General features: G+C 59.8%; 104 protein-coding genes and 1 pseudogene (1 of these 105 only partly in view). 60 read left to right on the top strand and 45 right to left on the bottom strand.

What is annotated here, in order from left to right; genetic code table 11:
• The 4 genes from HNR03_RS00525 to HNR03_RS00510 all read left to right on the top strand — a co-directional run.
• Positions 1-541 carry the 3' end of an FAD binding domain-containing protein gene (locus HNR03_RS00525; RefSeq protein ID WP_259150055.1) on the top strand. Its footprint begins 680 nt before the window's first position, so 541 of the gene's 1221 nt are visible here — the last part of the coding sequence; the start codon falls outside the window, past its left edge; the stop codon is at positions 539-541.
• Positions 542-572: 31 nt separating this feature from the next.
• Positions 573-935, top strand: coding sequence for a DUF485 domain-containing protein (locus HNR03_RS00520; RefSeq protein WP_222585785.1), 363 nt, complete (start codon positions 573-575; stop codon positions 933-935).
• Positions 932-2587, top strand: coding sequence for a cation acetate symporter (locus HNR03_RS00515; protein ID WP_259150054.1), 1656 nt, complete (start codon positions 932-934; stop codon positions 2585-2587). The genes HNR03_RS00520 and HNR03_RS00515 overlap by 4 nt, the downstream gene beginning before the upstream one ends.
• A gap of 111 nt (positions 2588-2698) precedes the next feature.
• Complete coding sequence (locus HNR03_RS00510) at positions 2699-4039, top strand: OprD family porin (protein ID WP_259152057.1); 1341 nt, start codon at positions 2699-2701, stop codon at positions 4037-4039.
• A 215-nt stretch (positions 4040-4254) separates the two neighbouring features.
• Here HNR03_RS00510 and HNR03_RS00505 read toward each other — a convergent pair whose 3' ends face one another.
• From HNR03_RS00505 to HNR03_RS00495, 3 genes are read right to left on the bottom strand one after another with little or no spacing between them, the layout of a single operon-like run.
• Entirely contained in the window at positions 4255-6510 is a 2256-nt protein-coding gene (locus HNR03_RS00505) for a molybdopterin cofactor-binding domain-containing protein (RefSeq protein WP_259150053.1), read from the bottom strand.
• Positions 6507-6971, bottom strand: a complete 465-nt coding sequence (locus HNR03_RS00500; RefSeq protein WP_259150052.1) for a (2Fe-2S)-binding protein — start codon at positions 6969-6971, stop codon at positions 6507-6509. Before HNR03_RS00500 ends, HNR03_RS00505 begins: the two co-directional genes overlap by 4 nt.
• Positions 6968-8242, bottom strand: a complete 1275-nt coding sequence (locus HNR03_RS00495; protein ID WP_259150051.1) for a c-type cytochrome — start codon at positions 8240-8242, stop codon at positions 6968-6970. Before HNR03_RS00495 ends, HNR03_RS00500 begins: the two co-directional genes overlap by 4 nt.
• 244 nt (positions 8243-8486) lie before the next feature.
• On the opposite strand from HNR03_RS00495, the gene HNR03_RS00490 reads away from it, so the two are divergent.
• The 5 genes from HNR03_RS00490 (at position 8487) to HNR03_RS00470 (ending at position 13498) form a co-directional block, all read left to right on the top strand.
• On the top strand, positions 8487-9404 hold the full coding sequence (locus HNR03_RS00490; RefSeq protein WP_259150050.1) for a LysR family transcriptional regulator: 918 nt from the start codon (positions 8487-8489) through the stop codon (positions 9402-9404).
• A gap of 111 nt (positions 9405-9515) precedes the next feature.
• Positions 9516-10160, top strand: a complete 645-nt coding sequence (locus tag HNR03_RS00485) for a DsbA family oxidoreductase (RefSeq protein WP_259150049.1) — start codon at positions 9516-9518, stop codon at positions 10158-10160.
• A 37-nt stretch (positions 10161-10197) separates the two neighbouring features.
• The gene (locus HNR03_RS00480) at positions 10198-11310 is read left to right on the top strand and encodes an alkene reductase (protein ID WP_259150048.1); all 1113 of its coding nucleotides are present in this window, start codon (positions 10198-10200) and stop codon (positions 11308-11310) included.
• A 52-nt stretch (positions 11311-11362) separates the two neighbouring features.
• Positions 11363-12523 carry an FAD binding domain-containing protein gene (locus HNR03_RS00475; protein WP_259150047.1) on the top strand — a complete coding sequence of 387 codons (1161 nt, stop codon included), beginning with the start codon at positions 11363-11365 and terminating at the stop codon, positions 12521-12523.
• Between the two features lie 75 nt (positions 12524-12598).
• A complete protein-coding gene (locus HNR03_RS00470; RefSeq protein ID WP_222585797.1) occupies positions 12599-13498 on the top strand; it encodes a LysR family transcriptional regulator in 900 nt (299 codons plus the stop codon).
• Between the two features lie 40 nt (positions 13499-13538).
• Here HNR03_RS00470 and HNR03_RS00465 read toward each other — a convergent pair whose 3' ends face one another.
• Complete coding sequence (locus HNR03_RS00465; RefSeq protein WP_259150044.1) at positions 13539-14441, bottom strand: LysR family transcriptional regulator; 903 nt, start codon at positions 14439-14441, stop codon at positions 13539-13541.
• Between the two features lie 100 nt (positions 14442-14541).
• Here HNR03_RS00465 and HNR03_RS00460 point away from each other — a divergent pair, with 100 nt between their 5' ends.
• Positions 14542-15405: an aldo/keto reductase family oxidoreductase gene (locus HNR03_RS00460; RefSeq protein ID WP_259150043.1), complete on the top strand. Its 864-nt coding sequence runs from the start codon at positions 14542-14544 to the stop codon at positions 15403-15405.
• 25 nt (positions 15406-15430) lie between these two features.
• On the opposite strand, the gene HNR03_RS00455 is transcribed toward HNR03_RS00460, so the two are convergent.
• Both HNR03_RS00455 and HNR03_RS00450 read right to left on the bottom strand, forming a co-directional pair.
• Entirely contained in the window at positions 15431-16507 is a 1077-nt protein-coding gene (locus HNR03_RS00455; RefSeq protein WP_259150042.1) for an alkene reductase, read from the bottom strand.
• A gap of 74 nt (positions 16508-16581) precedes the next feature.
• Positions 16582-17421 (bottom strand): pirin family protein, encoded by an 840-nt coding sequence (locus HNR03_RS00450; protein ID WP_259150041.1) that lies wholly within the window; start codon positions 17419-17421, stop codon positions 16582-16584.
• Positions 17422-17624: 203 nt separating this feature from the next.
• Here HNR03_RS00450 and HNR03_RS00445 point away from each other — a divergent pair, with 203 nt between their 5' ends.
• The 8 genes from HNR03_RS00445 (at position 17625) to HNR03_RS00410 (ending at position 29432) form a co-directional block, all read left to right on the top strand.
• A complete protein-coding gene (locus HNR03_RS00445; protein WP_259150040.1) occupies positions 17625-18548 on the top strand; it encodes a LysR family transcriptional regulator in 924 nt (307 codons plus the stop codon).
• Between the two features lie 297 nt (positions 18549-18845).
• Positions 18846-21059, top strand: a complete 2214-nt coding sequence (locus HNR03_RS00440) for a bifunctional diguanylate cyclase/phosphodiesterase (RefSeq protein WP_259150039.1) — start codon at positions 18846-18848, stop codon at positions 21057-21059.
• 163 nt (positions 21060-21222) lie between these two features.
• Positions 21223-24222, top strand: a complete 3000-nt coding sequence (locus HNR03_RS00435) for a molybdopterin cofactor-binding domain-containing protein (protein ID WP_259150038.1) — start codon at positions 21223-21225, stop codon at positions 24220-24222.
• Complete coding sequence (locus HNR03_RS00430) at positions 24219-25025, top strand: xanthine dehydrogenase family protein subunit M (protein WP_259150037.1); 807 nt, start codon at positions 24219-24221, stop codon at positions 25023-25025. The genes HNR03_RS00435 and HNR03_RS00430 overlap by 4 nt, the downstream gene beginning before the upstream one ends.
• Positions 25026-25027: 2 nt before the next feature.
• Positions 25028-25528, top strand: coding sequence for a (2Fe-2S)-binding protein (locus HNR03_RS00425; RefSeq protein WP_076385042.1), 501 nt, complete (start codon positions 25028-25030; stop codon positions 25526-25528).
• Between the two features lie 5 nt (positions 25529-25533).
• Complete coding sequence (locus HNR03_RS00420; protein WP_222585806.1) at positions 25534-27072, top strand: AMP-binding protein; 1539 nt, start codon at positions 25534-25536, stop codon at positions 27070-27072.
• Positions 27073-27091: 19 nt separating this feature from the next.
• On the top strand, positions 27092-27895 hold the full coding sequence (locus tag HNR03_RS00415) for an enoyl-CoA hydratase/isomerase family protein (protein ID WP_259150035.1): 804 nt from the start codon (positions 27092-27094) through the stop codon (positions 27893-27895).
• Between the two features lie 184 nt (positions 27896-28079).
• On the top strand, positions 28080-29432 hold the full coding sequence (locus HNR03_RS00410; RefSeq protein ID WP_259150034.1) for an MFS transporter: 1353 nt from the start codon (positions 28080-28082) through the stop codon (positions 29430-29432).
• On the opposite strand, the gene HNR03_RS00405 is transcribed toward HNR03_RS00410, so the two are convergent.
• A complete protein-coding gene (locus HNR03_RS00405) occupies positions 29425-30210 on the bottom strand; it encodes an alpha/beta fold hydrolase (RefSeq protein WP_259150033.1) in 786 nt (261 codons plus the stop codon). The two genes, HNR03_RS00410 and HNR03_RS00405, sit on opposite strands and share 8 nt — an antisense overlap.
• A gap of 90 nt (positions 30211-30300) precedes the next feature.
• On the opposite strand from HNR03_RS00405, the gene HNR03_RS00400 reads away from it, so the two are divergent.
• Together HNR03_RS00400 and HNR03_RS00395 are read left to right on the top strand one after the other, a co-directional pair.
• Positions 30301-31272: an XdhC family protein gene (locus HNR03_RS00400; protein WP_259150032.1), complete on the top strand. Its 972-nt coding sequence runs from the start codon at positions 30301-30303 to the stop codon at positions 31270-31272.
• A 188-nt stretch (positions 31273-31460) separates the two neighbouring features.
• Positions 31461-32315 (top strand): AraC family transcriptional regulator, encoded by an 855-nt coding sequence (locus HNR03_RS00395; protein WP_222585811.1) that lies wholly within the window; start codon positions 31461-31463, stop codon positions 32313-32315.
• A gap of 104 nt (positions 32316-32419) precedes the next feature.
• On the opposite strand, the gene HNR03_RS00390 is transcribed toward HNR03_RS00395, so the two are convergent.
• The 3 genes from HNR03_RS00390 to HNR03_RS00380 all read right to left on the bottom strand — a co-directional run bounded on the left by HNR03_RS00390 (position 32420) and on the right by HNR03_RS00380 (position 34676).
• The gene (locus HNR03_RS00390; protein ID WP_259150031.1) at positions 32420-32710 is read right to left on the bottom strand and encodes a DUF6388 family protein; all 291 of its coding nucleotides are present in this window, start codon (positions 32708-32710) and stop codon (positions 32420-32422) included.
• A gap of 70 nt (positions 32711-32780) precedes the next feature.
• Positions 32781-33395 (bottom strand): SPOR domain-containing protein, encoded by a 615-nt coding sequence (locus HNR03_RS00385; RefSeq protein ID WP_259150030.1) that lies wholly within the window; start codon positions 33393-33395, stop codon positions 32781-32783.
• 375 nt (positions 33396-33770) lie between these two features.
• Complete coding sequence (locus HNR03_RS00380; protein ID WP_259150029.1) at positions 33771-34676, bottom strand: LysR substrate-binding domain-containing protein; 906 nt, start codon at positions 34674-34676, stop codon at positions 33771-33773.
• Positions 34677-34844: 168 nt separating this feature from the next.
• Here HNR03_RS00380 and HNR03_RS00375 point away from each other — a divergent pair, with 168 nt between their 5' ends.
• From HNR03_RS00375 to HNR03_RS31785, 8 genes and pseudogenes are all read left to right on the top strand, one after another.
• On the top strand, positions 34845-35969 hold the full coding sequence (locus tag HNR03_RS00375) for an NAD(P)/FAD-dependent oxidoreductase (protein ID WP_405046026.1): 1125 nt from the start codon (positions 34845-34847) through the stop codon (positions 35967-35969).
• The gene (locus HNR03_RS00370; RefSeq protein WP_222585816.1) at positions 35959-36297 is read left to right on the top strand and encodes a (2Fe-2S)-binding protein; all 339 of its coding nucleotides are present in this window, start codon (positions 35959-35961) and stop codon (positions 36295-36297) included. The genes HNR03_RS00375 and HNR03_RS00370 overlap by 11 nt, the downstream gene beginning before the upstream one ends.
• Positions 36290-37690, top strand: coding sequence for an FAD/NAD(P)-binding oxidoreductase (locus HNR03_RS00365; protein ID WP_259150027.1), 1401 nt, complete (start codon positions 36290-36292; stop codon positions 37688-37690). The genes HNR03_RS00370 and HNR03_RS00365 overlap by 8 nt, the downstream gene beginning before the upstream one ends.
• On the top strand, positions 37687-38040 hold the full coding sequence (locus HNR03_RS00360) for a RidA family protein (protein ID WP_259150026.1): 354 nt from the start codon (positions 37687-37689) through the stop codon (positions 38038-38040). The genes HNR03_RS00365 and HNR03_RS00360 overlap by 4 nt, the downstream gene beginning before the upstream one ends.
• Positions 38041-38198: 158 nt before the next feature.
• Positions 38199-38981, top strand: a complete 783-nt coding sequence (locus HNR03_RS00355) for an ABC transporter substrate-binding protein (protein ID WP_259150025.1) — start codon at positions 38199-38201, stop codon at positions 38979-38981.
• 65 nt (positions 38982-39046) lie between these two features.
• The gene (locus HNR03_RS00350; protein ID WP_259150024.1) at positions 39047-39469 is read left to right on the top strand and encodes a heme-binding protein; all 423 of its coding nucleotides are present in this window, start codon (positions 39047-39049) and stop codon (positions 39467-39469) included.
• Between the two features lie 228 nt (positions 39470-39697).
• A pseudogene (locus HNR03_RS31790) lies at positions 39698-40462 on the top strand (PAS domain-containing protein); the annotation flags it as partial.
• A 96-nt stretch (positions 40463-40558) separates the two neighbouring features.
• Positions 40559-41053: a methyl-accepting chemotaxis protein gene (locus HNR03_RS31785; RefSeq protein ID WP_405046041.1), complete on the top strand. Its 495-nt coding sequence runs from the start codon at positions 40559-40561 to the stop codon at positions 41051-41053.
• A gap of 120 nt (positions 41054-41173) precedes the next feature.
• Here HNR03_RS31785 and HNR03_RS00335 read toward each other — a convergent pair whose 3' ends face one another.
• The 5 genes from HNR03_RS00335 to HNR03_RS00315 all read right to left on the bottom strand — a co-directional run bounded on the left by HNR03_RS00335 (position 41174) and on the right by HNR03_RS00315 (position 47549).
• Positions 41174-42307 (bottom strand): lactonase family protein, encoded by a 1134-nt coding sequence (locus HNR03_RS00335; RefSeq protein ID WP_259150023.1) that lies wholly within the window; start codon positions 42305-42307, stop codon positions 41174-41176.
• Between the two features lie 1310 nt (positions 42308-43617).
• Positions 43618-44574: a 2-hydroxyacid dehydrogenase gene (locus tag HNR03_RS00330; protein ID WP_259150022.1), complete on the bottom strand. Its 957-nt coding sequence runs from the start codon at positions 44572-44574 to the stop codon at positions 43618-43620.
• 33 nt (positions 44575-44607) lie between these two features.
• On the bottom strand, positions 44608-45366 hold the full coding sequence (locus tag HNR03_RS00325; protein WP_259150021.1) for an SDR family oxidoreductase: 759 nt from the start codon (positions 45364-45366) through the stop codon (positions 44608-44610).
• Positions 45367-45408: 42 nt separating this feature from the next.
• A complete protein-coding gene (locus HNR03_RS00320; protein ID WP_259150020.1) occupies positions 45409-46101 on the bottom strand; it encodes a fumarylacetoacetate hydrolase family protein in 693 nt (230 codons plus the stop codon).
• A 98-nt stretch (positions 46102-46199) separates the two neighbouring features.
• Positions 46200-47549: an MFS transporter gene (locus tag HNR03_RS00315; protein WP_222585824.1), complete on the bottom strand. Its 1350-nt coding sequence runs from the start codon at positions 47547-47549 to the stop codon at positions 46200-46202.
• Between the two features lie 584 nt (positions 47550-48133).
• Between HNR03_RS00315 and HNR03_RS00310 the strand changes: the two genes are divergently transcribed.
• The 3 genes from HNR03_RS00310 to HNR03_RS00300 all read left to right on the top strand — a co-directional run bounded on the left by HNR03_RS00310 (position 48134) and on the right by HNR03_RS00300 (position 50017).
• Entirely contained in the window at positions 48134-49066 is a 933-nt protein-coding gene (locus tag HNR03_RS00310; protein WP_259150019.1) for an AraC family transcriptional regulator, read from the top strand.
• A 166-nt stretch (positions 49067-49232) separates the two neighbouring features.
• Positions 49233-49712: a sn-glycerol-3-phosphate transporter gene (locus tag HNR03_RS00305; protein ID WP_222585826.1), complete on the top strand. Its 480-nt coding sequence runs from the start codon at positions 49233-49235 to the stop codon at positions 49710-49712.
• A gap of 104 nt (positions 49713-49816) precedes the next feature.
• Positions 49817-50017 carry a hypothetical protein gene (locus HNR03_RS00300; RefSeq protein WP_222585827.1) on the top strand — a complete coding sequence of 67 codons (201 nt, stop codon included), beginning with the start codon at positions 49817-49819 and terminating at the stop codon, positions 50015-50017.
• A 46-nt stretch (positions 50018-50063) separates the two neighbouring features.
• Here the strand turns inward: HNR03_RS00300 and HNR03_RS00295 are convergent, their stop codons facing one another.
• Positions 50064-50777 (bottom strand): SOS response-associated peptidase family protein, encoded by a 714-nt coding sequence (locus HNR03_RS00295; RefSeq protein ID WP_259150018.1) that lies wholly within the window; start codon positions 50775-50777, stop codon positions 50064-50066.
• A 258-nt stretch (positions 50778-51035) separates the two neighbouring features.
• On the opposite strand from HNR03_RS00295, the gene HNR03_RS00290 reads away from it, so the two are divergent.
• Positions 51036-51254, top strand: a complete 219-nt coding sequence (locus HNR03_RS00290) for a hypothetical protein (RefSeq protein WP_259150016.1) — start codon at positions 51036-51038, stop codon at positions 51252-51254.
• Positions 51255-51351: 97 nt separating this feature from the next.
• Here HNR03_RS00290 and HNR03_RS00285 read toward each other — a convergent pair whose 3' ends face one another.
• The 11 genes from HNR03_RS00285 to HNR03_RS00235 form a co-directional block, all read right to left on the bottom strand.
• On the bottom strand, positions 51352-51636 hold the full coding sequence (locus HNR03_RS00285; protein WP_222585830.1) for a hypothetical protein: 285 nt from the start codon (positions 51634-51636) through the stop codon (positions 51352-51354).
• A gap of 209 nt (positions 51637-51845) precedes the next feature.
• Positions 51846-52508, bottom strand: coding sequence for a TetR/AcrR family transcriptional regulator (locus tag HNR03_RS00280; RefSeq protein ID WP_259150015.1), 663 nt, complete (start codon positions 52506-52508; stop codon positions 51846-51848).
• A gap of 31 nt (positions 52509-52539) precedes the next feature.
• Complete coding sequence (locus HNR03_RS00275; protein ID WP_259150013.1) at positions 52540-54168, bottom strand: methyl-accepting chemotaxis protein; 1629 nt, start codon at positions 54166-54168, stop codon at positions 52540-52542.
• 64 nt (positions 54169-54232) lie between these two features.
• Positions 54233-55384 carry an acyl-CoA dehydrogenase family protein gene (locus HNR03_RS00270; protein ID WP_259150012.1) on the bottom strand — a complete coding sequence of 384 codons (1152 nt, stop codon included), beginning with the start codon at positions 55382-55384 and terminating at the stop codon, positions 54233-54235.
• Between the two features lie 17 nt (positions 55385-55401).
• Positions 55402-56490, bottom strand: coding sequence for an enoyl-CoA hydratase/isomerase family protein (locus HNR03_RS00265; RefSeq protein ID WP_259150011.1), 1089 nt, complete (start codon positions 56488-56490; stop codon positions 55402-55404).
• Between the two features lie 2 nt (positions 56491-56492).
• Positions 56493-57383: a 3-hydroxyisobutyrate dehydrogenase gene (gene mmsB / locus HNR03_RS00260; protein ID WP_259150010.1), complete on the bottom strand. Its 891-nt coding sequence runs from the start codon at positions 57381-57383 to the stop codon at positions 56493-56495.
• 109 nt (positions 57384-57492) lie between these two features.
• Positions 57493-59001, bottom strand: coding sequence for a CoA-acylating methylmalonate-semialdehyde dehydrogenase (locus HNR03_RS00255; RefSeq protein WP_259150009.1), 1509 nt, complete (start codon positions 58999-59001; stop codon positions 57493-57495).
• A 102-nt stretch (positions 59002-59103) separates the two neighbouring features.
• Entirely contained in the window at positions 59104-60807 is a 1704-nt protein-coding gene (locus tag HNR03_RS00250) for an AMP-binding protein (protein WP_259150007.1), read from the bottom strand.
• Between the two features lie 351 nt (positions 60808-61158).
• Positions 61159-62409, bottom strand: coding sequence for an OprD family porin (locus tag HNR03_RS00245; RefSeq protein WP_259150006.1), 1251 nt, complete (start codon positions 62407-62409; stop codon positions 61159-61161).
• 184 nt (positions 62410-62593) lie between these two features.
• Positions 62594-64243, bottom strand: coding sequence for a cation acetate symporter (locus HNR03_RS00240; RefSeq protein ID WP_259150005.1), 1650 nt, complete (start codon positions 64241-64243; stop codon positions 62594-62596).
• Positions 64240-64569, bottom strand: a complete 330-nt coding sequence (locus tag HNR03_RS00235; RefSeq protein ID WP_259150004.1) for a DUF485 domain-containing protein — start codon at positions 64567-64569, stop codon at positions 64240-64242. The genes HNR03_RS00240 and HNR03_RS00235 overlap by 4 nt, the downstream gene beginning before the upstream one ends.
• Before the next feature lie 395 nt (positions 64570-64964).
• On the opposite strand from HNR03_RS00235, the gene HNR03_RS00230 reads away from it, so the two are divergent.
• Together HNR03_RS00230 and HNR03_RS00225 are read left to right on the top strand one after the other, a co-directional pair.
• Positions 64965-65915 (top strand): LysR family transcriptional regulator, encoded by a 951-nt coding sequence (locus HNR03_RS00230; protein WP_259152053.1) that lies wholly within the window; start codon positions 64965-64967, stop codon positions 65913-65915.
• A gap of 67 nt (positions 65916-65982) precedes the next feature.
• On the top strand, positions 65983-67011 hold the full coding sequence (locus HNR03_RS00225; protein WP_259150003.1) for an AraC family transcriptional regulator: 1029 nt from the start codon (positions 65983-65985) through the stop codon (positions 67009-67011).
• A gap of 80 nt (positions 67012-67091) precedes the next feature.
• Here the strand turns inward: HNR03_RS00225 and HNR03_RS00220 are convergent, their stop codons facing one another.
• From HNR03_RS00220 to HNR03_RS00205, 4 genes are all read right to left on the bottom strand, one after another.
• The gene (locus HNR03_RS00220; protein WP_259150002.1) at positions 67092-68015 is read right to left on the bottom strand and encodes a transporter; all 924 of its coding nucleotides are present in this window, start codon (positions 68013-68015) and stop codon (positions 67092-67094) included.
• Between the two features lie 101 nt (positions 68016-68116).
• Complete coding sequence (locus HNR03_RS00215) at positions 68117-69307, bottom strand: serine hydrolase (RefSeq protein ID WP_259150001.1); 1191 nt, start codon at positions 69305-69307, stop codon at positions 68117-68119.
• A gap of 194 nt (positions 69308-69501) precedes the next feature.
• Positions 69502-70206, bottom strand: coding sequence for a metallophosphoesterase (locus tag HNR03_RS00210; RefSeq protein WP_259150000.1), 705 nt, complete (start codon positions 70204-70206; stop codon positions 69502-69504).
• Positions 70207-70348: 142 nt separating this feature from the next.
• Positions 70349-70555, bottom strand: a complete 207-nt coding sequence (locus HNR03_RS00205) for a hypothetical protein (protein WP_259149999.1) — start codon at positions 70553-70555, stop codon at positions 70349-70351.
• Between the two features lie 384 nt (positions 70556-70939).
• Here HNR03_RS00205 and HNR03_RS00200 point away from each other — a divergent pair, with 384 nt between their 5' ends.
• From HNR03_RS00200 to HNR03_RS00190, 3 genes are all read left to right on the top strand, one after another.
• Positions 70940-72151, top strand: a complete 1212-nt coding sequence (locus HNR03_RS00200; protein WP_259149998.1) for a patatin-like phospholipase family protein — start codon at positions 70940-70942, stop codon at positions 72149-72151.
• A 97-nt stretch (positions 72152-72248) separates the two neighbouring features.
• Positions 72249-74210, top strand: coding sequence for a hypothetical protein (locus HNR03_RS00195; RefSeq protein ID WP_222585846.1), 1962 nt, complete (start codon positions 72249-72251; stop codon positions 74208-74210).
• Between the two features lie 4 nt (positions 74211-74214).
• Positions 74215-75660 (top strand): MBL fold metallo-hydrolase, encoded by a 1446-nt coding sequence (locus HNR03_RS00190; RefSeq protein ID WP_259149997.1) that lies wholly within the window; start codon positions 74215-74217, stop codon positions 75658-75660.
• Positions 75661-75789: 129 nt separating this feature from the next.
• Here HNR03_RS00190 and HNR03_RS31780 read toward each other — a convergent pair whose 3' ends face one another.
• The 3 genes from HNR03_RS31780 to HNR03_RS00175 form a co-directional block, all read right to left on the bottom strand.
• The gene (locus HNR03_RS31780) at positions 75790-76221 is read right to left on the bottom strand and encodes a hypothetical protein (protein ID WP_259149996.1); all 432 of its coding nucleotides are present in this window, start codon (positions 76219-76221) and stop codon (positions 75790-75792) included.
• Positions 76222-76411: 190 nt separating this feature from the next.
• Positions 76412-77059 carry a helix-turn-helix domain-containing protein gene (locus HNR03_RS00180; RefSeq protein ID WP_259149995.1) on the bottom strand — a complete coding sequence of 216 codons (648 nt, stop codon included), beginning with the start codon at positions 77057-77059 and terminating at the stop codon, positions 76412-76414.
• A complete protein-coding gene (locus tag HNR03_RS00175) occupies positions 77056-77217 on the bottom strand; it encodes a hypothetical protein (protein ID WP_222585848.1) in 162 nt (53 codons plus the stop codon). Before HNR03_RS00175 ends, HNR03_RS00180 begins: the two co-directional genes overlap by 4 nt.
• Positions 77218-77500: 283 nt before the next feature.
• Here HNR03_RS00175 and HNR03_RS00170 point away from each other — a divergent pair, with 283 nt between their 5' ends.
• From HNR03_RS00170 to HNR03_RS00130, 9 genes are all read left to right on the top strand, one after another.
• The gene (locus HNR03_RS00170; RefSeq protein ID WP_259149994.1) at positions 77501-78589 is read left to right on the top strand and encodes an AMP-binding protein; all 1089 of its coding nucleotides are present in this window, start codon (positions 77501-77503) and stop codon (positions 78587-78589) included.
• A gap of 9 nt (positions 78590-78598) precedes the next feature.
• Positions 78599-79399 carry an ABC transporter ATP-binding protein gene (locus tag HNR03_RS00165; RefSeq protein ID WP_259149993.1) on the top strand — a complete coding sequence of 267 codons (801 nt, stop codon included), beginning with the start codon at positions 78599-78601 and terminating at the stop codon, positions 79397-79399.
• A gap of 2 nt (positions 79400-79401) precedes the next feature.
• Positions 79402-80283 (top strand): branched-chain amino acid ABC transporter permease, encoded by an 882-nt coding sequence (locus tag HNR03_RS00160; RefSeq protein ID WP_222585851.1) that lies wholly within the window; start codon positions 79402-79404, stop codon positions 80281-80283.
• A 21-nt stretch (positions 80284-80304) separates the two neighbouring features.
• Entirely contained in the window at positions 80305-81372 is a 1068-nt protein-coding gene (locus HNR03_RS00155; RefSeq protein ID WP_259149992.1) for a branched-chain amino acid ABC transporter permease, read from the top strand.
• A gap of 52 nt (positions 81373-81424) precedes the next feature.
• Positions 81425-82756, top strand: a complete 1332-nt coding sequence (locus HNR03_RS00150) for an ABC transporter substrate-binding protein (RefSeq protein ID WP_259149991.1) — start codon at positions 81425-81427, stop codon at positions 82754-82756.
• A 6-nt stretch (positions 82757-82762) separates the two neighbouring features.
• Positions 82763-83527, top strand: coding sequence for an ABC transporter ATP-binding protein (locus HNR03_RS00145; protein ID WP_259149990.1), 765 nt, complete (start codon positions 82763-82765; stop codon positions 83525-83527).
• Between the two features lie 127 nt (positions 83528-83654).
• Positions 83655-83870 (top strand): molybdopterin-binding protein, encoded by a 216-nt coding sequence (locus HNR03_RS00140; protein WP_027921432.1) that lies wholly within the window; start codon positions 83655-83657, stop codon positions 83868-83870.
• Positions 83871-83947: 77 nt separating this feature from the next.
• Complete coding sequence (locus tag HNR03_RS00135) at positions 83948-84967, top strand: ABC transporter substrate-binding protein (protein ID WP_259149987.1); 1020 nt, start codon at positions 83948-83950, stop codon at positions 84965-84967.
• Between the two features lie 182 nt (positions 84968-85149).
• Positions 85150-86376, top strand: a complete 1227-nt coding sequence (locus HNR03_RS00130) for an RtcB family protein (RefSeq protein ID WP_259149986.1) — start codon at positions 85150-85152, stop codon at positions 86374-86376.
• A 9-nt stretch (positions 86377-86385) separates the two neighbouring features.
• Here HNR03_RS00130 and HNR03_RS00125 read toward each other — a convergent pair whose 3' ends face one another.
• The 4 genes from HNR03_RS00125 to HNR03_RS00110 all read right to left on the bottom strand — a co-directional run bounded on the left by HNR03_RS00125 (position 86386) and on the right by HNR03_RS00110 (position 88936).
• Positions 86386-86814, bottom strand: coding sequence for a hypothetical protein (locus tag HNR03_RS00125; RefSeq protein ID WP_259149985.1), 429 nt, complete (start codon positions 86812-86814; stop codon positions 86386-86388).
• Between the two features lie 121 nt (positions 86815-86935).
• Entirely contained in the window at positions 86936-87349 is a 414-nt protein-coding gene (locus HNR03_RS00120) for a VOC family protein (protein ID WP_259149984.1), read from the bottom strand.
• A 143-nt stretch (positions 87350-87492) separates the two neighbouring features.
• Positions 87493-88098 carry a TetR/AcrR family transcriptional regulator gene (locus HNR03_RS00115; protein WP_259149983.1) on the bottom strand — a complete coding sequence of 202 codons (606 nt, stop codon included), beginning with the start codon at positions 88096-88098 and terminating at the stop codon, positions 87493-87495.
• Positions 88085-88936, bottom strand: coding sequence for a 3-hydroxybutyryl-CoA dehydrogenase (locus HNR03_RS00110; protein WP_259149981.1), 852 nt, complete (start codon positions 88934-88936; stop codon positions 88085-88087). Before HNR03_RS00110 ends, HNR03_RS00115 begins: the two co-directional genes overlap by 14 nt.
• Before the next feature lie 166 nt (positions 88937-89102).
• Between HNR03_RS00110 and HNR03_RS00105 the strand changes: the two genes are divergently transcribed.
• Both HNR03_RS00105 and HNR03_RS00100 read left to right on the top strand, forming a co-directional pair.
• The gene (locus tag HNR03_RS00105; RefSeq protein ID WP_259149980.1) at positions 89103-90122 is read left to right on the top strand and encodes an AraC family transcriptional regulator; all 1020 of its coding nucleotides are present in this window, start codon (positions 89103-89105) and stop codon (positions 90120-90122) included.
• Between the two features lie 459 nt (positions 90123-90581).
• The gene (locus tag HNR03_RS00100) at positions 90582-92396 is read left to right on the top strand and encodes an ABC transporter ATP-binding protein (protein WP_259149979.1); all 1815 of its coding nucleotides are present in this window, start codon (positions 90582-90584) and stop codon (positions 92394-92396) included.
• Here the strand turns inward: HNR03_RS00100 and HNR03_RS00095 are convergent.
• Positions 92368-93321: an alpha/beta hydrolase gene (locus tag HNR03_RS00095; protein WP_259149978.1), complete on the bottom strand. Its 954-nt coding sequence runs from the start codon at positions 93319-93321 to the stop codon at positions 92368-92370. The genes HNR03_RS00100 and HNR03_RS00095 overlap by 29 nt on opposite strands.
• 417 nt (positions 93322-93738) lie before the next feature.
• On the opposite strand from HNR03_RS00095, the gene rbsK reads away from it, so the two are divergent.
• Genes rbsK through HNR03_RS00080 form a run of 3 tightly spaced genes read left to right on the top strand, consistent with a single transcriptional unit; the run spans position 93739 to position 97096 of the window.
• Positions 93739-94665 (top strand): ribokinase, encoded by a 927-nt coding sequence (rbsK, locus tag HNR03_RS00090; RefSeq protein ID WP_259149977.1) that lies wholly within the window; start codon positions 93739-93741, stop codon positions 94663-94665.
• Between the two features lie 44 nt (positions 94666-94709).
• Complete coding sequence (fucP, locus tag HNR03_RS00085) at positions 94710-96041, top strand: L-fucose:H+ symporter permease (protein WP_090182619.1); 1332 nt, start codon at positions 94710-94712, stop codon at positions 96039-96041.
• The gene (locus HNR03_RS00080; protein ID WP_259149975.1) at positions 96038-97096 is read left to right on the top strand and encodes an aldose 1-epimerase family protein; all 1059 of its coding nucleotides are present in this window, start codon (positions 96038-96040) and stop codon (positions 97094-97096) included. The genes fucP and HNR03_RS00080 overlap by 4 nt, the downstream gene beginning before the upstream one ends.
• Here the strand turns inward: HNR03_RS00080 and deoR are convergent.
• Positions 97089-97853, bottom strand: coding sequence for a DNA-binding transcriptional repressor DeoR (gene deoR, locus HNR03_RS00075; RefSeq protein ID WP_259149974.1), 765 nt, complete (start codon positions 97851-97853; stop codon positions 97089-97091). The two genes, HNR03_RS00080 and deoR, sit on opposite strands and share 8 nt — an antisense overlap.
• Positions 97854-97981: 128 nt before the next feature.
• Here deoR and deoC point away from each other — a divergent pair, with 128 nt between their 5' ends.
• Entirely contained in the window at positions 97982-98665 is a 684-nt protein-coding gene (deoC, locus tag HNR03_RS00070; protein WP_259149972.1) for a deoxyribose-phosphate aldolase, read from the top strand.
• Here deoC and HNR03_RS00065 read toward each other — a convergent pair whose 3' ends face one another.
• Entirely contained in the window at positions 98666-99664 is a 999-nt protein-coding gene (locus HNR03_RS00065; protein ID WP_259149971.1) for an NAD(P)H-quinone oxidoreductase, read from the bottom strand.
• A gap of 136 nt (positions 99665-99800) precedes the next feature.
• A complete protein-coding gene (locus tag HNR03_RS00060; protein WP_259149970.1) occupies positions 99801-101018 on the bottom strand; it encodes an MFS transporter in 1218 nt (405 codons plus the stop codon).
• Positions 101019-101131: 113 nt separating this feature from the next.
• On the opposite strand from HNR03_RS00060, the gene HNR03_RS00055 reads away from it, so the two are divergent.
• The gene (locus tag HNR03_RS00055) at positions 101132-102007 is read left to right on the top strand and encodes a LysR family transcriptional regulator (RefSeq protein ID WP_259149969.1); all 876 of its coding nucleotides are present in this window, start codon (positions 101132-101134) and stop codon (positions 102005-102007) included.
• Between the two features lie 51 nt (positions 102008-102058).
• Here HNR03_RS00055 and HNR03_RS00050 read toward each other — a convergent pair whose 3' ends face one another.
• Positions 102059-102781, bottom strand: a complete 723-nt coding sequence (locus HNR03_RS00050) for a pirin family protein (RefSeq protein ID WP_259149968.1) — start codon at positions 102779-102781, stop codon at positions 102059-102061.
• A gap of 348 nt (positions 102782-103129) precedes the next feature.
• Between HNR03_RS00050 and HNR03_RS00045 the strand changes: the two genes are divergently transcribed.
• Entirely contained in the window at positions 103130-104080 is a 951-nt protein-coding gene (locus HNR03_RS00045) for a GlxA family transcriptional regulator (protein WP_222585885.1), read from the top strand.
• Between the two features lie 184 nt (positions 104081-104264).
• On the top strand, positions 104265-105749 hold the full coding sequence (locus HNR03_RS00040; RefSeq protein ID WP_259149967.1) for a helix-turn-helix transcriptional regulator: 1485 nt from the start codon (positions 104265-104267) through the stop codon (positions 105747-105749).
• Here HNR03_RS00040 and HNR03_RS00035 read toward each other — a convergent pair.
• A complete protein-coding gene (locus HNR03_RS00035; protein ID WP_259149966.1) occupies positions 105714-108551 on the bottom strand; it encodes a helix-turn-helix transcriptional regulator in 2838 nt (945 codons plus the stop codon). The genes HNR03_RS00040 and HNR03_RS00035 overlap by 36 nt on opposite strands.
• Positions 108552-108955: 404 nt before the next feature.
• Here HNR03_RS00035 and HNR03_RS00030 point away from each other — a divergent pair, with 404 nt between their 5' ends.
• From HNR03_RS00030 to HNR03_RS00020, 3 genes are all read left to right on the top strand, one after another.
• Positions 108956-109531 (top strand): flavodoxin family protein, encoded by a 576-nt coding sequence (locus HNR03_RS00030; RefSeq protein ID WP_090182636.1) that lies wholly within the window; start codon positions 108956-108958, stop codon positions 109529-109531.
• Positions 109532-109562: 31 nt separating this feature from the next.
• The gene (locus HNR03_RS00025) at positions 109563-110387 is read left to right on the top strand and encodes an alpha/beta fold hydrolase (protein ID WP_259149962.1); all 825 of its coding nucleotides are present in this window, start codon (positions 109563-109565) and stop codon (positions 110385-110387) included.
• Between the two features lie 75 nt (positions 110388-110462).
• A complete protein-coding gene (locus tag HNR03_RS00020) occupies positions 110463-111905 on the top strand; it encodes a catalase (RefSeq protein WP_259149961.1) in 1443 nt (480 codons plus the stop codon).
• A 58-nt stretch (positions 111906-111963) separates the two neighbouring features.
• Here HNR03_RS00020 and HNR03_RS00015 read toward each other — a convergent pair whose 3' ends face one another.
• Positions 111964-112401, bottom strand: a complete 438-nt coding sequence (locus tag HNR03_RS00015; protein ID WP_259149960.1) for a helix-turn-helix domain-containing protein — start codon at positions 112399-112401, stop codon at positions 111964-111966.
• A 206-nt stretch (positions 112402-112607) separates the two neighbouring features.
• Between HNR03_RS00015 and HNR03_RS00010 the strand changes: the two genes are divergently transcribed.
• Both HNR03_RS00010 and HNR03_RS00005 read left to right on the top strand, forming a co-directional pair.
• Positions 112608-113594: an MBL fold metallo-hydrolase gene (locus HNR03_RS00010; protein ID WP_259149958.1), complete on the top strand. Its 987-nt coding sequence runs from the start codon at positions 112608-112610 to the stop codon at positions 113592-113594.
• A 35-nt stretch (positions 113595-113629) separates the two neighbouring features.
• On the top strand, positions 113630-114550 hold the full coding sequence (locus HNR03_RS00005; RefSeq protein ID WP_259149956.1) for a LysR family transcriptional regulator: 921 nt from the start codon (positions 113630-113632) through the stop codon (positions 114548-114550).
• Positions 114551-114858: the final 308 nt, after the last annotated feature.

Below are 114858 nucleotides of genomic sequence, written 5' to 3'. Positions count from 1 at the left end.
TGTGTGGTATCGCACCAGCGGCGACGATGAATTGAAGGATTTGCTGAGGGATGAAAGCGGTAAACAATTTGAAGGTGGGATTCCTCCTGCGCTGATTCGCCGTGACGTGCTCGACAATATGTACAAATGCGCAGAGACATTACTGGCTCCGCAGTTTGCCGAAGTTGTAAAGAAAGCTGCTCAGCCGTTATTCCAGCCCATTTTCGATCTGGAAGTTCCCAAGATGAATTTCGGACGTGTCGCGTTGCTTGGCGACGCGGCATTTGTGGCGCGTCCTCATTGTGGGATGGGGGTTACCAAGGCCGCTGGTGACGCTTTGGCAATTGTGGAGGCACTGGAGCGACATGCGTCCGTTGAAGAGGCATTAGCGGACTACAGCGAACAACGTTGCCGTTTCGGTGCATCGATTGTTCAACACGCCAGGCATCTTGGCGCGTATATGCAGGCGCAACTGAAAAGCGCGGAAGAGCGCGAAATGGCGGAGTTGTACCGGACTCCGGAAGCCGTGATGCGTGAGACTGCAGTGCCCGTGAAGTTCTAACTCAGCCAAAAGCTATTTGCAGGAGATCACCATGGAACATGCATATCCGCAAGACGGTGGCCCCACCATGCCCGCTGAGCGGGTTGACGACACTATTCAAAACCCGATTCTTGTAAATCCAGAGTTTCGAGCTTTGGTAAAACAGCGCCGACTATTTTCGTGGAGCATGACGGCGCTTATGCTCACCGTCTATTTTGGTTTTATTCTTTCCCTGGCCTTTATACCTGCTCGTTTGGGTACGCCTATCACAGAAGGGCAGCCGATGACGTGGGGCGTGCCAATCGGTTTTGGAATGCTCGCTTTCACGACTCTCCTCGTGGCTGTCTATGTCTGGCGCACTAACACCTGCTACGACCCTAAAATAAAAACAATTATCAGGAGCTTCAACAAATGAAGCGTCTACTTATTGCAATCTCCGCCATGCTTGCTTCGGTAACGGTATACGCGGCCGATGTCCCTGGCGCAGTACAAAAACATAATCCCATTGCCATCGGTATGTTTTTGGCCTTCGTTATTTTCACTCTGTTCGTCACACGGTGGGCGGCACGCAAAAACAATAGCGTCGCGGATCACTATGCCGCCGGAGGAAAAATTACCGGCTTCCAGAATGGGTGGGCTATCGCAGGCGACTATATGTCCGCAGCATCTTTGCTGGGTATCTCCGCCTTGGTTTTCACCAGTGGATTTGATGGTCTGATTTACTCGATCGGCTTCCTTGCCAGTTGGCCGATCATTCTGTTTCTGATTGCAGAGCCATTGCGAAATCTGGGGCGCTATACCCTGGCAGACGTACTGTCCTATCGGCTGAAACAGCGACCTATACGAGCATTTTCGGCCTCCAGTTCCATTGTAATCGTGTTGCTTTACCTGGTTTCTCAACTGGTAGGTGCCGGAAAACTGGTGGAGTTGCTGTTTGGTTTTGATTACACCGCGGCGGTGCTTCTAGTGGGCACGCTTATGGTGATTTACGTTTTCTTTGGGGGGATGTTAGCGACCACCTGGATTCAGATTATCAAGGCCGTATTACTGCTGACCGGCTGCGTGTTTATGGCTTTCATGGTGCTGTCCCAATTCGGATTCAGTCTCAACCAGCTGTTCACTCAAGCGACCCAGGTGCATCCTTCCCATGGTGCAATCATGAGTCCTGGCGGTCTGATTACTGACCCGGTGTCTGCAGTTTCCCTAGGATTGGCATTAGTCTTCGGCACGGCAGGCCTTCCACACATCCTGATGCGGTTTTTCACTGTCGGTAACGTCAAGGCCGCGCGCCAAAGTATCCTTTATGCCACAGGTCTGGTCGGCATCGGTTATGCCCTGATCGTCATTATTGGCTTCGGCACTATCGCCCTGGTTGCCAGCAATCCCGATTATCACGATGCATCAGGTGGCATCTTAGGCGGCGTTAATATGGTTGCGATTCACCTCGCACACAACGTTGGCGGCAATGTGTTCCTGGGGTTTATGTGTGCTGTGTCGTTCTCGACGATATTGGCGGTAGTGGCAGGGCTCACCCTTGCAGGCTCCTCTGCTGTTTCACATGACCTCTACGCACATGCCCTGCGCCGGGGCACCGCCAGCGACCGTGAAGAGATGCGCGTCTCTCGTGTTACAACCATCGTGCTGGGTGTGTTGTCGATTCTATTGGCGATTGCTTTTGAAAAGCAGAACATCGCCTTTATTGTCAGTTTAACGTTCTCCATCGCCGCAAGTTCAAATTTCCCCGTGCTGTTATTGTCGATCTACTGGAAGGGCCTGACGACACGTGGCGCCGTAATTGGCGGATCGCTGGGGCTGGTATCAGCCATTACGCTTTGCATTCTTAGCCCTACCGTTTGGGTCAAGATTCTCCATAATCCGCAAGCCTGGTTCCCATACGAATATCCGGCCTTGTTTTCCATGGCCGTGGCATTTGTCGGTATCTTTTGTTTCTCTATTACCGATCGCTCGGTCAGTGCCATCGGTGAGCGCAATCGATTCGAAAATCAGCTGGTCGATTCTGAACTGGGTACGCCGGCAACATGGAAGGCACAACTGAAGGCTGATTAATTCGGGTTATTTCTGTTCACATTAAATAATGGCTGCGTGAAAGTGCAGTCCATGTGAATACCTATGCCTGAAAAGACACTGAATAGTTTATAAAACAATAATAAGGTGGGAATAATGAAGTGTACTTTGACTGTTGTAGCGGCCCTGTGCGTATTGGCGCAGCAAGCCCATGCGGCGGGTTTTATCGAAGATAGTAAAGCTGCGCTGAAACTGCGTAACTTCTATATCAATAGCGATTACCGAGACTCGGCAACACCCGCTCAGAAAGCCGCTAACCAGAGCTATCAAGCGGAGTGGGGACAAGCCTTTCAGCTTGAATTTATCTCGGGTTATACCCCGGGGGCTGTAGGTTTCGGTGTTGATGCGTTGGGCATGTTGGGTGTCAAGCTGGATTCGAGCGTTGGCAAGCATGGCAACCCAACAGGGACAAACTACGGAGGCATCGTGTTTCCAAGCGACGGCAACCATGCTGTTGACGATTTTTCCAGTTTGGGATTGACCGGCAAAGTCAAAATATCCAAGACCGAGTTGAAGCTTGGAACCTTGGTCCCGAAACTGCCGGTGATTTTCAGCAATGACGGACGATTGTTGCCACAAACCTGGCAAGGAACCCAGGTTACTTCGGCAGACATCAAAGATTTGACCTTGGTAGGAGGCCAAATTGATGAGGTGAAGGGCCGAAACTCCAGCAACAATGAAAACATGTCCATCGCGGGTGCGAACAATCCTGTCACCGGCCGCTTCAGTAATAAATTCATCTACGCCGGTGGCGATTACAAACTGACTAAAGATTTAACCTTGCAATACTATTACGGCAATCTGAAAGATTTTTATAAGCAAAATTTTCTTGGTCTCATTCATAACTGGGCAATCGGACCTGGGGTCCTGACCAGTGACTTTCGATACTTTAATAGCAAGGATGATGGCGCAAACGGCCATGACCCTGCGTATTTTACGACGGGTTATTACGGTGGTACTACATTAAAAGGGAAGGTCGACAATAATCTGTTCAGTGGATTATTTACCTACGCCGTTGAGGGTCACACCTTTGGTGCAGGCTATGAAGTCAGCAATGGTGAAAGTGACTTCCCCTATTTGAACCAGGGTGACGGCCCAACCACCTACACCATCACGGAGATGCAGGTTCAGAAATTCGTTCATGCCGGTGAGAAGTCATGGCAGGCCCGTTACTCTTATGACTTTGCAAAAGTGGGCTTGCCAGGAGCCACAGCGGGTGTTGTGTATGTCAGAGGTGATGATATCAATACTGTTGCTTCCAGCAATTCCAGTGAATGGGAACGAGATATTACGCTGGCCTATGTCGTGCAATCAGGCCCGCTGAAAGGGTTGGGTGTCATGTGGAAAAATGCAATGGTGCGAAACAATATCCCGAACACCCGCCAGCAAGATGAGAACCGCGTGATCATAAATTACCAATTGGCGTTGTTTTGATTTCTAAGCGGTAGGGCTCGCTTCGAGGAAGCGATCGTTCGTATTGAAAGAACTGGCTGACCGCTGTAACCGACAGGCAATGCTTTTGCGAGTGTTGCGTGTACATGTCGTTCTCTTCCAACGGCATTTTTTATAGAAGAGCAACATTTCCCTTGATTGGGGTAGGGCGGTGTAAGTGATCCTTCACCGCCTTTTTTATTCTGATTCTGTCTCGATCATGACCCCAGTACATCCTGCCAACCACGTCGCGCCAGCGGCAGATCCAGCAAGCGCTTACCCGTGGCATCGTTGATGGCATTGCCCAACGCTGCCGCCATGGGGCCCTGGACGATTTCCGCAGCGCCGAGAAATGGCTGATCCGGCTGATCAATCATGTGGACCTCGACCTGTTGCGGCAACTCCGGAAAACGCATGATCGGATAGCCGCTCCAGTCGAAGCTGTGCATGCCACTGGCGTCATAGAGAATTCGTTCATAGAGCGTCCAGCTGGCGGACTGCACGATGCCGCCCTGGATCTGATTGAGCAGCCCGTCGGGGCTGACAATTTGCCCCACGTCGACGGCGGCGACTACGCGATCAATCGTCACCTGTCCGGTCTGGCGTTGCACATGCAACTGCACGGCAATCGCGCAGTATCCCATGATGTTTTTGTAGCGGGCGAAGGCGAAGCCGATTCCGCTGCCGGGCCCCGTTGCTTTTTGTGGCCAGCGAAACTCTGCGGCCACGCGCTCCACCACCGCCCGTGCTCGTGGATCGCTCAAGTGATTCAGGCGAAATTGCACCGGGTCCACGGCGGCCCGGGCCGCCAGCTCATCGACGGTGCTCTCGATGGCGAAGATGTTGATATGGGCACCGAGCGAACGCATGGCCGAGGTCCTGAATGGCATGGTCAGCACAAAGTTCATATCGACCTTCAGGTTGGGTATCTCATACAACGGCACGGCATTACGGTCGCCGTCACCTTCGGGCTGAGCGATCGGCACCGAAGGTGCCGGGGTGAAGGGATTGGCCAACAGCCACGCCGGCAACAGACGCCCGGCATTGACGATACGTTCGTTGTGCGGCGTACTCCAGAGTTCGTATTTCCAGTCGCGAAGATGTCCGCTGTCGTCCACTCCCGCTTCCACTTCGGCAAGCATGGCCGAGCTGTAGGGCTCCCAGAGATTTTCCTGTTCGCGCATCCATTGCACCCGTATCGGCTTGCCGGGAATGGCCATGGCGATCAGCGCGGCATCGGCGGCGGCGTCATCGGCGCCGTTGTGGCCATAGCAACCGGAGCCTTCAGCATGGATGCAACGCACCTGAGCCACCGGCAGGCCGATCATCTCGGCGATGCCTGCGCGCAATGGATAGACACCTTGCGTGTGGGTCCAGACGGTCAGTGTTCCATCCTTGAACCAGGCCACGGCGCAGGAGGGGCCGATGGAGCCGTGCATCAGGTATTGCTTGGTCACCCGGGCCTTGTAGGCGCGCGGCACCGGTTGCGGGAGGTCACCCTTGGCGCTCACCGGGTAGCACCGCGCCGGCAATTCGGTGAGGAGTTGATGGATGTGTGTCGAATCAGGTAGCGGGTTTCCTTCTGTCCAGCGGGCCGTGGCGTAGCCTTCGCGCATCGCTTTGATCGCCAGCCATTCATCGGTGGCGACCACGGCGAGGTAGCTGCCGTTGCGGATCAGTTTCACCCCGCCAGGGAGTTTCTTCAGGGCGGCCTCGTCAATGTCCAGAAGCTGACTGCCGCGCCGGGGAGGGCGTATCACACGGGCATGCAGCATATCGGGCAGGCGCATGTCCTGCACATAGGCCGCACCGCCGCTGACCTTGGCCGGGATGTCCAGCCGAGGCAACGATTTGCCGATCAGAGTGAAACTGCTGGCTGGCTTGAAGGGCGATTTGGCCGATGCAAAACGATGCAGTTGAACGCCTTCCACAGCTTGTACATAGGTCATGCTGCGGCCTTGTGCATCGTAGATCACCGCATCCCGCGTGGTCAGGCTGTCGATGGGGCGTTGCCAATGCCGCGCCGCGGACTCGAGTAACAACTGACGCACCTGAGCCGCGGCGTTGAACAGCGCAGTGCCGCTGTCGACGATCGTATGGCTGCCGGCGGTATAACCTTCATTGGGTGTCAGTGCGGTGTCGGCAGTGAGAAAACGGATGAGTCCAGGCGGCACTTCCAGGCGTTCGGCGGCGATCTGCAGGAGCGCAGTTTTAACGCCGGTGCCCAGTTCCACCTTGCCGGTGTAGACGGTGATGCCATCTTTCGCATCGATGCGGATCCAGGCGTCCAGATAGGGCGTTGCCCGCAGGCTGCCGGGCAGATCAGGGGCCAGGATTGTCGTACCCAAGGTGTCCACTTCGGTGTCAGCGAAGGCGCGGGGAATACCCGGAAGCATCGCGAAGCCCATCACCAATGCCCCGTTTATCACGAAGGCACGGCGGCTCAGATCGACGTTTTGCGTGAGGTTTTTCATACCTTGCCTCCCTGGGCGGCAACCGACTTGATTGCCGCGAGGATCCGCACATGGGTGCCGCAGCGGCACAAGTTGGGCGCCATGTGGCGGCGGATCGTTTCATCGTCTGGATGAGGGTTGGCCTCCAGCAGCGCCTGTGCCCGTACGATCATTCCCGCGATGCAATAACCACACTGGGCGGCCTGTTCGTCGATGAAGGCTTTCTGCAACGGCCCCGGTTGGTCGGCACTGCCCAGGCTCTCGACGGTGCGCACCGATTTGCCCGCCAGCGCGCCGCACGGCGTCAGGCAGGAAAACACCGGTTTGCCGTTCACTAACACGGTGCAAGCGCCGCACTGACCCAGACCGCAGCCGTATTTGGCGCCATTGAGCCCCACCTGATTGCGCAAGGCATACAGCAGGGGCATGTCGTCCGCGATGTCCAGTTCGTGAGTTTTGCCGTTGATGTCGAGTGTGATCACGGTTGCTGCTCCTGAGCCCGAATGCTTTTGATGGTCTTGTCGAGATCCGTCCAGGGTCGGTTCACACAGCTCTCATTGCGCAAGTACTCGGCAAGTGCAGCCACATGGGTGTCGTCCAGGCTAGGGGCGAAGGCGGGCATGTAGTGGCTGGAAGCGGTGCTGGACATCGGGATGCCCTGCAGGATGGTCTGGATCAAATTGCGTGGCGAGTCCGCCATCACCGCCGAGGAGTTCGCCAGCGCCGGCCGCGATTCAATGACGCGCATCGGTGCCGCTTTACTGTGGCAACTTGCGCAGGCACCTTCGAACAACGAGGCACCCAGAAGCGCCTTGTCGCTGGGCTTGACCCCGGAAGTGCAGGGCGGCGATGGGGCATCCGATGAAGTTTTCTTGAGGTCAAGAATGTACTGCGCAATGGCATGGGCGTCTTCCGTCGGCAATTGCGCGATGCTCAGACTGACCGGCAACATCGGGCCCGCCGCTGCGCCGTGTCCTTCGGCGACCTCGCCCGTCAGATAGGCGACCAACTGGGCTTCATTCCAGGGGTGTTGTGCCTCGGTCATTCCGCGCAGGGCGGGGGCTGTCCAGCCGTCGACGACACCACCGTTGAACAGTTCGCTGCCTTTCTCCCCGCCAATCAGATTCAGGGGCGAATGGCAGGATGAACAGTGTCCCGCTCCCTCGACCAGATAGCGTCCGCGGTTCCATTGTGCTGACCGGTTGGGAACTGGTTCCAGCGGATCTCCATGCAGGAACAGCAAGTTCCAGAAGGACACCAGCGGACGGAAGTTCATGGGGAAGACCATATGGTTTTGCGGCGCGGTGTATTTGATCGGGTCCACGCTCATCAGGTAGGCATAGGCGTCGGCAATATCGGCATCGCTCATCTTCCGGTAATGCACGTAGGGGAACGCCGGATAAAGGAAATGGCCGTCACGCGCGATACCTTCACGCATGGCCCGTTCAAAGGCGTCCAGCGACCACTTTCCGATACCGGATTCCGGATCCGGGGTGATGTTGGTGGTGAAGAGGGTTCCGAAAGGCGTTACCAGCGGCAAACCGCCAGCCATGTAGGCGCCTCCTGGCCGCGTGTGGCAGACCGCACAGTCTCCCGCTTCGACGACGCGGCGGCCTCTGTCCAGTGTCTCGCGATCAGCATTCTGGGGCTGGCTGACCGTGGCAATTTCCGGCCTCCACATCATCCAGAACGCAAACCCTAACCCCACGACGCCGATCGCCAGAACGGCACCGATGATCGTTTTGCGCTTCATCGCCTTACCTCTCGAGCTGCATTAACGACAGATTTTTCAATCCGCCGCGTGCGATTGGCGTACGGCGATTTTCCATGGCATGAGCTTAGAGAGGGCGGTTGTGATGGAGTACCCCATCAAGGCGCAACGCTACATTGCGCCACGCGCAACAGCGGCAGAATTAACAACCGTTAACTCGCGTAGCGTGCGCCCATGCTCAAAGATAGACCTTCAAGGATCGTATCGATGCCACTGAAGGGGTTTCATGGACAAGCTGCTCGCACTGAAAATGTTCATCCAGTCGGTAGATTCCAAGGGCTTTGCATCTGCCGCCAGGCAACTCAATCTGGCACCCTCTTCAGTGACCAGAATGATCGACAGGCTCGAGGGTGACCTGGGTACCGTGCTGTTGAAGCGCTCCACCCGGCAAGTCACGTTGACGGATGCCGGTGGTGTGTACTACCTGAAAAGCCTGGATATTCTGAGCGCCATGGCTGACGCGGACGAGTCGGTTTCGGACCGCGGTGACGTGCCCGCCGGACAGTTGCGTATCTCAGTGCCCGTGGCGTTGGGTCACCGTCTCATTGCCCCTCACATCGGCGCGCTTTTAGCGCGCTATCCACTGCTTGCGCTGGATATGACGCTGTCAGACGACATCGTCGATTTGCTCGGTGAACGCATCGATCTATCGATCCGGATGGGGTCGCCAGCGGCGATGGAAACCCTGGTCAGCCGCTGCATCGGCAGCGTTCGACGCCGAGTGGTTGCCAGCGCCGAGTACCTGGAAGCTCGAGGATTTCCCGACCGGCCCATGGACCTCATGCAACACGAGTGCATGTGCTTCAACGATGGCGCGTCGCAGCAGTTCTGGACATTTACAGAGCAGGGCCAAGAGGTGCGCGTGCCCGTCGACGGGCAATTCAAGAGCAACAATGACGAGGTCCTGCGCGAAGTGGTGCTGGCCGGGTGCGGGGTGGCGCTGTTACCCGATTGGCTGGTCAAGGACGACATCGACGGTGGTCTGCTCACGCCCTTGTTCGACGCTTTTGTCGTCAATCCGAACAGCACAAGTTCGGCGATCTCGGCCCTGTACCTGCCCAATCACCGTGGCTCGAAACGGATCAATGCGTTCATTGAGTTCATCAGCGAATTACTCCAGCTGCAAAGCCCACCGAAGGCGTAATCGGCTCATCGTTGCGTTTTGCGAAACGCTACGTTGTGCAACTGACGGATTCTCTGACGGCGCTCCGGCACCTACCTTGGGGGGGTGAAACACTCAACCACGGAGACCGTCATGAGTTTGCACTCATCCACAATTCAAGTGACTTACGACTTCATCTGCCCATGGTGCTGGATCGGTGAGGAAAATCTCGAACGCGCGCTTGCCGCTTCGGGTTTATCAACGGACCGCCCAATCAGCTTCCTGCCTTATCAGTTGAACCCGGACATGCCCGTTCGAGGCATGGATCGCAAAGCCTATCGCTCTGGCAAATTCGGCAGCTGGGCACGTAGCCAGGCCATGGACGCACAGGTCACCCACGCCGGTAAGGCGGTCGGCCTTGAGTTCGATTACGAGCGAGTCGAAAAAACGCCCAACACCCTGGCCGCGCATCGTTTGGTATGGCGCGAGCAACAGGCGGGTCGAGACGCATCGCCGCTGGTCAAGGCCATTTTCAAGGCGTACTTCGGCGAGGGACGGGATATCGGCGACCTCACGGTACTGGCCGACATCGCTGCCGAAAACGGGCAGGACCGAGTGGCCATTGTCGACTTTCTAAAGGCTGAAGAAGGCACGGCTGAAGTCTTGAAGCTCGAAGCCCAAACCAAGGCGTCCGGTGTGCGCTCGGTACCGAGTATCCAGATCGCAGATGACGTGATCAGTGGCGCCCAGCCCATCGAAATAATGATCCAGATACTGAAACGAAGCGAAGCCGCCTAAGGCGTTTGTTCAATCCCTATCCATTCAGGAAATCATCATGACTCATCATTTGTTCAGCCCGATCAAACTCGGTCAACTCACCCTCAATCACCGCGTCGCCATGGCGCCTCTGACTCGCTCGCGGGCAGGACAACCGGGCAACGTACCGACACCGATGAACGTCGAGTACTACCGTCAGCGTGCCAGTGCCGCATTGATCATTACCGAGGCTACGCAGATTTCGCAGCAGGGCCAGGGTTATGCATGGACGCCCGGCATTCATAGCGACGAGCAGATTCAGGGTTGGCGAGCTGTCAGCGAGGCGGTACACGCTGAAGGCGGACGCATTTTCCTGCAGCTCTGGCATGTGGGGCGCGTGTCGCACCCGGTGTTCCAGCCCAACGGCGGCTTGCCGGTGGCGCCGACTGCGCAGCCGGTGCCTGGGAAGACATTCATCCTCAATGAACAAGGCGAGGGCGTCTGGGGTGATGTCCCTGTGCCTCAGGAACTGGACATTCCAGGGATCGAAGCGATCGTTGCCGACTTCCGCAAAGCCGCTCGCAATGCGCTTCTGGCCGGTATGGACGGTGTGGAAATTCACGCGGGCAATGGCTACCTGCTCGACCAATTCATCAACAGCGCCAGCAATCAGCGCAGTGATCGCTACGGTGGAAGTATCGAAAACCGTGCGCGGCTGCTGCTTGAAGTCGTGGAAGCCGTGACCGCGGAAGTAGGTGCCGAACGCGTTGCTGTTCGCCTGACACCGATGGGGCGTTTCATGGGAATGGGCGATGACACCCCGGAACAAACCTTCGGCTACATTGCGTCAAGGCTCAATCACTGGAATCTCGCTTACCTGCACCTGGTAGAACCGATGATGGTCGGCACAGTGCTCGACGAAAGCAATGATCCGCGCTGGGACGCGATCATCAAGCAGCTGCGTAGTGACTTCCACGGTGTTCTGATGCTGGCGGGTGGTTATTCCGGCGAAACGGCGGAACAGGCCATCGCACAGGGGCGTGCTGATCTCATCGCTTTTGGTCGCCCGTTCATTGCCAACCCTGACTTGCCGGCTCGTTTGCGCGGTCGCAACGAACTCAACATGGCGGACGGCAACAGCTTTTTTGGCGGCGACGCCAAGGGCTACATCGACTATCCGGTGTTGGCATAACGCAACGGTAAACCCGAGCTTGGGGAATCACCACGCAACGAGGAGAAAGGTAATGAAGAGTTCAGGCGTTCCGAAGGCCTTGGTCATCGGTGGTTCCCTGGGAGGGCTGTTCGCCGCCACGGCGTTACGCGCGATTGGTTGGCAGGTCGATATTTACGAGCGATCCCCGGCGGCGATGGATAGCCGTGGCGGAGGCATCGTTCTGCAAGCGGATGTCCTGCAGCATTTTCGTTATGCGGACATTCATCCGGCAGGTGCGCTCGGCGTGCGGTCCCATGATCGTCTCTATCTGGATCGAGCCGGTACCGTGGTGCATAAAGAACTGATGCCGCAAACCCAGACGTCTTGGAACACACTGTACAGCTCATTATTTTCTGCATTTCCTGCTGAGCATTATCACCGTGGCAAGACGCTGGTGGATCTGACTCAGAATGAGCACCGAGTGACTGCGATTTTTGCCGATGGCAGCACTGCCGAGGCCGACCTGCTGATTGGCGCTGATGGCGCCGGTTCAACCGTGCGAAGCGTGGTGTTGCCTGGAGTGGCACCTGCCTATTCGGGGTATGTGGTGTGGCGTGGGCTTGTCGATGAAGAGCAACTTCCAGACTTCGCCAAAACGCAGATTTACGAGGACTTTGTTTTTCAACAGGACCCTGAATCGTTGATGCTGGAATACATGGTGCCGGGCGTGAATGGCTCCGTTATTCCTGGCGAGCGTCGGTTCAATTGGCTGTGGTATTTAAAAGCTGCGCAAGGACCGGAATTGGACGCTGTGCTCACTGACAGTAATGGCCATCGGCGCAGTCACTCCATTCCACCTGGAGCCTTGGCCCCTGGGCAGGATGCATATATTCGGGAAATAGGTGAGCGGCAGGCGAACCCGGCTTTTCGAGAAGTGATTCGCCAGACCAAGGATATTTTCGTGCAAGCGATCCTTGATCTCAAAGTCCCTCAAATGGTGTTTGGCCGTGTGCTGTTGACCGGCGATGCCGCTTTTGTGCCGCGCCCTCATACCGCCGGAAGCACGGCCAAGGCGGCTCGCAACGCATTGTCCCTGGCTCAGGTAATCGACGACGTCGGCGACATCGATAAAGCCCTGCTAGTCTGGCAGAAACAACAACTTGCAGAAGGCAATCGCATGGGCGACTGGGGGGTGAGTATGGGCAATCGGATTATGGGTATCGCAAGCCTCGTTAATCAATCAGGCCATTGAGCACAGCTATGCAAGACTCCGATCGCCGGGTCATGCACAGTCGCTACCTTTACCTTTCGCTCTCGGAATCCGTACATGGATAAGTTGCTGGCGCTGAAAATGTTTGTCGAAACGGTGCGCTGTGGAGGTTACTCATCGGCGGCGCGCAAGCTCGGCATCTCCACTTCGTCAGTGACGCGGCAGGTCGCGGGGCTGGAAAGTGAATTGGGTGCCAGCCTGCTGAACCGCACCACGCGTAACACGAGCGTCACGGTGGCGGGGCAGCACTATTTCGATAAAGCCGTGGCGATCCTCGAGGCCATCGACGAAGCCGATGCCGTCGTTGCCGATCGTGGCAGCGAAGCGCAAGGGCGTTTGCGGGTCAGCGTCCCGGTGGAATTCGGCCGGCGAATCATCGCTCCGCACCTGGGGCGGTTGCTTGAGCGCCATCCCGGCCTGGAGATCAGCCTCTCGCTGAGTGACGAGGTCAGCGACCTGCTCAGCGAACAAATCGACGTATCGGTGCGTCTCGGTTCATCGGTCGTCAGTGAGGACATCGTCAGCAAGCGGTTGGGGGATTTCCAGCGTTGGGTGGTGGCAAGTCCCGAATACCTGACGCGAACCGGTCTGCCACGACACCCCCGTGACCTGCTGGAGCACCAGTGCTTGCGTTTCGATTACCGCACGGGCCACCACAACTGGACATTCCAGGGCGATGAGGACGTCATCCGCTTGAATGTGCAGGGACGGCTGCAAAGCAACAACGCCGACATTCTGCGCGAGGCCGCCTTGGCCGGTGGCGGGGTGACGTTATTGGCCGATTGGCTGGTGCGTGACGATGTCAGTGCAGGTCGGTTGACGCGGGTGCTGGAGCAATATGAGGTCAACCCTGGCAGCGCAAGCTCCTGCATCAATGCGCTGTATCTGCCCAACCACCGAGGCTCCAGTCGCATCAATGTATTCATAGAATTTCTTCAGGAAATACTCGCGCCTTGAGCACGTGCTGTGCATCAGGCTAGACCGCGCGGCACCTGTACTACGTTCGCTGAGCATTGATAAAGTCGACAAATGCCCTAAGAGGCGAGGGCAGATAGCGTCTGCCAGGGTAATAGAGAAACGGGCCGGTAAAATTCTGCCACCAGGGTTCCAGCACCGGTTCCAGTGCGCCGCTATCCAGATGGGGCTGAAGCCAGTCCTCAAACAGCTGGATAATCCCCAGCCCGTCAATCGCAGCCTGAACGGCCAGGTCCACAGTGCCACCCAAGCTGACAATCAACGGCCCGGTCGGGTCCACGTTAATGATTTCGCCATGACGTTCGTACTCCCAGAGCGGCATCGCGCCACTGGGAAATCGGCCCCGCAGGCAGGCGTGCTTCAACAGATCCCGAGGGTGTTCCGGCCGACCTCTGGCATCAAGGTAAGCCGGCGATGCAGCCGTGGCAAAACGCTGGAATCGTGGGCCGATGGGGACCGCAATCATGTCCTGCTCAAGGCGTTCATCGTAGCGGATACCCGCGTCACAACCCGCGGCAAGCATGTCGACAAAACTCTCCTCGATCATGACCTCCAGGCGAATGTCGGGATAGGTCTGCAGGAAGGGGGTAATGATCGGCGGAAGCACCAGCCTTGCGGCGCTTGCCGGCACGTTCAGCTTAAGTGTGCCGGAGGGGCGCCCGCGGAAGTCGTTGACGACATCAAGAGCAGATTCGACTTCCCCCAACGCGGGCACAATGCGCTCCATCAATCTCGCGCCCGCCTCAGTCGGTCTCACGCTGCGGGTGGTCCGGTTGAGCAACCGTACGCCTAGCCTCTCTTCCAGGCGGCGCACGGCATCACTCAGACTTGAGGCGGATCTGCCACTCGTCCTGGCGCCTTCGCGAAACCCTCCGGCATTCACTACGGCAACAAAGGCGAGCAAGTCTTGAATGTTGGTTTGCATTGTTCTCTCAGCCGTACAACCCGTGCCGATTGCACCCTATTACCTGTGAAGTGGTCAATGCCTATAGTTCGCCACACATACTCTGATAGAGGTAGACAACATGAGCAAAGTGGCTAAGGCAGGTTCGTTCTTATTGGGCGACCGGTCGGTAAATCGTATGGGCTATGGTGCGATGCAATTGGCGGGACCTCACGTTTTTGGGCCTCCCAAAGACTCGAAAGCGGCCATTGCCGTGCTGCGTGAAGCGCTGGCATCGGGTGTAAACCACATTGATACCGCCGATTTTTACGGTCCTCACGTGACCAACCAACTGATCCGTGAAGCTTTACACCCTTATGCTGAAAACCTGGTGATCGTGACCAAGGTCGGCGCACTCCGCGGCGCTGATGGCTCTTGGAATCCAGCGCAGAGCCCCGCCGAATTGACCCAGGCCGTGCATGACAACCTGCGCAATCTTGGTGTCGACGTACTGGATGTGGTGAACCTTCGGGCTATGGGCAACCAGCAAGCGCCCGTCGAAGGGTCTATCGAGGAGGCCTTTACCACACTTGCGGAATTACAACGTCAGGGGCTCATTCGCCACTTGGGCGTCAGCAATGTCACGCCATCGCAGGTCAAGCAAGCGCAGGGGATCGCGGACATCGTCTGCGTGCAGAACCACTACAATCTGACACACCGTGAAGACGAGGCGCTTATTTCCGAGTTGGGTCAGCAGGGCATTGCTTATGTGCCGTTCTTTCCTCTGGGTGGTTTCACACCTCTACAGTCGCAAGTCCTCTCGAACGTAGCGACACGCATGGACGTTTCACCTCTGTGCTTGGCGCTGGCGTGGCTGCTGCAACGTGCACCCAATATCCTGTTGATACCGGGCACGTCTTCGGTGGCACACCTGCGGGAAAACCTCACCGCGAGCGAGTTGGTCATTGCACCGCAGGTGCTGGCCGAGTTGGAGGTGCTGGGATAAAGGAGCGGCGAGCTCAGCGTGTTTGTCAGAATTCCGCCAGGGTCGGATAGTCCGTATAACCGCGCTCTTCACCTTGGTAGAACGTCGTTGGGTCGGCTTCGTTCAGGGCCTTGCCGTGTTTGAATCGCTCGACCAAATCCGGGTTGGCCAGGAACGCGGTGCCAAACGACACGAGATCCGCATCGCCTGAGCTGAGCGCCATTTCAGCGCGCTCAGCGTCATAGCCCCCATTGGCGATATAGGTGCCGCCGAAACAACGCTTCAGTTCCCTGAAATCGAATGGCCCTGCACCGAGTTCCACCACATGAAGGTAGGCCAAACCATAGCGACTGAGCATCTTCGCTGCGTAGTTGAAAGTCGCTTGGGGATTGCTGTCGCTCATGGAGAAATAATTGAAGATCGGCGACAGGCGAACACCTACGCGGCTGGCCCCGAAGACCTCGATGACCGACTCGACGACCTCCTTGAGAAACCGGGCGCGATGTTCTATAGCGCCGCCATAGGCATCGGTTCGGGTATTGGTGCCATCGCGCAGGAACTGGTCGATCAGATAACCGTTTGCTCCGTGGATCTCAACACCGTCGAATCCTGCACGTTTCGCGTTTTCAGCAGCCAGGCGAAAATCAGCGACCACATCGGGAATCTCACCGAGATCCAGAGCCCGTGGGATTTCGTAAGACTTGAGTCCCTCAGACGTGTAAATCTCGCCATCAGCCTTGATCGCTGAAGGTGCTACTGGCTGGGCGCCGTTGATCTGCACCAATGGATGTGAGAGCCGTCCGACATGCCAGAGTTGCAGGAATATCCGTCCACCTTCGGCATGAACAGCGTCGGTGACTTGTCTCCAGCCCGCGATTTGTTCGGAGGTGAAAATGCCCGGCGTTCTCATATAGCCTTTGCCTTGTGCCGAGACCTGAGAACCCTCGGTGATGATGAGGCCGGCACCGGCACGTTGCCGGTAATACTCAACCACGGTGGGCGTCGGAGCATCACCTTCACCGGCGCGGCTTCGCGTCAAAGGCGCCATGACCATGTGGTTTTTCAGAAGGAGGGAGCCGATTTGTGCAGGGGACAAAAGCAGGTCGAGATTGCTCGTGGTCATGATGTTTCTCAGTAGGTTTTGGATTGCATGAGTCGTGATCGTCGTAACGATCTTTGCGAAGTGTTGAGGGAGCCCTAGTCAAGTCGTCCTTGCTGTCGCAGGCGCGCGCCAATCCGCTGTATTTCAGTTTCGCCCTGCGCCAGAGCCACCTTGCTTGTGTGCACCGAGTAGTGACCCATCACCAGTTCGTGCGGATGCTTCACCGCTGAGCCCAGCACGAATGAGCATTCGCCTAGTGCCACGAAGTCGACGGCTTGCTCGGACTCCTCGAACACGGCGAGTTCGCCGGTGTTGATCAGGCTCCCGGTGTCCAGCCGTCCTGCATTAACCGCGAGCCAGGCCACGGTGTGTCCGGACGGCGGGGTATACCGCCAGCGTTCGCCGTCTTTCAAATTCACGGCGAGATAGTTCATGTCACTCGGCGTTTCAATCAGGCTCTGCGCATGACCGTAGCGGCCCAGGAGCACACGCGCCGGGCCTGCTTGCGGAACTTGGGAGGGCGCAAGATAGACACTCAGTGCGGGGGCGTTTTCCAACGACGGCGGTAGTGCCACCCAGAGCTGGAATCCCTGCATCGAGGACTCGTTGGCTAGCGTAGCGTCGTGCCAAACCCCGTTGCCGGCGCGCATCCACTCAACACCACCGGCAAGCAACACACCTGTCGCGCCAGTGCTGTCTTCATAGGCGACCTCACCTTTGGTCATGAAGGTAACCGTCGCGATCCCTGAGTGTGGGTGCATGCCGAAATTGGACTTACCGCGACTGGCGTTCAGACTGAAAATATCAAGAAAAATGAAAGGCTTTAGAAGCTCGCCCAGATCGCCCGGGCTCATGAGCCGCGTTATAGGGCCATGGGTGCTGCCTTTGGTGCGATGGACAATGGCGCGTTGCAGAACAGCGACGGTGGCGGTCATATGTTTTCTCCCGTGGTTTTGAGCGCCTGAGCCCTCCAGACATTGCCATCGAGCAGCGCTTTGGCAGGGCCATATGCGGGTCATCGGTCCAGCAGACTGGGGGCTGACTTCAGCGATGCCTGAAGGATATGCGTCTTCTAATTGCTTTATTAGATGGCATAATTGGAGTGAACTCATCCATTTAACGAAGTAGTGGCGCTAACATGCTTGACCTGAACGACGTCGCCTTGTTTGTACACGTGGTGCGCAACGGCAGCTTTGCCGAAGCGGCGCGCCAGCTTGGAATGCCGTCCAACACGTTGAGCAGGCGCGTTCAACAACTCGAGGCTCAGCTCGGCACACGGCTGCTGCAGCGTTCCACGCGCAAGCTCACCCTTACCCATTCAGGTCAGGTTTTTCATGACCGGTGCTCGGGCGCGGTAGAAGGCCTGATCGATGCCGGGCAGCAATTAATGACCGGCAACCAGGAGCCGAGTGGCATTGTGCGCATTGCGGCGATGGCTGATTTCTTCGATTTCTTCCCGATGGAATGGGTGGCCGATTTTCTAGCCTTGCATCCGCGGGTTCAGCTTGACTTCGTGCTCAGTGATGCACACGCCGATTTGATCGCTGACCGGATCGACATCGCGTTTCGAGGGGGCACTTTGCGCGATTCTGGATACGTCGGTCGCCAACTCATTGGAGCAGGCAATGAAGGTTTGGTCGCCAGCCCCAAGTACCTCAGCAACCGAGGTGTGCCGGCCACGCTAGAGGATCTTGTCAATCACGACTGTGTAAGTTTCGCTCATCCTAGCGGCGTCACCACATGGCGTCTCAAAGGGCCAAACGGTGTTGAGGAAGACGTGCAGATTTCCAGCCGTTTCAATGGCAACACGGCTCAGGCATTGCGTAAGGCCACGGTAGCTGGCTTGGGCATTGCGTTGCTGCCGTCCGCGATAGTTAATGCCGATCTTCAGGCTGGCCGCCTTGTGCCTGTGCTACCGCAATACCATCGCACTGGATACGGCCTGCATGTGCTTTATCCCAGTCGGCAACATTTGCCGTTGGCGGTATCAGCCTTTATAGAACTGGTGATGGAGAAGCTAAAAGCGCAAGCATTCCCGGCAAGGATTTTACCTGGGCAGTAGGGCGCCGATCTGATTCTGCAGGACGCCTGATTTCGTTGCCGTTCACCCAGCCCGATGCACTTGAGCCTACTCAACGGGTGCAACGTGATCTGTCCTTTCTCGAAAGCCTGCCTGCGGCCAGAAAATCAGCCAAACGCAGGCAATCTGATACTGTTTTTTATATTGGATCTGAGCCTTCTTTTTGCTGGTCGGTGCTCTATACAGTGCGCGACCGACGCACTAGTGGACAGTGATCGGCCTCCCACTATTCCAGGCTCTCTGAAGACCGGACGACCTTGAGAGTCTTCAGGAACCACCATGAATACTCGTCACACGGGCTTTCACAGCAAGACGCTCCCCGAGTCTCAACGTGACATTCTCGGTATGATCGCGACCGATCATCATCTAGGCGAAATACTCAGCGCCATCTGCCTGATGCTTGACGATCAAACCCCGGAAACCTTCTGCTCGATCCTGCTCACTGATGCCGAGGGCAAACGCTTGCTGAGCGGCGCGGCGCCCAGTCTGCCGGTCGAATACAGCGAGGCGATTCATGGAATGGTCATTGGTCCACACGAAGGAACCTGTGGCACCGCGGCGTTCCGGCGCGAGCTGGTGGTCACCGAAGACATCGCCCGGGACCCCAACTGGGAGCGTTTTCGCGATCTGGCGCTGGGGCATAACCTGCGTTCCTGCTGGTCGTTGCCTTTGCTCTCCCATCAAGGAAGCGTGTTGGGTACATTTGCCCTGTACCAGAGCCGCGCCCATGCGCCGGACGAGACGCAGATTCAACGGCTGGCCTGCGCAGCCCAGCTGGCAGTCATTGCGATCCGCCATGAGCGTGACGGCCAACGTCTGGAGAAAAGCGAACAACAATTTCGTTCATTGTTCACTTACAACCCCAACCCGGTGTTCGCCCTCGATCTGGCGGGCAACATCCAGAGTGTGAATCCGGCAGGCCTGAAGCTAAAACCTCATACCGCTGCCGAATTCATTGGTCATCACTTTTCTCATCTGGTGCTCGAAGAGGACCTGCAACGGGTCAGTCAGCATTTTTCCGCAGCCCGCGCCGGGGCGCCTCAGCGCTTCGAGGCACGGGTTTTCGACGAGAGTGAAAAACTGCTGACCATGGACATTTCCAACCTGCCGATCATGGTCAACGGAGAGATCGTCGGGGTATTTGGCATTGCCCGGGACATCAGCGAGCAGAAGCATTACGAGCGCCAGTTGAGCTTCAACGCCAGCCATGATCGTCTGACTGGTTTGCTTAACCGTGTCTCTCTTGAAGACCGGCTTATGCTGGATTGTCACATCACTCGTCGGCGAAAGCGTCGCCTGGCGGTGATTTGCATTGATCTGGATGGATTCAAATCCATCAACGATTCGATCGGACACTACTTCGGCGATCAAGTGCTGATTGAAGTCGCACAGCGTATGACCCAGCAGGTTCGTCCCGGCGATACCATCGTGCGCATGGGCGGTGACGAATTTATCGTTCTGCTGCCGGACCTGCTTCATGATGAGGACGTTGTTCCGGTGGCCGAGCGCTTGATGGCCAGCATTGCCAAACCCTACTGCATCCAGGGCATTGACCTGCACGTGAGTGCAAGTATCGGCATCACCCTGAGCGATGGTGACATTGAGCAACCGATGCAGCTGATCCAGCAGGCTGACATGGCCATGTACAAAGCCAAGCAGCAAGGGCGCAACAACTTTCAGTGGTACACCAGCGATCTCAATCAGCGTGTTTGCGAGCACGCGAGCCTGCGCAATGACCTGCAGAAGGCCATCGAAACCCAGTCGCTCAGGTTGCATTATCAACCGCAGATAGACGCGCGAACGTTAGGGGTGGTCGGGATCGAAGCGTTGCTGCGCTGGGAGCATCCGGAAAAAGGATTTATCTCGCCAGCGGTGTTTGTACCGGTGGCAGAGGACAGTGGTCAGATCATTCCGTTGAGCCTTTGGGTACTCGATACGGCCTGCGCGCAGCTGCGTCAGCTAGGTGATCAAGGCATCACCGGCATCTCGATGGCCGTGAATATTTCGCCGATGCATTTTCAGCGTGGCAATTTCGTCCAGTGCGTCCAGGCCGCCCTGGAGAAACACGGTCTGCGTGGTGAGCAGTTAGAGCTGGAGATCACCGAGTCGCTGATGTTGAACAACGCTGAACAGGCGATTGAAACCTTGCACCGGCTCAAGGCGTTGGGGGTGCGCATTGCGCTTGATGATTTCGGTACCGGTTTTTCCAGCCTCAGCTACCTCAAGCGTTTGCCCATCGACAAGATCAAGATTGACCGCTCGTTCATCCAGGAAATCGTCGCTGGCAATCACGATGCAGCGATCACTCAAGGCATTATTTCAATGGCCCATCACCTCAGCCTGACGGTGGTCGCCGAAGGCGTGGAAACGGCGTCCCAGGTGAATTTCCTGAAGGGCAGTCGCTGCGATATTTTTCAAGGGTATTACTTCGCCAAACCGATGCCCTATACAGAAATCGAAGTGTTCCTGAGCCAACCCGCATCCCATCACTGATCGGCAGTTCTGCCGGGGCTCAGGTCTGAAAAATCAGACGCAAAGGCAAATTTTCAGACTCCCGCGCAGAACTCCCTCTCCCCAGGCAAGGCGCTCCCCGCGCCTTTCTCACACACTCGGCTCTAACGCTATCGCGCCGCAATACAACAAGAGCCGCGAAAAAATGACTAGTTTAGAACCTGCTATTGAAAGCCAGACCGGCCATATCGGCGCCCGTCAGACCCGTGTCGAGGACGCCGCATTGTTGCGTGGCCTCGGCTGCTACGCCGATGACGCTGCGATCCCTCCGGGCACGCTGCATGCGGCGATCATCCGTTCACCCCACGCTCATGCGCGGATCACCTCGGTGGACTTCTCCAAAGCGCTGCTGATGAAAGGCGTGCACGGCGTGCTGGTCGGCGAAGACGTCAAACGCTGGGCGCTGCCTTTCCCGGTAGGTGTACGTCAGCCGATGGAGCACTGGTGCGTCGCCGTCGACAAGGTGCGTTATGTCGGAGAGCCGGTGGCTGTGGTGATCGCTGAGAGCCGCTATCTGGCCGAGGACGCCATCGAAGGTGTGCGCGTCGAATACGAGACGCTGCCTCCGATCATCGACCCTGAACTGGCCACCGCCGAACAGGCGCCGATCCTGCACGAAGCAGTCGGCAGCAACGTGGTCAACGAACGGCACTTTCGTTATGGCGAGCCGGAGCAGGCGTTCGAGCAGGCGCCGCACAAGGTGTCGCTCAAAGTGAAGTTCCCGCGCAGTTCCTGCACACCCATCGAATGCTATGTGGTGCTGGCTCAGTACGAGCGCGCGACCGGCATTTATGACGTGCTGGCTAACTTCCAGGGACCCTACGCGTTGCACACGGTCATGGCCCGGGCACTGAATGTGCCCGGCAACCGCTTGCGTTTGCGTACACCGAAAGATTCCGGCGGCAGCTTTGGCATCAAGCAAGGCGTGTTCCCTTATGTCGTGATGATGGGCCTGGCGTCACGCAAGGTCGGCGCACCGGTGAAGTGGGTCGAGGACCGTCTGGAGCATCTTCAAGGGGCTTCTTCTGCGACCAACCGGGTGACCGAGATTGAAGCGGCGGTAGAAGCTGATGGCCGTATCACCGCGTTGCGTTATGACCAGATCGACGATTGTGGTGCCTACCTGAGAGCGCCGGAACCGGCGACGTTCTACCGCATGCACGGCAACCTGACGGGGGCCTACGCGATCCGCAATTTGCAAGTGCGCAACCGTGTGGTGCTGACCAACAAAACCCCTTCCGGCCTGAACCGTGGTTTTGGTGGCCCGCAGGTGTATTTCGCCCTTGAACGGCTGCTGCAACACATCGCCGTGCAGTTGAAGCTCGATCCGTTGGAGGTGATCCGCCGCAACCTGGTGCCGGCCGATGCCTTCCCTTATCGCGCGGCCGCCGGTGCGTTGCTCGACTCCGGCAATTACCAGGCAGGCATTGCCTTGGCAGTCGCTGATGGCGGTCTCGACGAGTTGCTCAAGCGTCGTGATCAGGCGCGTGCCGAAGGCCGAATCTATGGCATCGGTTATGCCGCCGTCATCGAACCCTCGATTTCCAACATGGGTTACATCACCACCGCGATGACACCCGAAGAGCGGCGCAAGGCCGGTCCGAAAAACGGTGCTGTCGCAACCGCAACCATCAACGTCGGCCCGTTGGGGGACGTCAGTGTGCATGTGTCCTCGGCACCGCAAGGGCAGGGCCATCAAACCACCGTCGCTCAGGTCGTCGCCGAAGTGCTTGGGGTTGCGCTGGAGTCCATCGTGGTCAACGTCGAACTGGATACCCAGAAGGATGCTTGGTCGATTGCCTCGGGCAACTATTCCAGCCGTTTCGCCGGTGCGGTGGCCGGTGCCGTCTACAAGGCCGCGCTGAAGATTCGCGATCGCCTCGCCGCGATTGCCGCCGAGCAGTTGCAGGCCAGTCCCGAAGATATCCGTTTCGCGGGTGGCAAGATTTTTGTAGTCAATGGCGGGGCGGTGGCGCCATTTCATCGGATCGCCGGTGCGACCCACTGGTCGCCGGGCCTGCTGCCGGAAGGGGAAAATGGCGGTCTGCGTGAAACCGCCTTCTGGAGCCCGCCACAATTGGAGGCACCGGACGACAAGGATCAGGTCAACAGCTCGCTGTGCTACGGCTTTGTCTTCGACATCTGCGGTCTGGAAATCGACCGCATGACCGGCGAGATCCACATCGATCGCTACGTCACCTGTCATGACGCCGGCCGGCTGCTCAACCCGGCACTGGTCGATGGCCAGATTCGGGGAGGCTTCACCCAAGGCCTCGGCGCGGCGCTGATGGAAGAATTCGCCTATGGCGAGGACGGCAGCTTCCTCTCCGGGACCTTCGCCGACTATCTGGTGCCGACCGCACCGGAAGTGATCGAGCCGGTGATCCTGCACATGGAAACGCCATCGCCATTTACGCCGCTGGGCGCCAAGGGTGTGGGCGAGGGCAACAACATGAGCACGCCGGTGTGTATCGCCAACGCGGTGGCCGACGCCCTCGGTCGCTCGGACATCCGTTTGCCACTGACGCCATCGAAAGTACGCACGCTAATCGGCATCGACGAGCCGCCACGGCCCGCCGGCATGGAGCCCGATGAAAGCCTGGACGCGGCAGCCGCCGGTGGACCTGCACTGCGGGCCAACGACTCGGTGGTGATTCCTGCGTCGCCGCAACAGGTCTTCGATACCTTGCTCGACCCGCAGACGCTGGCGGCGATCATTCCCGGTTGCCACGACCTCGTGCTTGAAGGCGAAAACCGTTACCGCGCAGACGTCACCGTCGGCGTCGGCATGATCCGCGCGCGCTTCGAGGCCAAGGTTGCCCTGAGTGATCTCGACCCGCCGCATTCGTTGCGTCTGTCCGGATCCGGCAGCAGCTCCATGGGCTCGGCCCAGGGCCAGGCCAAGGTGCGTTTCGTCGAACTGGAAAATGGCCACACACGCCTGGAATACCAATACCAGGTGGCGGTCAGCGGCAAAGTCGCCGCGGTCGGCGGCCGTATGTTGCAAGGGGCCTCGAAAGTGATCATCGGACAAATCTTTACTCGGCTGTCGCAACGGGTCAGTGGCCAGGCCATCTCCACCGGCTGGTGGGCGCGCCTGCGTGCCTCGCTTGGCGCGCTGTTTGGCAAGGGAGGTGCGCAATGAAACCGGCCGCTTTCGATTACGTTCGGGCTGACACCCGTCGTCAGGTGGTTGAGCTGCTTGCCGAGTACGGCCAAGAGGCTCGCATCATCGCCGGAGGCCAATCGCTGATGGCGGTGTTGAACATGCGCCTGGCTCAACCCAAGTTGCTGATCGATATCAATCATGTGGCTGACCTGGCCTATATCGAACTGCGCAAGGATTGCCTGGCAGTCGGTGCCGGGGTACGGCAGGCGCAGTTGCTGGAGCGTTCAACCCTGATGGACGAGGTGCCTTTATTGGCCCTGGCGATGCCCTGGATCGGTCACTTCCAGACGCGTAATCGCGGCACGGTCTGCGGTTCGGTGGCTCATGCCGACCCGAGCGCCGAGTTGCCGCTGTGCCTGGTGACCTTGGGCGGCGAGATCGTTCTCGAGTCGAAAAAAGGCAAACGCATTGTCAAGGCTGTCGACTTCTTCCAAGGCATCCTCACCACCGACAAGCGTGCGGATGAACTGGTCGTCGAGGTGCGTTTTCCGCTCAAGCGCGAAGGCATCACTTATCGCTTTCGCGAAATCGCCATGCGCCACGGCGACTTTGCAATTGTCTCCCTGGCCGCGGCCATCGGCCTGGACCAGGTCGAACTGGGCATCGGCGGGGTCGCCGACCGTCCGCAACGTCGCAGCCTGCCTCGTGGTGCGGAGCTGCCGGACGCGCTCAATCAAACCGCCTGGTCGCTCGATGCACAAGACGATGTGCACGCCAGCGCTGCCTATCGCCGCCAACTGATTCGCGAGCTGGGTCACCAGCTGATCGAAGGAGTCTGAACATGCGTGTAACTGCCGACCAAACCTTTGCGATTCGCCTTGAACTCAATGGCCGCTCCCGCGAGGCGCTGGCTGAACCGCGGACCCAACTCTGCGACTTCCTGCGCCACGACCTCGGTGCCACCGGTGTCCATGTCGGATGCGAACACGGTGTCTGCGGTGCCTGCACGGTGCTGGTGGACGGGGTCGCCATGCGTTCTTGCCTGATGCTCGCGGTACAGGGGCACGAGCGGCGTATCGAGACTGTCGAGTCCCTGGCCGACGACGACACCCTGAGCGACCTGCAACAAGCCTTTCGCCGTCATCACGCCTTGCAGTGCGGCTTTTGCACTGCGGGCATTCTCATGTCCTGCGTGGATTTCCTGGAACGGGTACCCAACCCGGACGAGACCCAGGTACGCGACATGCTTTCGGGGCATCTATGTCGCTGCACGGGCTACACCGGCATCGTCCAGGCCGTGCTCGAAGTCGCTGCCCAGCGCCAAACGAACAAAGGGGTATAACAAAAATGTTCGATCTCGGACGCAGCTTTCTCGCAGCCGTTGAACGCCGACCGCACGCCGTGGCGGTCAGTGACGGTGCGTTGAAGAAAACCTATGAAGAATGGTTCGTCGATATCCAGAGCGCCGCTTGGGGTTTGCAATGCCTCGGGCTGCAACGCGGTGACCGACTGCTGGTAGCCATGCAAAACCGCTGGCAGATGGCGACCCTGCATTGGGCCTGTCAATTTGCGGGCGTCATCATGACTCCGTTGAACTGGCGTTCGACTGCCGATGAGCTGGGTTACTGCATCGAAGATGCGCAAATCCGTGCAGTGGCTTACGACGACGCTACCGTAACCGCAGTGGCCGGTTGCAGCGCTGCCGCAAGGCTGCCACGGATCGCCGCCGGTCTGCGTGCCGCCAACACTGACCTGAGTTTCGAGGAACTGTGTTCGCAGACCCCTTCCGGCATCATTTTGCAGGCCGACGCCGAAGACTTTTCACTGCTGCTGTACACCTCAGGAACCACCAGCAAGCCCAAGGGCGTGCCCCGTCGGCACCGTAGCGAACGCGCCGCGGCGGTTGCCCACGTAGCGCAAAACCTTTATCGCCAGGGCGAGTGCACGCTGGGTGTCATGCCGCTTTACCACACCATGGGCGTGCGTTCGTTGCTGTCCATGGCGTTGATCGACGGGCATTTCGTCTGTGTACCGAAGTTTGACGTGGAAGCCACGCTGCAGGCCATCGAGCGGGAAAAGGTCAGCAACCTGTACCTGGTGCCGACGCTCTACCACATGCTCATCGAACACCCGGCCTTTGCCCGCGAGCGAGTCGCCAGTGTGGAGAAAATCGGCTTTGCCGGTGCGCCGATGAGCGACGGTTTGATGCGTCGCGTCGAGCAGGCGTTCCAGCCGCAATTGTTCGTCAATCATTACGGCAGCTCGGAGATTTACACCTTCACCATCGACCAGCAAGCCAGCCGCAAGCCCGGTTCGTCAGGGCGCAGCGCGATGAACCAGCGCGTGCGCGTGGTGCCGATCGATGCTGAATCGGCGGACGTGCAGGTCAACCCGTTGGAGGAGGGCCAGATCATCGCCGACCTGGCGAGTGACGAGGCGTTCGAAGGCTATCTGAACCGCCCCGAAGCGACCGCCAAGGCGTTGCGTGACGGATGGTATTTCACCGGTGACATCGGCTACTTCGATCTGGAGGGCGACCTGTTCGTCACGGGGCGTGTCGATGACTTGATCATCACCGGCGGCGAAAACGTCAGTCCAGCAGAAATCGAAAACATGCTCTCTCTGCACCCGGCAGTGGAAGAAGTGGTGGTGGTCGGTCTGCCCGACGAGCAGTGGGGCAAGATCATTGCCGCGTTTATCAAGCTGCGCGCCGACGTCTCTGAAGGCGACCTCGATGCCCATTGCATCGCTTCGGGCCTGGCCAAATTCAAGCGGCCACGGCGTTACCAATTCATCGATCAGATTCCCAAATCTCCAGTGGGCAAGGTGCTGCGGCGCGTGCTGCTGGCTCAATTTCAGGAACAGGCCTTGAAGGCCATCAGCTAATCATCCAGAGGACACTCTCATGCAACAGCAAGCGATCCAGCAATTTCTCGACACTCAGTTCGATGGCTTCCAGGTTGAAGTCGATGTGTCGCGCGAGCGCGCCGACATCATCCTTAACCGGGCACCGCTGAACGTCATTTCCATGGGGCAGCGTGATGAACTGCGCCTGGTCTTTGAAGCCCTCGACGCACACAAAGGCGTGCGCGTTATCGTGCTGCGCTCGGTGGGTGAACACTTCTCCAGCGGCGGCGACATCAAGGGCTTTCTCGAAGCGTCGCCGGAGCACGTTTCGAAGCTGGCCTGGAACGTCGCGGCACCGGCTCGTTGCGAAAAACCGGTGATCGTTGCCAACCGTGGCTACACCTTCGGCGTCGGTTTCGAACTGTCTTTGGCCTGCGATTTCCGCATTGCTTCGCAGACCACTCGCTACGCCTTGCCAGAGCAGAACCTGGGGCAGATCCCCGGCTCGGGTGGCTCCGCGCGCTTGCAGAAAATCATCGGCATCACCCGCACCAAGCACATGGTGATGCGCGCCAAACGCATCACCGGCGACCAGGCCTACGCCTGGGGTATCGCGACCGAAGTCGTGCCGGATAGCGAACTGGAAAGCACCGTCGACGCGTTGGTCGATGAATTGCGCCGCTTCTCGCCGCTGGCTCAGCGCACGGCGAAAAAACTGATCAACGACAACGAAGATGCGCCGCTGACCGTCGCGATTGAAATGGAAGGTCACTGCTATAGCCGTCTGCGTAGCTCCAAAGACTTCAAGGAAGGCGTTGAAGCGTTTCACAGCAAGCGTACGGCCGTGTTTATCGGCGAGTAAATCGTACTGGCGAGCAGGCCCGGGAGTATGTTGGTAACAGCGTACGCCTCACGGAACAGGGTCTGCCGCCCCTTCAATGCAACTGAAAAGGGCACATCAAGATTTCACCGCTGACCTGCTGATTACTCGCAACCCGCGCACCGGGCTGCAGAACGTTTCGATTCACCGTTTGTGTGAGGCAACCATGACTACGACAACAACAATAACTGCATCACCCACCAGCGCCGCTATCGATACACCACAGATTCCACCGGGCAAGGCCCTGCTCGCGGCATTTGCCTCGACATTCGGTTGGGCGCTGGATTTGTTTGACCTGTTCATTCTGCTCTATGTGGCGCCGATCATCGGCCGCCTGTTCTTCCCCTCGGACACCCCGACATTGTCGCTGGCCGCCGTCTATGCGTCATTCGCCGTGGCCTTGCTGGTGCGTCCGCTGGGCTCGGCGATCTTCGGCGCGTATGCCGATAAACACGGTCGCAAGCGTGCGCTGATGGTGTCGATGGTCGGCGTCGGTATTTCCACAGCACTGTTTGGCGTGTTGCCGACCATTCACCAGGTCGGCATATTGGCCCCGATACTGTTCCTGGTATTACGGGTGATTCAGGGCATTTTCGTTGGCGGCATCGTCGCCTCCACTCACACCATCGGCACCGAATCCATCTCGCCGCGCTATCGCGGATTGATGTCCGGGTTGATCGGTGGCGCTGGCGCCGGCATGGGCGCGCTGTTGGCGTCAGTCACTTATCTGGTGTTGTCGGAGATCTTTACCGGGGAAGAATTTGACGTCTGGGGCTGGCGCTTCATGTTTTTCTGCGGCCTGCTCAGCACGTTTTTCGGTCTGGTGATGTTTCGTTACCTGGAAGAAAGCCCGGTCTGGCGGCAACTGCAACAAGTCCGCAAAACCAAGGGGCCGGCAATAGTGGTGGTGTCGCCACTCAAGCGTCTGTTTGGTCGCGAGTACCGCGCCGTGATGATGGTCAATCTGCTGATTACCTTCGGAGGCGGGGCCACGTATTACCTGGCCTGCGGTTATCTGCCGACATTGCTCAACGTGGTCGCCAAAGTGCCTCACACGCAGACTTCGCAGATGCTCATGTACGGGTCGACGGCAACCATTGTCGGAGCACTGGCCTTCGGTTACCTGAGTGACCTGATCGGTCGCAAGAAGACCTTCATGCTGCTGGGTGTGATCAACCTGGTGGGCCTGCCGATGATGTTCCTTGGCGTCGCCGAACCGGGCTCGCTGACCAGAACTGCACTGTATTGCATGGGCATAGGCTTCATGGGCGGGGCGATCATCGCGCCGATTCTGATCTTCCTCAACGAACGCTTTGCCACCGAGCTGCGAGCCACTGGCACCGGGTTGTCCTGGAACATCGGTTTCGCCCTCGGCGGCACCATGCCGACCTTTGTGTCGCTGGTCAGCAGCAGTCCGGCGCAGATCCCCATGGTACTGGCGATTTTCGCCGTCGGTCTGTCGGTGATCTACCTGATCGGCAGCGTGGTGATTCCAGAAACCCAAGGCAACTTCAAGTAACGGTGGGGAGTTGTTCCAGGAATTCGCCGATCAGTTGCAACGTCCGCTCGGTCGCTTCGGCTTGGGGGAAGTGCCGACAGTCATCCAGCAACACACAGTGGCACGGTCCAGGCACCTGTCGCTGGATGACTGCCAGTTGCTCGGGCGTGGCGTAGTGGTCTTCGCGACCCTGAATGACCAGCAGCGGCTTTTCGATATGTGCCAGCTGCGCCTGGAGATCATCCAGGGAAAAGTCCGGGTGCAACCAACTGTCGCTCCAACCGTGAAAAGCGCCATCGACATTTGTCCCATGGTGGCGTGCCAGGCGTTCGCGCAATGGGCCCTGATGCCAAACCTCAGTGGTATGGCGAATGCCATCGAGGCTCTCGGCCTCGACAATCACGTGAGGCGCCAATGCAATGCTGCCCAACACGCGTGGGTCGTTGGTGGCGGCATAGGCGAGGACGATGGATGCGCCGTCACTGTGACCGAGCAAGACCACCTGCGGCAGTTGCAAGGCATCGAGCAATTGCCGCAGCTCACGAGGGCCGTCGCTGCTCAGGTAGTTCAGCGGACGCGGCAGGGTTACCGGGCTCGATTGCCCATAACCCTGACGGCTGTAAGTGACCACGCCATAACCGCTCATTTGGGCCAAGCGCTGGGGGAAGTCTTTCCACTGTTCGGCGCTGCCGAGGCCTTCGTGCAGCAACACCAGCGTCGGTCGCGATGGGTCAGCCGCAGGCAGTTGGCGATATTCCAGGCGCAGTGGCCCAAGTTGCAAAAATTGTTGTGGCGACATGTCGGATCAACGATTGAACAAGGTTGCTCGCAGGTTACCGTAAACGTAACCCCGCCTGCAGCACCACGCTTTGCTTGAGGTATGCAAATCATGCGTCATCTCGATGTTCAGGTGATCGACCAGGCACTGCAATGGGCTCGCTCCGGGCAGGCCCAGTGGCTGTGCACGGTGCTCTCCACCTATGGCTCGGCGCCGCGTGCGCCGGGTGCGATGCTGGTGACCAATGGCGCGGGCGAACACGTCGGCTCGCTGTCCGGTGGCTGCGTCGAGGAGGAGTTTCTCGAAAGCCTGACGCGCGGTGAATTACGCGAACTGGCGCAAATCGTCAGTTATGGCGACAGCGTCGAGCAACGCCACCGTCTACGATTGCCCTGTGGTGGCGTGCTGATCGTGCTGGTCGAGCACCGCGCTGCCAGTCTCGAATGGATCGCACACCTGGAGAGTCTGCAAGCGGCATTACTCGGCCAGCGACGTCTGCAGCGTCATATCGAGCTGAGCAGCGGTGCGTTGCGCCTGGACCCGGACACAGGGCACGGCAGCGAGCGGGTGCAAGTCGACGACGAGACGGTGCGCATCAGCGTGGGCCCGGCGTTACGCCTGATTCTGGCTGGGCTCTCGCCGGTCGCTGAAGTCTGCGCCAGTTTCGCCCGCGCCATCGGCTGCGAAGTCATTGCCTGCGACCCCCGGGAAGAGACGCTGCATCTACATCTTGAAGGCGTGGAGATGCAGCGTGTGCTGCCCTCGATGTTTATCGCCGCCGGAGGTTGCCACGCGGCGACTGCGGTGGTGGCGTTGACTCACGATCCGCGAATCGATGATCTGGCGCTGATGGAAGCGGTTCACACCCCGGCGTTTTACATCGGCGCCATGGGCTCTCAGGCAACCTCTGCCAAACGCGCCGAGCGGCTCAAACGCATCGGCGGCCTGACGGATGAACAGATTGCCCGTCTGCACATGCCCATCGGCCTCGATCTGGGCAGCAAGGCCCCGGCGGAAATCGCGCTGGCGGTGGTCGCCGATATCCTGCGCGTTTATCACGGCAAAGAACGCCATGCCTTGTAAGGCGCTTTTTCCGACGAGCGTGGGGGCTGCGAAAGTCGAGGTAGACGCTCGGTCATTCGCGCGCGATAGTGGTCAGCCAAGTGTTGCTGAACCATGGACCGATCGACGGGCTTGAGAAATAGACAGATGCCCCGATGATATTCATTGAGGCCGATAACGATATCGCTTCAAGCGAGCGGAGGAATCTGATGTCGATTGCCCAACGGGTTTTCCACGGCAGGTTTGGCCGGGTCGCCTTGCTGAATATGGATCGTTCGCTGGTCACCCATACCCATTCCGAATGCCACGTGCTGGTCAAAGTGTCCGGCGAGGACACTTACTTCAACGTCAACGGACGACGAGTTCCGCTCAGCGATCGCACGGCAGTGCTGGTCAACGCCTGGGAGCCGCATTTCTACGATCCGCAGCCGGGTGCCGGTGCCACCCTTATCCTGGCGCTCTACATAGAGCCCTCCTGGCTGGCCACTGCCCAGCAATCGCTGGCGCTCAGCGGTCGGCCGGACTTTTTTGCCCAGTCATGCATCGAGCTGTCGAGTCGTAATCGCACCTTGGCCGACATCCTGGTCGCCGAAGCGCATGGCTGCGGGATCGTGCCGAAAGAGCGCATGGAATTTATCCTGTTCGACTTCCTGATCGAACTGATCGAGGACTTTTCCAGCTGGCGGCATTTGTCGCAACTGGGTGCGCCGAACTCGGGTGAGTTCCGGGACGCGCGCGTGCGCCGTGGTACCGCCTGGTTGCTTGAGCACCTCGATGATCCGAACCCGATCGACAACGCCGCGCGGGCTTGTGGTCTGTCGCGCGCGCACTTCTTTGCGCTGTTCAAGAAAGATACCGGCATGACGCCAACCCTGCTGCTTAACGACGCGCGCATGCGCCGGGCGTTTACCTGGCTGGAGCGTGAGCGCAGCGGAACGTTGGGTCTGTTGTCGGAGAACCTCGGGTTCTCCGAGCAAGGTCATTTCACACGGTTTTTCCGTCAGCACATCGGCGCTTCACCCAGCCAGTATCGGCGTGTAGTGGATTGTTATGCGAAGGTTTGAACCGAAAGGAGGGCGGGGGGATTGGGCAATCCTCCCGTTGGTAAAGTCAGTGTTTCATCTTGAAAGCCGGCAGCTTGTGTAGACTACGAAAGTTGTAGAATTCGCTAATCGCCCAGAAAGTCATAAATCTCTTTCATGCGTTCTTCGCGCATCGAATCAAGTTCTTCCTTAGTGTCGGCTACCCACTGCAGAATGAAGTCCCAGCAGTCGCAGTCATGAGCGTCCGCTTCTGCTTCAAATTGTTCTTGCAAAAATTTCAAGCGATATTCTTCTGGTGACAGCCCGCAACTTTCAGCGAGGCTGTAGTTCAGCTCGCTGAGTTCAAGTTGGAGCCATAAGTTGGCGTCCAGGAATTTCTTCAGGGCGAGTTCGGCTCTAAGTTCTTTTGCGATCATGAAGGCTCTCGTGTGGCGTGCAATAAGTAGCGGGTTGTTCGAGGTCGGCCCGGCGCTACATCGGACTAAGTCAATTTCCTGCCATCATCCATCCGCGAACGCCATGACTTTCGCTCAACTGCTTCACGACTCGAGCCGCGTCCTGTTTTTGTTTATATGGACCGATGACGACAAAGTTGTTTTCCTTACGCGCTACCGGCAACTGCATCTGCTGAATGGCTTTCAGGGCGCGTTGGCGGCCGGGTGTGTTCAATGCAATTTCGACCACCCAAAGGCCGGATGAAGGAGTGCTTGAAGCTGCTTTTTTGATGTTGGAAATGAAGCCGCCGCACGTCAAGCACGGTCGTTCCAGCGTGATGAGCGAGCCTGGCACCGTGCGAAAGAGGTGCCATTGCGGATCAAAGGCTTTTTTGCGGGCGAAGAGCGCCAGGAGCAAGCCGGCAAAAGAAATCAGACCGCTGAGGATAATTGTCCAATTGTATGCCTGCTTGGGTAATGAGGGCAGCGCAAGAGCGGGTGTTTCATCTGGCTTGTCGGCCAAAAACTGTACGGCGTCAGACTCCATTGAATCGGGTATGTGGAATCCGTTTTCCGCAAGGGACGCGAGCTCGTCGGAATGCGTTGTACTGAGCTCCGTCGCAACTTTATGAGCGGTGTCATCAAGTACTTGTTCGATTTTTGTCACTTCTTGCCGGAGGTATGAATTATCGACGTTATTTTGACAAGTTGGGCCGGCAGGTAGGTAAGTCCATAGTAGTACTGATAGTTGTCCCAAAAAGCCAGTGACCAGGAAACCCAAACCAAGCTTTCGCACAGAGACTATCTCCAAATCAAATGAATAGTTATTTGTCCCGTTTTCTTCTGATAAACAGGCTTCTATTTGCTGATCCTGGGGATGGTCTAAATCTTGGGCGCGTCAGTGCGCCCAAGCGCCAAAACTAGTTGGCTGCTTTTTATTATTTGAAAGAGCATCGGCAATGCACTTTATAGACTGTAGGTTGGCGAAAAAGGCTCAGATGTTCAAAAAAAAACCGGATCAGATGGATGTAAAAGTGATCCATTAGAACCGATATTCCGCCGGCACCCCCCGAGCGATGAACTGCTGCATGTGTTCGAGAAAACTGATTTGCAATTTCGACGCCGGTCCTTGAACCGGCAACAGCATGCTGAAGTCCATTTCGATCGCCGGCTCGAAGGCTCTGAACACGATGCCACTGCCTCGGTATTCAACGGCGCTGATGGCATCGACCAGCGCGACTCCCAGGCCTTGTTCGACGAAGGCGCACATGGGCAGCGACAGCTGGGTCTCCAGCCGCAGTTCACGCTCCACCCCATGAGCGGCAAATATTGCGTCGATGTGTTGGCGTGAACCGATGGATTGCGGATAAGAAATAAACGCCTCGCCTTGCAGATCCTCAGGCCGGATCGTGGTGTTGTCCTGTAAGCGATGATTGGCCGGCAATGCGCACAGCATGCGGGTTGCCAGCAGTTTTTCCGCGCGGGGGCTGGGGTAGGTGTTGGGCAGCACAATGATGCCCAGATCACAGCGCTGACCGACCACCAGGTCAACGATCTCGCGCGATGAATGCACAACCAGCGATACCTGCACTTGATCATGTTCGGCCATGAATGCGGCGATGGCTCGCGGCATGAAGGACAGGCCCATGGCCGGTGCGCAGGCGATGTGCAGTGAGCCGCGTTTCAAGCTGCGTATGTCTTGCGCCGTTCGGGCAATGCGTTCGACCCCGAGCAGCGAGCGTTGCACTTCCTGATACAGCGTCATGGCCTCGGGGGTGGGCTGAAGCCGGCCTTTGATCCGGTCGAACAGGCTGAAGCCGATGTCCTCCTCAAGGCTGGCGATCAGTCGCGTTGCCGCTGGTTGTGAGATGCACAGCATCTCGGCGGCGCGGGTCACGGTCTGGCCCAGAATCACGGCGCGAAAGGCTTCCAGCTGACGAAGGTTCATGGCGCTATTCCTTGAAGGTAAATCCATACCAAAAAGACATGGGCTTGCCAAAATAAAGCATTTTTCAAGCCGTTGTCAGCTCTCTAGGATCTTCTCTATCGGGAATATCCAGTGGTATGGCCTGCGCTGAAGAGGGTTTTCAGTGCCGAGAGAGCGAATGCGCAACTCATGCAAAAAACTGATGTAGTTATCGTTGGAGGTGGTCTGGTCGGGCTGTCGATTGCCTATGGACTGGCCATGCTCGGTCGCCAGGTCAGTGTCCTGGATGAGGGGGACGATGCTTTACGGGCTGCCCGTGGCAACTTCGGCCTTTTATGGGTTCAGGGCAAGGGCTATGGAATGAGTCCCTACGCGCAATGGACCCGCGAATCGGTGGCTCTGTGGCCGCGATTCGCCGCCGCGTTGCAGGCCGACACTGGCATCGACCTCCATCTGCGCCAGCCGGGCGGTTTCCAGCTGTGTTTGAGTGACAAGGAGATGGCGCAAGAAAGCCGTCGACTGCTCTGGCTGCGCGAAGCCATGGACGGTGATTATCCGTTCGAGCTGCTGGACGCTGCACAACTGCGAACTCGCTTGCCTGGCCTGGGGCCGACCGTTGTGGGGGGCTGTTATTCGCCCATGGACGGTCACGTCAATCCATTGAAATTGTTGCGCTCCCTGTATGCCGCCTGCCGGATGCGTGGGGTCACGATCATCAATGGTCAGCGGGTCAGCGCCATTGGCCAGCGAGCCTCGGGCTTCGAGTTGCACACCGACCAACAGCGCTGGTTCGCCGGTCAGGTCGTACTGGCAGCAGGCCTTGGCAACCGTGAGCTGGGCGCGCAGTTGGGGATGGACGTGCCGGTGAGTCCTAATCGTGGGCAAATCCTGGTCACCGAGCGACTCAAACCGTTTCTGCATTACCCCACCACCTATGTTCGGCAGACCGACGAAGGCACGGTGCAGTTGGGTGACTCCCATGAGTCGACGGGTTTCGACGACGGCACCAGCAGCGAGGTGATGAGCACCATCGCCCGGCGCGCCGTGCAATGTTTTCCTCAGTTGGGCAACGTGCGCCTGGTACGGGCCTGGGGCGCGTTGCGGGTGATGAGTGCCGACGGTTTTCCGATCTATGAAACCTCGCAGGCTTGCCCGGGGGCGTTTGTGGTCAGTTGCCACAGCGGCGTGACCCTGGCGGCGATCCACGCGTTGCGCCTGGCGCCGTGGATTGGCGGCGAGTTCGACGAGCCGGCGGTGGCGCCTTTCAGCCTGCAGCGTTTCAGTCTCAAACGGGAGGTGCGCCATGCCGGCTGACAGCTTGTTCCGGGCCTTGGTGCCTGCGCAAAAAAACCTGCAGATCGAATTCGAAGGCGCGGCATTGTCGGTGCCGGCCGGTGTTTCACTGGCCAGCGCATTGCTGCTCAGCGGCATCACTCACACCCGCGAAAGTGCCGTCAGCGGCAGGCCCGGCGCGCCTTATTGCATGATGGGCGTGTGCTTCGAATGCCTGGTTGAGGTGGACGGGCAAGCCAACTGTCAGGCGTGCCTGCTGCCGGTTAGAGCCGGCATGCGGGTTCGCAGGCAGCGCGGCGCTCGCGAGTTTCTGGCCGGTGACCACGTCGAGGCGGGCGCTGATGAATAATCAAATTGTCGACCTGATTGTGATTGGCGCAGGCCCTGCGGGAATGAGCGCGGCGCTGGAGGCAAGCCGATACGGGCTTTCAGTCGTGGTACTGGATGAGCAGGGCAGCCCCGGTGGGCAAATCTATCGCAATATTGTGCAGGCCGATGCGCGCAGCCGCAGCGTACTGGGCGATGACTACACGGCGGGCGCGGAGCTTGTCGCACAGTTTCTCCAGTGCGGGGCCCGGTATCTGGCCAATGCGGCCATCTGGCAGGTGACGCCGCAGCGTCAGGTGCATTACCTGATTGATGGCCGCGCTGAAGTCCTGCAAGGGCATCATCTGTTGATCGCCACGGGTGCGTTCGAACGACCGATGCCCATCCCTGGCTGGACCTTGCCCGGTGTCATGACTGCCGGAGCCGGGCAGATCCTGCTCAAAAGCGCCGCGCTGGTGCCGGCCGGGCCGGTGGTATTGGCCGGCTGCGGTCCCTTGTTGTACCTGCTGGCGGTGCAGTACCTGCGCGCCGGCATCGCGATCGAAGCGCTGGTGGACACCAGCGGTCAGGGCGACCTGCTGCGAGCCTGGCGCAAAGTCCCGGGCGCCTTGCGCGGCTGGCGTGACGTGCTCAAGGGCCTGCGACTGCTCATCGAATTGAAGCGCGCCGGGGTCAGGCATATTCGTGATGCCCGTGATATGCGTATCGAAGGTCAGGCGCACGCCACTGCCCTGAGTTTCGACAGTGGCGGTCGGCGCTGGACGATTCCCGCCTCGCTGATTTTGCTGCACCAAGGCGTGGTGCCCAACACCCAGATCAGTTGGTCGCTACACCTCGAACATGACTGGAGCGAACAGCAACTGTGCTGGATCACGCGTCGCGACAGCAAGGGTGAAACCAGTCTGCCGGGCATTTATATCGCCGGTGACGGTGGCGCCATTGGCGGTGCGCAAGTGGCGTTGCTCGAAGGTCGCCTGGCCGGGCTGGCGATTGCCGCACGCTCGGGGAAAGTCGGTGGGCAATCATTGCAACCATTCGCCGACTCTTATCAAAAAGCCCTGCATCGCCAGCGTGCTGCCCGGCCTCTGATCGATGCGTTGTACCGCCCGCAACAGCAAAACCGTATTCCCGCCGACGAGGTGATTGTCTGCCGGTGTGAAGACGTCAGCGCCGGTTCGATTCGCCAGCACGTCGAGCTCGGCTGTTTGGGACCCAATCAAACCAAGGCTTTCGGTCGTTGCGGCATGGGCCCGTGTCAAGGCCGTCTGTGCGGTTTGAGCGTTACCGAAATCATTGCCGAGCAGCGCAAGGTCCCCGCCGCAGAGGTCGGGTATTACCGGATTCGCTCGCCACTCAAACCGATCACGCTTGCCCAATTGTCCACCGAAACACCCCTTGCCCAGGAGCATCCATGAGCCATATCCAACGCATCGAAAGCAATCCACGTCTGAGCCGCAGCGTCGTACATAACGGCGTGGCCTGGCTCAGCGGCATCGTCGCCGCCGATTGCAGCCAGGACATCCGTGGTCAGACGCGCCAGGTGCTGCAACGGGTCGACGAGCTGTTGGAGGTCTCCGGCAGTGACAAGAGCCGCCTGCTCAGCGTGCAGATCTGGATGAAAGACATGGCCGCCGATTTCGCCGGCATGAATGAAACCTGGAGCGCCTGGGTCGACGCCGGGCAAACGCCGGCGCGGGCTACCGCTCAAGTGATGTTTGACGATCCGCAGATCCTGCTGGAGTTGATCGTCACCGCCGCCGTCTGACCGATCCTGTTGTCACCGCTGCGCTCGCTTGAGTTGCGCAGCGAGGAGCAGACGGCCGACAGAGCCGCCACTCCCGTGAGTTCACATTGCTGCTGCCATAACGGATGACTTCGATTGCGGAGCGCCCGACATAAACAACATCGCATCTGGAGCTATGAATGAACGTAAAAAGCATGGTCTTGAAAGTAGGGCTGGTCTCACTGCTGGCCTTGGGTGTCGGCGTACAGGCGGCGGAGCAACCTCTGCGCCTGGGCATCGAAGCGGCCTACCCGCCGTTCGCGTCGAAAACCCCGGACAACCAGATTGTGGGTTTCGATTACGACATTGGTCAGGCCCTGTGCGCCGAGATGAAAGTCCAGTGCGTGTGGCAGGAACAAGAGTTCGACGGGTTGATACCTGCACTCAAGGTGAAGAAAGTCGATGCGGTGATTTCGTCGATGTCCATGACCCCGGAGCGGATGAAATCGGTCGATTTCAGCAATCGCTATTACCGTATTCCGGCGCGCCTGGTGTTCAAGAAGGGCAGTGGCATCAGCGACATTCCGGCACAGCTCAAAGGCAAGCGGATCGGCGTGCAGCGCGCGACCAATTTCGATCGCTACGTCACCGAGAAATTCGCCCCCGCCGGTGCCGAAGTGGTGCGCTACGGCTCGCAGAATGAAATTTTCCTCGACCTGCTGGGTGGGCGCCTGGATGCCACCATGGCCAGTTCGGTGGTGATCGATGAAAGCCTGTTGAAGCGCCCGGAAGGGAAGGACTATGAGTTCGTCGGTCCGAATTTTACCGAAGAGCAATTCTTCGGCACGGGCATCGGTATTGCTGTGCGCAAGAGCGATCCCCTGGCCGGTCGTTTCAATCAGGCCCTGGCGACGATTCGTGCCAACGGCACCTACGACAAGATCCGCCAGAAGTATTTCGACTTCGATATCTACGGCGAGTAACGACCGGGCGTTTTTTCGGCACGCATGCTTGAGCATGCGGCCGTTTTTTTTTGATTGGAGTCGAGATGCAAACCAAGGCGTTACTGAGCGAGCAAAACGTTTCGCAAATGCTGTCGACGGCAAAAGACCTGGCCCATCAACGCAACTGGCCCGTGGCGATTTGCGTCGTCGATGACGGCGGTCATCCGCTGGGGCTGCTGCGTCTGGATCATACGGCGCCGATTGCGGGTTACATCGCCACGGAAAAAGCGCGTACCGCAGCGCTGGGTCGTCGCGACAGCAAGGTTTACGAAGACATGATCAATGGCGGGCGTCAGGCCTTTATCAGTGCGCCGAACCTTAAAGGCATGCTCGAGGGAGGCGTCGCCATCTGGTACGAAGGGCACTGCATAGGTGCAATTGGTGTGTCCGGCGTCAAGGCTGAAGAGGATGCCGAACTGGCCCGTTTAGTGGTTGATGCACTGTTTCCAGCGAGATGGGGGGGGTAGTACATTGCAAGTGTTTGATGGTCAGGGATATTTTTCAAGACATGGACTTTGTGCAGCTATAGAGCGCTCTTGGCAGGCTTGTTGAATAGAAATACCTCAGCCTATAAAAGGCGGAAGCGCGGTTCATTGACGTCAATTAAAAAGTCCCTTTATTTGTATTTAGTTATGTAAGCAACAGCCGATAGTGGGCTTAAGGTCCATTGATTTCTCGTCAGGCTGAGGTACGTCATGTTCAATAACGCACTGAAAACGGAACTGGCGGCCAGGATGGCCGATGTAGCAGAGTACAAAGGACTGATCGCTGCACTTGAGAGCTCCATGGCCGTGGTCGAATTCGACTTGAACGGCAAGGTGCTTCGCGCCAACGATAACTTCTTGAAGGCCCTGGGCTATTGCGCCGATGAGGTGGTCGGCAAGTCTCATCGGGATTTTTGCTTGCCGGCATTGACCAGCAGCACAGCGTACAGCGAATTCTGGGCCGAGCTTCGGGCGGGTAAATTCGTTTCCGGCACGTTTCAGCGTATCAATGTCAGCGGGCAGACTATCTGGCTCGAAGCCAGTTATAACCCTGTGCGGGATGAGCGCGGTCAAGTGCTGAAAGTGGTCAAGTACGCGCTGGTCGTCACTGACAAAGTGGCGCAGGAAGCGGCAGCCCGTAGCAAGCTTGTTGCTCTGGATCGGGCCATGGCGGTCATCGAGTTCGACCTGTCCGGTAATGTATTGACCGCTAACGAAAACTTTCTGAATGTCATGGGTTACGGGTTAACAGAACTCAAAGGCAAACATCACCGCATGTTTTGCGAGTCATCCCTTATAAACAGCATTGAGTACACGGACTTCTGGCGTCGACTGAATGCGGGCGAGTTTTTCAGCGGACAATTCAAACGCATCGGGAAGCACGGTCGGGTTTTGTGGTTGGAGGCGAGCTATAACCCGGTCTATGACGCTGACGGCAAGTTAATAAAGATCGTTAAGTTCGCCAGTGATATCACTGAGCGCGTAGAGAAGTTCGAAGCTGACTCACGCGGTGCCTCTCGGGCTTACCATATTTCCGCTGAGACGGAAAAGTTTGCCGAACAGGGCACGTTGGTGATTCAAGAGACCGCCAGTGAGATGCGTCGGATTGCCGACAATATTGGGGCCTCTGCGCGGTTGGTGGGACAACTGGGGGATCGTTCCGAACAGATCACTGCAATCGTCAATACCATTCGCGGGATTGCCGACCAGACCAACCTGCTGGCACTTAATGCGGCCATCGAGGCGGCCCGTGCCGGTGATCAAGGACGTGGTTTTGCCGTGGTAGCCGATGAAGTCAGGCAGCTCGCGGGGCGTACCAGTCGTTCAACGGCGGAAATCGCCGAGATGATCGGCAAGATTCTCTCCGAGACACGTGAGGCGGTCGTCAGCATGAATGCCACCCAGGAAGGCGCGCAACGCGGCGTAACCCTGGCTGATCAAGCCGGCGCTATGATCTTGCAGATTCGCAGTGGCACCAGTGATGCGGTGGAAGCCGTGAGCATGTTCGCTTCCAAACTGGATGAATCCGAAGTGATTCCTAAAACTGCGGTCGGTTGGGTGGGCTAGAAACCCACGGAGATTCAAGGCAAACACCTTGCGCTGTTACATGGACGACCGCCAAACCATGGAGGTCGGAATGAGCCAACTTCCGACCTCCATGCGTCGCGTTTTTTATCTGCCCGAAGACTACTTCACCGACGTTTGCAGCACCTCAATCCATAACGCACCTTTGCCCGACGCCGCTTCACCGACACGTTTCAAGGCGCCGTTACTGCTGATCGCGTAAGTGCCGACCTTTTCGCTTTTCTCGCCCGTCACCAGTAACCAGCGTCCGTTGGGTGAAAAAGCGATATTGCGTGGCTGCTTCTCTGCTACCGGATAGTTGTCGAGAAAGCTCAAGTCGCCTGTTGATGGGTTAACCGCGAATGCCGATACCGAACTGCTGGTGCGCTCGGTCATCAACAGTAGCGTGCCATCGGGCGAGATCCGCAGGTCCGCCGCCCAGATACGTGGTGTGGTGTCGTCCTTCAAGTCGTTGTTACGTGCATCACGCACTTCGCCGTGAGCCAGTTTCAAACGCTCGGGAATGCCATTGGCAACGGCAATCTGAGTCAATGCGCCAGTGCTGCCATTGATTGAAAACGCCGTGACCGTGCCGCTCATTTCACCGACCACATACAGGTATTTGCCATTCGGGGAAAAGGCCAGGTGCCGAGGCCCGGTATTGGCCGGGACACTGATGTAGCCACTACCGATGGGGGTGAGCGCCCCGGTTTTGGCATCAAGGCGATATTGCAGGACCTGGTCCGCGCCAAGATTGCCCGCGTAGGCGAAGCGATTGCTCGGATCGGTACGAACCGAGTGTGCATGCGGGCCTGTCTTGTAGCTCAGGATGCTGGCCGAAGGCTGATAGGCCTTGTCGATGGCCTGAACGCTGACGGTGTCGGCACCGTAGGATGCACCGAGCAGATAGTGTCCTTTTCTGTCGGTAGACAGGTAAGCCATGCTTTGCGCCAGTGGCGCTTTGGACAGGGGAGTCAGATGCCCGCTCTTGGGATTTATGCTGTAGCCCAGCACCTGAAACGGCTTGACCCGCAAGGCGGCAAACAACACTTTGCCGTCAGGGGTGATGGCCATGGGGTTGACCTGATCACCGGCGTTGACCTGTTCAATCAGGCTCAGCGTGCCGTTGCTCTGGTCAAGACGATATTGGGAAATCAGACCGTCGCCTGGGCTCGAGATATAGGCGAAGGTGGCGGCATTGGCTTGCACACTGAGGCTGCAGACAACGGCAGCGGCCATGAGAAGGCGTTTAGACACAGTGATTCCTTATTTTTATGATTGTGGTCAGTCATCCTATGACTCAAGTTGGGTGGCGTCGAACTGTTTTTCTGATGCCCAGGCACGGAGGGGACGTGACGTCCGCTCGGTGGGCTAATGCTGTTCAATTAAGAAAGTTTTGGGGTTGGGGTTGGGGTTGGGGGCATATCCGTTTCTGCGGTCACGGCTGCTATTGGTTCCGCCCTGACGGCGGGTTACTTGGAAAAGCGCCAAGTAACCAAGCGCTTGCGCCCCTGACGTCCGGTGCCTCGCTGTGGCTCGGCATTCCCTCACTCCGGTCCTGCTCCGTGGGCCCGCCGCCATCGGCCATCCATGGCCGGGGGCGGCTAACCCGGCATCCATGCCGGGTTGCCCACTACGCAGAACCTGCGTTCGGCCTTCCGACGGGGCAGATCAAAATCAAAAGCTAAAGGCGAGCTAACGCTCGACCTGAAGAGTGGTGAGGAGCAACAGCTGTGCGCCGATCTGCTTTATGTGGGAGTGAGCCTGCTCGCGATGCTGTAGATCTTGGCTGTTGATCGTTCCCACGCTCCGCGTGGGAATGCATCCCGTGACGCTCCGCGTCACCATCGCGCAAGACTCAAGCCTGGTGTCGACAGCGGAACGCAGAGCGTCCCCGGCGGCATTCCCACGCGGAGCATGGGAACGATCACGACGCGCAAGCGTTGAAGAATCATGTCGGCCGGTAGGCCTCCTCGTTAGCTGTGCTCCGGTCTGCTTTATGTGGGAGTGAGCCTGCTCGCGATGCTGTTGATCTTGGCTGTTGATCGTTCCCACGCTTCGCGTGGGAATGCATCCCGTGACGCTCCGCGTCACCATCGCGCAGGACTCAAGTCTGGTGTCGACAGCGGAACGCAGAGCGTCCCCGGCGGCATTCCCACGCGGAGCATGGGAACGATCACGACGCGCTAGCGTTGAGCAACCAGGCCGGCCCGCAGGCCGCCTCGCTTTGGCTTTTGCGGTGCACGCCCCCTCGTGAGGCCGAGCGCAGGTTCTGCGCAGTGGGCACCGCGGCAAGGATGCCGCGGTAGCCGCCCCCGGCCATGGATGGCCGATGGCGGCGGGCCCACGGAGCAGGACCGGAGCGAGGGCATGCCGAGCCTTGGCGAGGCACCGAACGTCAGGGGCAAGAGCCCTTGGTTACTTGGGGCTTTTCCAAGTGACCCGCTGTAAAAGCGGAACCAATAGCCGCCGTTACCGCAGCAACGGATATGTACCCAACCCAACCCAACCCAACCCCAACCCCAAAACTCTCTTAAGTGAACAGCATTGCCCTCGGTAGCCAACCTTCAGCCAGTCACGGAACCCTGCGGTATCTTCCCGGCAAAACTGTCCACCAGACTTGCCACCACCATCTCGCCCATCCGCGTGCGAGTCTGCAGCGTCGCACTCGCGCGATGGGGCTGCAGCACCACGTTCTCGTTACCAAACAGCACCTCCGGCACGTTCGGCTCATCGACAAACACATCCAGCGCCGCCCCAGCGATTTCGCCGGCCGCCAGTGCAGACACCAGATCCGCCTCATTGACGAGCTTGCCCCGGGCCACGTTGATCAGATACCCACCTTTGCCCAACGCCTGCAGCACCTCGGCATTGATAATGGCTTCAGCCTTGTCGGCCGCGGCGGCGAGAATCAGCGCGTCACTGTTGCTGGCCAACTGTTTCAGATCGGCAAAGAACGTGTGGCTCACATCGCTCATGGGCTGCAGATCGGTGTAACTGATCGGGCAGCCAAAGGCAGCGGCGCGGGTTGCCACGGCACGACCGACCCGGCCCATGCCGACGATGCCGATACGCATGCCTGACACCTGGCGCGCCAGAGGCAAGGGGGCCAATGGTGTCGCGCTGTGGGGCCATTGGCCCGAACGCACGTAACGATCGCTGGTGCACAGCCCGCGACACACGGCAATCAGCAAACCGATGGCCAGGTCGGCGACATCTTCGGTCAACGCGCCGATAGTCGCGGTGACGCGGATCCCACGGTCCCTGGCGTAGGCCAGGTCCACCGCATCGGTGCCGACGCCATTGACCGCCACCACTTGCAGTTTCGGCAACTGCGCCATCAGCGCCTGGCTGATCCCGGTATGCCCGCCGGTGATCACCCCGCGAATGTTGCCACCGTGTTCCTGCAAATAAGCCTGCTTGTCGGCCTGCTGGAAGTAACGTCTGACGGTGAACAACTCATCGAGCCGCGTGTTGATTTCAGGGATCAGGATCGGGCTGAGCTGCAAGACTTCTGGTTTCATGTAAACCTCGCGTAACGGAATAAAAAGGCCGGTTCAACCGCGACCGGCAAACGGCATGGCACTGGCCATGACGGTCATGTTCAGGACGTTCGCCTCCAGCGGCAGACCGGCGATGTAACGCACGGCATCGGCCACATGCTTGACGTCCACCATTGGCTCTACCGCGATGGTGCCGTTGGCTTGGCGCACACCTTTGGTCATGCGCACCGACATCTCGGTCAAGGCGTTGCCGATGTCGATCTGGCTGCAGGCGATGTTGAATTCGCGCCCGTCCAGGGCCAGGGATTTGGTCAGTCCCAGCACCGCGTGTTTGCTGGCGGTGTAGGCGCTGCTGAACGGGCGTGGGGTGTGTGCCGAGATCGAGCCGTTGTTGATGATGCGTCCGCCCTGTGGCTGTTGCCGGCGCATCAGTGCGAAGGCACCACGGGCGCAGAGGAAAACCCCGTTGAGGTTGGTGTCGATCACGTTTCGCCACTGCTCGAACGTCAGTTCATCCAGCGGCACGGCAGGGGCGTTGACCCCGGCGTTGTTGAACACCACGTCGAGGCGTCCGTAGACCTCGCTGATGGTTGCAAACAGCGCATCGACACTGGCCGGATCGCGCACGTCAGTGGGGACCGCCAAGGCTTCGTGGCCCTCGCTGCTCGCCAGGTCGACCAATGCCTGCAGGGGTTCTGGCCGGCGTCCGGCCAATACCAGGGTGAACCCGTCGGCCATCAGGCCCAGGGCCACGGCGCGGCCGATTCCGCTACCGGCGCCGGTGACCAGCGCCACTTTCAAAGGACGGTTCATGTGGTTATCTCCTTTTCAAATTCACGAGGGTGTGTGCCGGGCTCAAGGTCGCTGGCCGACACGCATTTCCAGTTGGCCGATGCCGTCGATCCCGGCGTTGATGATGTCGCCGGGTTGCAGCACATCGACGCCTGCCGGGCTGCCGGTCATGATCAGGTCGCCGGCCCGCAGCGCGACTGATTGCGAGATGCGGCTGATGATTTCACTGACTGACCAGATCTGACTGTCGAGGCTGTCGCGCTGGCGCTCTTGGCCGTTGACGTTCAGCCACAACTCGCCGTCAGGGTGGCCCGCGCGAGTCACCGGCACGATGGCGGTCATCGGCGCGGCGCCGTCGAATACCTTGGCGCCTTCCCATGGCAAACCATTGCTTTTGGCCGAGCGCTGGACATCGCGACGGGTCAGATCAAGACCGGCGGCATAGCCCCAGACATAGGCCAATGCCTGACTCTCCGGAATATTGGCGCCACCCTCGCCAATGGCCACGACCAATTCGATTTCGTGGGCAAACTCTTCGGTCAACGGCGGGAAGGTCACTTCACCCGTCGCCTCCACCACGTTGCTCGCCGGTTTCATGAAGAACACTGGCGGCTGACGGGATTGGCCTTGGGTGTCTGGCCAAGGGTAGTTACGGCCGACGCAAAATACCCGGCCAACGGGAAAGCGCTGCTGGCTACCGGCAACCGGCAAGGTCACGGGCAGATCCGGGGTAAACACATACTCGGTCATGGTCATTTTTTCAGGCGTCCTGTTAGAAACATCAGCGTACGGCGGCAATCTTTTGTGAAGTTGGACGAATGCCGCCTCGTGTTGGAGAAAAACGCTGTCTTGGCTCAGCGCACCTTGAGTTCGATGCGGTACAAGCGACCGAGCAGCAACGAATAGGACAAGGTCCCCATCAGCGCCACGCCACCAATGAACCAGAAGGCGTAGGCAAACGAGCCGGTCGCGTGGACGATGCCGCCAATCACGATCGGGGTGACAATCCCGCCGATGTTGGCGGCCAGGCTGGTGACCCCGCCGGTCAGGCCGATCAGTTCCTTGGGCGCGACTTCCGATACGGCCGCCCACGACGAGGAAGCGATTCCCTGGGCGAAGAAGGCAATGGTCAGCACGGCAATGCAGATCACGTTCGAGTCGGTGAAATTCACCAGCACAATCGACATGCCGAGCATCGAGCCGACCACCAGAGGCAACTTGCGAGCGAAGGACATCGAGTAACCACGGCGTATCAGCAAGTCGGAGATGATGCCTGCGAGCAGAATGCCGACCGTTGCCCCCACGAACGGCAGCACCGCGAAGATCCCGGCCTTGATCATGGTCAGCTTGCGTTCTTCGATCAGGTACGTCGGGAACCAGGTCAGGAAGAAGTACAGCGCCGAGGTGCTGGCGAATTTGCCGATGCAAATCGCCCAGATCTGCCGATAGCTGAATAGCTCGGCGATCTGCCGCCAGTTGAACCGGGTGCGCTCCTGACTGCTCTTGACCAGTCCACCGCCGGCTTCGATGTACTTCAGCTCTTCCTCGCTGACGTTTTTGCAGCTCAGCGGATCGCGGTACACGTAGAGCCAGATCACACCGAACACAATGCCGAGTATCCCGGTGCTGTAGAAAACGTGGCGCCAGTCATAGGTCGTGGCCAGCCATAACAGCGCACCGGTAAACAGGGCGGTGCCCAGATATTGGCCGCACACGTAAATACTGCTGGCCAGGCCCCGTTCCCGGGCCGGGAACCACACCGTCACCGCTCGGCTGTTGGCAGGAAACGCTGGAGCTTCCATGGCACCGACTGCCAGGCGCAGCCCAAACAATGATGCGAATCCTGTGGCAAAGCCTTGGCACACGGTGACGGCCGACCAACTGATCAGTGACACCCCGTAGGTGACCCGGGAACCGAAGCGATCGGCAATGAACCCGGCGGGGACCAGGGCGAGTGCGTAGGTCCAGGCAAACGCGGAAAAAATCAGGCCCATCTCGATTTTGTCCAGCCCCAGATCCTTGGCCATGAACGGTGCGGCAATCGAGATATTTACGCGGTCGATGTAGTTGATGATGGTCGCAATCAGCAGCAACGACAGCATGAACCAGCGCCGACGTGTCGGCAGGCGCTGAGGCAACAGGGCGTCCCGGGCGTCGGCGCTCACCGACGGCGCGGTGGACGGGGAGGTGTGCGAGTTCGACATGAGTAGACCTTTTTATTGTTAGAGGAATCCAGTTGTTCGCGCGCAGCCGAAACCGATGCCCGCAGTGTCGGGGCAGAGCATCGCTACTTGAATGAGAGGCGCGAACAGACGCTGTCAGGCGCTCAGATACGCCTTCGGACAGGCTCGGTCGGGGGAGGGTTGGCGTGGGAAAGAAACAGGTTCATTGCGTGCGCACCTTGTGATTGTTTTTGGAAGGGTCGGGCTGCATTGGCTGTCAGAGTGGTCGTACAACTTCGCAAAATCAACGGAGGCGTTAGATCGTTTTTTCTCCTGAAAACAGCGATTAGTGCAGGTGTCCAAGAAAAATCAAATCCGCTCATTTCCGCGGTTCTGTCTTAAATGTTTTATAAGTTATTGATTGTTATTGATTAATTAATCTGGTGCTGGCGTATTTTTTTGGACAGACGACTTGGCACACACGAATACAATTAATTCTCTGATTTTTGATGTCATCCTATGACGCATTGAATTCGGCCGTGGCGGCCGACACAATCAGCGACGTCGCCGCCTGTTCCGCGGCGCGACGACAACCTGCCCATGTACCTGTCGAGGAGCCTCAGGCGATGTCGTCATCGAGTCGAGTACCCACTTACGTCATGCAGCAACGTAGCGAATTGACGGACTTCTACATCCGCGACAAAAAAGGCCGGAACGCCGAAACCAGCCCGCATCGCCACGAGTATTTCCAGATCCAGGTCAACCTCGGTGGCGATACCGTGCAGCACATCGGCAACGTTGAGCGTCCGTTTCCACGCAACACCCTGGCCTTCATCCTGCCGCATCGTGTGCACGTGATTCCGCATCCGGCTGACAGCAACTTCATGGTGATCAATTTTTCCCAGACCTTTCTGCTGCCGCACTTGCAGTGCGATCCGATGGACCTGGAGGAAGTCTCGATTCTCCTGGCACCGGAGTTGTCGCCGTTCCGCTTTCAGGAGCATCTGGATTTCATTCTGGCCGATGAAGATTTCAGCAAGGTCTGTGGGCTGATCGAACAGATGCGCGTACTCGACGGAAACCGTCAGTTCGGCACCCGCGAGATGCTCAAGGGCTTGCTGTTGCAATTGATTGGAAGTGTCTGCGCCTTGTATGCAGAGCCGTTGAAACGGCTGGCCGAAGAGAATGCCGCCGAAGTCAGCCGACGCGACGCCCTGAGCAGGATGTCGGAGTATTTGCGCAAGAACATCGCCGATCCCGATCTCAACCTGATCAAGGTCGCCGCTGCGACCTACCTGTCGCCGACGTACCTCACGCACTGGTTGCGCAAGGAAATCGGCAAGACGTTCACCGAACTGGTTCTCGAGCGTCGGATGCACGCGGCGCGCAATTATTTACTCAATGGAACGCGGCCGGTGGGGGAGGTGGCGAGGTTGTGCGGCTTCGCCGACGAAGCCTATTTTTCAAGACGCTTCCGCCAGATCCACGGCCAGCCTCCAGGGCAATTCCGGCGTCAGCAACTCAATCCCGATACGCCACAATCACCCTCCAGCACATGACGGTTCAGCACTCGCATCGCTGCTGAAGGGCTTGTGTTCGAATTCGATGGGCTCATGGCGGCTGGAGCGAGCGGTTCGGGTGTTCCTTTTTCACCGACTAGACTAACGTTTGCGACTCAATGCACGCCTTCCAGCGTGAGCCCGACTGCCTCTCAGGGGGCTACCGATGAAAAAACCATGGATCTGCGCTTTTCTGCTGATGGCCCAGTCGGCTCATGCACTGGCTCAAGACGACGCGTCTCAAAAAAACCAGGGATTCTGGCAACTGCAAACCAGCGTCTATACCCGGCACTACTCGCCAGACCCTGACCACAATAACAATCAGGATTTGATCGGGCTGGAGCGCAACGAGCCCTCCGGCTGGTTGTTTGGCGGGGCGACCTTTCGTAACTCGTTCAGCCAGCGCTCTTATTACGCCTACGTCGGCAAGCGCTACGAAAGCGCGGACTACCCGGTGTATATGAAATTGACCGGCGGCGCCGTTGAGGGCTATCACGGCAAATACAAAGACAAAATCCCGCTCAATCACTTCGGCGTTGCCCCCGTGATCATTCCGTCTTTGGGGGTTCATTACGGGCCTGTAACCACCGAGCTGGTGTTGCTCGGTTTCAATGCGGCGCTGGTCACCGCGGGCCTGCGATTCTAAAGAAACTGCGCTGGCGCGCATGCCTGCCGACTGTCCGCAGCGTCGTGGGGTGTTTGCAGTTCGGGCGTAAAATAGGTGCGCAACCTCATCAACAGGAGGCGCCTATGCAAGCGGTCCAAATGAGCACTCAGGCTGCAGAAAACAGAGCTGTCTGGGATCAATACTTTTGTGCTGCATTGATTGCGGAAAGCAACCTGACTGCACCGGTTATCGGCGGTCCGAATTCGAGTCACGAGGACAGGCAGAACCTATTGGTCGAAAGGGCGACCGTTCTCGCGGACAAGATGATGGAACATAGAAGATAAACTGAGCCCAGCCATCGCGCTGGGCTCTTCACGGCAGGGGCCAGGCTTAACCGTTACCCTTGTAGTGACCGCCGCTGATCTTGCTGGTTGGCAAAATAAGCTCCGGCCCTTGGTTGCGAACGTTGCCCACCGCGCGATCTACCTGAAACCATTCAAACGCCTCAGCCGGCTCACCCTCCAGCAGCACCATCTGCTCGGCCCGCTCCTTGGGCGTGGCCGGGTCCAGCCATTCCCGCGCCAGCTCTGGTGCAAGCACGACCGGTCGCCGGTCATGAATGTCCACCATGCCGCCGGCACTGTCGGCGGTGATGATTACAAAGCCGTCATGCTCGCTGGGCTCATGCTCGCCGATGGGGTAATGGCCGATCGCAGCACAGAGAATGGGCGTGCGGTCGTGGTGACGGATCAGATAGGGCTGTTTTTTCGGGCCGCCTTCGTAAACCCACTCAAACCAGTTGTCGATCGCAAGAATCGCCCGGTGCGGCCAGATGTCTTTGAAGAAGGGACCGTGAGCGACTTTTTCCACCCGGGCGTTGATCGGCGCGGCACGGTCCTTGGCCCAGTGTGGGCGCCAGCCCCAACGCACCTTGTCGGCACGCAGGTATTCGCCATCGCGGTGAAAGAGCGCGAGCTGCGTGGTGGGCGCCGCGTTATAGAGCTCCAAAGGCTGATCGCCAGCATCATTGAGCAGGGCGTTGGGGATGCTGAGGGCCGCGACGAAGTCATGAATGCCACGGTACTGGGAAAGGCGTCCGCACATGATTGCACCCTCCTGCTGTGTATTCAGGATAGACCCGTGGCCGGCAGTTTCATTATTTGTTGGATCAGATCGGGGAAGTGGTTGAGGGAGTTTGAATAAGGACTCCCCTGGTCAACGAATACGCCACCCGGGGCGCGGGCGGCGGTATTTCATGCCGCGCGCAACGCAAATAAACAATTAAGTAGCCGTTCGTCGGAACCCGCGCACGATCAAACAGTTAGCAAGTCGATGTAGTAGCCCAAAAAAAACCAGGTTCCTATGCGATCTCTAATTTCCGAAATGCCGAACGGGCGCAAGCTCGTTGATGAGCTTGATGCTGCGACCGAGCAGATGATGTCTATCCCGGTCGAGCTCATCGGTGGCGCTCGGTGGCTGGAAGCCTCCAACCGACAACAACAAGCGTTCAAAAAATGGCAAGCGTATCTGCAGCTCATGGCGGACGGGCGACGACCGACCATCGCGCTCAAAGTCGCATGAATTTCTGCCTCCCGTAGAAAAGCAGGCTCAAGGCTGGCCGTAGTCTTTCAGAGACGGGTTTTACGATTTGCGATGACCGCGTCTCACAGATGCGGCATCAGCTCGCCATGCGCCGCACGCCTCCCTTGCGACGGTTGGACTTTTCCTCGAGGTAGATGGCGAATTCCATGGCCTCCCGGTAACTGGAGCGCAAGGCCCACGTCTTGCCCGTGTATCGCTCGACGACATGGAAAATGCCGAGCTTCTTGGTCACCACCTGATAGCGAACACCACGGCGCGACTTCAATCGGTTACAGCGCCGGAAGAATTCGATGCGGGTTGCGCTGGACGGGCCGAGCAGGGCGCAGAGTTCGTCGATGCGCTGCAGAAAGGATGGATGCATGTCTGATCCTCTAAGTGGGGGAGCATGTATTCGTATGTACTTTTGTCGTTAGTTGTTTGCCTTTTGATGCAGAGGTGAGTTCTGACGGATAAAGGTAGACGTAAAAAAACCACATCGAAACCTGACGGATATTTTTTTTGCAGGCGAGTGGTTCGGCGATCAGCCTTAGGCAGGTCGTGTTTGTTGATGCCGATAGGCTTGCGGGCCTCTTAGCGCGTCAGCCGAGCGCCTGCAGCATGAGTCGCCTGCAACGCGCCTTGCAGGGTACTCATCACCATTTCGAGTAGCAGCTTGCGACGTGCCCTGCCACTTGCCTGGGGTTCCCCGACCCAGGCCGGCAGTTGGTTGAGCAGCGAAACGATCCCGCTCAGGGTGGCACGTCGGGTGGCGCTGGTCGGTTTGCCGGTGAGCTGCTCAATCGTTTCCACCAGATGCTCCTCGTAGCGTCGGCGCAGACTCAGGATCGAGGCGTGCTGTTCGCTGCTCAGGCAATGCAGGTCGTATTCCGCCAGACGGAAATGCGCGCCCATTCGTTCATGCAGCAACAGGTGCGCCTCAAGCAAACCGTGCAGTCGTACCTCAGGTGTGGATTTGCGACGAGTCACCAGACTGGCGCCATGAAGCAACTGTTCATAGAGCTCCTCGATCAGTTCGAACAGCAGGGCTTCCTTGCTTTCGATGTGGTTGTAAATGGAGCCAGCATTAATCCCCAGATAAGTGGCCAGGTCGCGCATGCTGACCCGGCTGAAACCGCACTTGGCGAACAGCTCAAGCGCCTTCTGGCGGGTTTCCAGGTAGCGCGAGTCGATGGCCTGCGGCGTAACGCAATTCGGTCTGGCGCAACGGGACGTGACTGGCTGGGCGAGGGTCATGACATCAGGCCTCCATCAATGTTGATCCACCTCATACGCGAAACTGCCCCAATAGCTTATTGAGCTGGCTTGCCAGTTGGCCCAGCTGTTGGCTGGCCTCGTTGGAGCGGTCGGCGGCCTGGGCATTCTCGTGGGCCAGCGAGGCTGCGCGGGTGACGTTCTGGTTGATGTCCTCGACCACGTGCGACTGCTCCAGGGTGGCACTGGCGATCGAGGCGTTGAGTTCGGTGAGGTTGCGTAGCGCGCCGATGACCTGGTGCAGGCTCTCACCGGTTTGGCGGGCTTGTTCCACGGTTTGTTGAGCGGCTTGGCTGCTGGCATTGATGACATTGACCGCCGCTTCCGAGTTGCCCTGCAGGCGCTCGATCATGCCCTGGATCTGCGCGGTGGACTGCTGCGTGCGTTGCGCCAACAGGCGTACTTCGTCTGCCACCACGGCAAAACCGCGACCCTGCTCGCCAGCGCGCGCCGCCTCGATGGCAGCGTTCAACGCCAGCAAGTTGGTCTGCTCGGCGATGGCGCGGATCACTTCCAGCACGCTGCCGATCTGGGTGCTTTCCTGGGCCAGGCTCTGAATCACTTCGACGGCCTGGCCGATTGTTTCGGACAACTGATCGATCTGGCGCAGGCTGCTGTCGATGTTGTGCTGGCCCTGTCGTGCCTGCTCATCGGCCTGGCGTACTTCGTTGGCGGCGTGCTCGGCGTTCTTCGCCACTTCCTGCACGGCGTAGGAAACCTCGTGAATGGCGGCGGCCACCAGTTCCATCTGCTGGGACTGCTCCTGACTGTGGCGCTGGCTGTCGCTGGCAATTTCGCCGAGCGATTGCGAGGCTTTGTCCAGCCTGACGGCGGTCTGCATGGACTGGCCGATCACCCCGCGCAGTTTGCTGGTGAACGCGTTGAAGTGGCCGCTCATGGCGGTCAGTTCGTCGCGCCAGCGGCTGTCCAGGTTACGGGTCAGGTCGGCGTCGCCGCTGGCGATGTTCTCCATGGCATTGACCACCTGCGTCAGTGGCGAGGCGATGCTGCGGGCAATCAGCAGGATCAGCGCGCTGAGCAGCAGGGCGATCACCACCAGAATAACGAAGGCCTGTATCAGTTGGCGGCGGAACTCGACATGCACGTCGTCGATGTAGATGCCCGAGCCGACGATCCAGCCCCAAGGCTTGAACAGTTCGACGTAGGACACCTTTTCTACCGGCGCGTCAGAACCCGGCTTGGGCCAGCTGTAGCGCACCAACCCGGAACCGTCGCGCACGGCCACGGCAACCATCTCGTCAAACAAGGCCTTGCCATCCGGGTCGAGGGTGCCCGCCATGCGCTTGCCCTGGAGCTTGGCATTGGGGTGCATGACCATGCGGGTGTCGAGGTCTTCGATCCAGAAGTAGTCCTCGCGGTCATAGCGCAGGTCGCGTATGACCGCGCTGGCCTGTTGTTGCGCCTGCTCACGGCTGAGACCGTGGTCTTCCATCTCCTGGAAATGGCGCAGGACGCCGCTGGCGGTCTCGACCACGTGGCGGGTTTTCAGCGCCTTGGCGGCATAGAGATCGTCATAGCTCTGCTTGAGCATCAGGCCGGCGAGAATCAGCAGCATCAGGATGGACATCAGCAGGATCAACCACAGCCGGCGGCTGATGGGAATATTACGCAGGCCGAGCATGGGCAACTCCAGGAGGGGGGCGAAAGAACAAGCAGCCGGACGCAGGGCGCATCCGGCCAGGGGCTCAGAGCGCGTAGTGGGTCAGTTCGCGGGCGATCAGCAGGCGCTGCACTTCGCTGGTGCCTTCGTAGATCTGGGTGATGCGCGCATCACGGTAGTAGCGCTCCACCGGGTAGTCCTCCAGATAGCCGTAGCCTCCGTGGATCTGCATCGCGCTGGAACACACGCGCTCAGCCATTTCCGAGGCGAACAGCTTGGCCTGCGACGCTTCTGACAGGCACGATTGCCCGGCACTTTTCAGGCGTGCGGCGTGCAGCACCAGCAGGCGGGTAGCGTTGAGCCGGGTGTGCATGTCGGCGAGCAGGTTGGACACGCTTTGGTGTTCGATGATCGGCTTGCCGAACTGGATGCGTTCGCGGGCATACCCCAGCGCGGCCTCGAAGGCGGCGCGGGCGATGCCCAAGGCCTGGGCGGCGATGCCAATGCGACCGCCTTCGAGGTTGGACAGGGCAATGGCCAGGCCTTTGCCGCGTTCGCCCAGCAGATGGTCCTCGGGAATGGTGCAGTTGTTCAGGGTCACCGCGCAGGTGTCGGACGCCTTGATCCCCATCTTGTGTTCGCTGCGATCGACCACGAATCCGGGGTTATCGGTCGGCACCAGGAAGGCCGACAGGCCCTTCTTGCCCAGCTCCGGATCGGTGACGGCGAAGACGATAGCCAGCTTGGCACGCTTGCCATTACTGACGAATTGCTTGGCCCCGTTGAGCACCCAATGACCGTCGCGCAGCTCGGCGCGGGTGCGCAGGTTATGGGCTTCGGTACCGGCCTGTGGTTCGGTCAGACAGAAGCAGCCGATGGCCTGGCCGCTGGCCAGAAGCGGCAACCAGCGGTCTTGCTGGGATGGGCTGCCATATTTGAGCAAGGGGCCACAGCCCACAGAATTGTGGATGCTCATCAAGGCGCCGAGCGCACCGTCGCCGGCCGAGATTTCTTCCACGGCCAGGGCGTAGGCGACGTAGTCGGTGTAGCTGCCGCCCCAGGTGTCCGGCACCACCATGCCCAGCAGGCCCAGTTCACCCATCTGCGCCACCACGGCGTCATCGATCCAGCCGGCTTTCTCCCAACTCTGGGCGTGCGGGCCGACTTCGCTGCGGGCAAAGTCACGGGCCATGTCGCGGATCATGCGTTGTTCTTCGGTCAATTCGATATCGTGCATTGCGAGTCTCCTGCCGATCAGGCGGTGCGAAGGGGGATGCCAGAGGCTGGGCGAAATTCTCTGAAGAAAGCCTGCACCCGCGCCGGTACCAGTTCCTCCAGGGTTGGCGGGTTCCAGCGTGGGGTCTTGTCCTTGTCGATGATCAGGGCGCGGACGCCCTCCATCAGGTCGCCCTTGTCGAACCACTGGTAGTCCAGGTGCAACTCCAGGGCAAAACAGTCGGCCAGGCTCAGGTATCGACCGCGACGCAACAGCTCCAGTGTCGTGGCCATTGCCAACGGTGAGCGGCTGTCGAGCAGCGCGACCGTCTGTTCGGCCCAGTCGCGCAGCTCGGGACGCTGCTCGCGCTGCAGCGCGTTGCGAATCGCCGGCACATCAGGCAACGAGAAATACTCATCGATCACTTGGCGATAGGCCTTGAGTTCCGATCCGGCGATGCGCTCGGTGGCCAGGCCGGCGAGCAGGTCTTGCAAGTCTTCCTCGGGCGCTCCGGTCCAGTTCAAGTGATACAGGGCGGCATCCAGTTCGACCAGTCGCTCGCTGGGCAGGTAGTAGTCGGCCAGGTTGGCATAGAGCGCATCGGCGGCACGGACCTGACAGCCAGTGACCCCCAGATAGAGACCCAGCTCACCCGGAAGGCGTGGCAGGAAATAGCTGCCGCCGACATCGGGGAAAAAGCCGATGCCGACTTCCGGCATGCCCATCCGCGTACGCTCGGTGATCACCCTCAGCGAGGCGGCCTGGGCCAACCCCATGCCGCCGCCGAGGACGAAACCGTCTAGCAGCGCCAGCACCGGTTTGGAGTAGCCATGCAGGTACTCGTCAAGGGCGTACTCCTCCTCGAGGAACAGCTCGTGCAGGTTGTCCCCGGCCTTGTGGCTGTCGTACAGCATGCGGATGTCGCCGCCGGCGCAGAAGGCTTTTTCCCCGGCGCCGCGAATAGTCACGGCGACAATCTCCGGGTCCTGTTCCCACACCCACAGGTGCCGGCACAGCAGTGTCACCATGGGCAGGTCCAGAGTGTTCAGCGCGCCGGGTCGATTCAGCGTCAGGTGGCCGATGCGATTACGCACACTGGCCAGCACCGGGGCTTGCTGCTCGCTCATGCTTACGCTTCCCCACGGAACAATTTGATGATCGCGGAGAAGTCCAGACCGCCATTACCTTGCAGGCTGAAGGTCTGGTAGAGCTGCTGGGCGGCAGCACCGAGCACCACTGGCTGACGCGCATGTTTGGCCGCTTCTGTGGCGAGGCCGAGGTCCTTGAGCATCAGGTCGGTGCCGAAGCCGCCAGTGTAACCACGCGCGGCCGGGGCATTTTCCAGTACGCCCGGGAACGGATTGTTGATCTCCGAACTCCAGCAGCGACCGGTGGACGTGCCGATGACACCGGCCAGCACCTTGGCGTCCATGCCCAGGGCCACACCCAGGGCCATGGACTCGGCGACGCCGACCATGGAGATGCCGAGCAGCATGTTGTTGGCGATCTTGGCCACCTGGCCGTTACCCGCGCCGCCGCAGTGCACGATGTTGCGGCCCATGGCCGAGAGGACCGGCAGGGCCTGGTCGTACACACTGACCGGGCCGCCGACCATAAAGGTCAGGGTGCCAGCCGTCGCGCCGCCGGTGCCGCCGGAGACCGGTGCGTCGAGCATCGGGTTGCCTTGGGCCAGGGCGAATTTTGCGACTTCGCGGGCGCTGATCGGGTCGATGGTCGAACTGTCGATCAACAGTACGCCTTGGCCGATGTTGGCCAGCAAGCCGTCCTTGCCGCGATAGACCTGCTTCACGTGGTCGGCGGTTGGCAGCATGGTGACGATCACCTCGACCCCGGCCTTGGCCACGGCGGCGGGCGAGTCAGCGGCGCTGGCACCGGCCTCGACCAGGGCGGCGACCGCCTGCGGGAAAGGATCGAAGACGGTCAGGCTGTGGCCAGCCTTGAGCAGGTTGCGCGCCATTGGGCCGCCCATGTTACCCAGGCCGAGAAAACCGATATGCATGATGACTACCTTTTGCGAGTGGGGAGGCGCTGTTGCGCGTCGACCCGTTATGTCTGCGAATGCACCGTTCAACTCCGGCCGGCCGACGCTGGGCGCCGGCCGGCAGAGATCATTTCAGGGTGATGGTGGTGTTCACCGAGCCGCCGGTGTCGTCCTCGTCGAACCAGCGCTGGGTGACCGTTTTGGTCTGGGTGTAGAAGGTCACCACTTGCTTGCCGTAAGGGCCCAGGTCACCAAGCTTGGAAGCGCGCGAACCGGAGAAGGAGAACAGCGGAACCGGTACCGGGATCGGCACGTTGATGCCGACCTGGCCGACGTCGATTTCTTCCTGGAAGTGACGGGCCGCAGCGCCGGAGCGGGTGAACAGGGCGGTGCCGTTGCCATTCGGGTTGGCGTTGATGATCTCGATGGCCTCGCTCAGGCTTTCGGCATGCATGACGCACAGCACCGGGCCAAAGATCTCTTCGCGGTACACGGACATTTTTGCGGTGACGTTGGAGAAGATCGTCGGGCCTACGAAGTTGCCGTCCTGGTAACCCGGCACGCTTGGGTTGCGGCCATCCAGTACGAGCGTGGCGCCTTCTTCGATGCCGCTGGCGATCAAGCTGTTGACGCGATCCAGCGCCGCGCAGGAAATCACCGGGCCGATGTCGGTGCCCGGTTCGGTGCCGCCATTGATCTTGAGGGTTTTGGTCCGCTCGATCAGGTCCGGCAGCCAGGTCTGCGCTTCACCCACCAGGATCACCACCGGCAGGGCCATGCAGCGTTGGCCGGCGGCGCCGAACGAAGCGCCCAGCAGGTTGTTCAATGTCTGCTGCTTGTTGGCATCAGGCAGGACGATGGCGTGGTTCTTCGCGCCCATCATGCACTGAGCGCGTTTGCCGTTCTGGGTGGCGCGGTTGTAGACATGGGTGCCGACCTTGGTCGAACCGACGAAGGACACGGCTTTGATGTCCGGGTGATCGCAAATCAGGTTCACCGCGTCGACGCCGCCGTGAATGACGTTGAGCACGCCCTTGGGTACACCGGCCTCCAGCGCCAGTTCAACCAGGCGCATGGTTACCAGCGGATCTTGCTCGGATGGCTTGAGGATGAAGGTGTTGCCGGTGGCGATGGCCATCGGGAACATCCACAACGGGATCATCGCCGGGAAGTTGAACGGGGTGATGCCGGCGCACACGCCCAGCGGCTGCATCAAGGTATAGGTGTCGACGCCATTGGCGACGTTGTTGGCCAGCTCACCCATTTGCAGGTTACCGATGGAGGCCGCGTGCTCGACCACTTCCAGGCCGCGGAACACATCACCTTCGGCATCCGGCAGGGTCTTGCCCTGTTCGGCGGTGAGCAGGGCGGCCAGTTCCTTGATGTTCTCGCGGATCAGCTGCTGGTACTTGAAGAAGATCCGCGAGCGGGCGCCAATCGGCGTCTTGCGCCAGGTCTTGAAGGCTTCCTTGGCACTGGCCACGGCGGCGTCCATTTCCTCGGCGGTAGCGAAGGGCACGCGAGCCAGGACTTCCTGAGTGGCCGGGTTGACCACGTCGTGCCACTGGGTGCTGCGTGACTCGACGAATTCGCCGTTGATGAGAAGCTTGACGCTAGGAATGCTGGAGGAGGTCATTTTCGGGTCCTGTCTACTTTCTTTGAGTCGAGAGAGGCCCCTCGGCCTGTTTGGCCGAGCGGTCGCGTGTGAATTCAGAAGGGCCGGCGGACCGGCCCGGGTTCAGCCCTTGAGCTGAGGGAAGTCTTCTTCGAAGTGCTCTTGCGGGCCGCGTGTATCACTTTGGCGGCGCAACACTTCCATCTGTCGCAGTTCGACCCGGCGGATCTTTCCGGAGATGGTCTTGGGCAGTTCGCTGACGAACTCGATGCGGCGCACCCGCTTGTAAGGCGCCAGGTGCTCGCGGGCGAAGGCGAGGATGCTGCTGGCCAGTTCGGCGCTTCCGGGTTCGTCGTGAGCCAGGATCAAAAACGCCTTGGGCACGGCCAGGCGCAGTGGGTCCGGGCTTGGCACCACGGCCACTTCCATCACGGCCGGATGCTCGATCAGTGCGCTTTCCAGCTCGAAGGGGCTGATGCGGTAATCGGAGGCTTTGAACACATCGTCGGCGCGGCCGACGAACGTGATATAGCCATCCTCGTCGATCTGCGCGGTATCGCCGGTGCGGTAGAAGCCGTCGCGCATCACTTCGGCGGTTTTTTCCGGGCTGTCCTCGTAGCACAGCATCAGGCCAAGCGGACGCACGTCCAGTGGCAGGGCCACTTCACCTTCGTTACCCGGCACTCCGTCGGGGTCAAGCATGGTCACTTGGTAGCCCGGCAGTGGGCGGCCCATGGAGCCGGGTTTGAGCAACTGGCCGGGCGTGTTGCCGACCAGCGCGGTGGTTTCCGACTGGCCAAAACCGTCACGCAACGGCAAGTTCCAGGCATGCAGGATCTGCTCGATGATTTCCGGGTTCAGCGGTTCACCGGCGCCCACCAGTTCGCGCAGGTTCAAGCGCTCCTTGTAACTGGCCAGGTCCTCCTGGATCAGCATGCGCCATACGGTGGGCGGGGCGCACAGGCTGGTGACACCGTAGCGCTCCAGTGCGCCAAGCAAGGCCGGGGCGCTGAAACGCGCGACGTTGTGGATGAAGATGCAGGCGCCGGCGTTCCACGGTGCGAAGAGGCAACTCCAAGCATGCTTGGCCCAGCCCGGTGACGAGATGTTCAAGTGCAGGTCGCCCGGCTGCAGGCCGATCCAGTACATGGTCGACAGGTGGCCGACCGGGTAGCTCTGGTGACTGTGCAGCACCATCTTCGGTTTGGAGGTGGTGCCGGAGGTGAAGTACAGCAGCATCGGGTCAGTGGCATAGGTGCGACCCTCGGCTTCGAACTGCTCGGAGTACTCGCTGGCGGCGCTGTGCGGGGTCCAGTCGGCGGGGCCTGGGCCGACGCAGATGCGGCTGCAGCCTTCACCCAGACCGACGAACTTGTCGACATGGGCGCCACCGACCACGAGATGACGAACCTGGCCGCGCTCGATGCGGTCACTCAGGTCATCTGGGGTCAACAGGGCGGTGGCGGGAATGACCACGGCGCCGATCTTGAACGCGGCCAGCATGGTTTCCCACAGGGCGACGTCGTTGCCGAGCATCAGCAGGATGCGTTCGCCACGGCGCACGCCAAGCGCGCGCAAGTGGTTGGCCACCTGATTGGAGCGCAAGGCCAGTTGCTCGAAGCTGTAACGCTGTTCGCTGCCGTCTTCTTCGACGATCCACAGGGCGTTGGCCTGGTTGCCTTCGGCCATCGCATCGAAGTAATCCAGCGCCCAGTTGAACTCGTTCAGCTGCGGCCAGCGGAAATCCCGCGTGGCGGTGGCGTAATCGGTACGGTGGGCCAGCAGGAAGTCTCGAGCGGCGAGGAAGGGTTGGCAGTTGCTGTTCATTAAAGTCTCCATCGATCGCGGGGGCGATCGGCGCGGTATCGGGTACGGGAGGTTCAGGCGGCGAGGGTGGCTTCGCTGCGGGGAGCAACGCGTACGGGGCGCGTGCAGGTACCAGAGAGCGGGGAGACGGCGGCAAGCATGGATGTTTTCACGGTGTATGCCCTTGTTTGTTTTTGTTGGGTCTGGCCCGGTTCATGACCAAGCGCTTGAGCCCAGTATATGCATGCAAAAATCAATAAAAAATGCTCATAAAAACCGGTGCGTTGTGCAAAAAAATCATAGGGGTGGCGCGTTGGATGAGGGCCACTCGCACCGTCAGGCGATGCGAGCGGCGCCGGCTTTAAAGGGGATTTACCAGAGCGGCAGGGTGTAGCTGAGGATCAGGCGGTTTTCATCAAGGTCGCTGCCGAAATTGGTCGAGCGCACTGTCGCGTTGCGCCACTTCAGCCCGACATTTTTCAGCGGCCCGCTTTGCACGACATAGCCAATGTCGGTATCCCGTTCCCATTCCTTGCCTTCCGGGCGGTTGCCGCCCAGATCGATGTTGTCGCCCGTGAGGTAGCGCGTCATGAAGGTCAGGCCGGGTACGCCAATGGCTGCAAAGTTGTAGTCGTAGCGTGCCTGCCAGGACTTTTCGTCCTTGCTGGCGAAGTCGCCGATCTGCACGAAGTTCACCAGGAAGGCATCGGTACCGTTGATGTAGGCGTAGCCGGTGTCGCCGCTCATGCCTTGATAACCCAGGCCGAACGCGTGGCCGCCGAGGCTGTAGGTGAACATCGCACCGATGGCGTTGTTATCGACATTGCTGCCACCGTCGTCCGTGGACCGGGCATAACGCAGGTCGGTCTTCAACGACTGGCCCGTGGTCACCGGCAATACGTAGGTCAGGTTGACCAAGTGCTGGCTGTAGAAGTTGTCGAGGTGACCGTAGCTGTAGCCAGTGGCGAGGTTGCTGGTCCATTTGTAGTTCAGGCTGGCGAAATCGAAGCTGTCGCTATCGACATGACCCGTTGTGATGCCCTTGGCGCCGGTGCGGGTGATGGCCATGTCCTCGTAATCCGAGGAGTCGCGCTGATTGACCTGGGTCAGCCGTCCGGCGTCCATGGTCAGGCCTTCAAGCTCCAGCGACGTCAACTGACCGCCCTTGAAGGTTTGTGGCAACAGACGTGAATCGTTGGCCAGCACGGTCGGCAGCTTCGGCAGCAGCGTGCCGAGTTTCAGCGTGCTTTTAGAGGCGCGCACTTTGGCGGTCAGGCCCAGTTCGCCGTACTCGTCCTGCGAGCCTTTGCTCGTGTCGCGATGGCGTTTAAGCAGGCCGGAACCGGCGCGATCGGGGCTGGAGTCGAGCTTGACGCCGACCAGTCCGATGGCATCGAAACCGACACCGATCAAACCGTCGGTGAAGCCCGATTCATAACGCAACAGGAAGCCCTGCGCCCATTCCTCTTGTTTCGATTGAGGGGCGTTGCTCTGACGATAATCCCGGTTGAAGTAGAAGTTGCGCAGCTCCAGGCTGGCCTTGCTGTCTGCGAGGAAGTCCGCATGGGCTTGGGTGGCCAGGCTGGTGCCTGCCAGGAACAGGGTGAAAAGGCTGGGTTTCATCGCTTGTCTCTTGTTGTTATGAGTAAGTGTTTTTACGAGCAAGCCGAGCCCGCACTGACTGGTGCCAGTGGAGGGCAGGCTTGTTGAGCGTGCCCAGTGCGGGGCGGCGCTGGGCGGGAGTAAAAAAGCGCGATGCTAAGGGGTGAACTCGCGCTCAGGGCACAGGCCCCGTAAAACGGTAGTGTCAGTGACTGCTGGCCATGGCAGCGCCCAGGCCGGTCTGAGCGCGGACGAACTGATCGGCATAAGCCGCGCGCTCTCGGTTGGCGCGCTCGCTGCGGTCCAGCTTGGACGCGACGACGATGACCAGGAAAGCCAAAGGCATGGAGAACAGCGCCGGCTGGTCGTAAGGGAAAATCGCATGGGTATGGCCCAATACGCCGACCCACACCGATGGCGAGCCGACGACCAGGCCCAGGGCGCTGATAAGTCCGGTCAGGCCGCCGTAAACGGCGCCTCGGGTGGTCAGGCCATCCCAGTACATGGCCATGATCAGCACCGGGAAATTTGCAGAGGCGGCTATGCCGAACGTCAGGCCGACCAGGAACGCGATGTTCTGGCCTTCGAACAGAATGCCGAGGGAAATCGCGACAATGCCCAGGCAGACAGTGGCGATGCGCGACACGCGCATTTCCTGTTTCTCGTCGGCCTTGCCCTTTTTCAGTACCGAAGCATAAAGGTCGTGAGAAATGGCCGAGGCGCCGGCCAGTGCCAGCCCGGACACCACGGCAAGGATGGTGGCGAAGGCCACGGCGGAGAGGAACCCGAGAAACAGGTTGCCACCCACCGCTTTAGCCAGATGCATCGCGACCATGTTGCCGCCGCCGATCATGGCGCCGCCGACCTTGCCGTCGACAAAGAACTGCGGGTCTGTGCCGACGATGACGATGGCGGTGTAGCCCAGGATGCAAACCACCAGGAAGAAAAACCCGATAAACACCGTGGCGAACAGCACCGATTTACGCGCCTCCTTGGCATTGGGCACGGTGAAGAAGCGCATCAGGATGTGCGGCAGGCCGGCGATGCCAAAGACAAGTCCGAGGGACAGGGATACGGCGTTGATCGGGTCGGCCAGCAAGGTGCCCGGGCCCATGATCTGCACACCACTGGCGTGCACCGCCACCGCTTGGGCCGCCAGTGTCTCGAAGCTGAAGCCGAAGCGACTCAGGGCCATCAGCATCAGGGTTGTGCCGCCGCCCAGCAGCAGAACTGCCTTGGTGATCTGCACCCAGGTGGTGGCGAGCATGCCGCCGAAGATCACGTAGACCAGCATCAGCAGACCGACCACCACCACCGCCGTGCGGTAGTCGAGGCCGAACAGCAGCTTGATCAACTGGCCGGCACCGACCATTTGCACCACCAGGTAACAACACACCACCGTCAGCGAGCCGAGGGCGGCGAAGCTGCGCACGCGGGTTTGATCCAGGCGCAATGAGACGATGTCGGCGAAGGTGTAGCGGCCCAGGTTGCGCAGGCGCTCAGCCATCAGGAAGGTGACGATGGGCCAGCCGACGAAGAAGCCGATGATGTAGATGAAGCCGTCATAGCCCTTGGTGAACACCAGGCTCGAAAGGCCGAGCAACGTAGCCGCCGACATGTAGTCACCGGCGATTGCCAGGCCATTCTGAAAACCGGTGATACCGCCACCGGCGCTGTAGAAATCGGCAGCGGAGCGCGTGCGGCGTGACGCCCACCAGGTGATCAGCAACGTCGCGAGGACGAAGACGAAGAACATGCCGATGGCGTGCACGTTGAGCGGTTGTTTCTCTGCGGTGAGGGTGTCGGCACTGGCCAGCAGAGGGCAAAGGGCGAGCAGGGCGGTCAGGCGTTTCATGCGCGAGTCTCCTGGAGGATCTGCGCGCTGAGCGCGTCGAAGCGGGTGTTGGCGGTGTACACGTACCAGGCGGTCAGCAGCCAGGACAGCAGGATAATCGTCGCACCAATCGGCATGCCGAGGCTCAGATGGCTGCCGTCGTACAGCGGCAGACGCAACCAGGCAGGGGCGAAGGCCACGACCATGATGTAGCTGTAATAGACGGTCAGGACCGCGCCGCTCAGTGACCAGGCCAACAGTGCGCGCTGGCGAGTGAGGCGCTGGAACTTGGGATTGGCCCTGACCTGGTCGCAAGTCAGGGCGTGGTTCGGATGGTCAGTCGTCATGGTGAGGCTCCGCTTTTAATTGTTTTTGTTTGTCGGCCTTTTTAAGGGCGTACGGGTACCCGAGCGACGCCCCGAAAAGGGACGCCACCTGAATGCTGGTGCTGGAGTCATTGCCGCCTCGGTGATCCTGCGCAGGCGGAAAAAAAGTGGATGGCCCAAGGGTGGCGCCGGAGCTCTGCCGGCTGTCGCGCGGACCCTCGGCGGGCTGTGATTTTGTTGGCGTGCAGCCTCGTGTTTACGGCATGCAAACCATTGTTGAACCGTGCACTTATCCCGTCAGCCCGGATTATTTTCGAGGGCTTTTCTGGCTTGAAAACGATGCTGGTCAAGCTGGGTTGAATGCGAGTATATGTTGGCAAAATTCCAATATGTATGGGCAGAAAAGCCTGATGAATATGCAAAAACGCACAACGCAAACTCACCTTAATTGGGACGACATGCGCTTCTTTCTCGAAGTCGCCCGTGCCCGTACCGCCAGCGGTGCCGCCCGCCGCCTGGGAGTGGATTACACGACCGTGTCGCGGCGCATCCGCGCGCTCGAACACAGTCTGGGGGCCTTGTTGTTCGAGAAATCGCGGTCCTCGGGTTTCGTCCTGACGGTGGATGGGCAGCGCCTGGTCGGCCATGCCGAATCTCTGGAAAGCACGCTGCTGGCAGCCTGCGAGCAGGTATCCGGAACCACCGGAGGACTCGCCGGGCACCTGCGCATCGGTTGTACCGAAGCCTTCGGTTCCTGCTTCGTCACTGCGCAAATGAGCCACTTCATCACCCACTACCCGCATATCTCCGTGGACATTCTGCCGGTCCCGCACTTCGTCAACCTGTCACGGCGCGAAGCGGACATTGCCATCACTCTGGAGCGGCCCGAGCGCGGTCCGTATGTGTGCTCGCGGCTGTGCGACTACCGCCTGCGTCTGTACGCGACGCCGCAATACCTGGCCGATCATCCGCCGATTGCCAATCGCGAGGATTTGGCCGGTCACCCGTTCGTGACCTATGTCGAGGACCTGGCCTTCAGCTTCAAACTGCTCTACCTGAACGACCTGCTGCCTGGCGCGCACAGCCGCTTGCGCAGCACCAGCGTCGTTTCCCAATACCACGCGGCGCTGGAAGGGCGGGCGCTGGCCATCCTGCCCTGTTTCCTCGCAGGTCCCGACCCGCGCCTGTGCGAAGTCCTACCGGATCAGGTGGAGGTCACTCGCCAATTCTGGATGTACTACAGCGAGGACCTGCGCAAGCTCAAGCGGATCACCTTGGTGGCCGACTACCTGCGCGCTTGTGCGGAGCTCAATCAACCGCTGCTGATGGGCGAGTCGAAGGTGATGGCTTACCTGCCGAAGCCCTGAGCTTGCGCTCTGTTCCGGCCCGGAAACGCATTAACCCGACCCTAAAAAAATAAAAACAGGTGTCCCCATGCTTCTCGATCATGCGTTGTTAATCGATGTCAGCGGCCAGCCGATACGCCAGCACCACAAAAGTTTTTCAACCGAATGGGATGAGATCCGCGACTGGTCGGATCGGGTTTACATGCCCTATCGCGTGACCCCCACAGGGCGCGTCATCAAGCCCCGCGCCACCATGCATTCATCGAGGATTGGCGAGTTGACCCTGACGCGTTTTGCCTATGGCGTGGCGGTGAGCGTCGATGAGTTTTCGCCGCAAGCCGGCAATGCGCTGCTGCTCACGACCATCCGCGGCAATGCCCGGCACTGGGGGCAGCGTTCGGTCACTGAAGACACGGCAGTGGGTCAATCCTTCATTGCCGATTGCAGTCGTGTCGATTACCGGATCGACCTCGACGCGGATCATCTTCAGCTGAATCTGACCATTCCTCATGGGGTTCTTGAGCAGATGGCACAGCAGTGGTTCGGCTTCGTGCCCGACGATCAGTTCTGGCGACACAAGTGCGTCATCGGCGGCGTGGGTTCGAGCTGGCTGAGTTTGTTGGAGTACACGGTCCGTTGTGTGGCCGAGGCTCCCGAACACGTGGCTGAAGGGCGTATGGGCGCGCATCTGGAGCAAAATCTTTGCGTTCATTTGCTGCAAGAGTGGGCGAGTCGAGCGGCGCAAGCAGGGCTTGATTTCAATAGCCCGATGAACCGCATCGCACCTCGTTATGTGAGGGCCGCCGAAGAATTCATGAGTGCCAATGCCGCGAGCCTGCCGACGATGGCGGAGGTGGCCAGTGCAGTCGGGACCAGTGTGCGGGCATTGAGTGGAGCCTTCTCGCGTTTTCGCGGAATCACGCCCGGGGCCTTTTTGCGCGAGCAGCGATTGCAGGGGGCGCACCGCGATTTACTGGCGACGGATCCGGAATCCGGCACCACCGTTTCGGCCATCGCCTTTCGATGGGGTTATCTCAACCTGGGTGAGTTTGCGGGGAGCTATCGCAAGCGTTTCAGCGAGTTGCCCTCACAGACCTTGCGGCGCCGACTGCGCTAGTGATTTGACCCGGGACAAGGGCACCGAGAGTGGCGCGTAATCCACTCCCGGTGCTCAGGTTTCCAGCTATTTGCTGCGGGTCAGAACACCCACAACAGCCGAAGGTTAACCCGCTGGTTTTCCTTGAAACCGTTGTCGACCGAGACGTCCTGGCCGTAATTGACCAAGGCCTGGAAGGTAGGGGTTATCCAGTACGATCCCCCGACACGGTACTTGCTGGTGTTGGGTTCATCGTGCTGATCCTGACCGTCCAGGCGCGTTTCACCGCCCCACAGTTGCGACGCCCCGACGTGCACCGACAGCTTGGGTGTCACGGCATACCTCAGGTAAGTCTGGGCTTGCCATTGCGGCTTTTGACGCAATGTCAGGCCTTGACTGGTGTAGTCGTCATTTTTGCCATAAACGGTCACATCGGCGGTGAGGTCCAGGGACAGCTTGTCAGTGAGGCCGGTCACATAGCCCGTCTGCACGATCATCCTCCAACGGTTTTCCCCCAGGTTGAGCGGATCGTTTCGGTCATAGTTGCCGGTCGGCGCGATGAGGTAGGGCGCAATGCCCCAGTAACGGTTTTTCGCCGGATCATTCACCAGCCACAAGGTGGAGGCCAGAATCAGATCACCCACGCCATTGGCTTGTCCCAACGCGTCGTTATCGCGTGTTCCTTCCAGGCGACCGAATGGCAACAGGAACTGCGTATTGATGGTGTAGTCGCCCAGTTGCTGGTAATTCGCGACGCGCACGATGCCGACATCCGAGTCGAGCCCCGCTTTGACTGCAACTTTGTGACCATCGCTGTAAAGCTCTCGGCGCTGCGCATGTTGCAGGTAAAGCAGGCCGATGTTGCTGCCGGGGGGCAGCGCAGCAGCGTATTCGCCGGCGTCGACATCAATGGCCTGGGCATTGCCCGCCAGAGTGGCGAGGACGAGGCCGGCACCGAACGTTGACGTGTCAAACCCGCAGGCCATGAATCGAGCGCGCGCAGGGGTACATGTGGAGATCTCCATGAGTCACCTGTTTTGTTCTTGTTGTTTTCAGAGAGGGGACGGTGTTCTTGCACCATCGCCTGGAGCCCGGGCGGGCTCTCATGCGACTTGAATCGGGTCAGCTAGGGGCGGTGGGTCAGATAGCGGTAGGCGGACGTTTCGAAATCCAGATAAGCGCTGGACGAAACGGGGTCTGCGAAGGGCAATATCTGGGTGGCCCAAAAACCACCGATGCCGTTCTTGCGGTCGATCCAGTAGTAAAGATTGGCCAGGCCTGCCCACGCCAACGAGCCGGCAGGGCGACCGGTGGGGGCGTCGTGATCGTTGACCATGAAACTCAACGCCCAAGACTTGGGCATGCCCGGGAAAAACTCCGCGGTGTTGGAGATGCTCGGAATCACACCGGGAAGGGCTTTGATCTTCAGGTTTTCAAGACCGTTTTTTTCAGCGTAACGAACCGTCTCGGGCTTCAGGATCCGTCCGTGATCACCCTGTCCGTCGTTAAGCCAGGCGCGGATAAACAGGCAATAATCCTTCACCGTCGAAAACAGGCCATGGCCGCCCATGTGCACTTCGGGTTCCTGCGGGAGGATGGAGTCTTCGATTGCCGTCAGCGATCCATTCTCTTCACGCTGGTGCATGCCGGCCAGTCGCTCGAGCATCGACGGGGTCAGGGTAAAGCCGGTATCGGTCATGCCCAGAGGTTCGAAAATCCGCTCGCGCATGACGTCACCCAGGCGCTTGCCGGTGATGGCCTCTACCACAAGCCCGGCCCAATCCATGTTGGAGCCGTATTCCCACTGTTCGCCAGGCTCAAACAGCAAAGGTGTTTTCAGCGCGGCCAGCGACCCGCTGATGACGCTCGGCTGGCCATGTTCCTGAACCAGCCTGTTGTAGTTTTCGTTGAAGAATTCATAACCGAAGCCTGCCGTGTGAAGCAGCAGCATTCGGGTGGTGATGTGTTTTTTGGGGGCGCGAAGTCGTGGCGTGCCGTCGGCATCAAACCCGTCGAGCACCTGCAGTTCGCCGATCATCGGCACATAGTCTTTGGCAGGCGCGTCGAGATCGAGTCGGCCTTCTTCGACTAACTGAAGCACTGCCGTGGCGGTTATCGCTTTGGTCGTGGAGAACATGGCGAATACAGTGTCGGTCGTCATGGCGCCTGGTTGACCGGACATGCGTTGCCCTGAGGCTCCCTCGTAGAGCAAACCGTCGCGCCCGGTGATTGCGGCGACTACGCCTGGGACGCGGTGCTGTCCAGCCGTGACGAGTTCGAGCAAGTGGTTGGTTGATGATGTGAAACCCGGATTCATTATTTTTATTCTCCTGAAACCCGACCCATAGTCCGCTCGGCTGGGGGCTATGGCAGGGCGGTGGTTAGACTGACTGGGCCGACGTCCAGGGATGAGCGTCGGGCCAAGGGGAGAGTAAGAAAATAAAATCCGCGGGTTTGTCGGCTGCCGGCAGAGGGTGTCGGCGACGGGCATTTATTTAAGTGCCGCGCAGCTCAGACGGTTTCGAGCGTTGCAAGATTCAAAAGCGTGAAGTACCCAACCCCCGGCTTCCAGCCTGCGGTGTCGATATGAATCACGTTGCCCAATCGGATGGGTTGCTGCAGCGGTGTGTGCCCAACGATCAACGCGCGGAGGCCTTCAACGCCATGACTCTCAAACTGATCGATACGGCTTCGCGACCACATGATGCGGTTCTGCACCTGCCTCAGGCGTTGTTCGGATTCGGGAAATTGCAGTTCCTCGCGCAGCTGTTCCCATGAAGGGAAAGGGCAGTCGGCGTGGACGATGCCGATCAGGCCTTGTGCTGTTTCGACTTCGATCGCAATCGGCAGCCCGGCAAATTTCGCGGCGAACTGTTTGCGCTCCGACAGCGACAGCTTCGTAAACCATAAGCCGCCGTTGAAGATCCAACTGTCGACGTCGCACGTATCGAAATGAACCACGTAGTCGTCATGGTTTCCACACACGGGGTGGAACCATGGCTTGTCCAGCCAATCGAGTGCATCCAGGCACTCGGGGCCGCGGTCGATCAGATCGCCCACACTGAACAAGCGATCGACCAGTGGATTGAAACGGGCCGCCTCCAGCGCTGCCTGCAACCGGGCGAAATGGCCGTGAATGTCGCCGACGGCGATGTCCCGGCCGGCTGTGTTGGTGGCGAAGCGCTTTACGCGCGGCACCTCTGGCAATTGGTGCATGGAATACCCCGAGCGCCGCTTACCGGCGCGATGGTAGTCCATTGAGTTTAGGTCGCGCCGGCGCGAATCGCGGTAGAGCGCATCGGTTATTCGCGGGAGCGGTCACCGGACGGTGGCGCCGCTCCTCGACGAACAGGCGCTATCAGAGCGAAAAGCCGCTGGCTTGTCCGAGACTGTTCTCCTGCACTGACGCAATAAGGTGCAGTGGAACGTGCGGGTGTTCATTGATTGACGGGATTTCAACGCTGCCCACGATTTGAAGTGGTCGCTCACTCAGTCGGGTCGACTCTTGTGCCTTTGCCATAGCCATTCTCGCGTGGTTCGCTGCGATTTCATTGAGAGTTGACACGTTACATCTCCGGTGACTGACCAAGCGTATCGCTGGCGTCCTTAAGCATAGGTTGGGTTTTACCGCCGCGTCAGAAAGACGTCGTTGCGGGGCTGGCATGACCGGCCATTGCAATCCGTGAGCCAGACAGGAGGGTGCGCAAGGCGTCAGATTTTTGTTACCGACGAGTGGTATCGCCAACAACCGCCGCCCTGAACTTGACCGCGTGCCTTGAGCCAACTAGACCTTATAACCAAGTCTCGCGCAGGCAGTGGGCGGCCGTTCCCAGTCGCTTCATGCAGGGAAAGTGGACAGGTCTGCTGTCCTGCATTCTGATATCACTGCAACATTGCTGGCATGGCTTACGAGTGAATCTTGATCCGTCATTGGTTCTGGAGATCAGTCATGCCCACCGTCGAACCCGTCTCGAATCTTCCTCAACCGGATAAACCCCAACCTTTGCGCGAAAGCGCGGCGCTCGCACTGTCCGGCGGGGGGTATCGGGCGATGTTGTTCCATACCGGCACTCTTTGGCGGCTGGGGCAACTGGGTTTTTTTCAGGATAAGCCGCTCGAGCGATTCGGCACCAATGGCAGCGAAAGTGTCGGCAAGCTGGAGCGCATTTCGAGTGTTTCCGGCGGCTCGATCATCTCCGCGAAACTGGCGCTGGAGTTCAGCGCGCTGGAAAACCTGAGCGCTGTCGAATTCGACGGGGCTTTTGCAGAATTGGTGGTCGGTCCGATACGCCGTCTGGCCGCAGTAACGCTTGCGGGCATGTCGGCCAAGGGCGTTTTTCAAGTCATCAAGGACATCGCGCTGCCTGGCGAGGTCAACGCGCATGTGGCCAAAGCGCTCGATGATGCGCTGTATAACGGTAAGAAACTGCAGGATTTACCCGACCGCGTGCGCTTTATCTTCAACGCCTCAAACCTGCAGTCGGGGGCGGTCTGGCGATTTTCAAAACCATACATGGGTGACTGGAAGGTGGGCAGGGTCATGACCCCTGCGCTTTCGATCGCCCGGGCCGTCGGGGCGTCTGCGGCGTTTCCGCCGATCCTCGCGCCAGCCACGCTAGAGTTCAAGGACAGCGATTTTGCGCCTGACGACGGCACGCAGTTTCTGCGGCATCCGCCCTACACCACATCGGTCGCCCTCGCCGACGGCGGCGTCTACGATAACCTCGGGTTGGAGACTTGCTACAAATCCTTCAAGACACTGTTCGTCAGTAACGCCGGCAAGCCTTTTGCCGAGCAGCCCGACGTGTCCGTCAATTGGGTGTCCATCGGCAGTCGCTGCCTCGACGTGATGGACAACCAGGTGCTGAGTCTTAGAAAACGTCTGCTTATCCAGGCCTTCGAAGCCCGTGAGCGCTACGGCGCCTTTTGGGATATCAAACAGGACATCGCCGTTCACGCACTGGCCGATTGCCTGCCTTGCCCGCTTGAGAGCACACGCCAGCTGGCCCTGGTGCCGACTGATCTGGCGACCAAGGACACGCAAACCCAGAAACGCCTGATCAACTGGGGTTATGCGGTCGCCGATGCGGCCGTCCGGGCGCATTTCAATGGGCAATTGCCGCCGCCGATTGGATTTCCCTATCCCGAGAGCGCTTTGTGAAACGTCATTTTCAGGCCGATATCGAATGACCGCGCTAACGCAATAATCAGCCTCTGGCGTACGTGTTTCAAACGTTGGTCAGACAAGGAGATCTGGAATGGACACGTCCGACTACTCTCCACCGGCCATGCGCAAACTGCGGGTGTATGCCTTCGATCCGCAAGCCTCGACTCAAATGGAAACGGTGCAGATAAACCACGCCACCATCGAATTACCCTGGGAGCAACGATGGGAGCCCGACATCTTGCCGGGACCGGTGAACGAGTACCTGGAAGTCATTGATGTCGACCCTACCAGCGGCCAGTTCTATAAACCGGTGGACTTGAACGATCCACATTTGTTGGCCCAGGACGGCCTCGCGCCTTCCGAGGGCGATCCGCGTTTCCATCAGCAGATGGTCTTTGCCGTCGCGATGAAGACCATCAAATTGTTTGAGCGGGCATTGGGACGCAAGATGTTCTGGTCATCCAGAGCGGTCGAAGATGCCGTGACAAAGCGAACGACGTCTTACAGCTATGTCCGAAGGTTACGCATCTATCCCCACGCGCTACGCGAAGCCAACGCCTATTACAGCCCGGCGAAAAAGGCGTTGTTGTTCGGTTACTTCAAGGCCTCGATGACCAACGCCGGGGTGAACTTGCCGGGTGGCTGGATCTTTACCGCGCTGTCCCACGATATCGTCGCGCATGAAACGACCCATGCGATTCTCGATGGCTTGCACCGTCGTTACATCGAGTCGACCAACGTGGATAGCCTGGCGTTTCATGAAGCCTTTGCAGACATCGTGGCGCTGTTGATGCATTTCACCTTGCCCGAAGTGGTCTCCAGTCAGCTGGCGGCACGTCGTGGCAACTTGAGCGAGCGCTCCTGGCTGAGCGGCCTGGCTCGGCAATTCGGCGAGGCGTCGGGGCGTTATGCGGCCTTGCGCGACGCCATCGACGAAAAAGGCCAGGACGGCTTGCCAGACCCGACACGCCTGGCGCAGTTGAGCGAGCCTCATGAGCGCGGTGCGATTCTGGTTGCCGCTGTTTTCGACGCCTTTATCACTATCTACGAGCAACGCACGGAGGATCTATTTCGACTGGCCGGGCATGACAAGACGTCGACCGCCAACCTGTCGACTGAACTGATTGCACGCCTGACCCGCGAAGCGGTGAAATCGGCCGATCATGTCCTGCGCTTGTGCATCCGCGCACTGGACTACCTGCCACCGGTGGATGTGCACTTTGGTGAATTTCTGCGGGCCATCGTCACCGCCGATAACGACCTGGTGCCGGATGACCCGATGCACTATCGCCTAGCCGTCATTCAGGCGTTTCGACGGCGTGGCATTTTCCCGGACAAGTGTTTGTCGCTGGCACCGGACAGCCTGCTCTGGGAGTCAGTGAAGGGTGTGCAGTCAGAAGACCTGGCACTGACGGCCAATGACTTGCTCGACTTCCATGCCGCGGCAAAACCGAAACGCGGCTGGGCCGGTGGCGCGCTTGATCTCACGCCGCAATACGTGCGGGAGAAAGCCTTTCTTCAGGCAGAGCATAATCGCCAAGTGGTGTGGAACTGGCTGATGGCAGAGTCGGCACATGATGCGCAGTGGGAGAAGGTGCTGGGGATTTACTTCATGGCCCATCCCGGCGAATCAAGGAAACAAGGGGCGTTGTTCATCGGCGCGGACGGGGTTCAGCCTGCGGTGGAAGTGCACTCAGTCCGCACGTGTCGCAGGGCGGGTCCGGACGGGCAGGACCTGCGGCAACTGGTGGTCGAAATTGCCCAGCGCCGTCGCGGCTACTTCGATGCCGAGGAGCAACTCAAGGAAGACTTGAAGCCGGTGCGCGAAAGAGGTCACCGCCCCTATGACTTCACCTTCCGCGGCGGGGCGACGCTGATTATCGATTTGCGCGACGGCACGCTGCGGTATGTCATCCGCAAGCGCATCGATGACGATGAGCGTCTGGACGCGCAGCGACGCTTCCTCCAGGCCGGCAGTGATGGCCTGGCCATGACCTACCGCCGTCCGCGCCCGGACGATAACGCTTTCGCCATGACCCACCGTGGAGTCTGACGCCATGACGGATTCCGGTCTAAACGACAAGGTGGCGATCCGCATGTACCGGGGAATTCTGGGTGACTGCTTTTTGCTGCGCTACACGGAAGCCGGGGTGACGCGCCATCTGTTGATCGACTGTGGTGTGCTGCAAGGGGAGAAGGACGGCAAGGAGCGAATGGCGCGCATTGTCGATGATGTTCACCAGACCACCGGTGGCGTGCTGGACCTGGTGGTGGTGACCCACGAGCACCATGATCACTTGTCTGGTTTTCTCTATGAACAGGCGCGTTTTATGGGCGACGATTTTCACATCGGTGAACTCTGGCTGGCCTGGACCGAGGACCTCAACGATCCACAGGCTGTCGCGCTGCATGCCCGTTTCAACAAGGCCAAGGTGGCATTGGCCGGCGTCGTCGGCCTCAGTGAAAGTGTCAGCGCATTGAATGAAGATGCGCGGATCAAAACCGTACAGGGGCTTTCCGCCTTTATCGAGCCGCTGGCCGAGCCGGCCAGCAAGGACAAGCGCACGACAATCGAAAAGCTCAAGGACAAGGTGGGCTCGAAAGCGACCCGGTATCTGGAGCCTGGGGACGTGGTGCAACCGGCCGCTCTCCAGACGCTCAAGGCATACGTCATGGGGCCGCCGCGCTCTGAAGATCGCCTGCGCAAGAACCTGCCCAGCAGCGGTGCGGGGAAAGAGGTCTACATGACCAGCCTGGACGACGCGATGGCGCTGGAGGAGCGAACACTGCGGCTCAAAGGCGTGGCTGCGCTCGATGTCGATACGCCGTTCGCCCGTCCTTATCAGCGCACGGCTCTGGACGCGCAAAAAGGAACCTACCCCCACCGCGCAACCTATGACAAAGCCGACAGCGTCGAACAGCGCTATTTCAGCCACGAAAACCAATGGCGCTGTATTGAAGATGAATGGCTGGACGGCGCGGAAACCCTTGCCCTGAAGATGGATTCGGACACCAACAACACGAGTCTGGTCCTGGCGTTCGAACTGCCTGACGGGCAAATCCTGCTGTTTCCCGGAGACGCCCAGGTGGGCAACTGGTTGTCCTGGGGAGACCAGACGTATCCCAAGGACAGCGCGCCCGGAGAGCCCGCGCCACTGACCCGAGACGAGATTCTCGCCCGGGTCACGCTCTATAAGGTCGGTCACCATTGCAGCCACAACGCCACCGCTCGTGCGGCGGGACTGGAAAAAATGCATGACCCCCGGCTGGTGGCGATGATCCCGGTGGACGCTGATGTTGCCAAAGGCAAAGACTGGAAAATGCCCTATCCGGATCTGTTGAGTGCGTTGCAAGAACGTACCCGACAGCGGGTCGTCAGCGGCGATGGGACGCCCGCGAACGAAATCAAGGCCTTCAACGATTCACCCACAGACCCCGATCACCCGGTCAGCCTGAGTTATGGCGCCGATGATTTGTGGGTGGAGGTGTCGATCCCGTATTGAGTCGGTTTCAGGGCGGCTGCGCAAAATACATAGCGCTGTTTAGAACGATTATTTCCTTCAGTTATTTATATAGGCTTGGGTCGCATATCCATAACCGGACAAAACACGCTCCGACTGATCGGGTATCTGTCACAACAGCCGAATCGTCGTGGCGAAAGACGTTGGTGTCCTGCGTATCCCCGTTAACGATGCTTGAGCATTCATTCCAGCTGCTTGGCTGCCATCTTGTTGCGCTTGGGCCAATGCATAGAATTCGTCCATCAGCTTCGTCCACCTATTCAATCCTTCGGGGAACAACACCATGATGAACGCCATGCAGATGCAAATGCCGATGAACGCCAACATGCCGATGATGCCAATGATGGGCATGCCGATGCCATCGATGAAGTGCGTGATGGAATGCACCCTGATGGACGACTGCATGATGTGCAAAATCATGCCGATGGCCGGCATGAACATGGACATGATGAAAAACTGCTGCACCCTGATGATGAAAATGATGAACGACTGCAGCATGCCGATGATGATGAGCTGCAATGGCATGCCACTGATGTGCTGCACCTGCTGATTCCGGGCAGCGCAAAAAAGCCCCCGCGGCCATCAGGCCACGGGGGCTTTTTCATTCATTCCCGATAACACCATAGACCCCTGTGGGAGCGAGCCTGCTCGCGATAGCGGCTTAACATTCAACATATTCGTTGACTGACACACCGCCATCGCGAGCAGGCTCGCTCCCACAGGGGCATGTGATTCAGTCCACGCGCTCCGGGTAAGTCACCACCAGATACGCCACCGCTTCACTGTCGGCAGGGTTGCGATAGCGGTGGGGCTGGTCCGCATAGAACAGAATCGAGTCGCCGGTGGAGAGCAGATAGCGCTCGTCGTTGACGCTGATTTCCAGCACGCCTTGAGACACCACCAGGTTCTCCTGAACGCCGGGCCCGTGCCCCTCGGAGACGTCCTCTCCCAACGGGCTCAAGCGCAGTTCGTAAAACTCCGATTGGCGTGCGACATCGAACGGAAACAGCGCACGGCTGATGAACGCGCCGCTGGCACTGACCAGGCGTTTGCTTTGACTGGCCGACAGCACCGCCACCCCTTCAAAGGCCCGATGTTCCAGAAACGCGGCCACCGATACCTTCAAGCCTTTGGCGATTTTGCACAGCACTTTGATCGACGGAACGCTGCGCCCGGATTCGATCTGCGCGAGCATCGCCCGGCTCACGCCGCACTGGCGGGCCAGGGCGTCGAGGGACAGACGACGCTTGCCCCGCAGACGTTGCAGATTCTGCGCGACCCGCTGGCAGATCGGGTCTTCTTCCAGTTGCTCGAGGCTGTTCAAATCCAGCACGGGTTCGTCGGCGCTCGCCAGAAAGCGCGAGGGTCCATTGGCGTTCACGCTTGACGTGTCTCGGTCGATTGGCATGCCTGAACCCATGGAAAAGCCTGTAGTCCGGCATTGCGTGCGTACATGTCCCACATGGCCCGTGCCCGTTGCTGAGCCTGTTTGCGTTTACGGTAGCTGGCGAAGTCGATGATGTTGTCAGTCGGATTCATGGGGCACTTCACTGTGGTGATCAATGACGGGATGAGCTGAGAGTACGCGGATATTTTTATAACGATAAATACTGATTTTGTATTTGTTAATTCATTTATGTTCTTAAAAGAGCGGCAATTGGGCGCAAGTGTTGGTGGAGCAACAGGGATTCGGCAGGCTGTGCTCAGGCAATACAGGGGAGGGGAGCAGTCGTAGTTCTTAACTTATTGATAAATATGTATTTGTTGTCTGGCACGGAGGCTGCAATGGCTGTTTGCAGACCGCCCTCCAAAGGACAACCCGATGACCCAGACACTGCCCCAGGCCTTGTTGCTACAAGCCCGGACCCGAGGTACGAAGACAGCCTTGCGTTACAAGCGCCTGGGTATCTGGCAGGCCCGCAGCTGGAGTGAAGTGGCGACGGATGTCAGCCGTCTCGCGGCTGCGTTGCAGCAACGAGGGTTCAGTCGCGGCGATGACTTACTGATTATCAGCCAGGCTCGGGCCGAGGCTCTGCTACTGGCGTTGGCCGCGCAGTGGTTGGGGGGGAGCGTCACACTGCTGGACCCTGAGCTCGACAATCGACCGCTGTTGGTCAGGCTCAAACCCGCCTTTGTATTGGCCGAAGCCCTGGATTCAGTGCAGCAAATACGCGATATCGATCAGCCGCCCCGTGTCTTGTTATACCTGGACGGGCGCGGCCTGAATGCCGCCGACGATCACGGGTTGAGTGGCTATGCCGAATTGTTCACAAGGAAAATCGCTGATGCCCCGGAGCCCGTCACTGAAGCGGCGGCCACAGCCTTTGTTTTCCATCCCGCCGACGGACAGCCCCGACCGTTGAGTCATGGGCAGTTGCTGGAAGGCGCGCGCAAATTGATAGCCCGGGAGAACCTGAGCGCTGGCGAAGAGGCGCTGGCGGCCCGTGTGTTTGCGGCCAGCGGTCAGGCGCGTTACCTGCTGGCGCCATGGCTGAGTGCCGGGTTCTGCCTGAACTTCCCTGAAGCCTTGGCGACACGCGACACCGACCGCCGCGAGCTTGGTCCCACTCTCGTATTGGGGACCCGCGAATCCTATGCCCGCCTTGAACACTGGGCCCGAGAACGCCTGCCGTTGCCAGGCACCTTGAGCCATCGTTTGTACCGCTGGGCGATGGCGCCGGATGCACAACTTTTTCGTCGTTGGATCGGTTACTGGCTGATCCGCCGGCCCTTGCTCGATGTGCTGGGCATGAGCCGTCTGCGCGTGCCTTTGTTGGTCGGGCCCGCGCTGAGCCAAGAGAGTGCCGCGTTCTTCGGCGCCTTGGGCATCCACCCCGGCAGTTGGCAGGAGCCATCGGTCCTGCGCGAACCCGCCCAGGCGCCTGCCCACCTGATTTCCCACTCCGTCTGACGAGCCCCCATGAGCGCAAACACTGAATCCGTCCTGCTGCGGCTCGATGACATCTCCCTGTCGTTCAAGGGCGTCAAGGCCATCACTTCCATCAGCTTCGCCGTAAAGACCGGGGAAATCTGCGCGCTGATCGGCCCCAACGGCGCCGGCAAAAGCTCGCTGCTGAATGTCATCAATGGCGTCTACCAGGCCCAGAGCGGCAGTGTCAGTTACGCCGGGCAGACGCGGCGACGCATGCGTCCGCACCAGGCTGCCGAGCGCGGCATTGCCCGCACGTTTCAAAACATCGCGCTGTTCAAGGGCATGAGCGTGCTCGACAACGTGCTCACCGGCCGCAACCTCAAGCGCCGCAGCAGTTGGGTCGAGCAGATGCTGCGCCTGGGGCGCGCGCCTCGCGAGGACGATGAGCAGCGCCGCCACGCCGAAACAATCATTGAATTTCTACGCATCCATCCTTGGCGCCATGTGCTGGTGGGCAAGCTGCCTTATGGATTGCAAAAGCGTGTCGAACTGGCCCGGGCCTTGGCGGCAGAGCCGACGTTGTTGCTGCTGGACGAGCCCATGGCCGGAATGAACGCAGAAGAAAAGACCGAGATGACCCAGTTCATCCGCGACATCAACCGTGAGTTCGGCACCACCGTCGTGCTGATCGAACACGATATCGGCGTGGTGATGGGGTTGTGCGACCACGTGGTGGTGCTCGATTACGGCCGCAAAATCGGCGATGGAACCCCCGAACAGGTTCGCGCCAACCCGGAGGTGATCGCGGCTTACCTGGGGACGCGACGTTCCCGTGCGGAGGCCAGCTGAGCATGGAATTTTTCTTTGAAGTGTTGATAGGCGGGTTGCTGGCGGGGGTCATGTATTCCCTGGTGGCCATTGGATTTGTGCTGATCTACAAGGCCTCCGGCGTTTTCAATTTCGCCCAGGGTGCAATGGTGCTGTTCGCCGCGCTGACCTTTGTCAGTCTGCTCGAGCGCGGCTTTCCCTTCTTCTGGGCGTTTGTCGTGACGCTGGCAAGCCTGGTGGTGCTGGCCTTGCTGATCGAGAAAACGGTGCTTCGACCCTTGGTCAATCGCCCGCCGATCATCCTGTTCATGGCCACGCTGGGCCTGTCTTACATGATCGAAGGTCTTGCGCAATTCCTCTGGGGCGCGCAGGTCCACGGCCTCGAATTAGGCATTGCCGATGAGCCGCTGGAAATACGCGGCATGTTGCTCTCGCAGTTCGACCTGTTCGCCGCGGGCACCGCCGCCACTTTGGTGATCGCCTTGTCATTGCTGTTCAACAAAACCCGGGTCGGTTTGTCCTTGCGCGCGGTGGCTGATGATCCGCTGGCATCCCTCGCCGTGGGCATTCGCCTGCCACGGATCTGGGCGCTGGTCTGGGCGGTGGCGGGTTTTGTCGGCCTGGTGGCCGGGCTGCTCTGGGGCGCCCGGCTGGGGGTGCAGTTTTCGTTGTCGCTGGTGGTGCTCAAGGCGTTGCCCGTGCTGATCATCGGCGGTTTCTCCTCGATCGGTGGGGCAATTGTCGGTGGATTGATCATTGGCGCCGCGGAAAAAGTCGCGGAGATCTATCTCGGTCCGGTCATCGGCAGCGGCATCGAAAACTGGGTGCCTTACGTCCTCGCCTTGTTGTTTTTGCTGGTGCGTCCTGCCGGTTTGTTCGGCGAACGGGCGATCGAGCGGGTCTGATTTTTTTCAAGGAATGCCTCCATGCTTTATCAAGAAGCGGGTCAACTGAGCACCAGCTACGCAGCTGAACGGCGTACGTTTCGCTTGCGCCAGGACCGCCTGGGTTTATGGCTGCTACTGGGTTTTGCCTTCATCGCGGTGCCGTTGCTCGGCAATGATTACTGGTTCAGCGCGATTCTGGTGCCGCTGCTGGTGTTGTCCCTGGCGGGGTTGGGTCTGAACTTGCTGACTGGCTACGCCGGGCAACTGTCGCTGGGTTCGGCGGCGTTCATGGCGGTGGGCGCATTTGCGGCCTACAACCTGCAACTGCGCGTGCCCGGTCTGCCGTTGCTGGTGAGCTTTGCGCTGGGTGGGGTGATCGCCGCGCTGGTGGCGGTGCTGTTCGGTCTGCCGAGTCTGCGGATCAAGGGTTTTTACCTGTTGGTGGCGACCCTGGCCGCGCAATTCGTCGTGGAATGGGTGCTCACCCGATTCAGCTGGTTTACCAACGACAACGCCTCCGGGGTCATCACCTCGCCGCCGCTGTTGATCGCCGGATGGGATTTCAGCTCGCCCCGTGGCCGTTATCTGTTGACCCTGGCGGTGGTCGTTGTGCTGTTCTGGTTGGGCAAAAACCTGGTGCGCAGCGAGTTGGGCCGCAACTGGATGGCGGTGCGCGACATGGACACCGCCGCCGCAGTCATTGGCATCCGCCTGTTCAAGGCCAAGCTGCTGGCGTTTGCCATCAGCGGTTTTTATCTCGGCATCGCCGGCTCGCTGTGGGCGTTCGCTTACCTGGGCACGGTGGAGCCTCACGGCTTCGATCTCAGCCGTTCGTTCCAAGTGTTGTTCATCATCATTATCGGCGGCCTGGGCAGTGTGCTCGGCAACTTTCTGGGCGCTGCATTCATCGTGCTGTTTCCGATTCTATTGGCCAACGTCTGCGGGTTTTTGCCTGCCGGGCTGATCGACTCCGGGCAATTGGAAAACATCCAGAAAATGCTCTTCGGCGCATTGATCATCGCCTTCCTGATCAAGGAACCCGAGGGGCTGGCCCGGCTGTGGCAGCGCTTTCGGCAACGGGCCAGGGTCTGGCCGCTGCGGTACTGAATTCTTTCATCCCTGACAAAACCATCATCGATCCTCACGAGGAATTGCCTTCATGACTCACCGCACTTCGCTGCGTCGCCTGGCGCTGGGCCTGGCCTTTATCACCGCCGGGCTCAGTGCCGGCGTTCAAGCTGCCAACGAACAGTATTTTCCGTTGCAGAGCTATCGGGTCGGACCTTACGCCGCCGGTGGCACCGGCTTCTTCGGTGGGTTTATCGATTACCTGCAATACGTCAACTCGAAGGGCGGGGTGAACGGGGTCAAGCTGACGTGGAGCGAGTGCGAAACCGAGTACGTGGTCGAGAAGGGCGTCGAATGTTATGAACGCCTCAAAGGGGGGCTCAATGGTGCGCCAGCGGCCGCCACCAACCCGCTGTCGGTGGGCATCGCCTACGCGACGCTCGATCGTTCGACGGCGGACAAGTTGCCGCTGATCACCATCAACCATGGTCGCACCGACTCCACCGACGGCAGTGTTTTCCCGTACGTGTTCCCGTTGCAGCTCAACCCCTATTCGGAAGTCTCGGCGATCATCAATTACATCGGTCAGCGTGAAGGCGGGGCCGACAAACTCAAGGGCAAGAAAATCGCCGTGCTTTACCACGGCTCGCCGTATGGCAAGGAAACCAACGGCGTGCTCGAGACACTGGCGAAAAACGCCGGGTTCGAACTCACGCTGCTGGAAGTGCCACACCCGGGCAACGAGCAGCAATCGCAATGGCTGAACATCCGTCGCCTCAAGCCTGACTGGGTGATTCTGCGCGGTTGGGGGGTGATGAACCCGGTGGCGCTGAAGTCGGCGCAAAAGGTCGGTTACCCGGTGGATCACATCATCGGCAATATCTGGAGCAACTCGGAAGAAGACGTGGTGCCGGCGGGTGCTGCGGCGAAGGGCTTCATCTCCATCACCACACACCCTTCGGGCACCGATTTCCCTGTGTTGCAGGGCATCAAGCAGAGCGTGGTAGACGCAGGCAAAGGCAACCTGGCCGATCCGAAGCGCTTCGGCACCGTGTACTACAACCTCGGTGTGGTGAACGGCATTCTCAACGTCGAAGCGGTGCGCCTGGCTCAGGAAAAATACGGCGACAAACCGTTGACCGGTGAGCAGGTTCGCTGGGGCTTCGAGCACTTGAACCTGGACGATGCGCGGTTGGCGGCGTTGGGCGCCAAAGGGCTGGTGCAGCCGTTGAAACTGTCTTGCGCCGACCATGAAGGCGGCGGCGCCGTGCGCTTCCAACAGTGGGATGGCCAGCGCTGGAACCTGATCAGCGATTGGGTCCAGGCGGACCGCGCCCTGTTGCGGCCGATCATCGAAGCCTCTGCGGCGCAATACGCCAAGGAAAAAGGCATCACCGCGCGCAATTGCAGCCAGGAGCAATAAAGTCCGATGAGCCAGAGCCTACAGGCCGACCCGCCGTTGCTGAGCGTGGAGCAGGTCGAAGTGTTTTACGAACAATCGATTCTCGCCTTGCGCGGCGTCACGTTGCAGGTCGGCCAAGGGCAGATGGTGGCTTTGCTGGGTGCCAATGGCGCGGGCAAGAGCACCACGCTCAAGGCGATTTCCAGTCTGGTACGGGCCGAACGCGGTGAAGTCACCAAGGGGCGGATTGTCTATCAGGGGCATGCGATCACCGATGCCGATCCCGCCAGCCTGGTGCTGGCGGGGCTGGCCCAGGTGCTTGAGGGGCGGCATTGCTTCACCCACCTGAGCGTCGAGCAGAACCTGCTGATTGGCGGGTTCGTCGGGCGACCGTCGCGCAAAGCGCTGAATCAGCGTCTGGAGCGCATCTACGGTTATTTCCCCCGGTTGCGCCTGCTGCGCAAGCGTCTGGCCGGCTACACCTCCGGCGGCGAACAGCAGATGATCGCCATTGGGCGTGCGCTGATGTCCGAGCCAAGCCTGTTGCTGCTGGATGAGCCGTCCATGGGGTTGGCGCCCCAGGTGGTCGAGGAGATTTTCGAGATCCTCGCCCGGCTCAACCGTGAGCAAGGGTTGAGCCTGTTGGTGGCCGAGCAGAACATCAACATCGCCTTGGATTATGCGCAGTACGCCTTTGTGCTGGAGAACGGTCGCGTGGTGGATGAAGGTTCGGCAGCCGAGTTGGCCGGTCGTGAGCAGCTGCAGAATTATTATCTGGGGGCGGTGGGGTAGGGAATGCATATTCTATTTAGTAATAAATAGATAATTATATATTCCTTTTGTTGTTTGTCCGTGTGGTGCACTTTGAGGGCCTGCGCATCCATGCGGATGTGCCCTACACCAGACAGGAAGCCTCGACATGACTATCAAAGCGATCAACGTCCGTAACCAGTTCAAGGGTGTCATCAAGGAAATTGTGCAAGGCGAAGTGGTGTCCGAAATCGATGTGCAAACCGCTTCCGGCATCGTCACCTCGGTGATCACCACGCGCTCGGTGCGCGACCTGGAATTGAAAGTGGGCAGCGAAGTGATTGCCTTCGTGAAATCCACCGAGGTCTCCATCGCCAAGCTCTGAATAACCCGTTTGATCGGTATTAGCGGCCTCGGCCGCTTTTTTTGTCGGTGCACACTTCCCATTACGTTGAGGTTTTCATGGCGACTCCCTTCAAGCGCTGCGCATTGACCCTGTTGGCAGCCTCCGTGGCAGCAGTGAGCGTGTTACTCAGCCCCGCTGTTCAAGCCGAAGGCAAAATAAGCATCGCCCAGCAATTTGGCATCGGTTACCTGATCCTCGATGTGGTGCGCGACCAGCAACTCATCGAGAAGCATGGCAAGGAGCAGGGCCTCGACATCAAGGTCGACTGGAACAGCATCTCGGGTGCCACGGCGATGAACGAAGCGCTGTTGGCCGGTGCGCTGGATGTGGTGTCGGCAGGCGTGCCGCCAATGCTGACGATCTGGGACCGGACCAAGGGCAAGCAGAACGTCAAGGCGATCGCCTCGCTGGGATCGATGCCCAATTACCTGCTGACCAACAACCCGAACGTGAAGAGCCTCAAGGACTTCACGGAGAAGGATCGCATCGCCGTACCGGCAGCGGGTGTCGGTTTCCAGTCGCGCACCTTGCAAATCGAAACCGCCAAGCAGTTTGGCGCGGACCAGTACAAGAAGTTTGATGACATCTCGATCAGCCTGGCCCACCCGGATGCAACGTCGGCGCTGATTGCCGGCGGCTCGGAAATCAACGCGCATTTTTCCAGCCCGCCGTTCCAGTACCAGGAACTGCAAAGTCCCAACGTGCACAAGGTGCTGAGTTCCTACGACGTCTTGGGCGGACAGGCCACGTTCAACGTGCTGTACACCACTGAAAAATTCCACGACGAAAACCCGAAAACCTACAAGGCGTTCTACGCGGCATTGGCCGAGGCCGAGAAAATCATCAAGGCCGACAAGCCCGCCGCCGCCCAGACTTATATCCGGGTGGAGCAATCTAAACTGGCGCTGCCACTGGTTGAGAAAATCGTCGCCGACCCGGAAATCGACTTCACCGTCGTGCCTGAGCGCACGTTTATCTACGCCGAGAAACTCCAGGAATTGGGCGTACTGAAAAACAAGGCCGCCAGCTGGAAGGACTACTTCTTTGAAGAGGCCCACGACAGCGCCGGCAGCTAACTCGGTCAGAGCCCCCGGCTGCTTCTGAGCCTGTGCAAACCGCTTGGCATCTGCTGGCCGTCGACACCCCGACGATGCCTATCGAGGCGCTGATTGAGGATCTTCAGCGTGGATTCGCTGCGTTACTATGAGGACTTCAAGGGGCCGTTCAGGCTCCACCGGCCAATAGACAGTAGCGAATCATGCAAGCCCCGACCTATCAACTGCTGGAAGTCGCCAACGGCAAACCGATCAAGCTCTGGACCGAAGGCGTCCCGGTGGAACACGAAGCCCGGCAGCAGTTGATCAACACCGCGAAGATGCCGTTCATCTTCAAGCACCTGGCGGTGATGCCCGACGTCCACCTGGGCAAGGGCTCGACCATCGGCAGTGTCATCCCTACGGTGGGCGCGATCATTCCGGCCGCCGTCGGGGTCGACATCGGCTGCGGCATGATCGCCGCGCGCACATCGCTGACGGCTGCCGATTTGCCGGACAACCTGCATGGCTTGCGCTGCGCCATCGAAAAAGCGGTGCCCCATGGCCGCACGATGGGCCGTGGCATCCGCGACAAAGGCGCCTGGGACAGCGTTCCCAAACAGGCTGATCACGCCTGGAGCGCGTTGCATTCACGGTTCAAGGCGATCACTGACAAATACCCGAAACTCGCCAGCACCAACAACCGTGTTCACCTGGGGACACTGGGCAGCGGCAACCACTTCATCGAAGTGTGCCTGGACGAAACCAACCGGGTCTGGTTCATGCTGCACAGCGGCTCGCGCGGGGTCGGCAACGCCATCGGCAACCTGTTCATTCAACTGGCCCAGGCCGACATGCGTCAGCACATCGCCAACCTGCCGGACCGCGACCTGGCCTATTTCAAGGAAGGCAGCCGGCATTTTGACGACTACGTCGAAGCCGTGAACTGGGCTCAGGACTTCGCCAAGCAAAACCGCGCATTGATGATGCAGGCGGTGATTCAGGCAACACGCAAGGTGATCAGCAAACCCTTCGACGTTGCCCTGGAAGCGGTGAACTGCCACCACAACTACGTGCAGAAAGAGCGGCACTTCGGCCAGGATATTCTTGTTACCCGCAAGGGCGCGGTGTCAGCGCAAAAGGGCGAGCTGGGGATCATCCCGGGATCAATGGGCGCCAAAAGCTTCATCGTCCGCGGCCTCGGCAATGAAGAGTCGTTTTGCTCCTGCAGCCACGGTGCCGGCCGCGTCATGAGCCGCACCAAAGCGAAAAGCCTGTTCACCGTCCAGGACCAGATCCGCGCCACTGCCCACGTCGAATGCCGCAAGGACGCCGCCGTCATCGATGAAATACCGATGGCCTACAAAGACATCGACCACGTCATGCACGCCCAGCGCGAACTGGTGGAAGTGCTGCACACCCTGCGGCAAGTGGTGTGCGTGAAGGGCTGAACGCAGTCATTAGCGGTACTTGATCACGATCCCCTTGAGCTTGCGCCCCTCAATGGTTTCGACATCGCGCGCCCACAGCGGCCCGCTGACATAGGCACCCACCGGCTGAATATGGTCATAGACCACCACCACGGCATCGCCTCCGAGCTTGGCCGCCTCATCCCGCAGTTTTTCTTCGACCTTGGTAATTGGCGGGGCAGGGTCGACACTCGCATCGATCAGCACTTCACCCAAACGAATGTGCGGGCGCATCGGCTCGGTGCGCAACACGACGACCTCGCTGGGCAGCGTCGGCGCAGGATGCTCGACGCCCACATACGCAGTGGTCTGCGCATCGACAGTGGCGCAACCACTCAGTGCGAGCAAGGCGGCGGTGAGTCCGCCCGCCAACATGGACAGTTTGAGACGGGTGGACCAAGGGGCGTCATGTGCAGGCATGGTGAAACTCCTCCGAAGTGTCCGCTGCTACGCGGGCTGCCTTGTTGACGGTAGCAGACGGTCCGGGAGTTTCCAGAAAGCCCAACCCTTTCAGGTTGGGCTTTTTCAATGTCTTGAAACGTCACTGATCCTTTTCACAATTCACCATCCACGACACACCGAACCGGTCCACCAGCATCCCGAAGCGCTCAGCCCAGAAGGTCTTGTCCAGCGGCATCTGCACCTTGCCATCCTCCGCCAACGCGCCAAAGACACGCTCGGCTTCGGCAACACTGTCTACATTCAACGAAACCGAACAGCCGCTCATATCATCCGTCGGACGATCCGGGGTGGTGTCCGACCCCATAATCGCCTGATCACCCACCGCCAGGCGGGTATGAATGATCAGATTATGCAGGTCGGCAGGAAACTGCTCGCGAGCCGGGCTTTCGCCGAAGGTCATCATCATTTCGATCCGGCCTAGCAGGGCTTGCTCATAGAAAGTGAAGGCGGCTTTGCAGTCGCCGTTGAAGATGAGGTAGGGATTGATTTTCATGTTTACTCCCGTTGACCGAGGCACCTGGAAGCGCCCTCTGGCCTATCAATTGACTCCAAGTAGCAAAGCCTTAGAGACGGGATTTTGCCGAGTTTGTTTAGACGTTTTTTCTATTGAAGGGGAATCGCTTATTGCCTGAAAACTCAGGCCACCGCGCGCGGGGCGCAGGATGGCCGCAGCAAGCGCTCAACGGCGCCACTCACCAGGTTTTCCAGCAGCTCATCACGCTGCGCGTCCTCCAGCGGATGCTGCGCCAGCCAGCCGGGCGCGCTGTTGAGCAGGTTGGCGATAGCGTGCCCGGTGGCCATCAAGCCCTGTTCGCCGAGACGCGATGGGACGCCGAGCATCTTCAGTAACGTGCGCTCGTATTGCTCGCGCAACAGCCGCACACGCGCCTGCTGTTCTTCGTTGAGGCAGCCGCTGTCACGTTCCGCCAGACGAAAATGCCAAGGCATTTCCCGGTGCAGGTTCAAATGCGCGCGGATCAGGTTGGGCAGTTTTTCGCGTTTGGCCGAGGCCTTTTGATCGATGCGCCCAAGGGTCGACAACAGTTCTTCATAGAACTCTTCGATCAGGTCGAGCAGCAAGTGCTGTTTGCTCGGGTAATGGTGATACAACGAGCCTGGGGACAGCCCCAGGCAGGTGGCCAGCTCACGCATGCCGACCTGACCGAAACCCTTGCTGGCGAACAACTCCAGCACCTTGTCCCGGTACTCGGCGAAGCGTGAGCAACGCTCATGCATAGGCATGGAAGCCACGTCCTGTCTTGCGCCCCAGATAGCCGGCGGCGACCATTTCCTTGAGCAGCGGGGCCGGGCGGTATTTGCTGTCGTTGAAGCCGTCGTAGAAGGCTTCGAGAATCGCCAGCACCGTGTCCAGGCCGATCAGGTCCGCCAATGCCAGGGGGCCGATCGGCTGGTTGCAACCCAGGCGCATGCCGGCGTCGATGTCTTCGGCGCTGGCCAAACCTTCCTGAAACACCAGAATCGCTTCGTTGATCATCGGCACCAAAATCCGGTTGACCACAAAGCCCGGGCGGTTGCCGGCGGTGATCGCGGTCTTGCCGAGGGTGGTGGCCATGTCCAGCGCTAGCGCGTGGGTCGCATCGCTGGTTTGCAGGCCACGGATCACTTCGATCAGGCCCATCACCGGCACCGGGTTGAAGAAGTGCAGGCCGATAAAGCGCTCAGGCTGGCTGACGCTGGCGGCCAGTTGCGTGATCGACAGCGACGAGGTATTGGAGGCGATCACGCACTCGGTGCTGACCTGCGCGGCGATCTGTTGCAGCACGCGCAGCTTCAGATCAAGGTTCTCGGTGGCGGCTTCAATCACCATCTGCGCGTTCTGCAGGCTGCTGTAGTCGGTGCTGGTGCGGATCCTGGCGAGGGCGTCGAGCTTTTGCGCTTCGCTCAGGGTTTCCTTGGCGATCTGCCGGTCGAGGTTTTTGCCGACAGTCGCCAGGGCCTTTTGCAAGGCGCTGTCGGAGATGTCGATCAAGGTCACGTTGAAGCCGGCGAGGGCGCAGACTTGCGCAATGCCGTTGCCCATGGTGCCCGCACCGATCACACCAATGTTTTGCAGATTCATCTTTGCGTCCTTCCGGTCAAACCCCGCGATACCTTGGCCGACTGGGTGGCCGAAGGCGTACTATTGGCCGCGAGTCTAGAACCGGCGGGGCAGTTGTCCTATGCCGCAACTGTTCAACGGTACTGGTGTTTTTTGCCATTCGGGCGATGGGGAGAGAAGCGTTCAAATGCGGGAAAAGGACTCGGTGGCGGCCTACTTCGTGCAGGCGATGATCCATGGGCAAGGGGACAATCCACAGCGCTCGCGAGCTGCGCTGGAAGAGGCTGGCATCGACCCGGCGTTGATCGAGCAGCCGACTGCGCGAGTGCCGGCGAGCGCGTTCGCTGCGCTGTGGCTGATTCAGATCCGCGACCTGAACGACGAATTCTTCCGCCTCGACTCCCACGGCATGCCGCCCGGCAGCTTCGCGCTGATCTGCCGCGCCTTGATCCAGGAACCCGACCTGCACAAAGCCATGCGCCAATGCCTGGCCAACTTCGCGCTGTTCCTGCGCGACTTTCGCGGCACCCTGTCCGTGCGCGGCAAGCGCGCCATCATCAGCCTGGAAAGCCATGCGCAGAGCGACGATGTCAGCCGTTTTGGCGAAGAAACCTTCCTGGTGTTGATGATCAGCCTGCTGTGCTGGCTTGGCGGACGGCGTATTCCCATCGACCGTGCCGATTTTCGCCACGAGCGTGTGTCCCTCAGCGATGACCGATTGCTCTGGGGCCCCAACCTGACCTTCGGCGCCGAGCGCACCGAAATCGAATTCGCCAGCCACTACCTGCGCCTGCCGGTGGTCCAGGACCTGGCCTCGCTGAAAGTGTTCCTGCGCACGGCGCCGCAATGGCTGGTGATCCGTTTCCGCAACCAGCACGGCCTTGCGTCACAAGTCCATCAGCGCCTGCGCAACAGCCATTACAGCGATTGGCCGACCTTGCAGGCCTTCGCCCTGGAACAACACCTGAGCCCGAGTACCTTCCGCCGCAAACTGGAGCGCGAAGGCTGTTCGTATCAGGAGATCAAGGATGAAGTACGGCGCGGGGTGGCGTTTGAGCAACTGCGCGAGAGCGGGGCGAGTATCAGTGACATTGCTGAACGGCTGGGTTTTCAGGAGCCGAGTGCGTTCCATCGGGCGTTCAAGAAGTGGACGGGGGAGAGTCCGGGGCGGTATCGGGCGCGGTTTCAGGGGGGAGTGGCAGGTTGACTCATTTGAGGTGATTTACCGCCGCGCACTATTTACGCGGCGGTTCACTGTTCATGCCTCATACGAAGGCGCAGCTGCGATCCCCAAAAATCGAACCATTTTTTTTGGTCACCAGCTGCCGTAAGGAATTCCAAATTGAGCTCAAGCACACCTGTTTCCTTGTAGGAGCTGTCGAGTGAAACGAGGCTGCGATCTTTTGATCTTGCTGTAGCTTTGCCCCACCGATGCAATGCTTGTGTTCTGCCTCTGGGAAATGGGCAGCAGATCAAGATCAAAAGATCGCAGCCTCGTTTCACTCGACAGCTCCTACAGGGGAACACGTGCTCCTGAGCCAGGCCGGAACTCCATGGGTCAAGCGAACAAACGCCAGAGTTGTTTCCCACCTGCACAATTTCCAGCTGAAGTACCATGTCGACACTGTCGCATTCAGCGGCCTTCCTCTGCCGAGTTCATCGATCCATGCCTGCGGCACTCTCTCGTTTCACCTCACTACTCGACCAGGCCCGGCGCGCCTTGCTGCTGGTCTGGGGCACTTCTCGCGGGTTGTTCCTCGGTCTGGTCCTGGCCACCCTGATCGCCGGTGTCCTGCCGGCGCTGGCCGCGTGGCTCGGCCAGCGCATCGTCGATGCCGTCGTGACCGCCATGCAATTGCACGCGCAGCAGGGCAGTGCGCCGTTGTGGCCGGTGGTGCGTTATGTGTTGTTTGAGGCGGGAGTGCTGGCGTTGTTGTCCGGGGCGCAGCGGGCGCTGTCGGTGCAGCAATCGTTGTTGCGGGTGCAGTTGGGGCAGAAGGTCAACACGATGATTCTGGAGAAAGCCCAGACGTTATCGTTGGTGCAGTTCGAGAATTCCGAGTTTTACGACAAGTTGGTGCGGGTACGTCGCGAAGCGTCGACCCGGCCCCTGGCGTTGGTGATGAAGTCGTTGGGGCTGATCCAGAACCTGATCGTGCTGATCAGCTTCGGCGTGTTGCTGGTGCATTTTTCGCCGTGGGCGCTGGTGTTGCTGGTGGTCGGCGCGTTGCCGGTGTTTTTCGCCGAAGCGCATTTTTCCGGGGACGCTTTTCGGCTGTTCACGCGCCGTGCGCCGGAGAGCCGGCAGCAGAATTACATCGAGACGCTGCTCTCCCATGAGGGCTACATCAAAGAGGTCAAACTGTTCGGCTTCGCGCCGCTGTTGTTGAAGCGATATCGCGAGACGTTTGCCCGTCTGTATGCCGAAGACCGGCGCCTGACCTTGCGCCGCGATGGCTGGGGATTCGTCCTTGGCCTGCTCGGCACCGCTGCCTTTTACCTGGCCTATGCCTGGGTGGTGGTCGATACCGTCCACGGCAATATCAGCCTCGGGCAGATGACCATGTACCTGGTGCTGTTCAAGCAAGGTCAGAGCGCAGTGAGCAGCAGTTTGAGCGCCATCAGTGGTCTCTACGAAGATGGCCTGTACCTGTCCAGCCTTTATGAATACCTCGCCGAACCGGTGGTCGCCGACGCCGGGCATCTGACCGTTGGTGCGGTGCCCGGCGATGGTTTGCGTTTCGAGAACGTCGGTTTCCGTTATCCGGGGGCCAGTCGCGCCGCCCTTGAAGGCATCGACTTGCACCTGGTGCCGGGTCGCAGCATGGCGCTGGTCGGGGAGAACGGCTCGGGCAAGACCACGATGATCAAGTTGCTGACCCGCCTGTACCGCCCCGATCAGGGCCGGATCTTGCTCGACGGCAGCGATTTGCAGGCCTGGGAGGAGGACGCTTTACGCCGGCGCATCGGGGTGATTTTTCAGGATTACATCCGCTACCAGTTTTCCGTCGGCGAGAACATCGGCGTCGGCGATACGCTGGCGTTCAACGATGAACAACGCTGGAAAGAAGCCGCCGCCGAAGGCATGGCCGCGCCGTTCATCGAAGGCCTGGATCGAGGCTACGCCACGCAGTTGGGCCGTTGGTTTGCCGGTGGGCAGGAGCTGTCGGGCGGGCAGTGGCAGAAGATCGCCTTGTCCCGCGCCTACATGCGCCGCAACGCTGACATCCTGATTCTGGATGAGCCGACTTCGGCCCTCGACCCGGCGGCGGAAGCGGCGGTGTTCGAGCATTTCAGCGAACACACGGAAGGTCGCATGACGCTGCTGATTTCCCACCGGTTTTCCAGCGTGCGCAACGCGGACCACATCATTGTGCTTGATCAGGGGACGATTCTTGAACGCGGTGAGCACGAAAGCCTGGTCGCGGCAGGCGGGCGTTATGCGCAGTTGTTCAACCTGCAAGCCCGGGGTTACCGCTAGGCCCGGCGACTCGCTGCGGTTTTGCCTTCATCAAACTGTCGATTGCCTGGCGATACTGGCTTCCACCCAGGCTCATGCTGTTGTTGTGCGTACCACCGGGCACCAACAACAAACGCTTGGGCTCGCTGGCGGCATTGAACAGTTGCTGGCTGAACCGCGAGGGCATGAACGTGTCGGCCTGGCCATGGACCACCAGCAGCGGCATATCGATGTCGACGATCTTGTCGATGGAATCGAATTTCTGTGACAGCAGCCAGCGCACCGGCAACCAAGTCACGGGCAAATTGTTTTCGGCCACTGCGGCCACGGCATCGCCGAGTGTGGTGAAGGTGGACTCGATCACCAGCCCGCGCACCGGTATCGCGCTGTGGTCTTTTTTCGCTTGCGCCGCCAGCTCGGCCGCGAGGTCGATCGCCACCGCACCGCCCAGGGAATGGCCATAGATCAGGCGCTTGTTGGCGTCCGGTTGCATCGCCTTGAAGCGCTCCCAGGCGACGCGGGCGTCCTCGTAGACACTGGCTTCCGACGGCAGGTCCCCCTTGCTTTGACCAAAGCCGCGGTAATCGATGGCCAGCACCGAATAACCCATCGCCCGCAACTGCTCGATGCGGAACGCCTGACCGGTCAGGTTCCAGCGCACGCCATGCAAATACAGGATCGACGGCGCATCGCGCCGGGCGGCCGGCCACCACCAGGCATGCAGGTTTTGCCCGGCCTTGAAGCTGGCAGGCTTGATGTCGAACTCCTGAACGTCCTGCGGCAAACCGTGATACCAGCCAGCGATGCCCGGCTCGATACGAAACAGCAGCTCACGCTCCTTGTACTTGAGCACGCCGCAACTCACGGGCAAGCCGAGGATCAGCGCGGCCATGCACAGGATTGGCAGCCAACGTCGGCTCATGCGGCTCATCAGGTTCGAAAACATGCAGTGGTCCGGGGACGGGAATCAAAGCTCGGGTTTTAACAGATGCGTGGCGGGGCGTGGGGATAAATTCGACAGTCGTGTGAATGGCCGGATTGGGCGGTGACTAATCGGGCCCCATCGCGAGCAGGCTCACTCCCACAGGGGATCGCATTTCAACGTGGGAGCTTTGCGGGTCGAACTGACGCTATCGCGGGCAAACCTGCTCGCCACATTGGAATGCGATCCCCTGTGGGAGCGAGCTTGCTCGCGATGAGGCCATTTCTGCACACACCTCTTTAAAGCCATGCGCAAAGCCATTCGTCTTTGCTTCAAAGGCCCATCCAACAAAAAGATTGAATAATCACATAAAATGTTATTTAAATAACAAAACAACAACGCCGGCATTAGCCTGGCAAGCCGGATCAAGGTGGGATAGCAATGAGCAAGATCGCAGTCATCGGCAGCAACATGGTGGATCTGATCACCTACATCGACCGCATGCCGGCCCAGGGCGAGACGCTTGAAGCGCCGGGGTTTGCCCTCGGTTGTGGTGGCAAGGGCGCCAATCAGGCGGTGGCCGCGGCCAAGCTTGGAGCGGATGTGCTGATGTTGACCAAGGTCGGTGATGACATGTTTGCCGACAACACCTTGGCCAACTTCCAGCGTTTTGGCATCGACACCCGTTACGTGCAGCGTGTGCCCGGCGTGTCCAGCGGTGTGGCGCCGATCTTCGTCCAGGCCGACTCCCACAACAGCATCCTCATCGTCAAAGGCGCCAATGCGCACCTCGCGCCGGCGGATATCGACGCTGCCGCGCAGGCGTTGCGTGAATGTTCGCTGATCGTTCTGCAACTGGAAATCAACGTCGAGACCGTTTACCACGCCATCGAATTTGGCCGCACGCACAACATCCCGGTGCTGCTCAACCCGGCGCCGGCCTTGTCAGGCCTGAGCCGCGAACACCTGGCGCAACTGGATTTCCTGGTGCCCAACGAGTCCGAACTGGCGCTGATCACCGGTCAGATCGTGGACTCGCCTGAGTCAGCCCACAAAGCCGCCCTGACACTGGTCGTCAGCGGCATCCGCCACGTGATCGTGACCCTCGGCCAGCAAGGCGCGCTGTATGTGGGCGAGGAGGGCGAGTTTCAGATTCCCGGCCTGTCGGTCGCCGCACGCGACACCGCCGGGGCGGGGGATGCCTTTATCGGTTGCTTCATTCATCACTGGAGCCGTGACCGCGACATCCGCGCCGCCATGACCCAGGCCGTGGCGTATTCCGCCTGCTCGGTCACAGGTCTGGGGACTCAAACCTCCTACCCGGACGCCACTGCATTCGCTGAATTCCAGCGCCGGTTCGACGCCTGACGCCGAGCTGATTCACCCCTCAACGCTTACCCCGGAGAACAACAATGACAAAGCCTCCGCTCCAACAGACGTCCGATGGTTTCTACCTGAACCGCACGCCCTGGTTCGCCTTCATTTTGCTGTGCAGCATCTTCGCGCTGTGGGCCGCCGCCGCGAGCATGAACGACGTGCTCATCGCGCATTTCAAGAAGGCCTTTCTGCTCAGCGATTTCCAGACGGCGTTCGTGCAATCGGCGTTTTACCTGGGCTATTTCTTCGTGGCGATCCCGGCTGCGCTGGTGGTCCGCCGTTTCAGCTACAAGACCACCATCCTCATCGGATTGATGCTGTACATGTTCGGTTGCCTGCTGTTTTTCCCGGCGGCGTCGACGGCCAAGTACGGCATGTTCCTGCTGGCTCTGTTTGTGATTGCGGCGGGGCTGTCGTTTCTCGAAACCGCCTGCAACACCTATTCGACGCTGATGGGCCCGCGTGAAACCGGCACTCGTCGCCTGAATATTTCCCAGACATTCCACCCGTTCGGCGCGATGGCCGGGGTGTATGTCGGCAGTTTTGTGATGTTCAAGGACACCGACGCAACCCGTGAGCAACTCACGCAAATGAGCGCTTCGGATGCGGCGGTCCAGCAACTGCAGATGATCCAGTCCACGCTATTGCCGTACAAATACATGATCGCGGTGCTGGTGTTGATGTTCATCCTGATCGCCGTCACCCGGTTTCCGAAGTGCAAGGGCAATCAACCGAGCAGCAAGAAAACCGCCAGCCTCGGTCAGAGCCTGTCGCGACTGTGGGGCAACAAGCGCTTTACCTTTGGCGTGCTCGCGCAGTTTCTGTATGTAGGGGCGCAGGTCGGGGTGTGGAGTTTCACCATTCGTTTGGCCATGCAATTGGGCGGCATGAACGAGCGCAGTGCCTCGTGGTTTTTGCTGACCACTTTCGCCGCCTACTTCGTCGGCAAGCTGATCGCCAACGTGCTGATGCGCAAACTGCACCCGGCCAAGGTGCTGGCGGTGTACGGCGTGCTGTGCATCGCGTTGCTGGCCTACACGATTCTGGTACCGAACATCACGGCGGTCTATGCGGCGGTGGGCGTCAGCGTGTTCCTCGGTCCTTGCTGGCCGACCATTTACGGCCTGACCATTGATGGCCTGGGCGAAGACACCGGCGTCGGCGGTTCGCTGCTGGTGATGAGCATCGTCGGTGGCGGGGTGATCCCGATCTTCCAGGGCCTGCTCTCCGACTACAGCGGCGGCAACATGCAATTGGCCTACAGCGTGCCGTTGCTGTGCTTCATCGTGATCGTGATGTACGCGGTGCGCTGCCTGCGTCACTCCGCCAGCGAACGGGCACCGGTCGGTGCGGTGGTCGCGTCATGAGTACGCGGATCAATCTGCATCCATCGCAGTTCGGTGAGGCGCGCAAGACCTTGCTCGAATCGCCAGCGTTCACCGTCAGCGCCTGGGTCTATCCCAGTGGTGTGCTGGCGGTGGAATTGGCCAACTCGCGCGGCAGTCTGGTGGTTTTGCCGTATCAGGGCCAGATGATCTGGTCCGCGGTGTTCGACGGTTGCGACCTGACCATGAGTAACCTGTTCAGCCAGCCTCGGCCCAGCCCGACCGTGATCGGCACCTACGGCTGCTTCATGTTCCACAGCGGCCTGTTGCGCAACGGTTGCCCAAGCCCCGAGGACGATCATCCGCTGCACGGCGAGATGCCTTGTGCGGCGATGGACCGTGCGTGGCTGGAGGTGGGTGAAGACAGCGCCGGCGGCTATCTTCGATTGGGCGGCGAGTACGAATATGCGCAGGGTTTCGGTGACCGATACCTGGCCAGCCCGAGCGTGACCTTGCATGCCAATTCAGGACTGTTCGACATCGCCATGCAAGTGACCAATCTTGCCGGTAAACCAATGGACCTGATGTACATGGCGCACATGAACTACGCCTATGTCGAAGGCGCCCGGTTCATCGAGCCCCTCGGTTTTGAGCGGGTGCGCGTGCGCAGCAGCGTGCCGGCCCACGTGAAACCGACGCCGGCCTGGACCGACTACATGCAAGCGTTGGCGCAAGATCCGCAGCAATTCAAGCGCCTGGATCAGCCGCAACTCTACGATCCCGAAATCGTATTTTTCTTCGACGATGTCCGGGCGGATGACAGCGGCCATGCGCATTTCCTGCTGAGCCATCCCGACGGCGCGGCGTTCTACACGCGCTTTCGACCGGATCAGTTCGAGCATGCCGCGCGCTGGGTCTTGCACAATCCCGATCAGCAAGTGGCGGCGTTCGTGCTGCCGTCCACCTGCGAACCGGAAGGCTATCGCGCCGAGTCCGCCAAGGGCCATGTGCGGTCGCTGGCGGCGGGGGCAACGGCGGACTTCAGCGTCACCACCGGCTACTTGAGTGCGGCGGAGCAACAAGCGCTGATCAGATGATCAGCTGCGCGCCGCTGGCGGTAATGGCGTCGCGGTAGGCCTTGGGGATTTTCTTGTCGCTGACCACGAACTGGAAATCCTCAAGGTTGGCGAAATGCGCGGTGCGCACGGTGTCGAACTTGCTGTGGTCGGCCAACAGCAGCCGCTGTTGCGCCTGGCGCAGGACTTTCTGCTTGACCTCCACTTCGTTGAAGTTGAAGCAGGTCACGCCGAAGTCCTGACTGACGCCGGCCGCGGAAACGAAGGCCCAGGTCAGGCGTACGCTGTCGAGAATGCCGGTTTCGCTGGTGTTCTCGAACACCTGGTTCTTGCGGTGAAACGTGCCGCCGCACATCACGACCTGGCAGTTGGGTTTTTGCGCGAGTTTGAGCAGCACGTTCAGGGAGTTGCACACGGCGGTGAACTCCAGCTCGTCGGGGATGAAATCGATCACGAAAGGCGTGGTGGTGCCGCAGTCGAAAAACACCGTGTCGCCCGGCTGGATAAACCCGGCGGCGAGTTTGCCGATGCGGCGTTTTTCCTCGACATGGCGGGTGTCCTGTTCGGCCACGCGGTAATCGCCGGGCTCGTTGCCATCGTGGATCTTGGTGATGTAGCCGCCGAGCAACCGCAGGTGGTCGGTGTACTTGCTGAGGTCGCGACGCAGGGTCATCTCGGACACGTCCAGCAATGCCGCCATCTCGCGCAAATGGATGGCGCTCTGGTCTTGCAGGGCTTGTTGAATCAGCTTGAGACGCTCGGCTTTTTTACTGTCCACAGGCATTCCGGGGGTTGATTGTTGGTGTTATTTAAGTAACATTATTTGTGAGTTTTGTAACGTTTTTGCGCGAATCACCCTCGATTGTGGCGCAGGGGCATTTGAATATACAAACAGGAGTTTTCGCGATGGCACACCTCGAACCCCAAGCGCTGGCGCAGTACATCGATCATACCTTGCTGGCGCCGGATGCCTCCCGCGAGCAAATCGCCACGTTGTGCCGCGAAGCAGCGGAACATGGTTTCTATTCAGTGTGCGTGAACTCGGGGCAAGTGCCCCATGCCGCGCAATGCCTGGCAGGGCAGCCCGTGAAAGTCTGCGCGGTGGTTGGCTTCCCGCTGGGCGCCGGGCTGAGTGACACCAAGGCTTTCGAAGCCGAGCGGGCGATTGCCGCTGGCGCAGGGGAGGTCGACATGGTGTTGAACATCGGCTGGCTGAAGGACGGCTTGTACGATCAGGTGCGGGACGACATTGCCCAGGTCTTGCAGGCGTGCGGCAAGGTGCCGTTGAAAGTCATCCTGGAAAACTGCCTGCTGAGCGACGCCGAAAAGGTCAAGGCCTGCGACATTTGCCGTGAGCTGAACGTCGCCTTCGTCAAAACCTCTACCGGTTTCAGCCGTAGCGGCGCCACCGTGGAAGATGTTGCGCTGATGCGCCGCACCGTCGGGCCTGACATCGGCGTCAAGGCCTCCGGTGGCGTACGCGATTACCCGACTGCGCTGGCGATGATCGAAGCCGGCGCCACGCGATTGGGCACCAGCTCGGGTATCGCGATCATCAGCGGCGCCCAAGCAGCAGGCGCCGGCTACTGATCAGTCGACTTTCAACACAATCTTGCCGATGTGATCGCCGGCTTCCATCCGCGCATGGGCCTGCGCCGCGTCGGTGTAGGCGTAGACCTTGTCGATCATCGGCAGGCAACGGCCGGCGGCCAGTACCGGCCAGACGTACTCGCGCAGCTGTTCAGCGATCGAGGCTTTTTCTTCGCGGGTGCGCGAGCGCAGCAGGGAGCCGGTGATTGTCGCGCGCTTGCTCATGATCCCCAACAAGTCGACGTCGTTGGCGCGTGCACCGCCGAGAAAGCCCAGCATCACCAATCGGCCTTCCATGCCCAGCGCCGCAACGTTCTGGTTGAAGTACGAGCCGCCCATGATGTCGAGGATGACATTGACGCCTTTTCCGGCGGTTTTCTCCTGGATGACCTGAACGAAATCCTGATTACGGTAGTTGATCGCTTCTGCACCGAGCTGGCGGATCGCCGCGCATTTTTCCTCGCTGCCGGCGGTGGCGAAGGCCTTGACGCCGAACTCGCGGCAGAGCATCAACGCGGTGGTGCCGATGCCGCTGGTGCCGCCGTGAATCAGTGCGCGCTGGCCTTTGCTGGCGCCGCCCATGTCGAACAGGTTGGCCCACACCGTGAAATAGGTTTCCGGGACTGCGGCTGCGTGGACCCAATCCATGCCTTCGGGTATCGGCAACGTCTGGCTGGCCGGGGCGACGCAATACTGAGCGTAACCGCCGCCATTGGTCAGTGCACAGACCTTGTCGCCGACAATGAATTCGCTGACGCCGGCACCGATGGCCACCACTTCACCGGCCACTTCCAGCCCCGGGATCGGGCTCATGCCGGGTTTCATCGGGTACTTGCCGGCGCGTTGAATCACGTCGGGACGGTTGACCCCGGCGGCGTGCACACGAATCAGCACTTCGCCGGCACCAGCGCTTGGAACCGGTTCCTGGCGCGGCTTCAGAACGTCGGGACCGCCGGGTTCGGTGATTTCAATCAGGGTCATGGTTTGAGGCAAAGTCATGTTGGGGTCCTGTCGAGAAAATTGTCTGTAAATGAGATCACATGAGCCAACCAATGATTCAGTCAAACCACCAATCCCTGTGGGAGCGAGCTTGCTCGCGATAGCGGTGTGTCAGTCAAATCGATGTTGGATCTGCCTACGTCTTCGCGAGCAAGCTCGCTCCCACAGGGGATTTGTCCAGCAAGCGCATTGCCTGTTCCAGCATCAGTGCAACCACAATGGCACCCGCCGCCACAACGAACAACAGCGCATGATGCCCGCCGCTGGCATTGAACAACGCCGAATAGGCAAATCCTGCGATCGCCTGGAACGTGGCGAACGACACCGTGGCGCGGCTCCAGGCAATCTGCTGCTCGTGATGGTTGGGGATCAGCTCATGCACCCGGGCCAGCGCCAGTGGCACGATGCCCGGCGGGAACGAGCCGAGGATCACTGCCAGCACAGCCAGCGCCGTGAAAGAACTCGCTATCGACAGCAAGCCCACTGCAATCGCCTGCACCACCAGCACCAGCCGGATACTCAACCGGGCGCCAAGCTTATCGGCCAGAAACCCGTAACTCACCGGCCCGATGATCGCGCCGAGGCCGTACATCACCCACATCAGAGCACCCACGTGCGCCCCGGCACCGAGCCCGCGGGCAACGTAATCCACCAGGAAGACCATCGCCGGCACCAGCCCGGCGGCCATGAAGGCGTATTGGGCGAACAACAGGTAAACGGCGGGATCGGTCGGAGTCGTGGATTTTTCATTCGACACTTCAGCGGCCTGAGGGTGCGCCGCTTTCGGCCAAGCGAACCAACTCGCGGCGGTCAGAGCCAGTGACAGAATGCCCAGGCCAAACCAGGTTTGCTGCAGCCCGAGGTTCAGCAACGGCGGGACAATCGTCCCCGAGCCGGCAATACCCAGGCCGATACCGAGGAAGATCGCGCCGCTGGCCAAGCCTCGGCGCGATGCTGGCACATGGGGCAATACCGTCGCAGCGACCAACACCATGATCGCGCCGCCCGCCACGCCGGACAGCAGGCGCCAGCCGAAGAACCAGCTCACCGACAAGGGAAAACCACAGGCAAAAAATGCCAGGGTCACGGCCACCATCATCAGGCGCAGGGCCGTGGTGTTGGAGGTGCGGTTGGCCAGCGGCCTGCCGATCAGCGCGCCGATCAAGTAGCCGACAAGGTTGGCGGCGCCGAGGTACACCACGTCGCTGGCGGAGAACCAGTGCGCCTGGATCAGCGACGGAATCAACGGCGTGTAGGCAAACCGCGCCAGGCCAATACTGACCAGGCTGGCGGCGAGGCCGGCGAAGATCGGCAGCCAGATTGCGCTGCGCGGGGTGGTCGATGTGCTGTGCATGAGAGCAGTCCTGTGAGGTTATCTCTGGCGTCCAGCGTATCGAGAATTATTGATGCAGTAATGCAGCGATTTCGCGCTACAGTGATGCGAATTTGCATCTGGAGGGGAGCCGCATGAATTGGGATGACGCACGGGTGTTTCTGGCGGTGTGCCGCGAATCGACGTTGCGCGGTGCGGCGCGGGTGCTGGGGGTCGATCAGGCCACGGTCGGGCGGCGGGTCACGGCGCTGGAAAAGTCCTTGAGCGCGACGCTGTTCCTGCGTACCTCCGAAGGTTACGCGTTGACGGCGGTCGGCGAAGCAGCCTTGCAGGCCGTGGAAAAAATGGAGGTCTCGGCGTTGGAGCTGGAACGGCAGATCCTGGGCCTGGACGATCGGCTCACCGGTACGGTGAGGGTCAGCACCACCGATTCGCTGGCCATCGATTTCCTGATCCCGGCGATTGCCCGGTTGCACGACAAACACCCGGATGTGCGGGTGCAACTGGACGCGTCCACGCAAATGATCAGCCTGGCCAAGCGCGAAGCCGACATCGCGGTGCGCAATGCCCGGCCGGACAACCCGGACCTGATCGCCCGGCGTATCGCCCGTTGGCCGGTGGGCCTGTTTGCCTCGCAAGAGTATGTCGACAGCCACGGCGTGCCGGAACCGGGGGCGGCGTTTGAAGGGCATGACCTGGTGGCTTACCAGCCGTATCTGGCGAGTAACAAGGAGATGACGCTGGTATCGGAACCGGTGAGCCGTGGGCGCATCGTGTCGAGCCTGGGCTCCGGCCTGCTGGTGCGTCGAGCCATTGCGGCGGGGCTCGGGCTGGGGGAAATTCCGGTGTACATGGGGGAGAGGGACGGGCTGGTCAGGCTGTGGCCGGAACGCACGCGACCGGTGCCCTATGACGTCTGGCTGGTGACCCACGCGGACTTGCGGCATACCGCCCGGGTCCGCGCGGTGATCGATGAAATTGTCGCGGGGTTTTCCGGCACCGGCGAATAAAAAAACGCGATCCCTGTCGCAGCTGGCTGCGACAGGGATCGCGGTTGACGGTTATGGCATTTCCGGCAGCTCTTGCGGCCGCAAATCAAACACCAACACTTCGGCATCCACGCCATTGCTCAAGGTCAGCACCTGTTCCTGGCGAACCCGCACGCCATCGCCTTCCTGCAACGGCACGCCGTTGAGTTCAACGCTGCCACGGGCCACGTGCACATAGGCGTAGCGGTCGGCGGCCAGTTCCAGAGTGGCGCTTTCCTTACCGTCGATCAGCGCGGCATACACCCGTGCATCCTGACGCACTTTCAGCGAACCTTTGTCCCCATCCGGGGAGATGATCAGTTGCAGGCGTCCGCGTTTTTTCTGGGTGCTGAAGTGCTCTTGCTGATAACGCGGTTTGGCGCCGCTGACTTCCGGCACGATCCATATTTGCAGGAAGTGCACCGGCCGCGTGGCCGAGTGGTTGTATTCGCTGTGCGCCACGCCGCTGCCGGCGCTCATCAACTGCACGTCACCGGGACGAATCACCGAGCCGGTGCCCAGGGTGTCCTTGTGTTCCAGCGCGCCTTCAAGCACGTAGGAGAAAATCTCCATGTCGCGGTGCGGGTGCTGGCCGAAGCCTTTACCGGCCGCCACGCGGTCGTCATTGATCACCAGCAGATCGGAAAAACCCTGTTCTTTGGGGTTGCGATAGTTGGCGAAGGAAAAGGTATGGAACGACTTCAACCAGCCGTGATTGGCGGCGCCGCGATCCGAGGCTTTGCGAAGGGTCAGCATGATGAAATCTCCTGTGGGGACGTTGATTCGTCCGAGTGAGGAGAAGGTTAATGTTTATCGGTTGGTGCAATAAGTAGATGGAAATTGAAATACTGTCTCTTTGGAGTTGACAGTTGTCTACAGGCTGCCAAGTATTTTCCTCCGACGCTGGCGTCATACTTGGCCATAATGCACAGCACTGTTTGAGGCCTGACACAAACCTCCTGTGGGAGCGGGCTTGCTCGCGAATGCGGTGTCACATTCAACATTTTGGGTGACTGATACACCGCTTTCGCGAGCAAGCCCGCTCCCACAGGGGATTGGTGTCTGGCAGATGGACTTTCTTTTGACTTCAGTGATTTTGAACCCATGAAAACCGTGGCTATGGTGTTGTTTCCCGACTTCCTCCTGCTGGACATGGCCGGCCCCATGGAAGTGTTTTCCATCGCCAATCGTTATCTGCCGGCGCACGAGCGCTACGAGCTGTCGACCATTGGCACTGAACCGGGCGCGTTGCGCGCCTCCAACGGCGTCAGCGTGCAAGCCGATCTGCACATCGATCAGGCGGCGCAGGCGTATGACTTGTTGCTGGTGCCGGGCGGTCCGGGGGCCTATAACGAAAAGCACCCGCCGTTGCTGTGCTGGCTCAAAGACGCCGTCGCACGGGCAGGGCGCTACGGTTCGATCTGCACCGGCGTGTTCGTGCTCGGGCACGCCGGTTTGCTGGACGGCTATCGCGTCACCACCCATTGGCATTACACGGAGCGCCTGATCAAGGGGTTTCCCGAGGCAACGGTGGAGACCGACAAGATTTACGTGCAGGACCGCAACCTCATCACCTCTGGCGGCGTGACCGCCGGCATCGACCTGGCGCTGGCGATTGTCGCCGAAGACCACGGCAAGAAAGTCGCCCAGGACGTAGCCAAGGTGTTGCTGGTGGTGATGAAACGCCAGGGCGGACAAGCGCAGTTCAGTCCGTTGATGGCCGCCGTCGCACCGCAGGAAACGCCGATCACCCGCGTGCAGAACCATGTGCTCGAACACCTCGATGAAGCCTTCAGCATCGAACGCATGGCCAGCTTCGCGAACATGAGCGAACGGCACTTTGCCCGCACGTTTGCCCGGGAAGTGAACATGACGCCCATGGAGTTTTTGCAGAGTGCGCGCATCGACAGCGCCCGCAACCTGCTGGAAACCAGCGACCTGCCACTCAAGACCGTGGCCTTTAAAAGTGGCTTCGGCAGTGTGCGGCACATGCGTTTTCTGTTCAGTGAAAAGCTCGGCCTGACCCCCAGCCAATACCGCGAACAGTTCAGCTAGAGCGATTGTGTCCGTCATGCGCACCGCGATGGCTGTGACACTCCTACCGTGGCAGTTGAACCGTCACTGTGGCCTGCCAAGATACTTGGCAACGCTTTGCAACGGAGGTGCGGGAGCCTGGAGGGCGCATGCGATGGGTGTTGTCGCACGGTGAGCCATGCCAGGTTGCAGCATGTGAATGGACATGAACAGCCTCATAGATCTGAACAGCGATGCGGTGCTGCGATTCGGCCCCTACGCCTTCCACCTGCAGCAACGGCTGATCCTGGAAGGTGATCGACCGCTGCGCATGGGCGGGCGTGCCCTGGACATTTTGCAGGTGCTGGTCGAGCGTGCCGGTGACGTGGTCAGCAAGGATGAACTGATTGCCCAGGTCTGGCCGACCTCCGTGGTCGAGGAAATCAACCTGCGTGTGCACATCGCGGCCCTGCGTCGGGCCTTGGGTGACGGGCAGGATGGCCAGCGCTACATCGTCAACATTCCCCAGCGCGGCTACAGCTTTATCGCCCCGGTGGAACAAGTGCCCGCGGGCATGCTGGTGTTGTTCGAGAACGTGCAAAAACACCAGCACAACTTGCCGGCCCGGTTGACGCCGGTGACCGGTCGGGATTCGATCGTCGGCAGTCTGGTCCGGCAATTGCCGGTCCGTCGCCTCATGACCCTGACCGGCCCCGGCGGCATCGGCAAGACCACGGTGGCGTTGCGTGTCGCCGAGCTGCTGTTGCAGCACTATGAAGACGGCGTGTGGCTGGTGGATTTCGCGGCGATCGATGACCCGGCGCGGGTGGTCGATCATCTGATTCAGACCCTTGAGCTGGAGGTCGGCACGACGCTGGACGTGCTGGCAAACCGACACACATTGCTGGTGCTCGATAACTGCGAACATTTGCAGGAACGCTGCCGGACCCTGGTCGAGGATTTATTGATCTCGGCGCCTCGCCTGTCGATTCTGGTGACCAGTCGCGAACCCTTGCAGGCGGTGGGGGAAACGGTCCAGCGCCTGGCCGCTCTGGCGGTGCCGCCCGCGTCGGCCTTGCACAGCGTCACCGAAGCCATGGGGTATTCGGCGGTGCAGTTGTTCGTCAGTCGCGCCCGAGCCCGTCAACAAGGTTTCGCCCTGCGCGAACAAGACCTCAAGGCTGTGCGCGAAATCTGCCAGCGGCTCGACGGTTTGCCGCTGGCGATCGAACTGGCGGCGGGGCAGATCGACGCCTTGGCGCTGGTGGGCTTGCAAGCGCAGCTCGACAACTGTTTTCAGCTGCTGACCCAAGGCCGGCGCACCGCCGTGCCCCGGCATCAAACCCTCAAGGCTGCGCTGGACTGGAGCTATGAACGACTCGGCGAACGCGAGCAAACCGTGTTGCAGCGCCTGTCGGTGTTCAAGATGTCTTTCACCCTTGATGCGGCGATTGGCGTGAGCAGTTGCGCAGTCCTCAAACCCGACGTACTGACGGCACTGGTGGAGCGACTGGTGGCCAAATCGTTACTGTCAAAGGATCAAGTCAACGGAACCAGCCGTTATCGTTTTCTCAACACCACCCGCCGCTATGCGCTGGAGAAGCTTGAGCTGAGCGGCCAACAGCGTCTGTTCGAGAGGCGTTACTCGCACTACATCAGCCGCGCGCGCAGAACCTCAGGGGCGCCATTGCCTATGGAGCTCGTCGAGTAAGCACCGGACTTTGTGCAAGTCCGGCGTCGCGAAACCTTCGGTGAAGCGGTTGTAGACCGGCGCCAGCAACTCATGGGCCTGCTGGTACAAGCCCTGACGCTGCCAGAGTTGCGCCAGTGAGGTGGCGCTGCGCAGTTCCCAGGCCAGGGCACCCTGATGCCTGGCCACATTCAATGCCCGAACCAGCATCTCTTCGGCCGCTTCGACATTGTGGGAACGAGCCTGCTCGCGATGATCCCCCTCCGACGGATTGTCCTGCGCCATCAACGCATCAGCCCTGGCGCGCAGTATCTCCGCCGTGCTCCATCCCGCCGCCCCGGTATCGGCCCGCTGCAGCAAGGTTTCATCGACAAAGCCGCTGTCGAGCGTAACCATGATTTCGCCGATCAAGCCCGCCCCCGGTCGAGCGGGCAACTGCGCTTCTTCGCGATCAATCACCTGCGCGTAATGCTGTGCCCAGTTATAAAACAGCAGCACCGAATGTCTTTGCGCCTGCTCTTGCAACAGGCGCAAGAGCTCGCGAGCGGTCTGAGGCTCGCCGTTGTAGTGGGCAATCAGGCACCCGGCCAGCGCCAGGGTGTAGCAGATCGACGTGCCGTGGTTGATCTGAATCGCGATGTCCAGCGCCTGCCGCGCGGTGCGCCAGGCTTGTTCCGGCTGGCCTTGCACCCAAAGGATGCGCGCCAGAATCGTCAGGGCGGCCACGCTCTGATCGTATTGCACGCCAAATCCGTGGGTGAAGCGGTTGAGGTGACCGCTCTGGGCCATGCGCTGGATGACCTGTTCGGCGTTCTCCCGCGCCAATGACTGATTACCGGAAAAGTGCAGCGCCAGAACGCGTAAGCGGTGTGTACTGAGTGACAGGACGGCGTCATCATCGCCTCCCAGTCGGTCGAATTGCTGGCTCTGCTCCAGCGCCATTTGGTAGTGACCGCAACTGAGGTTGACCGCCATGTGCCCCGACACCGCCCGGAGCTCACCTGCCACGTCGTTGGCGGTTTTGGCCAGGGTGCGGGCGCTGACGAACGCCTCGATGGTTTCGGCCGTGCCGCCCTGGGTGTGATAGCAGGAGCTGCCCAGCGCCAGCTTCAGGTCCATTTTCAGACGAGGGCAGGGCTCGGCGTTCGCGTCGAGCAAGGCCAGCGCCTTGCGCACGTAGACCCCGTGTTCCTTGAGCAGCGACAGTTCTTGCCAGAGTGGCGTAGACGTCGCCGCCAGACGGATCGCCAGCGCTTGCGGCCCCTGGCCATTCAAGCCCCAGTCGAGTGCCGAGCGAATGTCTTCTAGGCTGCGCGCGTAACGCTCGATCCACAGGCTAGTGGAAATCAGTTCCCAGTCTGCCCGGGCTTGATTCATCAAGGCCAGGCATCGTTGGGCGTGGCGTTCACGGGTGTCCGGCAGATCAGCGGCCTCGGCGAGTTTTTCCAGGGCATAACTGCGGGTCGTATCGAGCAATCGATAGAACACTTCTTCGTCGCCCACCTCGACATTCAACAGCGACTTGGCCACCAGTTGCGTGATCGAGCCAAACACCACGTCGGGCTCGATGTGTTCGCCGACGATCACCGCCGCTGCCGACTGCAACGTGAAACCACCCCTGAACACCCCGAGGCGGCGCAGGCATGTCTGCTCGCAGGCACTGAGCAACTGGAAACTCCAGTCGAGGGTGGCACGCAATGTCTGGTGCCGGCCCAGCGTCGACTGACAGCCCTGAGTGAGCACGCGGAAACTGTCTTGTAATTGCGCCAGCAATCCGTCGACACCAAAGTGTCCCACTTGCGCCGCCGCCAGTTCGATGGCCAATGGAATGCCGTCCAGGCGCCGACAGATCTCAATCGCCAGCGGCAGTTCTTCTTCGGTCAATTCAAAGCTGTCCTGGCTGGCCATGGCCCGTTCGACGAACAGCTGCAGCGCCGAAAACGTCAGCGCCTGCGCACGGTCGAGCACGGCGATGGGCGGCGGACAATCCAGCGAGTCAAGACGCTGAACGTATTCGCCCTCGGCGCGCAGGCTCTCGCGGCTGGTGGCCAGAATGTGCACCTGTGGGGCTGCGCGCAGGAGGCTTTCGCAGAGCAGCGCGATGGCATCGATCAGGTGCTCGCAGTTATCGATCACCAGCAGCATCTGCCGTTCGCGCAGATACGTCGCGAGGCCGCTCGCGGGTTCGGCGTCATGCAGCGACAAACCCAGCATCGTGGCCAGGTGAGTGCCGATCATCAACGGATCGCTGATCGGCGCCAGGTCCAGCAGGCGAATGCCGTCTCGATAGCGGCCAATCAATTGTTCCGCGACCCGCAGGGCCACGGTGGTCTTGCCGATCCCGCCCGGGCCGACGAGGGTGATGAAACGCTGGCGTGGCAGCTGCAGCATCAGGTTGTCGACCAGTGGCTGGCGACCAATCATGCGCGTGTGCCGGATGGGCAGGTTATGGCCGCTTGTTGCAGGTTCTTCGGCCTCGGGATGTTGCCCGATCTGTTGCAGTGAAAAGGGCGCCACAAAACTGTAGCCACGTTGGGCTACGGTGATGATGTAGCGCTGGCCGGCCTGGCCGTCGCCAAGGGCTTTGCGCAGCGCCGCCATGTGCACCCGCAGGTTGATGTCTTCGACCACGCTTTTGGGCCAGACCCTGGCGATCAGTTCTTGCTTGGCGACCACTTTTCCCGCGTGCTCCAGCAGGATCAACAGAATGTCGAGCGCACGCCGACCCAGGCGCAAAGGCTGGTCGGCCTCCATCACCAGACGTTGTCCGGGATAGACCCGGTAGGGGCCAAAATGGATGGCCTGTTCGGGGGAAAGGGTCAACGTGTCACTCCTGCTTGCAACCGTCTGGTACGCGATTTTCGAGCATATTCCTCAGGTTTTGAGGTGAACGCAACGCGGTGCCCGGAAGACTGTCGGGTGTTCGTCTGGACCGGTGCGTTCCCGGTGTCGTTCTCAAGCACCTGTTCATTGGGGGTGAGGGTAGCAAAGTACGTGTTACGGCTTTTGGCGCGCCAAGGAAAATTAACAACGTTTAACTCGTGCTCAATGTGGTCTACGCCCAAAACTCCCATCTGTAGGCGCTTTGCAGGAGCTGTCGAGTGCAACAAGGCTGCTATCTTTTGATCTTGTTTCTCAGGGGCAAAATCAAAAGATAGCAGCCTCGTTGCACTCGACAACTCCTACATCGCTGTCGCGAGGATCAAACATGTCATGAGGACGCTGGAATGAGCAACGTGGTGGTGGTCTATCACAGTGGCTACGGGCACACCCGTGTCTTGGCCGAGGCCGTCGCCCTCGGTGTCGAGCGGCACTTGGGCAGCACCAGTCTGCTGGTGCCGGTCGAGGACGTGGACCAGCACTGGGATCGATTGCACAGTGCCGACGCCATCATTTTCGGCGCCCCGACCTACATGGGCAGCGCTTCGGCGTCCTTCAAGAGCTTCATGGAATCCACGGCGGCGTTTTACCTGGCCCAGCCATGGCGCAACAAGCTGGCGGCGGGGTTCACCAACTCCGGCTGCCTGTGCGGCGACAAACTCAACACCTTGCTGCAGCTGGCGGTGTTCGCCGCGCAGCATTCAATGATCTGGGTCGGCCTCGACGTGCTGCCGGCACGTTCGAGCACCGGCGTGTTCGACGGACAGCTCAATCGCCTCGGCAGTTCGCTCGGGGTCATGGCCCAGTCGAATGTCGAACAGTCCCCCGAGCTGGCGCCTCCGCCAGAAGACCGCTGCACCGCCGCGCACCTGGGCGAGCGCGTGGCGCGACTCGCCGAACGCATGGGCCACTCACCGCTTTGAAACACCCCAACACTCGAAAAGGAGATATCGCATGAGTACATTCACGACCCGAGACGGCACCGAGATTTATTACAAGGACTGGGGCACCGGTCAGCCGATCGTATTCAGTCACGGCTGGCCGCTGAACGCCGACAGCTGGGAGTCGCAGATGATCTTCCTGGCCTCCAAAGGCTATCGGGTCATCGCCCACGACCGCCGTGGCCATGGTCGCTCCAGCCAGCCGTGGACCGGCAACGACATGGACACCTACGCCGATGACCTGGCGCAGTTGATCGAGTTGCTCGACCTCAAGGATGCCGTGCTGTTCGGCTTCTCCACCGGCGGCGGCGAAGTGGCGCGCTACATCGGTCGCCACGGCACTGGCCGCGTGGCCAAGGCCGGACTGATTTCCTCGGTGCCGCCGTTGATGCTCAAGACCGCAGCCAACCCCGGCGGCCTGCCGATCGAAGTGTTCGACGGCATTCGCCAGGCGTCCCTTGCCGACCGTTCGCAGCTGTACATCGACCTCGCCAGCGGACCGTTCTTCGGCTTCAACAAGCCGGACGCCAAGCCTTCCCAGGGCATGATCGACTGGTTCTGGATGCAAGGCATGTTGGCGGGCCACAAGAATGCCTATGACTGCATCAAGGCGTTCTCCGAAACCGACTTCACCGAGGACTTGAAGAAGTTCGATATCCCGACGCTGGTGGTGCATGGCGACGCGGATCAGGTGGTGCCTATCGAAGCGGCGGGCATTGCGTCGGCAAAACTGGTGAAAGGTTCTACGCTGAAGATCTATCCCGGTGCACCCCATGGCTTGACTGACACTCACAAGGATCAGCTCAACGCTGACCTGTTGGCGTTCTTGAAGGGATGAAGAACCCCGGCGCGGATTTAAATCCGCGCCGGTTTTCGCTGCTGGTGAGAGCAGCTAACTGTCGAGATCGAGTCCATGAAAAAGCTGACGAATGCCACCGGCGCACCGGTGGTCAATAACCTCAACATCCAGACTGCCGGCCCTCGTGGGCCGGCACTTTTACAAGACATCTGGCTGTTGGAAAAACTAGCCCACTTTGACCGCGAAGTCATCCCTGAGCGGCGCATGCACGCCAAGGGCGCGGGCGCTTACGGCACGTTCACCGTAACCCACGACATCAGCCGCTACACCAAGGCCAGTATTTTCAGTGCCGTGGGCAAGCAGACGCCGTTGTTCGTGCGGTTTTCCTCGGTGGCCGGTGAGCGCGGCGCGGCGGATGCCGAGCGCGATATCCGTGGCTTCGCGGTGAAGTTCTATACCGATGAAGGCAACTGGGACATTGTCGGCAACAACACGCCAGTGTTTTTCTTCCGCGACCCGCTGCGTTTCGCCGACCTCAACCACGTGGTCAAGCGCGACCCACGCACCGGTCTGCGCAACGCCACCAGCAACTGGGATTTCTGGACGCTGTTGCCGGAGGCGCTGCATCAGGTGACCATCGTCATGAGCGATCGCGGGATTCCCGTCAGTTTCCGCAACATGCACGGTTTCGGCAGCCACACGTTCAGCCTGATCGACCGCGACAACAAACGGGTGTGGGTGAAGTTTCACTTCGTCTGCCAGCAAGGCATCGAAAACCTTACGGATGCCGAGGCGCAAGCTGTGGTCGGCAAGGACCGCGAAAGCAACCTGCGGGACCTGTACGAGGTCATCGAGCAGGGCAATTTCCCGCGCTGGAAATTGTGCATTCAGGTGATGGAGGAGGAACAGGCCAACACCTACCGGCACAATCCATTCGACCTGACCAAGGTCTGGCCGCACGCTGAGTTCCCGTTGATCGAAGTCGGCATCATGGAGCTCAACCGGAACGCCGAGAACCACTTCGCCGAGATCGAACAGGCCGCCTTCTCGCCGGCCAACGTGGTGCCAGGCGTGAGCTTTTCGCCGGACCGCATGCTTCAGGCGCGGCTGTTTTCCTATGGTGACGCTCAGCGCTACCGCTTGGGGGTCAACTTCAATCACATCCCGGTCAACGCACCGCGCTCACCGTCCCACAGCTATCACCGCGACGGCGCCATGCGTACCGACGGTAACCTGGGTGGCACCGCCAGTTATTTCCCCAACAGCGTGGGCGAGTGGCCTGATTCACCGGAGCTGGCCGATCCGCCGCTGCCGCTGGAAGGCTTCGCCCAGCACTATGACCATCGGCTGGAAGAGGACCATTACGAACAGCCGGGCAACCTGTTCCGGTTGCTGGACCCGGTGCGCAAACAGTTGCTGTTCGACAACACCGCACGGGCGATGAATGGCGTGCCGCAGGCGATTCGCCAGCGCCACATCGACAACTGCACCAAGGCTGATCCGGCGTATGGGTTCGGTGTGGCTGAGGCGTTGGAGCGGCTTTCTCCGCTGGGCTGACGCAACCCACGTAGCAGCTGTCGTTCGACAGCTGCTACGAAGCGTGCGACACCGAATATTACGCGTGAAGTTCGGCGGCGTAGGCGGGGCGGCGGGGAAGGGGGCGCACCGTACGGCAACGCCAGGCGAACGGGGTGATACCTTCGCTGCGGGTGAAGATGTGACAGAAATGTGCCTGATCGCAGAAGCCGCATTCGAGGCTGATTTGCGTCAGGGTCAGTTCGGTGTCCTGGATCAATTGCTTGGCGCGGGCAATACGCTGCTGGCGAATCCAGTCCTGGGGCGAGAGCCCGGTGCTGCACTTGAATGCGCGGGAGAAATGACTGCGCGAGAGGGCACAGGCGTGAGCCAGCTCGGTCACTTCAATGGTCTCGTCGAGGCGCTCGAGGATCAGCTGCTTGACCAGGCTTTCGCGCCACGGGGTCAGGCCGCCGGTGGTTTTCTTTCGCGTTTGAGTGGCAGTCGCGCAGGCGACGTTTCGCTGAGATTGGGCCATGACAGATGTCCGTGTCGGTGAGCTTCATTCTTGGTCGCGACGCGCTGGCAGGCGAGTTAAACGTTGTTAATTCCGTCCGTGTACGAGGTGGGCAACAGCGCTAACTCAGCACATTGCTGCAATTTCCAAGGGCCTGTCCCGTGCACAATCGACGTCATCGTGCGGCGTTTGCATGGCCGCTTTTTTGACTCGATCAAGGTGAAAGTATGAAACATTCTCTGGCAAGTGCATTGGGGCTGGTGGTGGCGATGACAGCCGGAGTGTGTGCGGCGCAGGCGCCTGCACAGGTCGGCACACAAGCGCCGGGCTATTTCCGCCTGGCGGTGGGCGATTACGAAGTCACGGCGCTGTTCGACGGCTACAACGACCTGTCGCCCAAACTGCTCAAGGGCCTGACCCAGAGCCAGATCCGCGCGCTGCTGGCTCGCCGTTCGATTGAAACACCGGGCGTGCAGACCGCGTTCAACGCTTTTTTGATCAACACCGGCAAGCAATTGATCCTGGTTGATACGGGCGCGGGCCAATGCATCGGCGCCACGGCCGGCATGCTCTCGGACAACATGAAAGCCGCCGGTTATGAGCCTGCGCAAGTCGATACGATTTTGTTGACGCACCTGCACCTGGACCACGTCTGCGGGCTGGTCGACGCCCAGCACAAACCCGTGTTCGCCAATGCCACCGTCTTTGCGGCGAAGGCGGAAGCCGCTTACTGGCTCGATCCCCAGGCGCTTGCCAAGGCACCCGAGGGCGCCAAGCCGTATTTCAAAATCGCCCAGGACTCGACCGCACCGTATGTGTCCGAGGGACGTTTCAAGACGTTCGATGCCGGTCAGTCGCCGGTGCCGGGTGTAGTCGATGCGGAGCTGGAAGCGGGGCACACGCCAGGCAGCACCACCTACCGGTTCACTTCCCAGGGGCAGAGCATTCTGTTCATGGGCGATCTGGTGCATAACCTCGCGGTGCAGTTCGAACACCCTGAAGTGTCGATCGGTTTCGACGTCAACAGCCAACAGGCGATCAAGAGCCGCGCCACCGTATTCACGGCAGCAGCGGCGAGCAAGACCTGGGTGACGGCGGCGCACTTGCCGTTCCCCGGCATTGGCCACATCGCCGCCCAGGGCAAGCATTTCCAATGGGTGCCGGTGGAATACGGGCCTTACAAACGTGCGGCGAACGTGCCATTGATCGAGTAAAGTCGCCGGCTGAACACAACAAGGGAACCGTGCCTATGAACCGTAACGATCTGCGTCGCGTCGACATGAACCTGTTGGTGATTTTCGAAGCGTTGATGTTCGAGAAGAACCTCACTCGGGTGGCTGAAAAACTGTTCATGGGCCAGCCGGCAGTGAGTGCGGCGCTGGCACGGTTGCGTGATCTGTTCGACGATCCGTTGTTGCTGCGCAATGGGCGCGCCATGGAGCCGACGGCGCGGGCGCTGGCGATTCTCAAGGAGCTGCAACCGGCGATGGATGTGATTTCCGGGGCGGTGAGCCGGGCCAAGGAGTTCGATCCGACGACCAGCTGCGATGTGTTTCGTATCGGTCTGTCGGACGATGCCGAGTTTGGCTTGTTTCCGCCGCTGTTGACGCAGCTGCGCGAGGAGGCGCCGGGGATTGTCGTGGTGGTGCGGCGGGCCAATTATCTGTTGATGCCGGCGTTGTTGGCGTCCGGGGAAATTTCGGTGGGGGTGAGTTACACCACGGATTTGCCGGCGAATGCCAAGCGCAAGACCTTGCGTGATATTCCGTGCAAGGTGTTGCGTGGTGACAAGCGTCCGGCGCCGCTGACGCTGGATGAGTATTGTGAGCGGCCGCATGCGATGGTGTCGTTTTCGGGGGATTTGAGCGGCAACATTGATCTGGATCTGGCGAAGATCGGGCGCTGTCGGCGGGTGGTGTTGGGGGTTCCGCAGTTCAGTGGGTTGCGTGCGTTGTTGGCCGGGACTGAGATGATTGCGACGGTGCCGGATTATGCGGCGTGTGCGTTGGTTGAGGGCTGTGCGTTGAGGGCTGAGGATCCGCCGTTTCCGATTGAGGCTGCGCAGTTGTCGATGGCTTGGAGTGGGGTGCATGACAATGATCCGGCGGAGCGGTGGTTGCGGGCTCGCATTAGTCAGTTTATGTCGCTTCCTTTGGCTATTCCTGGTTGAGCGTGAACGTGGCGGCCTTTGGGCCGACCAATCTCTTTCGGGTGTACATCGAACCCTGTGGGAGCGGGCTTGCCCGCGATGGCGGCCTGACAGCCGACCAGTCTCTTTCGTGTGTACACCGAACTTGTGGGAGTGAGCCTGCTCGCGATGGCGGCCTGACAGCCGACCAGTCTCTTTCAGGTGTACATATCCGTTGCTGCGGTAACGGCCACCTAGGGTTTCGCCCTTATGTATGGACTCGCCCACACTGACTACCTGCTTTTCAAACACTGCTACCCGGTTGCATTTATGTATAAGGCCTGTCCGAG

This window comes from Pseudomonas sp. JAI111 (assembly GCF_024809425.1).
Lineage (GTDB): Bacteria > Pseudomonadota > Gammaproteobacteria > Pseudomonadales > Pseudomonadaceae > Aquipseudomonas.
Note: the sequence above shows the minus strand (reverse complement) of the source record. Positions and strands in the feature narration are given on the sequence as shown.

Excerpts from the sequence above, each read along its gene's own strand:
- HNR03_RS00405 (WP_259150033.1), bottom strand. The coding sequence starts at position 30,210 with ATGTCGCCACAACAATTTTTGCAACTTGGGCCACTGCGCCTGGAATAT.
- HNR03_RS00245 (WP_259150006.1), bottom strand. The coding sequence starts at position 62,409 with ATGAAACCCAGCCTTTTCACCCTGTTCCTGGCAGGCACCAGCCTGGCC.
- HNR03_RS00055 (WP_259149969.1), top strand. The coding sequence starts at position 101,132 with ATGAATTGGGATGACGCACGGGTGTTTCTGGCGGTGTGCCGCGAATCG.
- HNR03_RS00305 (WP_222585826.1), top strand. The coding sequence starts at position 49,233 with ATGAAAAAACCATGGATCTGCGCTTTTCTGCTGATGGCCCAGTCGGCT.
- HNR03_RS00060 (WP_259149970.1), bottom strand. The coding sequence starts at position 101,018 with ATGCACAGCACATCGACCACCCCGCGCAGCGCAATCTGGCTGCCGATC.
- HNR03_RS00330 (WP_259150022.1), bottom strand. The coding sequence starts at position 44,574 with ATGAAACCAGAAGTCTTGCAGCTCAGCCCGATCCTGATCCCTGAAATC.
- HNR03_RS00215 (WP_259150001.1), bottom strand. The coding sequence starts at position 69,307 with ATGAATCCGGGTTTCACATCATCAACCAACCACTTGCTCGAACTCGTC.
- HNR03_RS00425 (WP_076385042.1), top strand. The coding sequence starts at position 25,028 with ATGCGTGTAACTGCCGACCAAACCTTTGCGATTCGCCTTGAACTCAAT.
- HNR03_RS00420 (WP_222585806.1), top strand. The coding sequence starts at position 25,534 with ATGTTCGATCTCGGACGCAGCTTTCTCGCAGCCGTTGAACGCCGACCG.
- HNR03_RS00480 (WP_259150048.1), top strand. The coding sequence starts at position 10,198 with ATGACTCATCATTTGTTCAGCCCGATCAAACTCGGTCAACTCACCCTC.
- HNR03_RS00400 (WP_259150032.1), top strand. The coding sequence starts at position 30,301 with ATGCGTCATCTCGATGTTCAGGTGATCGACCAGGCACTGCAATGGGCT.
- HNR03_RS00105 (WP_259149980.1), top strand. The coding sequence starts at position 89,103 with ATGCGGGAAAAGGACTCGGTGGCGGCCTACTTCGTGCAGGCGATGATC.
- HNR03_RS00265 (WP_259150011.1), bottom strand. The coding sequence starts at position 56,490 with ATGAGCGAGCAGCAAGCCCCGGTGCTGGCCAGTGTGCGTAATCGCATC.
- HNR03_RS00250 (WP_259150007.1), bottom strand. The coding sequence starts at position 60,807 with ATGAACAGCAACTGCCAACCCTTCCTCGCCGCTCGAGACTTCCTGCTG.
- HNR03_RS00410 (WP_259150034.1), top strand. The coding sequence starts at position 28,080 with ATGACTACGACAACAACAATAACTGCATCACCCACCAGCGCCGCTATC.
- HNR03_RS00445 (WP_259150040.1), top strand. The coding sequence starts at position 17,625 with ATGCTTGACCTGAACGACGTCGCCTTGTTTGTACACGTGGTGCGCAAC.
- HNR03_RS00040 (WP_259149967.1), top strand. The coding sequence starts at position 104,265 with ATGAACAGCCTCATAGATCTGAACAGCGATGCGGTGCTGCGATTCGGC.
- HNR03_RS00365 (WP_259150027.1), top strand. The coding sequence starts at position 36,290 with ATGAATAATCAAATTGTCGACCTGATTGTGATTGGCGCAGGCCCTGCG.
- HNR03_RS00360 (WP_259150026.1), top strand. The coding sequence starts at position 37,687 with ATGAGCCATATCCAACGCATCGAAAGCAATCCACGTCTGAGCCGCAGC.
- HNR03_RS00460 (WP_259150043.1), top strand. The coding sequence starts at position 14,542 with ATGAGCAAAGTGGCTAAGGCAGGTTCGTTCTTATTGGGCGACCGGTCG.
- HNR03_RS00390 (WP_259150031.1), bottom strand. The coding sequence starts at position 32,710 with ATGATCGCAAAAGAACTTAGAGCCGAACTCGCCCTGAAGAAATTCCTG.
- HNR03_RS00240 (WP_259150005.1), bottom strand. The coding sequence starts at position 64,243 with ATGAAACGCCTGACCGCCCTGCTCGCCCTTTGCCCTCTGCTGGCCAGT.
- HNR03_RS00300 (WP_222585827.1), top strand. The coding sequence starts at position 49,817 with ATGCAAGCGGTCCAAATGAGCACTCAGGCTGCAGAAAACAGAGCTGTC.
- HNR03_RS00175 (WP_222585848.1), bottom strand. The coding sequence starts at position 77,217 with ATGAATCCGACTGACAACATCATCGACTTCGCCAGCTACCGTAAACGC.
- HNR03_RS00375 (WP_405046026.1), top strand. The coding sequence starts at position 34,845 with ATGCAAAAAACTGATGTAGTTATCGTTGGAGGTGGTCTGGTCGGGCTG.
- HNR03_RS00020 (WP_259149961.1), top strand. The coding sequence starts at position 110,463 with ATGAAAAAGCTGACGAATGCCACCGGCGCACCGGTGGTCAATAACCTC.
- fucP (WP_090182619.1), top strand. The coding sequence starts at position 94,710 with ATGACAAAGCCTCCGCTCCAACAGACGTCCGATGGTTTCTACCTGAAC.
- HNR03_RS00210 (WP_259150000.1), bottom strand. The coding sequence starts at position 70,206 with ATGCACCAATTGCCAGAGGTGCCGCGCGTAAAGCGCTTCGCCACCAAC.
- HNR03_RS00130 (WP_259149986.1), top strand. The coding sequence starts at position 85,150 with ATGCAAGCCCCGACCTATCAACTGCTGGAAGTCGCCAACGGCAAACCG.
- HNR03_RS00515 (WP_259150054.1), top strand. The coding sequence starts at position 932 with ATGAAGCGTCTACTTATTGCAATCTCCGCCATGCTTGCTTCGGTAACG.
- HNR03_RS00125 (WP_259149985.1), bottom strand. The coding sequence starts at position 86,814 with ATGCCTGCACATGACGCCCCTTGGTCCACCCGTCTCAAACTGTCCATG.
- HNR03_RS00415 (WP_259150035.1), top strand. The coding sequence starts at position 27,092 with ATGCAACAGCAAGCGATCCAGCAATTTCTCGACACTCAGTTCGATGGC.
- HNR03_RS00270 (WP_259150012.1), bottom strand. The coding sequence starts at position 55,384 with ATGCACGATATCGAATTGACCGAAGAACAACGCATGATCCGCGACATG.
- HNR03_RS00155 (WP_259149992.1), top strand. The coding sequence starts at position 80,305 with ATGCTTTATCAAGAAGCGGGTCAACTGAGCACCAGCTACGCAGCTGAA.
- HNR03_RS00350 (WP_259150024.1), top strand. The coding sequence starts at position 39,047 with ATGCAAACCAAGGCGTTACTGAGCGAGCAAAACGTTTCGCAAATGCTG.
- HNR03_RS00470 (WP_222585797.1), top strand. The coding sequence starts at position 12,599 with ATGGATAAGTTGCTGGCGCTGAAAATGTTTGTCGAAACGGTGCGCTGT.
- HNR03_RS00225 (WP_259150003.1), top strand. The coding sequence starts at position 65,983 with ATGCTTCTCGATCATGCGTTGTTAATCGATGTCAGCGGCCAGCCGATA.
- HNR03_RS00065 (WP_259149971.1), bottom strand. The coding sequence starts at position 99,664 with ATGACTTTGCCTCAAACCATGACCCTGATTGAAATCACCGAACCCGGC.
- HNR03_RS00310 (WP_259150019.1), top strand. The coding sequence starts at position 48,134 with ATGTCGTCATCGAGTCGAGTACCCACTTACGTCATGCAGCAACGTAGC.
- HNR03_RS00440 (WP_259150039.1), top strand. The coding sequence starts at position 18,846 with ATGAATACTCGTCACACGGGCTTTCACAGCAAGACGCTCCCCGAGTCT.
- mmsB (WP_259150010.1), bottom strand. The coding sequence starts at position 57,383 with ATGCATATCGGTTTTCTCGGCCTGGGTAACATGGGCGGCCCAATGGCG.
- HNR03_RS00135 (WP_259149987.1), top strand. The coding sequence starts at position 83,948 with ATGGCGACTCCCTTCAAGCGCTGCGCATTGACCCTGTTGGCAGCCTCC.
- HNR03_RS00115 (WP_259149983.1), bottom strand. The coding sequence starts at position 88,098 with ATGCCTATGCATGAGCGTTGCTCACGCTTCGCCGAGTACCGGGACAAG.
- HNR03_RS00080 (WP_259149975.1), top strand. The coding sequence starts at position 96,038 with ATGAGTACGCGGATCAATCTGCATCCATCGCAGTTCGGTGAGGCGCGC.
- HNR03_RS00150 (WP_259149991.1), top strand. The coding sequence starts at position 81,425 with ATGACTCACCGCACTTCGCTGCGTCGCCTGGCGCTGGGCCTGGCCTTT.
- HNR03_RS00435 (WP_259150038.1), top strand. The coding sequence starts at position 21,223 with ATGACTAGTTTAGAACCTGCTATTGAAAGCCAGACCGGCCATATCGGC.
- HNR03_RS00030 (WP_090182636.1), top strand. The coding sequence starts at position 108,956 with ATGAGCAACGTGGTGGTGGTCTATCACAGTGGCTACGGGCACACCCGT.
- HNR03_RS00025 (WP_259149962.1), top strand. The coding sequence starts at position 109,563 with ATGAGTACATTCACGACCCGAGACGGCACCGAGATTTATTACAAGGAC.
- HNR03_RS00380 (WP_259150029.1), bottom strand. The coding sequence starts at position 34,676 with ATGAACCTTCGTCAGCTGGAAGCCTTTCGCGCCGTGATTCTGGGCCAG.
- HNR03_RS00275 (WP_259150013.1), bottom strand. The coding sequence starts at position 54,168 with ATGCTCGGCCTGCGTAATATTCCCATCAGCCGCCGGCTGTGGTTGATC.
- HNR03_RS00295 (WP_259150018.1), bottom strand. The coding sequence starts at position 50,777 with ATGTGCGGACGCCTTTCCCAGTACCGTGGCATTCATGACTTCGTCGCG.
- HNR03_RS00165 (WP_259149993.1), top strand. The coding sequence starts at position 78,599 with ATGAGCGCAAACACTGAATCCGTCCTGCTGCGGCTCGATGACATCTCC.
- HNR03_RS00465 (WP_259150044.1), bottom strand. The coding sequence starts at position 14,441 with ATGCAAACCAACATTCAAGACTTGCTCGCCTTTGTTGCCGTAGTGAAT.
- HNR03_RS00200 (WP_259149998.1), top strand. The coding sequence starts at position 70,940 with ATGCCCACCGTCGAACCCGTCTCGAATCTTCCTCAACCGGATAAACCC.
- HNR03_RS00285 (WP_222585830.1), bottom strand. The coding sequence starts at position 51,636 with ATGCATCCATCCTTTCTGCAGCGCATCGACGAACTCTGCGCCCTGCTC.
- HNR03_RS00490 (WP_259150050.1), top strand. The coding sequence starts at position 8,487 with ATGGACAAGCTGCTCGCACTGAAAATGTTCATCCAGTCGGTAGATTCC.
- deoC (WP_259149972.1), top strand. The coding sequence starts at position 97,982 with ATGGCACACCTCGAACCCCAAGCGCTGGCGCAGTACATCGATCATACC.
- HNR03_RS00235 (WP_259150004.1), bottom strand. The coding sequence starts at position 64,569 with ATGACGACTGACCATCCGAACCACGCCCTGACTTGCGACCAGGTCAGG.
- HNR03_RS00370 (WP_222585816.1), top strand. The coding sequence starts at position 35,959 with ATGCCGGCTGACAGCTTGTTCCGGGCCTTGGTGCCTGCGCAAAAAAAC.
- HNR03_RS00280 (WP_259150015.1), bottom strand. The coding sequence starts at position 52,508 with ATGACCCTCGCCCAGCCAGTCACGTCCCGTTGCGCCAGACCGAATTGC.
- HNR03_RS00160 (WP_222585851.1), top strand. The coding sequence starts at position 79,402 with ATGGAATTTTTCTTTGAAGTGTTGATAGGCGGGTTGCTGGCGGGGGTC.
- HNR03_RS00475 (WP_259150047.1), top strand. The coding sequence starts at position 11,363 with ATGAAGAGTTCAGGCGTTCCGAAGGCCTTGGTCATCGGTGGTTCCCTG.
- HNR03_RS00195 (WP_222585846.1), top strand. The coding sequence starts at position 72,249 with ATGGACACGTCCGACTACTCTCCACCGGCCATGCGCAAACTGCGGGTG.
- HNR03_RS00015 (WP_259149960.1), bottom strand. The coding sequence starts at position 112,401 with ATGGCCCAATCTCAGCGAAACGTCGCCTGCGCGACTGCCACTCAAACG.
- HNR03_RS00230 (WP_259152053.1), top strand. The coding sequence starts at position 64,965 with ATGCAAAAACGCACAACGCAAACTCACCTTAATTGGGACGACATGCGC.
- HNR03_RS00220 (WP_259150002.1), bottom strand. The coding sequence starts at position 68,015 with ATGGAGATCTCCACATGTACCCCTGCGCGCGCTCGATTCATGGCCTGC.
- HNR03_RS00485 (WP_259150049.1), top strand. The coding sequence starts at position 9,516 with ATGAGTTTGCACTCATCCACAATTCAAGTGACTTACGACTTCATCTGC.
- HNR03_RS00005 (WP_259149956.1), top strand. The coding sequence starts at position 113,630 with ATGAACCGTAACGATCTGCGTCGCGTCGACATGAACCTGTTGGTGATT.
- HNR03_RS00290 (WP_259150016.1), top strand. The coding sequence starts at position 51,036 with ATGCGATCTCTAATTTCCGAAATGCCGAACGGGCGCAAGCTCGTTGAT.
- HNR03_RS00315 (WP_222585824.1), bottom strand. The coding sequence starts at position 47,549 with ATGTCGAACTCGCACACCTCCCCGTCCACCGCGCCGTCGGTGAGCGCC.
- HNR03_RS00120 (WP_259149984.1), bottom strand. The coding sequence starts at position 87,349 with ATGAAAATCAATCCCTACCTCATCTTCAACGGCGACTGCAAAGCCGCC.
- HNR03_RS00010 (WP_259149958.1), top strand. The coding sequence starts at position 112,608 with ATGAAACATTCTCTGGCAAGTGCATTGGGGCTGGTGGTGGCGATGACA.
- HNR03_RS00505 (WP_259150053.1), bottom strand. The coding sequence starts at position 6,510 with ATGAAAAACCTCACGCAAAACGTCGATCTGAGCCGCCGTGCCTTCGTG.
- HNR03_RS00430 (WP_259150037.1), top strand. The coding sequence starts at position 24,219 with ATGAAACCGGCCGCTTTCGATTACGTTCGGGCTGACACCCGTCGTCAG.
- HNR03_RS00320 (WP_259150020.1), bottom strand. The coding sequence starts at position 46,101 with ATGACCATGACCGAGTATGTGTTTACCCCGGATCTGCCCGTGACCTTG.
- HNR03_RS00255 (WP_259150009.1), bottom strand. The coding sequence starts at position 59,001 with ATGACCTCCTCCAGCATTCCTAGCGTCAAGCTTCTCATCAACGGCGAA.
- HNR03_RS00495 (WP_259150051.1), bottom strand. The coding sequence starts at position 8,242 with ATGAAGCGCAAAACGATCATCGGTGCCGTTCTGGCGATCGGCGTCGTG.
- HNR03_RS00050 (WP_259149968.1), bottom strand. The coding sequence starts at position 102,781 with ATGCTGACCCTTCGCAAAGCCTCGGATCGCGGCGCCGCCAATCACGGC.
- HNR03_RS00355 (WP_259150025.1), top strand. The coding sequence starts at position 38,199 with ATGAACGTAAAAAGCATGGTCTTGAAAGTAGGGCTGGTCTCACTGCTG.
- HNR03_RS00450 (WP_259150041.1), bottom strand. The coding sequence starts at position 17,421 with ATGACCGCCACCGTCGCTGTTCTGCAACGCGCCATTGTCCATCGCACC.
- HNR03_RS00095 (WP_259149978.1), bottom strand. The coding sequence starts at position 93,321 with ATGTTTTCGAACCTGATGAGCCGCATGAGCCGACGTTGGCTGCCAATC.
- HNR03_RS00395 (WP_222585811.1), top strand. The coding sequence starts at position 31,461 with ATGTCGATTGCCCAACGGGTTTTCCACGGCAGGTTTGGCCGGGTCGCC.
- HNR03_RS00145 (WP_259149990.1), top strand. The coding sequence starts at position 82,763 with ATGAGCCAGAGCCTACAGGCCGACCCGCCGTTGCTGAGCGTGGAGCAG.
- HNR03_RS00170 (WP_259149994.1), top strand. The coding sequence starts at position 77,501 with ATGACCCAGACACTGCCCCAGGCCTTGTTGCTACAAGCCCGGACCCGA.
- rbsK (WP_259149977.1), top strand. The coding sequence starts at position 93,739 with ATGAGCAAGATCGCAGTCATCGGCAGCAACATGGTGGATCTGATCACC.
- HNR03_RS00520 (WP_222585785.1), top strand. The coding sequence starts at position 573 with ATGGAACATGCATATCCGCAAGACGGTGGCCCCACCATGCCCGCTGAG.
- HNR03_RS00045 (WP_222585885.1), top strand. The coding sequence starts at position 103,130 with ATGAAAACCGTGGCTATGGTGTTGTTTCCCGACTTCCTCCTGCTGGAC.
- HNR03_RS00325 (WP_259150021.1), bottom strand. The coding sequence starts at position 45,366 with ATGAACCGTCCTTTGAAAGTGGCGCTGGTCACCGGCGCCGGTAGCGGA.
- HNR03_RS00190 (WP_259149997.1), top strand. The coding sequence starts at position 74,215 with ATGACGGATTCCGGTCTAAACGACAAGGTGGCGATCCGCATGTACCGG.
- HNR03_RS00110 (WP_259149981.1), bottom strand. The coding sequence starts at position 88,936 with ATGAATCTGCAAAACATTGGTGTGATCGGTGCGGGCACCATGGGCAAC.
- HNR03_RS00100 (WP_259149979.1), top strand. The coding sequence starts at position 90,582 with ATGCCTGCGGCACTCTCTCGTTTCACCTCACTACTCGACCAGGCCCGG.
- HNR03_RS00140 (WP_027921432.1), top strand. The coding sequence starts at position 83,655 with ATGACTATCAAAGCGATCAACGTCCGTAACCAGTTCAAGGGTGTCATC.
- HNR03_RS00455 (WP_259150042.1), bottom strand. The coding sequence starts at position 16,507 with ATGACCACGAGCAATCTCGACCTGCTTTTGTCCCCTGCACAAATCGGC.